General features: G+C 38.2%; 99 protein-coding genes, 1 other RNA gene and 8 pseudogenes (2 of these 108 only partly in view). 23 read left to right on the forward strand and 85 right to left on the reverse strand.

What is annotated here, in order from left to right; all coding sequences use genetic code 11:
- The 3 genes from J7I90_RS02505 to J7I90_RS27660 form a co-directional block, all read left to right on the forward strand.
- On the forward strand, positions 1 to 228 hold the 3' portion of the coding sequence (locus tag J7I90_RS02505) for a hypothetical protein (RefSeq protein WP_214768247.1). Its footprint begins 33 nt before the window's first position; only the last 228 of its 261 coding nucleotides appear in the window; its start codon lies off the left edge, out of view; the stop codon is at positions 226 to 228.
- A gap of 135 nt (positions 229 to 363) precedes the next feature.
- A complete protein-coding gene (locus J7I90_RS02510; protein WP_214768248.1) occupies positions 364 to 519 on the forward strand; it encodes a hypothetical protein in 156 nt (51 codons plus the stop codon).
- Between the two features lie 33 nt (positions 520 to 552).
- Complete coding sequence (locus J7I90_RS27660; RefSeq protein ID WP_214768249.1) at positions 553 to 1302, forward strand: exosporium leader peptide; 750 nt, start codon at positions 553 to 555, stop codon at positions 1300 to 1302.
- Between the two features lie 472 nt (positions 1303 to 1774).
- Here the strand turns inward: J7I90_RS27660 and J7I90_RS02520 are convergent.
- Positions 1775 to 2312 (reverse strand): annotated as a pseudogene (locus tag J7I90_RS02520) (glycosyltransferase); the annotation flags it as partial.
- A 760-nt stretch (positions 2313 to 3072) separates the two neighbouring features.
- Between J7I90_RS02520 and J7I90_RS02525 the strand changes: the two are divergent.
- A complete protein-coding gene (locus J7I90_RS02525; RefSeq protein ID WP_214768250.1) occupies positions 3073 to 4104 on the forward strand; it encodes an acyltransferase in 1032 nt (343 codons plus the stop codon).
- A gap of 88 nt (positions 4105 to 4192) precedes the next feature.
- On the opposite strand, the gene J7I90_RS02530 is transcribed toward J7I90_RS02525, so the two are convergent.
- Positions 4193 to 5167, reverse strand: a complete 975-nt coding sequence (locus J7I90_RS02530; protein WP_214768251.1) for a bile acid:sodium symporter family protein — start codon at positions 5165 to 5167, stop codon at positions 4193 to 4195.
- A 4-nt stretch (positions 5168 to 5171) separates the two neighbouring features.
- Positions 5172 to 6560 (reverse strand): FAD-binding oxidoreductase, encoded by a 1389-nt coding sequence (locus J7I90_RS02535; protein WP_214768252.1) that lies wholly within the window; start codon positions 6558 to 6560, stop codon positions 5172 to 5174.
- 529 nt (positions 6561 to 7089) lie between these two features.
- On the opposite strand from J7I90_RS02535, the gene J7I90_RS02540 reads away from it, so the two are divergent.
- A complete protein-coding gene (locus tag J7I90_RS02540; protein WP_214768253.1) occupies positions 7090 to 7878 on the forward strand; it encodes a FadR/GntR family transcriptional regulator in 789 nt (262 codons plus the stop codon).
- Between the two features lie 198 nt (positions 7879 to 8076).
- Here J7I90_RS02540 and J7I90_RS02545 read toward each other — a convergent pair whose 3' ends face one another.
- Entirely contained in the window at positions 8077 to 8247 is a 171-nt protein-coding gene (locus J7I90_RS02545; RefSeq protein ID WP_214768254.1) for a hypothetical protein, read from the reverse strand.
- Positions 8248 to 8549: 302 nt separating this feature from the next.
- Between J7I90_RS02545 and J7I90_RS02550 the strand changes: the two genes are divergently transcribed.
- Positions 8550 to 8921, forward strand: a complete 372-nt coding sequence (locus J7I90_RS02550; protein ID WP_214768255.1) for a cyclic-phosphate processing receiver domain-containing protein — start codon at positions 8550 to 8552, stop codon at positions 8919 to 8921.
- 287 nt (positions 8922 to 9208) lie between these two features.
- On the opposite strand, the gene J7I90_RS02555 is transcribed toward J7I90_RS02550, so the two are convergent.
- Complete coding sequence (locus tag J7I90_RS02555; RefSeq protein ID WP_214768256.1) at positions 9209 to 9418, reverse strand: hypothetical protein; 210 nt, start codon at positions 9416 to 9418, stop codon at positions 9209 to 9211.
- 97 nt (positions 9419 to 9515) lie between these two features.
- On the opposite strand from J7I90_RS02555, the gene J7I90_RS02560 reads away from it, so the two are divergent.
- The 3 genes from J7I90_RS02560 to J7I90_RS02570 all read left to right on the forward strand — a co-directional run bounded on the left by J7I90_RS02560 (position 9516) and on the right by J7I90_RS02570 (position 11168).
- Entirely contained in the window at positions 9516 to 9929 is a 414-nt protein-coding gene (locus J7I90_RS02560; protein ID WP_214768257.1) for a MerR family transcriptional regulator, read from the forward strand.
- 83 nt (positions 9930 to 10012) lie between these two features.
- Positions 10013 to 10402 (forward strand): cupin domain-containing protein, encoded by a 390-nt coding sequence (locus J7I90_RS02565; protein WP_311315172.1) that lies wholly within the window; start codon positions 10013 to 10015, stop codon positions 10400 to 10402.
- A gap of 25 nt (positions 10403 to 10427) precedes the next feature.
- Positions 10428 to 11168: an SDR family oxidoreductase gene (locus J7I90_RS02570; protein WP_214768259.1), complete on the forward strand. Its 741-nt coding sequence runs from the start codon at positions 10428 to 10430 to the stop codon at positions 11166 to 11168.
- 495 nt (positions 11169 to 11663) lie between these two features.
- On the opposite strand, the gene J7I90_RS02575 is transcribed toward J7I90_RS02570, so the two are convergent.
- The 16 genes and pseudogenes from J7I90_RS02575 to J7I90_RS02645 all read right to left on the reverse strand — a co-directional run bounded on the left by J7I90_RS02575 (position 11664) and on the right by J7I90_RS02645 (position 27273).
- Positions 11664 to 12581, reverse strand: a complete 918-nt coding sequence (locus J7I90_RS02575; protein WP_214768260.1) for a DMT family transporter — start codon at positions 12579 to 12581, stop codon at positions 11664 to 11666.
- A complete protein-coding gene (locus tag J7I90_RS02580; protein WP_214768261.1) occupies positions 12574 to 13269 on the reverse strand; it encodes a GntR family transcriptional regulator in 696 nt (231 codons plus the stop codon). Before J7I90_RS02580 ends, J7I90_RS02575 begins: the two co-directional genes overlap by 8 nt.
- 360 nt (positions 13270 to 13629) lie before the next feature.
- Positions 13630 to 14778, reverse strand: coding sequence for a M42 family metallopeptidase (locus J7I90_RS02585; RefSeq protein ID WP_251025050.1), 1149 nt, complete (start codon positions 14776 to 14778; stop codon positions 13630 to 13632).
- 32 nt (positions 14779 to 14810) lie between these two features.
- Positions 14811 to 14960 (reverse strand): annotated as a pseudogene (locus J7I90_RS27165) (amidohydrolase); the annotation flags it as partial.
- A 163-nt stretch (positions 14961 to 15123) separates the two neighbouring features.
- Positions 15124 to 16602 (reverse strand): sodium:solute symporter family protein, encoded by a 1479-nt coding sequence (locus tag J7I90_RS02590; protein WP_214768262.1) that lies wholly within the window; start codon positions 16600 to 16602, stop codon positions 15124 to 15126.
- On the reverse strand, positions 16599 to 16802 hold the full coding sequence (locus tag J7I90_RS02595) for a DUF3311 domain-containing protein (protein WP_214768263.1): 204 nt from the start codon (positions 16800 to 16802) through the stop codon (positions 16599 to 16601). The genes J7I90_RS02590 and J7I90_RS02595 overlap by 4 nt, the downstream gene beginning before the upstream one ends.
- Before the next feature lie 391 nt (positions 16803 to 17193).
- Positions 17194 to 17805, reverse strand: coding sequence for a malonate decarboxylase holo-ACP synthase (locus J7I90_RS02600; RefSeq protein ID WP_214768264.1), 612 nt, complete (start codon positions 17803 to 17805; stop codon positions 17194 to 17196).
- Entirely contained in the window at positions 17796 to 19478 is a 1683-nt protein-coding gene (locus J7I90_RS02605; RefSeq protein WP_214768265.1) for a biotin-independent malonate decarboxylase subunit beta, read from the reverse strand. The genes J7I90_RS02600 and J7I90_RS02605 overlap by 10 nt, the downstream gene beginning before the upstream one ends.
- The gene (locus J7I90_RS02610; RefSeq protein ID WP_214768266.1) at positions 19459 to 19767 is read right to left on the reverse strand and encodes a malonate decarboxylase subunit delta; all 309 of its coding nucleotides are present in this window, start codon (positions 19765 to 19767) and stop codon (positions 19459 to 19461) included. Before J7I90_RS02610 ends, J7I90_RS02605 begins: the two co-directional genes overlap by 20 nt.
- Before the next feature lie 13 nt (positions 19768 to 19780).
- Entirely contained in the window at positions 19781 to 20638 is an 858-nt protein-coding gene (locus tag J7I90_RS02615; RefSeq protein WP_214768267.1) for a triphosphoribosyl-dephospho-CoA synthase, read from the reverse strand.
- A gap of 15 nt (positions 20639 to 20653) precedes the next feature.
- On the reverse strand, positions 20654 to 22315 hold the full coding sequence (gene mdcA / locus J7I90_RS02620) for a malonate decarboxylase subunit alpha (protein WP_214768406.1): 1662 nt from the start codon (positions 22313 to 22315) through the stop codon (positions 20654 to 20656).
- A gap of 15 nt (positions 22316 to 22330) precedes the next feature.
- Positions 22331 to 23263 carry an ACP S-malonyltransferase gene (locus J7I90_RS02625; RefSeq protein WP_214768268.1) on the reverse strand — a complete coding sequence of 311 codons (933 nt, stop codon included), beginning with the start codon at positions 23261 to 23263 and terminating at the stop codon, positions 22331 to 22333.
- A 29-nt stretch (positions 23264 to 23292) separates the two neighbouring features.
- Positions 23293 to 23931 (reverse strand): GntR family transcriptional regulator, encoded by a 639-nt coding sequence (locus J7I90_RS02630; protein WP_214768269.1) that lies wholly within the window; start codon positions 23929 to 23931, stop codon positions 23293 to 23295.
- 803 nt (positions 23932 to 24734) lie between these two features.
- Positions 24735 to 25547, reverse strand: coding sequence for a methyltransferase domain-containing protein (locus J7I90_RS02635; protein WP_214768270.1), 813 nt, complete (start codon positions 25545 to 25547; stop codon positions 24735 to 24737).
- A gap of 168 nt (positions 25548 to 25715) precedes the next feature.
- Entirely contained in the window at positions 25716 to 26171 is a 456-nt protein-coding gene (locus J7I90_RS02640) for a HEAT repeat domain-containing protein (RefSeq protein WP_214768407.1), read from the reverse strand.
- Positions 26172 to 26445: 274 nt separating this feature from the next.
- Entirely contained in the window at positions 26446 to 27273 is an 828-nt protein-coding gene (locus tag J7I90_RS02645; protein WP_214768271.1) for a TrmB family transcriptional regulator, read from the reverse strand.
- 139 nt (positions 27274 to 27412) lie between these two features.
- Here J7I90_RS02645 and J7I90_RS02650 point away from each other — a divergent pair, with 139 nt between their 5' ends.
- The gene (locus J7I90_RS02650; protein ID WP_214768272.1) at positions 27413 to 28042 is read left to right on the forward strand and encodes a homoserine/threonine efflux transporter; all 630 of its coding nucleotides are present in this window, start codon (positions 27413 to 27415) and stop codon (positions 28040 to 28042) included.
- Positions 28043 to 28488: 446 nt separating this feature from the next.
- Here J7I90_RS02650 and J7I90_RS02655 read toward each other — a convergent pair whose 3' ends face one another.
- Together J7I90_RS02655 and J7I90_RS02660 are read right to left on the reverse strand one after the other, a co-directional pair.
- Entirely contained in the window at positions 28489 to 29820 is a 1332-nt protein-coding gene (locus tag J7I90_RS02655; RefSeq protein WP_214768273.1) for a (Fe-S)-binding protein, read from the reverse strand.
- Complete coding sequence (locus J7I90_RS02660; RefSeq protein ID WP_214768274.1) at positions 29817 to 31223, reverse strand: FAD-binding oxidoreductase; 1407 nt, start codon at positions 31221 to 31223, stop codon at positions 29817 to 29819. The genes J7I90_RS02655 and J7I90_RS02660 overlap by 4 nt, the downstream gene beginning before the upstream one ends.
- A 199-nt stretch (positions 31224 to 31422) precedes the next feature.
- Between J7I90_RS02660 and J7I90_RS02665 the strand changes: the two genes are divergently transcribed.
- Positions 31423 to 31968, forward strand: a complete 546-nt coding sequence (locus tag J7I90_RS02665) for a hypothetical protein (RefSeq protein WP_251025051.1) — start codon at positions 31423 to 31425, stop codon at positions 31966 to 31968.
- Positions 31969 to 32033: 65 nt separating this feature from the next.
- Here J7I90_RS02665 and J7I90_RS02670 read toward each other — a convergent pair whose 3' ends face one another.
- The 17 genes from J7I90_RS02670 to nirB (J7I90_RS02750) all read right to left on the reverse strand — a co-directional run bounded on the left by J7I90_RS02670 (position 32034) and on the right by nirB (J7I90_RS02750) (position 50816).
- Positions 32034 to 32840: an ABC transporter permease gene (locus tag J7I90_RS02670; protein WP_095678476.1), complete on the reverse strand. Its 807-nt coding sequence runs from the start codon at positions 32838 to 32840 to the stop codon at positions 32034 to 32036.
- Complete coding sequence (locus tag J7I90_RS02675; RefSeq protein WP_214768275.1) at positions 32840 to 33784, reverse strand: ABC transporter permease; 945 nt, start codon at positions 33782 to 33784, stop codon at positions 32840 to 32842. Before J7I90_RS02675 ends, J7I90_RS02670 begins: the two co-directional genes overlap by 1 nt.
- On the reverse strand, positions 33748 to 34908 hold the full coding sequence (locus J7I90_RS02680) for an ABC transporter ATP-binding protein (RefSeq protein WP_214768276.1): 1161 nt from the start codon (positions 34906 to 34908) through the stop codon (positions 33748 to 33750). Before J7I90_RS02680 ends, J7I90_RS02675 begins: the two co-directional genes overlap by 37 nt.
- A 19-nt stretch (positions 34909 to 34927) precedes the next feature.
- On the reverse strand, positions 34928 to 36028 hold the full coding sequence (locus tag J7I90_RS02685; RefSeq protein ID WP_214768277.1) for an ABC transporter substrate-binding protein: 1101 nt from the start codon (positions 36026 to 36028) through the stop codon (positions 34928 to 34930).
- Between the two features lie 19 nt (positions 36029 to 36047).
- Complete coding sequence (locus J7I90_RS02690; protein ID WP_214768278.1) at positions 36048 to 37055, reverse strand: TAXI family TRAP transporter solute-binding subunit; 1008 nt, start codon at positions 37053 to 37055, stop codon at positions 36048 to 36050.
- 162 nt (positions 37056 to 37217) lie between these two features.
- On the reverse strand, positions 37218 to 38594 hold the full coding sequence (locus J7I90_RS02695; RefSeq protein ID WP_251025052.1) for a sigma-54-dependent transcriptional regulator: 1377 nt from the start codon (positions 38592 to 38594) through the stop codon (positions 37218 to 37220).
- 24 nt (positions 38595 to 38618) lie between these two features.
- The gene (locus J7I90_RS02700) at positions 38619 to 40640 is read right to left on the reverse strand and encodes a transporter substrate-binding domain-containing protein (protein WP_311380984.1); all 2022 of its coding nucleotides are present in this window, start codon (positions 40638 to 40640) and stop codon (positions 38619 to 38621) included.
- 1145 nt (positions 40641 to 41785) lie between these two features.
- On the reverse strand, positions 41786 to 42379 hold the full coding sequence (locus J7I90_RS02705) for a YdeI/OmpD-associated family protein (protein WP_214768280.1): 594 nt from the start codon (positions 42377 to 42379) through the stop codon (positions 41786 to 41788).
- An 82-nt stretch (positions 42380 to 42461) separates the two neighbouring features.
- A complete protein-coding gene (locus J7I90_RS02710) occupies positions 42462 to 42854 on the reverse strand; it encodes an SRPBCC family protein (RefSeq protein WP_063593577.1) in 393 nt (130 codons plus the stop codon).
- 2 nt (positions 42855 to 42856) lie between these two features.
- The gene (locus tag J7I90_RS02715; protein WP_214768281.1) at positions 42857 to 43180 is read right to left on the reverse strand and encodes an ArsR/SmtB family transcription factor; all 324 of its coding nucleotides are present in this window, start codon (positions 43178 to 43180) and stop codon (positions 42857 to 42859) included.
- Positions 43181 to 43907: 727 nt separating this feature from the next.
- Positions 43908 to 44369 (reverse strand): hypothetical protein, encoded by a 462-nt coding sequence (locus J7I90_RS02720; RefSeq protein ID WP_214768282.1) that lies wholly within the window; start codon positions 44367 to 44369, stop codon positions 43908 to 43910.
- 269 nt (positions 44370 to 44638) lie between these two features.
- On the reverse strand, positions 44639 to 44959 hold the full coding sequence (locus tag J7I90_RS02725; RefSeq protein ID WP_214768283.1) for a hypothetical protein: 321 nt from the start codon (positions 44957 to 44959) through the stop codon (positions 44639 to 44641).
- A 344-nt stretch (positions 44960 to 45303) separates the two neighbouring features.
- Positions 45304 to 45729: an OsmC family protein gene (locus J7I90_RS02730; RefSeq protein ID WP_095678434.1), complete on the reverse strand. Its 426-nt coding sequence runs from the start codon at positions 45727 to 45729 to the stop codon at positions 45304 to 45306.
- Between the two features lie 266 nt (positions 45730 to 45995).
- Positions 45996 to 46172 carry a hypothetical protein gene (locus J7I90_RS02735; protein ID WP_214768284.1) on the reverse strand — a complete coding sequence of 59 codons (177 nt, stop codon included), beginning with the start codon at positions 46170 to 46172 and terminating at the stop codon, positions 45996 to 45998.
- Between the two features lie 66 nt (positions 46173 to 46238).
- On the reverse strand, positions 46239 to 47855 hold the full coding sequence (locus J7I90_RS02740; protein WP_214768285.1) for a family 14 glycosylhydrolase: 1617 nt from the start codon (positions 47853 to 47855) through the stop codon (positions 46239 to 46241).
- A gap of 211 nt (positions 47856 to 48066) precedes the next feature.
- Positions 48067 to 48384: a nitrite reductase small subunit NirD gene (nirD, locus tag J7I90_RS02745; RefSeq protein ID WP_214768286.1), complete on the reverse strand. Its 318-nt coding sequence runs from the start codon at positions 48382 to 48384 to the stop codon at positions 48067 to 48069.
- A gap of 17 nt (positions 48385 to 48401) precedes the next feature.
- A complete protein-coding gene (gene nirB / locus J7I90_RS02750; protein WP_214768287.1) occupies positions 48402 to 50816 on the reverse strand; it encodes a nitrite reductase large subunit NirB in 2415 nt (804 codons plus the stop codon).
- A 204-nt stretch (positions 50817 to 51020) separates the two neighbouring features.
- On the opposite strand from nirB (J7I90_RS02750), the gene J7I90_RS02755 reads away from it, so the two are divergent.
- A complete protein-coding gene (locus J7I90_RS02755; RefSeq protein ID WP_214768409.1) occupies positions 51021 to 51347 on the forward strand; it encodes a MerR family transcriptional regulator in 327 nt (108 codons plus the stop codon).
- 235 nt (positions 51348 to 51582) lie between these two features.
- On the opposite strand, the pseudogene J7I90_RS02760 reads toward J7I90_RS02755, so the two are convergent.
- The 5 genes and pseudogenes from J7I90_RS02760 to J7I90_RS02780 form a co-directional block, all read right to left on the reverse strand.
- Positions 51583 to 51784: pseudogene (locus J7I90_RS02760) on the reverse strand (transposase); the annotation flags it as partial.
- A gap of 348 nt (positions 51785 to 52132) precedes the next feature.
- Positions 52133 to 52900: a uroporphyrinogen-III C-methyltransferase gene (gene cobA, locus J7I90_RS02765; RefSeq protein WP_214768288.1), complete on the reverse strand. Its 768-nt coding sequence runs from the start codon at positions 52898 to 52900 to the stop codon at positions 52133 to 52135.
- A 102-nt stretch (positions 52901 to 53002) separates the two neighbouring features.
- On the reverse strand, positions 53003 to 55153 hold the full coding sequence (nasC, locus tag J7I90_RS02770) for an assimilatory nitrate reductase catalytic subunit NasC (RefSeq protein WP_214768289.1): 2151 nt from the start codon (positions 55151 to 55153) through the stop codon (positions 53003 to 53005).
- A gap of 88 nt (positions 55154 to 55241) precedes the next feature.
- Positions 55242 to 57563 carry a nitrite reductase large subunit NirB gene (nirB, locus tag J7I90_RS02775; protein WP_214768290.1) on the reverse strand — a complete coding sequence of 774 codons (2322 nt, stop codon included), beginning with the start codon at positions 57561 to 57563 and terminating at the stop codon, positions 55242 to 55244.
- A gap of 54 nt (positions 57564 to 57617) precedes the next feature.
- On the reverse strand, positions 57618 to 58823 hold the full coding sequence (locus J7I90_RS02780) for a nitrate/nitrite transporter (protein WP_214768291.1): 1206 nt from the start codon (positions 58821 to 58823) through the stop codon (positions 57618 to 57620).
- A 762-nt stretch (positions 58824 to 59585) separates the two neighbouring features.
- Between J7I90_RS02780 and J7I90_RS02785 the strand changes: the two genes are divergently transcribed.
- Positions 59586 to 60128 (forward strand): ribonuclease H-like YkuK family protein, encoded by a 543-nt coding sequence (locus tag J7I90_RS02785; protein ID WP_214768292.1) that lies wholly within the window; start codon positions 59586 to 59588, stop codon positions 60126 to 60128.
- A 170-nt stretch (positions 60129 to 60298) separates the two neighbouring features.
- Here the strand turns inward: J7I90_RS02785 and ssrS are convergent.
- From ssrS to J7I90_RS02810, 5 genes are all read right to left on the reverse strand, one after another.
- Positions 60299 to 60486: non-coding RNA, 6S RNA (gene ssrS / locus J7I90_RS02790), on the reverse strand.
- Positions 60487 to 60598: 112 nt separating this feature from the next.
- Positions 60599 to 62080 (reverse strand): UDP-N-acetylmuramoyl-L-alanyl-D-glutamate--2,6-diaminopimelate ligase, encoded by a 1482-nt coding sequence (locus J7I90_RS02795; RefSeq protein ID WP_214768293.1) that lies wholly within the window; start codon positions 62078 to 62080, stop codon positions 60599 to 60601.
- 211 nt (positions 62081 to 62291) lie between these two features.
- Positions 62292 to 63545: an MFS transporter gene (locus J7I90_RS02800; RefSeq protein ID WP_214768294.1), complete on the reverse strand. Its 1254-nt coding sequence runs from the start codon at positions 63543 to 63545 to the stop codon at positions 62292 to 62294.
- A 459-nt stretch (positions 63546 to 64004) separates the two neighbouring features.
- Positions 64005 to 64886: a mechanosensitive ion channel family protein gene (locus J7I90_RS02805; RefSeq protein WP_214768295.1), complete on the reverse strand. Its 882-nt coding sequence runs from the start codon at positions 64884 to 64886 to the stop codon at positions 64005 to 64007.
- A 22-nt stretch (positions 64887 to 64908) separates the two neighbouring features.
- The gene (locus J7I90_RS02810) at positions 64909 to 65454 is read right to left on the reverse strand and encodes a sporulation protein (RefSeq protein ID WP_251025053.1); all 546 of its coding nucleotides are present in this window, start codon (positions 65452 to 65454) and stop codon (positions 64909 to 64911) included.
- A gap of 499 nt (positions 65455 to 65953) precedes the next feature.
- On the opposite strand from J7I90_RS02810, the gene J7I90_RS02815 reads away from it, so the two are divergent.
- On the forward strand, positions 65954 to 66481 hold the full coding sequence (locus tag J7I90_RS02815; RefSeq protein WP_214768296.1) for an IseA DL-endopeptidase inhibitor family protein: 528 nt from the start codon (positions 65954 to 65956) through the stop codon (positions 66479 to 66481).
- A gap of 176 nt (positions 66482 to 66657) precedes the next feature.
- Here J7I90_RS02815 and J7I90_RS02820 read toward each other — a convergent pair whose 3' ends face one another.
- The 4 genes from J7I90_RS02820 to J7I90_RS02835 all read right to left on the reverse strand — a co-directional run bounded on the left by J7I90_RS02820 (position 66658) and on the right by J7I90_RS02835 (position 70638).
- Positions 66658 to 67647: an HAAS signaling domain-containing protein gene (locus tag J7I90_RS02820; protein WP_214768297.1), complete on the reverse strand. Its 990-nt coding sequence runs from the start codon at positions 67645 to 67647 to the stop codon at positions 66658 to 66660.
- Positions 67634 to 67981, reverse strand: a complete 348-nt coding sequence (locus J7I90_RS02825) for a PadR family transcriptional regulator (protein WP_214768298.1) — start codon at positions 67979 to 67981, stop codon at positions 67634 to 67636. The genes J7I90_RS02820 and J7I90_RS02825 overlap by 14 nt, the downstream gene beginning before the upstream one ends.
- A 160-nt stretch (positions 67982 to 68141) precedes the next feature.
- Positions 68142 to 69488 carry a GntP family permease gene (locus tag J7I90_RS02830; RefSeq protein WP_214768299.1) on the reverse strand — a complete coding sequence of 449 codons (1347 nt, stop codon included), beginning with the start codon at positions 69486 to 69488 and terminating at the stop codon, positions 68142 to 68144.
- Positions 69489 to 69492: 4 nt separating this feature from the next.
- Positions 69493 to 70638 (reverse strand): glycerate kinase, encoded by a 1146-nt coding sequence (locus tag J7I90_RS02835; RefSeq protein WP_214768300.1) that lies wholly within the window; start codon positions 70636 to 70638, stop codon positions 69493 to 69495.
- Positions 70639 to 70937: 299 nt separating this feature from the next.
- Between J7I90_RS02835 and J7I90_RS02840 the strand changes: the two genes are divergently transcribed.
- Positions 70938 to 72032, forward strand: coding sequence for a CdaR family transcriptional regulator (locus tag J7I90_RS02840; RefSeq protein WP_214768301.1), 1095 nt, complete (start codon positions 70938 to 70940; stop codon positions 72030 to 72032).
- A gap of 142 nt (positions 72033 to 72174) precedes the next feature.
- On the forward strand, positions 72175 to 73782 hold the full coding sequence (locus tag J7I90_RS02845; protein ID WP_214768302.1) for an FMN-binding glutamate synthase family protein: 1608 nt from the start codon (positions 72175 to 72177) through the stop codon (positions 73780 to 73782).
- A 203-nt stretch (positions 73783 to 73985) separates the two neighbouring features.
- Here the strand turns inward: J7I90_RS02845 and J7I90_RS02850 are convergent, their stop codons facing one another.
- Together J7I90_RS02850 and J7I90_RS02855 are read right to left on the reverse strand one after the other, a co-directional pair.
- Positions 73986 to 74924, reverse strand: coding sequence for an MBL fold metallo-hydrolase (locus J7I90_RS02850; RefSeq protein WP_214768303.1), 939 nt, complete (start codon positions 74922 to 74924; stop codon positions 73986 to 73988).
- A 237-nt stretch (positions 74925 to 75161) separates the two neighbouring features.
- Positions 75162 to 75755: a branched-chain amino acid aminotransferase gene (locus J7I90_RS02855; protein WP_214768304.1), complete on the reverse strand. Its 594-nt coding sequence runs from the start codon at positions 75753 to 75755 to the stop codon at positions 75162 to 75164.
- A 173-nt stretch (positions 75756 to 75928) separates the two neighbouring features.
- On the opposite strand from J7I90_RS02855, the gene J7I90_RS02860 reads away from it, so the two are divergent.
- Both J7I90_RS02860 and J7I90_RS02865 read left to right on the forward strand, forming a co-directional pair.
- Positions 75929 to 77041, forward strand: coding sequence for an NAD(P)/FAD-dependent oxidoreductase (locus J7I90_RS02860; RefSeq protein WP_214768305.1), 1113 nt, complete (start codon positions 75929 to 75931; stop codon positions 77039 to 77041).
- 388 nt (positions 77042 to 77429) lie between these two features.
- Positions 77430 to 77749: pseudogene (locus J7I90_RS02865) on the forward strand (transposase); the annotation flags it as partial.
- Between the two features lie 328 nt (positions 77750 to 78077).
- On the opposite strand, the gene J7I90_RS02870 reads toward J7I90_RS02865, so the two are convergent.
- The 5 genes from J7I90_RS02870 to J7I90_RS02890 all read right to left on the reverse strand — a co-directional run bounded on the left by J7I90_RS02870 (position 78078) and on the right by J7I90_RS02890 (position 82577).
- A complete protein-coding gene (locus tag J7I90_RS02870; RefSeq protein ID WP_214768306.1) occupies positions 78078 to 78827 on the reverse strand; it encodes a uracil-DNA glycosylase family protein in 750 nt (249 codons plus the stop codon).
- Between the two features lie 207 nt (positions 78828 to 79034).
- On the reverse strand, positions 79035 to 79973 hold the full coding sequence (gene glaH, locus J7I90_RS02875) for a glutarate dioxygenase GlaH (RefSeq protein ID WP_214768307.1): 939 nt from the start codon (positions 79971 to 79973) through the stop codon (positions 79035 to 79037).
- Positions 79974 to 80301: 328 nt separating this feature from the next.
- Entirely contained in the window at positions 80302 to 80643 is a 342-nt protein-coding gene (locus J7I90_RS02880; protein ID WP_214768308.1) for a DUF3870 domain-containing protein, read from the reverse strand.
- A 27-nt stretch (positions 80644 to 80670) separates the two neighbouring features.
- On the reverse strand, positions 80671 to 81888 hold the full coding sequence (gene lhgO / locus J7I90_RS02885; protein ID WP_214768309.1) for an L-2-hydroxyglutarate oxidase: 1218 nt from the start codon (positions 81886 to 81888) through the stop codon (positions 80671 to 80673).
- Between the two features lie 14 nt (positions 81889 to 81902).
- Entirely contained in the window at positions 81903 to 82577 is a 675-nt protein-coding gene (locus tag J7I90_RS02890; RefSeq protein ID WP_214768310.1) for a GntR family transcriptional regulator, read from the reverse strand.
- A gap of 645 nt (positions 82578 to 83222) precedes the next feature.
- Here J7I90_RS02890 and J7I90_RS02895 point away from each other — a divergent pair.
- Positions 83223 to 83933 carry a Dph6-related ATP pyrophosphatase gene (locus J7I90_RS02895; RefSeq protein WP_214768311.1) on the forward strand — a complete coding sequence of 237 codons (711 nt, stop codon included), beginning with the start codon at positions 83223 to 83225 and terminating at the stop codon, positions 83931 to 83933.
- Between the two features lie 584 nt (positions 83934 to 84517).
- Here J7I90_RS02895 and J7I90_RS02900 read toward each other — a convergent pair.
- The 3 genes from J7I90_RS02900 to J7I90_RS02910 all read right to left on the reverse strand — a co-directional run bounded on the left by J7I90_RS02900 (position 84518) and on the right by J7I90_RS02910 (position 87247).
- Positions 84518 to 85090 (reverse strand): site-specific integrase, encoded by a 573-nt coding sequence (locus tag J7I90_RS02900; RefSeq protein ID WP_194719377.1) that lies wholly within the window; start codon positions 85088 to 85090, stop codon positions 84518 to 84520.
- 506 nt (positions 85091 to 85596) lie between these two features.
- Positions 85597 to 86568, reverse strand: coding sequence for a UV DNA damage repair endonuclease UvsE (gene uvsE / locus J7I90_RS02905; RefSeq protein ID WP_214768312.1), 972 nt, complete (start codon positions 86566 to 86568; stop codon positions 85597 to 85599).
- 175 nt (positions 86569 to 86743) lie between these two features.
- On the reverse strand, positions 86744 to 87247 hold the full coding sequence (locus J7I90_RS02910) for a PCYCGC domain-containing protein (protein ID WP_214768313.1): 504 nt from the start codon (positions 87245 to 87247) through the stop codon (positions 86744 to 86746).
- A gap of 193 nt (positions 87248 to 87440) precedes the next feature.
- Between J7I90_RS02910 and J7I90_RS28240 the strand changes: the two genes are divergently transcribed.
- Complete coding sequence (locus J7I90_RS28240; protein WP_483861557.1) at positions 87441 to 87659, forward strand: YczF family membrane protein; 219 nt, start codon at positions 87441 to 87443, stop codon at positions 87657 to 87659.
- Here J7I90_RS28240 and J7I90_RS02915 read toward each other — a convergent pair.
- The 13 genes and pseudogenes from J7I90_RS02915 to J7I90_RS02970 all read right to left on the reverse strand — a co-directional run bounded on the left by J7I90_RS02915 (position 87654) and on the right by J7I90_RS02970 (position 101910).
- Entirely contained in the window at positions 87654 to 88757 is a 1104-nt protein-coding gene (locus J7I90_RS02915) for a GerAB/ArcD/ProY family transporter (RefSeq protein WP_214768314.1), read from the reverse strand. The genes J7I90_RS28240 and J7I90_RS02915 overlap by 6 nt on opposite strands.
- Positions 88758 to 88781: 24 nt before the next feature.
- Positions 88782 to 89978, reverse strand: a pseudogene (locus J7I90_RS02920) (Ger(x)C family spore germination protein).
- Positions 89979 to 90004: 26 nt separating this feature from the next.
- Entirely contained in the window at positions 90005 to 91492 is a 1488-nt protein-coding gene (locus J7I90_RS02925; protein WP_311315187.1) for a spore germination protein, read from the reverse strand.
- A gap of 336 nt (positions 91493 to 91828) precedes the next feature.
- Entirely contained in the window at positions 91829 to 91960 is a 132-nt protein-coding gene (locus J7I90_RS27665) for a hypothetical protein (RefSeq protein ID WP_285289400.1), read from the reverse strand.
- Positions 91953 to 92676: pseudogene (locus tag J7I90_RS02930) on the reverse strand (molybdopterin oxidoreductase family protein); the annotation flags it as partial. The gene J7I90_RS27665 and the pseudogene J7I90_RS02930, both read right to left, overlap by 8 nt.
- A 102-nt stretch (positions 92677 to 92778) precedes the next feature.
- A pseudogene (gene pulA / locus J7I90_RS02935) lies at positions 92779 to 94665 on the reverse strand (type I pullulanase); the annotation flags it as partial.
- Between the two features lie 386 nt (positions 94666 to 95051).
- Positions 95052 to 97181: an ATP-dependent Clp protease ATP-binding subunit gene (locus tag J7I90_RS02940; protein WP_214768316.1), complete on the reverse strand. Its 2130-nt coding sequence runs from the start codon at positions 97179 to 97181 to the stop codon at positions 95052 to 95054.
- Between the two features lie 740 nt (positions 97182 to 97921).
- Positions 97922 to 98365, reverse strand: a complete 444-nt coding sequence (locus tag J7I90_RS02945) for a C40 family peptidase (protein ID WP_251025054.1) — start codon at positions 98363 to 98365, stop codon at positions 97922 to 97924.
- 220 nt (positions 98366 to 98585) lie between these two features.
- A complete protein-coding gene (locus J7I90_RS02950; protein WP_214768317.1) occupies positions 98586 to 99212 on the reverse strand; it encodes a metal-dependent hydrolase in 627 nt (208 codons plus the stop codon).
- Between the two features lie 242 nt (positions 99213 to 99454).
- Positions 99455 to 100513 carry a nucleotidyltransferase family protein gene (locus J7I90_RS02955; protein ID WP_251025055.1) on the reverse strand — a complete coding sequence of 353 codons (1059 nt, stop codon included), beginning with the start codon at positions 100511 to 100513 and terminating at the stop codon, positions 99455 to 99457.
- Positions 100417 to 100884, reverse strand: a complete 468-nt coding sequence (locus tag J7I90_RS28020; RefSeq protein ID WP_214768319.1) for a signal peptidase I — start codon at positions 100882 to 100884, stop codon at positions 100417 to 100419. The genes J7I90_RS02955 and J7I90_RS28020 overlap by 97 nt, the downstream gene beginning before the upstream one ends.
- Complete coding sequence (locus J7I90_RS02965; protein ID WP_214768320.1) at positions 100874 to 101140, reverse strand: PqqD family protein; 267 nt, start codon at positions 101138 to 101140, stop codon at positions 100874 to 100876. Before J7I90_RS02965 ends, J7I90_RS28020 begins: the two co-directional genes overlap by 11 nt.
- Entirely contained in the window at positions 101140 to 101910 is a 771-nt protein-coding gene (locus J7I90_RS02970; protein ID WP_251025056.1) for a hypothetical protein, read from the reverse strand. The genes J7I90_RS02965 and J7I90_RS02970 overlap by 1 nt, the downstream gene beginning before the upstream one ends.
- A 455-nt stretch (positions 101911 to 102365) precedes the next feature.
- Between J7I90_RS02970 and J7I90_RS02975 the strand changes: the two genes are divergently transcribed.
- The 3 genes from J7I90_RS02975 (at position 102366) to J7I90_RS02985 (ending at position 107073) form a co-directional block, all read left to right on the forward strand.
- A complete protein-coding gene (locus tag J7I90_RS02975; protein ID WP_214768321.1) occupies positions 102366 to 104540 on the forward strand; it encodes an Ig-like domain-containing protein in 2175 nt (724 codons plus the stop codon).
- 15 nt (positions 104541 to 104555) lie between these two features.
- Positions 104556 to 104708: a hypothetical protein gene (locus J7I90_RS02980; protein ID WP_214768322.1), complete on the forward strand. Its 153-nt coding sequence runs from the start codon at positions 104556 to 104558 to the stop codon at positions 104706 to 104708.
- A gap of 319 nt (positions 104709 to 105027) precedes the next feature.
- Positions 105028 to 107073, forward strand: coding sequence for a right-handed parallel beta-helix repeat-containing protein (locus J7I90_RS02985; protein ID WP_214768323.1), 2046 nt, complete (start codon positions 105028 to 105030; stop codon positions 107071 to 107073).
- Between the two features lie 138 nt (positions 107074 to 107211).
- On the opposite strand, the gene J7I90_RS02990 is transcribed toward J7I90_RS02985, so the two are convergent.
- The 8 genes and pseudogenes from J7I90_RS02990 to J7I90_RS03030 form a co-directional block, all read right to left on the reverse strand.
- Positions 107212 to 107931, reverse strand: coding sequence for a metallophosphoesterase family protein (locus J7I90_RS02990; RefSeq protein ID WP_214768324.1), 720 nt, complete (start codon positions 107929 to 107931; stop codon positions 107212 to 107214).
- A 74-nt stretch (positions 107932 to 108005) separates the two neighbouring features.
- Positions 108006 to 109547: an oligosaccharide flippase family protein gene (locus J7I90_RS02995; protein WP_214768325.1), complete on the reverse strand. Its 1542-nt coding sequence runs from the start codon at positions 109545 to 109547 to the stop codon at positions 108006 to 108008.
- Positions 109548 to 109591: 44 nt separating this feature from the next.
- A complete protein-coding gene (locus J7I90_RS03000; RefSeq protein ID WP_214768326.1) occupies positions 109592 to 110776 on the reverse strand; it encodes a glycosyltransferase in 1185 nt (394 codons plus the stop codon).
- 26 nt (positions 110777 to 110802) lie between these two features.
- Positions 110803 to 111993: a glycosyltransferase gene (locus J7I90_RS03005; RefSeq protein ID WP_214768327.1), complete on the reverse strand. Its 1191-nt coding sequence runs from the start codon at positions 111991 to 111993 to the stop codon at positions 110803 to 110805.
- A gap of 275 nt (positions 111994 to 112268) precedes the next feature.
- Positions 112269 to 113002 (reverse strand): annotated as a pseudogene (locus J7I90_RS03010) (glycosyltransferase).
- Positions 113003 to 113023: 21 nt separating this feature from the next.
- On the reverse strand, positions 113024 to 113440 hold the full coding sequence (locus J7I90_RS03020; protein WP_214768330.1) for an FAD synthase family protein: 417 nt from the start codon (positions 113438 to 113440) through the stop codon (positions 113024 to 113026).
- Positions 113400 to 114614: a CDP-glycerol glycerophosphotransferase family protein gene (locus tag J7I90_RS03025; RefSeq protein WP_214768331.1), complete on the reverse strand. Its 1215-nt coding sequence runs from the start codon at positions 114612 to 114614 to the stop codon at positions 113400 to 113402. The genes J7I90_RS03020 and J7I90_RS03025 overlap by 41 nt, the downstream gene beginning before the upstream one ends.
- A protein-coding gene (locus J7I90_RS03030) for a glycosyltransferase family 2 protein (protein WP_214768332.1) crosses the window boundary here: on the reverse strand, positions 114614 to 115343 show its 3' portion. It continues 326 nt past the right edge of the window; 730 of the gene's 1056 nt are visible here — the last part of the coding sequence; its start codon lies beyond the right edge, outside the window; the stop codon is at positions 114614 to 114616. The genes J7I90_RS03025 and J7I90_RS03030 overlap by 1 nt, the downstream gene beginning before the upstream one ends.

The following is a 115343-nucleotide window of genomic DNA, read 5'->3' on the forward strand; positions in this document are numbered from 1 at the left end:
AAAAAAAGGACCTCAAGGACCAGGGGGTGCTTTGGCTTATGGATCATTGTACAATCCGTCCGGGAATTTTGTCATATAGATTTTGATTTCCCAGGATTCAGCTTAAATACAATCCCGAATCCGGAAACAAATGAGATCACTGTCTCTCTTAGTGGTGTCTATGAAATAAGTGCCGACCTTGTTGTTGTTACTAATGAACTTGAAACGGCATTATTCATGATTAACTGAAGTGTCATAGGGACCATTCCAGGTTCCTCTATCGAAATCGTAACAGGATTGACATGTCAAACTGGAGAACTTTCATGGTTTAACACTATAGGTAAGACCGTCCTAGTGGAGTTAAATACAGGAGAAAACTTGTTTGTGTTTATTCAAAATGTGAGTGGAGATGTTTCTTATAGAACCCCGTCACTTACTGTAAAACGTATAGGACCCCTCGTATCGTCTGCAAAAGAGGAAATAGAAACTAATAAATCAGAAAGCGAAGCGGAAAAAACAGAAAAAAGCATCATTGCTTGACTTTTCGGAAAAAGTGAACAATGAGGAAAAAGGGTGAGTAAAATAGATAAGCCAATTCAAGGTCGTAGATTTGTTGACACGACATATAAGTGTAAAAACGATGATTTCCTTAATAAAAACGATGATTTCCCTAATAAAAAGGAGCATTCCCCTAATAAAAACAATCATAAAAAATGTAAGGAGTGTGAACAAGGTCCTCGAGGACCTCAAGGACCTTCAGGACCTCAAGGATTTCAAGGACTTCCAGGACCTCCAGGACCTCAGGGAGAAACTGGACCTCCAGGACCAGGGGGTGCTTTGGCTTATGGATCATTGTACGATCCGTCTGGAAATTTTGTCACAGTGGCTGCAGTAAATCCCCCTACTCTGGGGCAGAAGGTTGTTTTCACAACTCCTGGTCCGTTATTAGGAACAGCTCCTTTTCCTCCTGGTACTGGTCCTTTTACTGATATTGAGGTTCTGACTGCTGGGGTATATGAGATAAGCATGGATTTAACAGCAAGACTAATTAATGCTTCTAACTTAACGTTTAATACCGAAGTGCAGTTCAGGTTATTCATCAATGACACAACCCCAGTTCTTGAAAGTACTTTTGAATCCTTTAATCGTATTTCTGGTGGTCCAGGCGGGCAACCATCGACAGTTGAAACTAGAAACACGATAGGAAGAACAATCCAACTTCGATTATCCGCAAACGATAGGCTAAGTATTAGAGTTATTACTGCATCTGCCAATGTAACATATAGGTATCCCTCATTAGTAGTCACAAAAATCGCCAACTAGCTGCCAAAGTCAGTAAATAGGAGCAAGAAGAGCCCCAACCTAAATGTTGTGTTGTGGGCTTTTTCCGATTTGCAAAATTATGAAGCTAAAGAACGTGGTGGTTTGGTTAAACAGGTATATTAAGCGAAGTCTCAATCCTGCTTCAACAAACATTCAAATCATTCCACTTTATTAATTTGTTTTAGCTTCTACTCCACTGAATATTAACTAAAAAGAAAAATCCCCCTCCCAATCAGCTAAGATCTTAATAGTTCGAAAAGTGGAATTTACCATTCTTCAGGTGTCATCAAAGCGTTCAAATAGCCATGTTTATAGTAAGTGCATCAATAAAAGTCGAATATTGTCATGATGTAGCTTTACTACCTTAGTTGCACTCCTGATACCTCATGAAACAGACATAGAAAATTTATTTTCAAAGCATCTCTCACATGAAAGAATCCTCCAACAGGTTGCTAGGGGATCCTTAAGATCATTATTTAAACTTATCCGAAAACTGCTTTATAACTCCCGCAGTGATAGTATCTGCCATTAAGATTATATGTGTGACCCCTTCGTCTATTGCAACGATTCTTGCGTTCCAATCTTTTGCTAAGCTTGCAGATAAATCATTTGTCACTAATTTCAGGTGCATTTACAGCAAATTTTTTAGATCTTCATTTTTCAAATAGGGGTTGGCACCGCTAAGGAAAGCTGCTAAATCATCAGCATTTCTATACCATTCTTTGTTTAGCTGTTTCACCAAGGCATCATTTCCACTTTTAGCCGCATCTACAATCTTTCCCGCAATAACAATATGTTCCTTAAGCAGATCCGCAAGTTTGTTACCAGCTTTCTCTCCGTAAACTGGCTTTACAGCATTTCCGATATCATCCTGATTCTTCATAAGTCTAGCCAGTACCTGTGTTTGATCCTCCACTCCAGCGGTTGTTGCACTTGTTATATAATTACTTGTCCACAATACGTGATCAATCCAAAGTCTCCTGAATTTCATTTTCGAAGTTTACCTCAGATTAACTAATACGTTTACCTGCGGTTAGCGTATGCACTGGTTGTTCCAGCTTTTTATTATTGATAGGCAATTTTTATATGCATAAAATTGCAAGTACTTGTACTTACCATGTATATATATTGGAATTAGATGGACTTACATCCTCCAATGTAAGCTGTTTTGTATAAAATCAGGTCAACAATCATGATATTTATACACAGACAAAACACGTCGCATTGGTGCTTGAAATATGATGAATTAATGTTTAAATTACTTGAAAATTCAGGAATGATACGCAAGAATTAGTGAATTTAATATGGGAGCAAGTTAATAGAGAAAGTAGAAAATAAGAACGCCCCTCCCCCTTCATCCCATTGTCTTACCAAGACTATTAAGCATTCTTCTAGAGGCAAAAATTAAATGTTTTTATTATCAGCACGACTTATGGTCCAGCATGTGTGCAGTGCTTCAAGCAATGATAAATTAAATATCAATTGCAAGTTTCAATCAGGAACCCCACCATTTCCCTTAGTCAAAAGGCTTGATTACAGGGGTTTCTTCTGTAGAGCTTTAATAAGAACATAGGCATTCATATGATTACTATCCGTATAGTGAAGTCGCTACTATAAACAGTCCACCCTCCTGAACGATTAGATCTTCATCAATTAAGTCTTACAGTATCTCGTAATTGGGTTCAGAAAGAGAAAAATAAATTTTTCTTTGGTGTACATAATATAGGGAACAACCAATGATAGTAAAAGTGTTATGAAAAGGGTGAACAAATGGAAAGAAATAACGCGATTGACTTTATTAAATTTTTTGCCATATTATCTGTTGTAGTCATTCATGTGTTCCCTAGGGATAGCCAAATTGGTCTATTTATTCTCGATAACTTCTCCAGGTTTGCGGTGCCATTCTTCTTTACTGCATCTGGTTATTTGTTCGGTCAAAAGATGATCCATAAAAGGGATTCCTTTGATTATTTTAAAAGGTATATTATAAAAATCTTGAAACTGTATTTGTGCTGGCTCTTCTTTTATATGATGTATGATGTTCTAATTCTTTATAAAGATGCTGCCGATGTACCAAAGGAATTTGCACAATACATTAATCATTTTTCTTTTCTTGACCTTATATATTACGGAACTGGGACTAGCGGATACCAATTGTGGTTTTTAACCGCATTAATTTGGAGTGTTATCATTCTATTCGGTTTTTTTAAGTTAAAAAAAGCAAGGCTTCTTTTAACCATTAGCTTAATATTCAACCTGTTTGGCCTTTTCGGTCAATCGTATTCGATGTTCTATGATCTTCCTCTGAGTACACGGGATTCTTTATTCATTGGTCTTTTTTATACAACTTTGGGATTCTTCTTTGCGGATGATAAATTCTTTAAAAAGTCAGGAACAATATCAGCGAAAACCAATTTATTTGTGATTTTTATCTTCTTTACTATCCAAGTGGTAGAAGGATACTTATTAGAAAAGATATTATCGGGAAGTCATGGGGAATATTTTATTTCTACCATCTTTTTAACTGCATTTCTTTTTTTATTTGCATTAAATAATAAAACATTGGGGAAGGATTTGTTCATTACTAAAGTAGGAGGAAGAGCCCTGGGTATATACATTGTTCATGTAGTCTTCATCGATATTTTTGATTTAATTATATCGGCACTAAGAATGGATCATATATCTGACAATCTATTCTTAAAACTATTTGAGACACTCCTTATAATTACGATGTCGTACATTTCTTATGACCTACTTCAATATTTCAAAAGGCGTTTAAGCGAATTGGTAAAAAGCAGTTAGTGGAAGGTTAAAACGTTACTTAGTGCTGGGGTTTATAGATAACAAAAAAACCCCTGCTGGGAGCATGGGATTTTTTTTTAACATATAATTAAAGCTTGGTCTCCACCGGATGAACTGGCGGTTCCTCTATACTGTCGCCTGCATGTTTTTTTGACCAGTAAGTCGCGAGAATTGGTCCCGATATGTTGTGCCATGCAGCAGCCAGGACGCTTGGAAGGGCTGCCAGCGGGCCGAAATGCGCAGTGGCAAGCGCAACACCTAACCCGGAGTTCTGCATGCCCACTTCAATCGAAATCGCTCTTCTGTTCACTTCATCAAGTCCAAGCACTTTTGCTGCTAAGTAACCAAAAAGCAGTCCAAATCCGTTATGAAGCATCACGGCAGTGAAAATAAGGAACCCGGAAGCAGCAATGCTAGCTGCGTTGCCTGAGACTACTGCGCTTACGATAGTAATGATGGCTGCTACCGAAATAAGTGGTAAAACGGTCAAGCTTTTTTCAACTGCTACTGGGAAAAACCGCTTAATGGCCAATCCTAAAACAATCGGAAGAAGGATGACTTGTACAATGGACTTAAACATATCAAAAAAATCAACCGGCATCCATTGTCCTGCCAGCAAAAGCAGAAGCAGCGGTGTCATGATTGGAGCCAGTAAAGTTGATACCGAAGTCATAGCTATCGATAAAGGTACATTTCCTTTTGCAAGATATACCATCACGTTAGAGGCTGTTCCGCCTGGTACACAGCCAAGCAATACCAGACCTGCAGCTAATTCGGCTGGCAAATTCATGAGTTTAGCAATAAGGAATGCTACAGATGGCATAATGATAAACTGGGCGCAAACTCCAATTATCACGGGCAGTGGTTTAGTAATGATGATTTTAAAATCAACTGCCTTCAAAGTGAGCCCCATTCCAAACATGACAACGCCAAGCAATATTGTAATGAATCCCCCCAAACCCAAAAATGGAGCAGGAAAAATAAAAGCAATGACGGATATTAAGATAACCCAAACAGCAAAATATTTTCCGGCTACAGCGCTTAATGCTTCCAATACTTTCATTCCATCACACTCTTTCTAGCATTAATATTTTATTTGGATTTAATAAATTATCTGGATCAAGGGCTAATTTGATTTTTTCCATCACAAACAGTGAGTTCCCATGTTCTTTTTCCTGATATTTTTGTTTACCGACCCCAACACCATGTTCGCCAGTGCATGTTCCCTTACGTTCTAGGGCATACAGGACAATTTGTTCATTTAGCTGTTCAGCTCTTTTAATCTCTTCTTGATTATTGTTATCAATCATTAAAAGTACGTGATAGTTCCCGTCGCCTACATGGCCGACGATCCCACCGGTAAGGCCCAGGAAATCAATAGCTTCCCTTGCATGGTGAATGGCACCGGACAGCTCTGAAATCGGAAGGCAGACATCAGTCACCATCAGTTTTTTTCCAGGATTGCCATGAATATAAGCATAGGCAAGATTATGGCGAGCTTCCCATAGGCGGTTCCTGGCAGCATTATCTGTTTCAAATTCAATATCGAGACAATTATGTTCAGCTACTATTTCCTTAGAGAACTCTATGTCTTGCTTCAACCCGGCTTCATTGCCATGAAACTCTACAAATAGTGTAGGCGCTTCGTTATAGCTTGTCTCACTATAAAGGTTAACCTGCTTCATTGAGGGTTCATCGACAAGTTCCACCCTTGCTATTGGAACACCTGACTGTAAAATGGATACAACAGCTTCCACTGCATGGGTCAATGTCGGAAATGATGCTCTTGCCGCCATAACGTGCTCAGGAATTCCATATACTCTTAACGTCAATTCCGTAAAGCAGCCAAGCGTTCCCTCTGATCCAACAAATAGGCCGTTTAGATGGTAGCCTGATGACGATTTAGCGGCCAAATTGCCAGTATGTATAATCGAACCATCTGCAAGTACCACTTCAAGATCACGGACTTGATCACGCATCACACCATATTTAACTGATGTCGTTCCACTGGCATTTGTTGCCGCCATTCCGCCAAGAGTAGCATCAGCTCCCGGGTCAACGGAAAAAAACAAACCGTATTTTTTCAATTCTTTGTTTAGTTGCGAACGCGTTACACCAGGCTGAACTTTTACCAGAAAATCGTTTTCACGCACTTCCAGGATTTTATTCATTAGTGAAAAATCAATAGTTATGCCATGGTTGTACGGTATGACATGTCCCTCGAGGCTTGTTCCCAACCCAAAAGGAACCATCGGAATTTTGTGCTTTTTTGCCAATTTCACAATTTCACTGACTTGCTGTGCTGTTTTCGGAAATACAACAATATCAGGAAGACTTACAGCATGATAGGATTCATCTCTACCATGCAATTCTCTTACTGTCTGGTTTTCCGTTACTTGACTTTCAGGAAGGATTTGCTTTAAATCGTTGATTAAATTTACACTAGCCATTTCCATTCTATTCTCCTTCTTTCTGCTATAACATCCGTCTTTGTCATATCTAAAACTTTGGTCGTACATATACCAAGATTTAGTTTCTTTTTCAATTCTTCAACTGTAGTATCAAGAGATGGTTTCCCCCTCCTTAATAGCTTAAGATGATATTGCTTCCATTTATCGGATAATTGGTCTAACCAATTTTCATTATACTAAATTTTTTGACTTTTTCAACAATTATCCATTTTATACTTTTCACCATAAAAAAATGCTTTATTATCAATATTTATAGTTGATTTTCCATCCTTATAACAAAAACCCAAATGACCTTCAATAACCATGTGAACGTAATTTGACTGAATCTAGACCATTATATTTTTACAATATTGGTCTAACCAATTAAAATAACAGATTTTTTCAACAGTTATTTATTTTAATTTTAATATTGCGGATTATCCCCTTGCTTCATAAATGAATGCTTGTTAGAATGATTTCACTAATAGTCGTACCAGCATGTTGTTAGGGTTGTCATGGAAGGATGAAGAGAATAATGGATTCAATACCAGTTAAATCTCCCAAAGTGTACGAAATCATCTTCAATCAAATTAAGGAATCTTTTATTAGCGGCGAATTGAAACCTGGAGATAAGTTACCCCCTGAACGCGAGTTATCCAACCGTTTTAAAGTGAGTCGAACATCAATCAGGGAAGCCCTTCGAGTATTGGAGATTAACGGAGTAATCGAGATTAGACCAGGAGATGGAACATTTATCAGACAATCTGATGTTCAATCACTGATCGAACAGCTATCCACCTCAATCATCAAGGCTGAGGACAACATGGTCTATGAAATGCTTGAAGTCCGTCGAGTAATTGAAACGGAGTGTGCTTTTCTTGCTGCACAAAGAGCAAACTCTCTTGATTTACAAAATATCCTTAAAGCTCTAGAAGAAATGGCACGTTCGGAACATGATGAAGAATTAGGCTTGCGAGCAGATCTGCTTTTTCACCATAGTATTGCACAAGCCACCAATAATTCCATATTTGCTGGATTGGTTCATACTCTAAGTGACCAAATGAAAAATACGATTCGTGCCACCAGACGGCATCGTTTCGCAAATCCAGGTCATTTCCAAGAAACGCTTCAAGAACATAAAGAAATCTACCATTCCATCGCATTAAAGGACGCGGACAAAGCCAAGCAACTAATGAATGCCCATATCATTCGCATTAGAGAGCAGATGGCGGCGGCTACACTTGAAAGCATTGGAGAAGATCCCAAAATTGCTGCTTATCCAAATGAAAAAGACCAGCCTCACAATGCTGTAGGTGAAAAATAAAGTTCCGCTTGCAATACAACTAACCAGATTATGGAATTGAACCTCTGGAATTATCAACTAAGTGATTTTTTAAGCTTGGCCTATTAATTGACACTACTTTGCCCAATAAAAAAAGCGCCTTTCTCAGAGGGCGCTAAGCTGCTTAATTATAGTTAAAAAATTGATCCCTTATATAAGTAAATGTTGGTTTTATCCTTTTTACATAGTGAAGGAATCAATGTTACATACTTTTAGAGCATTATCAATCAATGAAAGCTGTTCATCAATCATCGATAAGTAGGAAATATGATAGTCATTAATTTGCTCCTTTAACTCCAACAGCAGCGTTTTGTCCCTTAGTATAAGGTAAATCTCGTCTGGATGTAACATATCACTTCTCCTTTTAGTCAAGATATTACCTTTTACCCAAATTATTACAATCATTAACTTATAAGTGGATGTTTTGCACTATATTTCACAAGGGATTGCTCAGTAACAGTTCCTTCTTTATAGTAAAGGTCCGTTAGTTGAAGTAGCACGACGATCTAAAAAGGCTGTCGTATAGTAGTATTAAACGTCGAATATGTCCCCTTCTTACCTTGTTGTGTTAGACTTAATAGATAATACCATAATTTCTTGGGTTTAATTGACTTTTCTTAGTCACACTTGGCATAAGCAAAGGAGTGAAGGAAATGGAAAAAATCAGCGTTTTTTTGGATGACTATCGGAAAGCACCCGATGGCTATGTGTTAGTCGAGACTATTGACGAATGTTTAGAGCTATTGCAGAACTTTGATATTGAACATCTCTCTTTGGACCATGATTTATTAAATAAAACAAGGAATGGTTCTATGCTTGTTCAAAAGATGGTGAAAGAAAAACTATTTGCTAATCGGATTACTATTCACTCTGCCAATTCAGTTGGCGGTAAAGCGATGTACAACTGTTTAAAGCAAGCACAACGGAATTTAACTATGCCCCCTGCCATTATCGTATCCTTACGACCATTGCCCCTCAAATTCTTCCCGTCAAAGGTTCTGCAACATTATATAGATATACGGTAACCCTTCTCAATCTCAATTACATTCCACCCATTCTTTTTTAGATGAGACAGAGGTAAGATAAATAGTAAATAGAAAGGGCAACTTTAATCTGAGTTGCTCTTTTTGTATTTCTACTTTGTTTAAGAGATTGAATATTTTTCATTGCACACTTTGCCATCATCCCCATGTGAACAACTTACCCCTTTTCCATGGAAAGAGAGTGAACTATTTCCAGTATGATTGATCATCGAATTACTTTTTCCTTCTGGCTGTGCAACTTCCATAGCATTGTACCGACAAGCAGAAGTTCATACTTGGTTCACATAACGTTTCGCACATATAAATATGTATTTTAAAATTACTATCCTCTCCCCCTGCCCTATCTTAATTAATCTTGGTGGTTTCTTAAGCATTTCTAGCCACCCAGATCTTTCAATTTTCTGTGGTGATTTTTCCTTCTTTGAAGCTTTGTCATCCGTTGCAAAGGGTAAACAGTTATCTTTTGTGCTTTTTTGCATTAGCTGCCTCCTCTGATGTAAACAATAAATTTAATGCTTGACCTAGAGTTGACTCTAAGTTGTAAAGTGGTATGAGTAATGACGGAGGTGATCAATCATGTATCGAATTGGAGAACTCTCCAAACTATTGGGTGTTAGTGAACATACGCTTCGTTATTATGAAAAAGAAGGTTTAGTAGTACCGCTGCGTAAAGGAAAGAATCGTATTTATTCTGAAGAGGATAGAGAATGGCTCGAGTTCATCCTCCATATGAAAAATACAGGAATGGCCCTTGTTGATATTAAGAAGTATACCTTAATGCGTAAAGATGAAAATGGTGACAAACATGCACAAGAATTGATGGAAATCTTGGTAAAGCATCGAGACGAAGTTGCAGCACAACTGAAGATTTACGAAGAGAATCTTGAACTGATGAATCATAAAATTTCAAAATACCAGAAATTATTAAACGAACATCAGGATAAGGATTTATTTGATACTTTCGTTAATCAAAAGAAAAAAGGAAATTGAAGTAAATGAAAAGAATGAACATCGTATCAAAAATGGGCAATCATGTGGTACAAGACTAGGAGGATGATCTAACAATGACAAAAATAGCATCTATTGAAAAAAACGCAATTTTTCCAATTGGCGAACCGATTGAAAATGAATACTTCTTTGGAACAGCATACTTGGAAATGCTTTTAACTGATTCAGCTTTGAATGCACCAATCGGAAATGTAACATTCGAGCCTGGTGCCCGCAATAACTGGCACACACATGCAGCAGGGCAAATCCTGTTAGTGACTGCCGGTGAAGGGTGGTATCAGGAAGAAGGTAAACCAGGACAACTTCTAAAGGCTGGGGATGTTGTAAATATCCCTGCAGATGTCAAACATTGGCATGGTGCTGTGAAAGACAGTTGGTTTGTCCACCTAGCTTTAACTCCGGGCGAAACTATTTGGTTAGAACCCGTGACTGAAGAATATTATCAACAATTATAAAATTTTTTATTTGGAGGATGAGAAAATGGCAAATATTGAAGGCAAAGTTGTTGTAATTACTGGTGCATCTAGTGGTATTGGGGAAGCAACTGCAAAATTGTTAGCCGCAAATGGTGCAAAAGTTGTTTTAGGGGCACGTCGCGATGATAGATTAAAAGAACTTAAGGAAAGTATCGGCCAAAATTGTATTTACGCAGTGACGGATGTTACTTCATTAGAAGATGTTCAAGCCCTCGGAAAACTGGCTTTGAATACATTTGGACGTATTGATGCTTGGATGAATAATGCTGGCGTAATGCCGCAATCGACCCTGGATAAATTACACACCGATGAATGGAATCAAATGATTGATGTGAATATTAAAGGTGTCTTGAACGGAATCGCTACAGCCTTACCACAAATGCGTAAACAAAGTGCAGGGCACATCATTAACATTTCCTCTATTGCAGCGCATGGAATCAATGTTGGTGGAGCTGTTTATAGCGCAACGAAAGCAGCGGTAAATATGATTAGTGAAACGTTACGTCAAGAGGAAGCTGTGGCTGGAAGTAATATTCGGGTGTCGATTGTTTCTCCAGGAGCTATCGCAACAGAATTAACGCAAACTATTACTGATACAGACTTGAAAGGTCCATTCGAAGAATTATATGATGCTTTTGCGATTAGTCCTGCCCGTATAGCGGAAACGATTCTGTTTGCTTTGAATCAACCTGAAGATGTTACCGTTAATGAGTTTATTGTAAGACCATCTCGACAACAGCCTTAATCGATAAAAGTTTTCTCACTGGGAACATTCCAATAACAGATAGAATAAAGACGCAGGTTAATAAAATAGATCACAGCCTGATTGGAATCGAACAGGCTGTGATCTATTTTAGTCTTAAGATCAATTGCTATTTAATAAGCCCATTCTGTATTCATTGAATTAATTCATGATTTCACTTCATTGAAAAATTGCGGCCATACTCGTATTTATATTTCGATTTCCATGCCATTTCTCCTTTATTAGTTGAAATACATAGGCTATTAGTGTTGCTGTATATATGTTGAGCAGTCTAATTAACGACTTTTGAATGGCTCAATGTATGAGTAAAACCCGTAAGAACAAAAAAAGCAATTCACATGTAGTGTAATTGCTTTTTTAAAGAAGTGTATGAATATGACTCATGCTAATTAAGCTTCCCCTTACAGGGTAGACTATGGGTTTTTATCGCCAAGTAAAAATAACTACAGCAGGGTTTTGCCCGGTTTACCAATGACATTACTTGTTTTTTACGATGGATAGTATCGTAATGGTGCTTATAATGCAGAGTGTGCCGAGCCACTCTGCAAAACCGAACGTTACATTCAACCAGAAAACGGATATTAAGGTTGCGGATAACGGTTCAACGGAAGCCAATAAACTTACCTCTGAAGCAGAGATGAATTTCGTACTTTCCAAATAAAAATAAAAAGCAATGATCGTACCGAAAATGATGATGAATAAAACCGCTGAAAATGAAGATAACGTCCATTTGCCTTCAAATGCCCATGGGGGATGGATCACGCTAAAGCATATGCCCCCAATCAACATGCCCCAACCCACAACAATCATTGAACCCCATCTTGAAAGGAGTTTAAAAGGCTGCAATGTATAGAATGCCAAGGCAAAGGCTGATGTTACTCCCCAAAATACTGCCCACCCGGAAATGGAGAGTGTACGTATGCTTCCTCCCGTTACTAGCAAAAAAGTGCCTAAAATCGCTATGATCACAGCTACGCTTACCGTAATGCTTGGAAAACGTTTGGAACGAATGGCTAAATAACAAGTGATCAGTGCCGGGGCCAAGTATTGAAGGACAGTGGCAGTGGCTGCGTTGCCATGTTTAATTGCTGCAAAATATGTGTATTGAACAGCGAGCATTCCCAGAATGGCAAAAAGGATAATTTGAAGCGCATCATTTTTAGTTTTCCAAATCTCAAATACTTTCAGTCGTTCATTCTTATAAGCGACCCCCAATAAGATGATTCCAGAAAGCAACAAGCGTACAACAGTAAGCCACTCAGGACTGAAACCTTGCTGCTGAAATAGATATTGAGCTGCCGTTCCTGACACTCCCCATAACGCAGCGCCAGTCAGTACAAGTGCAATCCCTTTATTTCTTGAAGGTGATATAGCAACTAAAGTATCATTATTCATGCTTTTCTTCCCCACTTATTACACGTTCCGTATGGGCTTGAATTCTAAAGTAACTCTCTTTCCAATTCTTTTCTATCTGCTTAAGCACCATAGTGAGGTTCCCACCCCTAATTGTCTGTATGATCTGATCATGCTCATCAACGGAAAAGTGAACATCATTTACCTGATTGAAATAAAACAGTTCCATTCGTATAAGTTTTTGTTTGAGTCCCGATAGAATCCGCTTCAACTCATCATTTGTAGAAAGATTGATGTAAATGGAATGAAAGTCATCATCCTTCTGGACAGCAACTATTTGATTTCTCTCGTCGATTGCGTTTTTCACTTCATGATTGATGGCTTCCATCTCCATTAAGTGTCTTTCTTCAATGAAATCAAAAGCCTGTTCCATAGCCAGCTTTTCCAGTGTCCAAACAAGGGAATATATGTTTAATACCCCTTCGAATGAAATAGGGGAAACAATGGTTGAACGGCTCGGCTTGGTCTCGACAAATCCCTCATCCTCAAGCCTTAAAAGTGCTTCTCTAATAGGGGTTCTGCTTACTCCCAATTGTTCGGCTAATTCTTTGTCGCGTAATTTTTGGCCTGGCGTCAGGATCCCTTGGACAATCCAATCCTGCAATATCATGTATGCTTCTTCACGTACAGACGTACGTTTAATTTTTTGTGAAGAATTTGATTGCTTCAACGGCTATACCTCCTTTAAATACAGATATATAATATGCAATATATCACATATTGCATATCATTGAAATGAAAATCAGAAAATTTCAAAATGATACATAATTGCACCGCCACATGGCGTAAGACATCTAGACGGTGTATAAGCCATGAGTAATAGAATTTAAACACAATAATTAGTAACAAAAAAGACAACACTCACAACCAGAGTGCTGTCTTTTTATTTGAGTTTTCCCATCATTGATAAGTAATTGGCGGTATGGTATATTCTTTTGCCATTGGAAAGCGGAAAACACCTTCTAACCTTTAGTTATTTTCTAAAGTGAAAAGTTTAAGAAACTTAACTCTTTTTATACACAATAATCTGTTAAATAAAACCTAAATCTTTCCCTCCATTGTCCAATACGATTCCTTTTGCAATCTTCAATACCCCTTCGGCATCATTGAGATTGACTAATTCCACCGGGGAGTGGGAATATCTGCGCGGCGTTGAAAGAACTCCTACCGGTATCCCTTTATTCGCTGAAGTCAAGCTGGCTGCATCAGTTGTATAGGCGTCCCCGACCAATGTAATCATCTGTAAGGATACATTTGCTTTAGCTGCCTGTTCTTCAATGATTTCTCTCACTTTAGGGTGGATGTGGTTGAATACCATTGTACCTCTTACCCCATCCGCAATAGGGCAAGCTGGTCCTTTTCCTAGGTAGACGGGAAGTGATATTTCCGTATCGATATCAGGTGTATCACCAGCTGGGATTGTATCTAGGACGATTGCATAATCAGGTTCAATCGCATTTCCTACCATAATGGCCCCTAGTAGTCCCACCTCTTCTTGAACAGTTACAACACCATACAATGTTCCGGCAAATTCAACGCCTTGTAATTCTTTAAATAACTCTATTAAAATTGCACAATGAATTCGATTATCCACTGATTTTGTACATACAAGATCTTTATTTACCATTTCCATAAAATCACTTTGGAATACAATGGGATCCCCCACTTTAATTCCCAGGTCCTCAACCTCCATTCTCGAGGAAGCCCCTACATCTATGTAACATTCACGTGTTGTTTTAACGCGCTTACTTTCCTCGGGAGTTTGCATGTGTCCAGCTTTGATCCCGATTATTCCAGGCAATTTTTTTGTTGTAACCCAGACTTTCCTCCCTAACAATAATTGATCCGAAACTCCTCCCACCTTATCAAACATGATAAACCCATTGGGTAAAATATTTTTTACGCAAAACCCAACCTCATCCGAATGACTGGATATCATCAATTTTGGCCCGGGGGCATTTCCTTTTTTTATCGCAATCACATTGCCATTGCGATCTACATCCACCTCATCAGCATATGGTAATAAATTGTCCCTCATATATTTAACAACTTCTTGTTCTGAACCAGAAACTCCTACCAAGCCAGTTAAATCTCTTAATGAGTTTTTTATACTTTCTTTCACTTTTTGCTCTCTGAGTGAATGTCCTGCCTTTTGGTCTATCATATTGCTAGTTTTCATTTGAACTCCTCCTTTTGGTTTCACTGGACAACCTAATTTATAGTAGTGGTTTTCTCTAAAAACATGGAAATGAACATTTTTCCAATCATTAACATGGACTGTTCATCTACATCAAATTTTGGATGATGGTGAGGATATATAGCATTTTTATCCGGGTTCTTACCTCCAACCCAGAAAAATGTTCCGGTTACTCCTTTACAAATAATAGGCATTTGAAAGGGTAGTTCTGGGTACATATGAAGATCTCTGAGGATTTCTAGTCAGGGTGTAAATCTTGGAACCTATTAAGCAGGTTTTCATCATAAGAATAGTCCTTTCCATTTACTATTTTTCTTACAATGGGAATTAAATTAAGTGGGAATTTTTCACTTCTGAAGATACTGGAAGTTGTTTGGTGAAAGTGCTTACGATCAGCATGATGATTATGTTTACGCCCAACGCAATAATACCCGAATTCAAATCCTTCAATACTTGTGGTAGGGCCGGCAGCATAGTACCAATGGAGGCATTTGTGATCGTTATATACGCCACTGTGATGACTCCAGCTATCATTCCAGCTGCTGCACCTTGTTTCGTAACTACATTGTTTTTCGCCAAGCTAAACAGTATTGCTGGGAATAATTGCGTTATAAAGCTATATGCCATAAGGAGAAGGGTTACGATGGAATTGCCACCGTTAAATGTAAAGTAAACGCAAATCAGCGAAATGACAGGGACCAACATTTTAGAAAGCATTGATATTTGTTTTTCTGAAGCTGTTGGAATAATGACTTTATATACGTTCTTGGATAGTGTTACGGATGCTGTCATCAACAGCATTGAGCCTGGAACTAAAGCAGTCAATAAGCCGGCTGCACCAATCACCCCAACAAACCAAGGATCAAACGTTTGTATGGAAATACGCAGTAATGCGAGGTCAGTTTCCGCACCCTGTAATCCAGGGACTTGCTTAATCGCTGCAAAACCGACAAAAAAGATAAACAATAACATAAGTGTATACAGCGGAGTTATTACGGCATTTTTTCGAATAGCTTTTGGCCCAGTTGCCGAATAAGTTGCTACAAATAAGTGGGGCCACATTAATCCGCCAATGCTTGTCATCACGACAGTGGAAATAAACCATGAGATTCCGAGGCCAAAATCAGGCAGCTTGAGAAAGTCTGGATTGGTAGCTTGAATCTCTCTGAACATGGACTCTATTCCACCATAATAATGGTAGGGAATATATATTCCGATAAATACGACCACCCCAAATATTAGAATATCTTTGATTATAGCCGTCTTAGCGGATCCATGTATTCCAGAAATCATTACGTAAACCGTAACCGAAATTACTCCAATCCAAGTTGCGACAGTAGGGGATATGAAACCATAAGACGCTTCAGAGACAATGATGCCCAAACCTTTTAACTGAAGCACGATGTAAGGAATCATCGAAATGACACCAATAAGAGCAGTGATAACCCCTAAATATGGACTTTTATACTTACTAGCAAAGAAATCGGATTGAGACACCAGTCTGTGATCTTTTGCATATTTCCAAACGTTTGGATACAGCCAATAAAAAATACAATAAATGAGACTTAAATATGCGATTATATAAAAGGCAGGTCCACCCTTTCCATAAGCCCAAGAGCTTGCACCTAGAAAAGTAAATGTTGTATACGATTCTCCTGCCATTAGAAGGAAAACAAGAATCGTTCCAAACCCTCTTCCACCAACAGCCCATTGCTCCAGGTTCATATCTTTACCTTTTCTAGCAGTTATTCCGGTATAAATAATGAACAGCAGAAAACCGAAAAGCACAAAGAGTGAGGCATTCATTCCGTATCACCACCTTCTTGATTGGCGGGGTCAAGTTTAAAAACGATGGCCATAATTAATGTCGTTAAAACAACCCATAAAACGATCCAAAACATGAAAAACGGCAATCCGAGTACAAACGGTTCTACACGATTAACTAATGGAAGAGAAAAAAGCATTCCGAGAAAAGGAATCATGCTTAAAAAATGGCCCAGCTTCATTGTCCAACACTCCTTCTAATTTAATCGTTTTAAATGACAACCATATAATGTTGTTCGAATTGCTTGCACTTTGTCATGTTGAAATCTAATAAAACCAAAACCCCCTATTAAAACGTACGGCTTTTTGAATCACCTCCTTTCAAAAAAACTAATCGAGTAAAATCAATTCATCATGTAATGATCATATATTTCATAAGACCGTTGTTTTATATAAAACCCTTTTAATAAAGCGGTTATTCTGAAAAATAATGGTTGAAAAAGTTTTTTTACTTAAAAGAAAGTTTCTCAATCACTCCTTGCCAATACACGTTTTTACTTATTTTGAATAGATGAATAAACCCAAAATGAGATGAAGAAAAACATTACCACTTTCAGATCAAGGCGTCCTCTATTAACGAAGAGTGACTTCTTTTAAAAAGGGACCATCCATCGTCCGATATAATACCTCCTTTCCTTCTGACTTTACATATTCACTTAATGAAAAAGCACCTTCTTTCGTTTCCAGTTGGATATCAATCCGAAAAGGAAGTTTCTTCAGTCCATTTTCAATTTTCTGAGCGATAGTAATGGTGAATTCTTCGGAAATTCGAATGACAATATCAATATCACTTTTTTCTGTGACTGCTTCTTGTCCAGTGGCGAGTTCGAATCCAACACTTCCAGTCGGCCCCCACGTTAGCGAAGCCACATCCAAAAGGTCACTGATCCGATCTAAACAATGAAAAATCTTTTTTGAATGGTTCTGCCATCCTTTTTCCTGTGCAAGCTGTTCGGGAGAAACCCTGCTGAGAATCGAATCAATTGGTAAAAATGCTGCGAATCTTTTATTCCTTTCCGTCCCTCGCACACCTACCGCCACCTGTCCTTTTGCTGCACGGGAACGGCGGATTACCACAAATGGCGAAATTGCCAGAGATCCTTCCACCCAATTCGGGATAGGGGTATGGCTGATTAATTCTTCTGCGCCTTTAATCCTCAACAAGTCATGTGGGCTTAGTTCCATTGTTCATTCAGCTTCTCCCTCACTAAAATGGAAGCCGCACGTCCACCTGATACAGCAAAAGGAGAGGTTAATCGTACTTTTAAATCTACTGAACCAGTCATTTTTATGTCAGAAATCGCTTCCTTTATTTCTTCATGAATAACATCGCGGTCCTTGTGTTCCGGCCTGTCCGCATTTACTCCATCTACTAACGAATGCAATGCGCCAAGTTGTTGGAATGATACAATATCGTATGCCATCGCTGGAACTTTTTTCGCCGCGACTTTTAATTCTTCTATACTTCTTTGTGTAATTCGGGCAGCAGATTGTTTTGACATAACATGTACATTCACACCGGGATCACGAAGTGCAATTAACCGGTGGGCTTGCATACCATGTGATAAAAAGGCACCTGAAATGGCATTGCCCGGTATGAACGAAATAACGGGATGACCTTCCAAACGTGCGGTGACATATGCATAAACGGCAGCTGCACATGCCTGATGAACGCCTAACAGTTCTTCGTGATAACCGTAGGCCTGACTCGGAACATCGACGATGGCCACGATTGCGCGTTTTTCACCATTTCGATCTTCTTCAATCGCTTCCCTAACATGCTTGGCAATTGACCAACCCTCCTGTAAACCTACTTCCCCATTTCTTGCCCTTGGAAAGCGACCCTTTGGATCGGGTACTACAGCAATATAACGCACCTTCGTCTTGCCCAAGTAAGCATCAGCAACTCGAACGGAGGGAATATCGCCTATTTCAGGAATCCCATTACTCAATAAATCAAACCAGGTCTGTCCCCGTCCATTATATTTTTCACCTTTTGAAACATTTTGTTTTTGCATAACATCATATCGAGACTGATTCCAGAGCTTACGTACTTTTTGTGGCGTTATCCGCTGTAACGGTTTCGCTGCATTTAAAAACGACTCATACCTCTTAATTTGTTCTGATCTTGGTTCAAAGGATACGTGACCGTTTAATATTGAAAAGACGGCTGTTTTTACGGCCTCCGTATCGTCTTCAATTAATATATCCGCAAAACCGGCCGAACTTCGCTGTTCTCCGCCAAGTGTACCCCAAATCAGTGGCCGGTCTTTTGAATCAAACTCGCGAATACCGGCTTCCTGCTCAATCACTTCAGGTCCGTTTAATCCCAACCGGCCTTCTCTGGTCATAATGATGGCACTGCAAAGGCCGGCTGTTATCGACATACCGCCAAATGCACCGATCTTCCCTGGAATAACAGCAATGACAGGAACATGGCGGCGAAGCGCCACAATGGCTGAACCAATTTCGGCAATGGAAAGTAATCCATAATTGGCTTCCTGCAGCCTCACTCCCCCTGTATCAAACAGTATGATTGGTATCGTCTTTATTCCGGCTTCACAATCTATTAAGGCCATTTCGAGTGAACCGGCGATTTTTGCACCAGATACTTCGCCGATACCTCCGCCTTGAAAATTTCCCTCCATGGATATCACGACTGCCCGTTCCCCATTAATTGTACCTTTAGCCACAATGACGCCATCGTCACTTTGCGGAACGATTCCTTGAGGTTCCAAGTGAGGCGATTCCAGCCCATCAAAAGGACCAAGAAGCTCTTTGTATGTTCCATCATCCAGTAGATTCATCGCTCTTTCCCGTCCACTGCATTCTACAAAACTACTTTTTGTTTGAATCAAGAAAGCTCACCTCCAGCGCTTGTGCAAGGCGAATCGTCACAACACCAGGTGTTGCGCCAAAGTCATTAATTGTAACTTTTGCAGCGACATCATGCTGTGTGAAAAATCGTTGAATTATTGCTTCCCATGTGTCTTTATAACCGGTGATTCCCGTCCGGATGGTCACCACGGTCTGTGATTCTTCGCACGGCTCTATCATCACTTCCAAATCACCCGATCCAACAACGCCAACGTGCGCCTTATTGACAATTTTTCGTGTTGCAGGAAATGTGTATTTGAAACTTTCCAAATGAAGTACCCCCTTAATGTATAGACCCGACTTCTTTTTGAACTACATCACCGATTATATGTCTTTGGATTTTATCCAAAAAAAGCGTAGCAGCGAGCATGTCCGCACTGCCCCCTGGAGATATATTAAGTCTCGTAAACTCTTCATCAAGTGCTTTAAGCATTTCAAGACTTCCACTCGTTAACACCGAAACTGCTTGCCTTTTAGCGAATATAAGTGCTTCAGGACCGCCTCGATGTAAAATGCATGTATCATCCAAAGAAGCAATCAAGGCTAACAGTGAATATAGTTGGGCTTCATTTTCCGAAAATCCGGATGCTCTTGCTTGCTTTAACATTGGCATGGAAACATGCACAATATGAGGAAACCCCTGTTCCGCTTCTGCTCTTGCTCCATTTACACCGTATTTTGCAGAAACAAGCATGCCATTTGTAGCGGTAATAGGACAATGTCGATCTGGATAACGGGCCGTCTCACCGGCCAGTGAAACAATTTCTTTTATTGCATAACAGCCTTTTCCCATCGCTGCAGCTGCAACCAGCAGACCAATCGCCCAAATGGCGCCCTTATGTGTGTTAACGCCACCGGTAGTTTCGAACATTCTATTTTCTCCATTACGGCCTATTGCCGCAATTTCTTCTCTTAAAGAAAGTGAGGGACTGTTGCCGTAGCTAATCAATGCAATTTGTTCAAATGTTTCCTTTAATGATCGTGCGGATTTTCGCATGAGTTCGATAGACAAATCTAGGTGGGCGCCGTTATTGACCCTATCAACAAGGCCCGGTTTCGGTGTCAGTTCGACTTCTTCTATTAAAGAATGAACTGCTGAATCAGCTGCGTTGCGGCTGAATGTCTCTTTTGCATGACTCATTTTTGCGCCTCCCGGTTACCAGCTAATAAACTTTGCCGGCGGTTCGTATAACCCATCCGACCACTGAACGATTTCCTCTATACTTTTAGCCGCCAGCAAAGACCGTTTTGCATCTGACCGGCGGATGTTCAAATCTTCTGGAAGTGCGATCAATCCTTCACGCCGCAGGCTATCAGTTCTCTTCGGATCATGTGTTAGACCAACAGGAGTTACCCCTGCGACTGCTGCAATCGCTTCTCTGCGTTTTTCCATGCTGTCCGCTTTGTATAAATAAGCGATGCCTTCTTCGGTAACGACGTGTGTAACATCATCCCCATAAATCATGACGGGTGCTATAGCGAAACTTGTATCTTCTTTGACTTTTATAGCATCCAATGATTCTACGAATATAGGTTTATTACCGGCTTGGAAGGTCTCAACAACTTGAACAACCAATTTCTTTCCACGAGCTAGCGGATCATCGGCCGTCATCATATTTAACCACGCTGGAGTTGAGTGTCGCCGTCCCCCTGGGTCATGACCCATATTTGGCGCACCGCCGTAACCGGCCAGTCTTCCCCGGGTTACAGTAGAAGAATTTCCATCCTTGTCCATTTGCAGGGTCGACCCAATAAATAAATCGACCGCATATTGCCCTGCCATCTGCGATAATGTTCGGTTCGAACGCAAAGTGCCATCGCGTCCGGTAAAAAAAATATCACGGCGGGACGCCACATACTTCTCCATACCGACTTCACCGCCAAAACAATGAACGCTGTCAATCCAGCCACTTTCAATCGCGGGAATGAGTGTCGGATGGGGATTCAATGCCCAGTGTTTGCATATCTTCCCTCTTAATCCAAGTGATTCTCCATAAGTGGGAAGCAGCAGTTCAATCGCTGCCGTGTTATACCCGATACCATGATTCAACGATAGGACTTCGTGTTTCTCATAAATACCACGAATGACCATCATCGCCTGTAATATCTGAATATCTGTAATATGCCTGGGATCACGTGTAAATAAGGGTTCAAGTTCATATGGTTCATCTGCCACAACGATATAATCGATCCAAGAAGCGGGAATATCGACACGTGGCAGTTCATCAATCAGTTCATTTACCTGAACGATGACAATACCATCACGAAATGCGGCTGCTTCAATGATGGTAGGTGTCTCTTCTGTATTTGGGCCAGTGTAAAGATTCCCATGTCGGTCTGCCTTGTCCGCAGCAACCAGTGCGACTGAAGGAATCAGGTCTATGAAAAGGCGTCCATAAAGTTCGATGTATGTGTGTATTTCTCCCATGGTTAGCTTTCCATCTTCAAGCATTTGAGCCATGCGAAGACTTTGCGGACCAGCATAAGCAAAATCGATTTTTTTTGCAATGCCATATTCAAATAAATCCAAGTGCTCCGGTCTTGAAATACTGGACATTATCATATGCAAATCAAACAATTTTTTTGGATCACTCTGTGCCAGCGCTTTTGAAAGAAAAGAGGCCTGCTTTTGATTATTTCCCTCAAGAACTACACGATCATAAGGCCTAATAACCTTTTCCATCACGTCCACAATTCGATCATTAGGGATTAACATCCCGTTTACGAGATCCTTCACACTGTCCATACGCTTTATCTTTTCTTCAAGGCGTTTCGTCCATGATCTATTTAGATTTACTACCTGTCCCGCGGATTTCATCATGGCAGCCCTCCTTTATTCATTTGATTTTTCTCGCTTTGCTATATACAGACAATCATCATAGCCATTTTCGGATATTGACATGACTCTGGCATCCGGAAATCCTTTTGCTGCTAAACGCGACAATACATTTCCTGGCGGCATTTCAATGAATAATCTTGTTCCGTTTTCGTATAAAACGGTAGAAGCATCATGCCACTGGACAGGGGATGAGATGCTTTCAGCTAAGTCCAGTCGAATATCTCCCGGATTAAACAGGAGCCGTGCCCCCCGATTGCTTACATACGGAATCAAAGGACGATGAAATGGAATATCGTCAAGCGCTTCACCGAGCTCTTGTGAAACAGATGAGAGAAGTGGACAGTGGGATGGCGTGCTGACATTCAGCAAAGAAGCACAGCGGGCCCCGTTCTCTTTGGCTACATTCAATATCCTGTTTATACCGGACAAAGCTCCCGATAGAGTTATTTGATCTGGTGCATTTTTGTTCGACATAAACACTGGGAATTCTTCATCAAAATATTGGCTTACAAGTGATTGTAGTGTATCTGCTGCCATGCCTATGACAACCCCCATGCCATATCCTTGAGGATATGCCCGTTCCATTAGTTCAGCCCGAAGCTTGACGGTATTTATAGCATCCTTAAAATCAATGACGCCCGCAGCCACTGCAGCACTAAATCCGCCCACTGAATGTCCGGCGACAAAATTTGGCATGATTCCTTCCGCTTCAAGTGCTTTAAATCCTGCGATACCAGCAGTAAAAAGGGAAATCTGTACTGACTTGGTCGAGCATAGTGATTCTTTTGAGTGGTGGTTATATACGTTTTCATTCAGTGTTTCACTTGCTGCTTCCAGCACTTGTTTGACTGCGTTGTCGCCCGGCAGTTCATTTAATAGTCCTGGCTTCTGGGAACCCTGACCGGGAAACAAAAAAGCAACCTTCAACACTCCACCTCCGTTCATGTCATGAACGACTATTTAAGCATTTTTTGAATGCTGGAAATCACATCAAGATTGTGTTTTTGTAAAACTGCTGTTAATTCATTCATGTTTTGGTCGAACAACAATTCGAAAATAATTTCATGCTCAGAAATAGATTTTTCAATGTTGTTCCCGTTTGAAAAAGATAGGCTTTGAATTCTCAACAAAGGCCAGCCAAGTTGGGAGTACATGTTTTTGATGGTTTCACTTTTACTCATTTTGATAAGACATGTATGAAAGGAATGATTCAATTGGGTATAGGAGTGAATATCTTCTATTTTCTTCATTTCTGAAAGATGCTGTTTCATTTCTTTAAGAAGTATTTGGTCTATTCCATGCTTTTTAATACGTTCCATCGCCATATTTTCCAACATATTTCGAATTTCAAGCAAATCGTAAATTTCATTTTCCGTATATTCTTTTACGATGGCGCCCTTACGCGGAATTCTTTCTACTAATCCTTCTTTTGCAAGCAAATAAATTGCCTCGCGAACCGGTGCTCTGCTCGTTCCGTATTCTTCTGCATAAATAAGTTCCACCAATTTTTCTCCTGGTTTAAGTACACCGGTTATGATTTGTTCTGTGATATGTTCCGCTATTGATTTAGATAATGCGTTATTCATAAGACCCATGAAGCACCCCCCGTTTTCAGAATACTGTCGACTGTCGGCTCAATTATACAAACAAATTAAAGAGAATTCAATATTTTCTGAAAATTTAAAATAAAGTTTGTGTTTTTTTATATGCTAGGATAATATTTTTTGAAATCCGTTCGACTGTAATTATTCGTTTGGTTAACTATGGGTGGGAATGATGAAGTCTTAGCTGCAGTACTTACAATTTTATGTTGATTGTCGACTTTATGGTGGAACAAGGCGGGTGCGGATGAAGGGGCTTTTTTAAAGCAGTTCGTTTTCGGTAGATACATGGCGTAAAACGGGAATGACACTATTGTATTAGATGGGGGGCCACTTGTTTTGACAGGCTTTTAATTATTCAGCTGATTTCGTTCCGCTCTAAATAAGGGGGATGCAAAAAATTTCGATGAGAGTGATTCCCTTAGGGGGAGGCCATTTCCAAATACCAAGGAAAGATGACCATGTTCGAACTACTTACCTTGCTACCTTGCAACAAAATTCCGATTACGAAATTAAAATTGGTTCAAATTTTTCTAAAAAAATGTCTTGAAAATATCTTGGTGCTTACCGCACTCATTACATGAATATTCTATTTCCAATGCATCTTCAGTTACTGTATGAACTGTCTCTTTTTTACAAGTTTCACAAAATCTCTTTTCGGATATTTCTTTCATTTATCATTCTCACTCCGTTTTTTCATTGTATTTGTAGCCTTGTTACTATTATTTTGCGAATATCCAACCGAAAAAATACCTTTTTCCTGAAGGGCCAGTGAAAAAGGTACTAAAATTGTTAATTTAACTTGGATTCCAATACATCAAAGCTGCATGAAACGGATATTCATATTCGTAAACTCCTTCTTTTTCCACCACATATTTATTTAGGATCGTTTTTACTTCATCATGGGAAAAATGTTCATCAAGAATTTTTGTTGTATTATCTCGGATTACTTCTTCATAGGTTGAATAGATTTTTTTACTTTTTAATTTAACGATCTTACAGTCAGCCAGTATTCCAAGTTGATACAAAACATTCAAGATGTGTATGTAATCCCGTCTTCTTAAATTAATCGTATATCCTCGTTGCTTCAATTCCATATAATGAGGTTTTTCTGGTCCGGTTGTCATACCTACTATCGCTAAACGAGCTGCAGAATCATTCATTTTTAATAAGGTATGACCGATTTCACTCATTCGGTAATAACAATTAAAACCAAATACTACATCATATTTGACTTTTTTGTTATCACTTTCCCACTTATCATGAATTAACTCCATGTTTTCGAAACCTTTTTCGTTTGCGTGGGATTCCAAAAAACTGATAATGCTTTTGGAACTATCTATACAAGTTAGCTTCCTGACTTCTTTTGCAATATCAAATGTATAATTGCCCCATCCAGGGCCGATTTCCAATACATGATCATCCTGTTTTAATAATGCCAATAACTCTTGCTGCACAATTTTTGCATAAGGTTCCACTTTATGTTGTTTTTTCGCTGCAACCTTGGAAGCCCAAAAAGCTTCTTCTGCAGCATCATCTTTTAGCCTGTTAGGTATCTTCCCAGTATGATCTGTCATTGCCTGTTTCCAAAGTTCAATATAATCTGTCATCTTTTCTCCCCTGAATTCGCATGTAGGTATTGGTTTTCAAAATTAAAGCAACAGCCAAATACTTCCTCTTTTAAATATATTAGCATACTATAGCTAAAACTTTGTTTTACATATAAGAAAAAGGAGCAAAAATTTTGCTCCTGTATCCATATTACTTATTTTTCTATTTTATCTTTTCGATAAAGCTGACCACGTATTTTCAAGCCATTTATCAAAGTCTGCTCCTTTTTCTCCCTCATATGTATCATATATATCCATTCTCATTTTCTGGAGTTTGTCTTTGAATTCGTGATATGTGTGATTTTCAGGTAAACTCTTCTTGATCCGCACTAAGATTTTGGTCAAACCTTTGATCAACTCGCCCTTTTTCCTTGCTGGCATTTGCACATTTTCGCCTAAACTTTTCAATTGACGGTAGGCTGCCTCTTGAACTTTATATACAGAATCATTATTCATGATATGTGTGAGAATGTCGATTACTTGTTTATTTTTTGATTGACCTAATTCTTCGATTGCATCTAAACGTTCTCTCCAATTAGATTTGCGATTGGCAGATTTTTTTAATTCCTCATAGTTGGCAGGTAACTCGGTACCCTTTGTTTCCTTGTTATTCAAATGAATCATTTCTCCTTCTGTCTTAGTGATCCGGATATCAAACATGTAATCCGATATGATAATCCCATTACCAAAATGGCTTATTCCTTCTTCATTATACCCTTTTCCATATTTTAATATAGTTAAATTTATCTGCCGTATCGTCAATCACCCGGGTTCCGGGACGAGATGCTTTGTCTGTCTTCAATTTACCTGCGCCTATCAACTTCAACTTTATAAGGCATAAATCCTGCCTGGATTCATGCCACTTTGAAAATGCTTTTATTATTGAACATGTACAAATCTAGTCCACGTAATGTTTTTTATTATCTGGATGAATAGAAAATTTTTTACGTAAATTGACGAGGTTTACACCAAAACTTTCTTCTAAAAGTTCCCTATGTTTCCCCATGATTTCCATGAGATACAAATCATGAATCATGACTTCTGTAATGGGCATCACTAAACCTACATGCATGGTCCATGCTGCACGGCTATCTTTACCAAGAGAGACTATACCTGCGACTACTTCAGAATCATCGCCACTGATAACAAGCCATCGTCCACCATACTCTTCTGTAATTTCATAACCCATATAATGGAGGTAAACATTTGCAAAATCACAGACGATTTCCCCATAGGCAATAATTGTTACATTGACTCCACCATTTGCGGCCTGTCTTAGTTCAGGTTCTAATTCTTCGAATTCGTCTTCCCAAATCTCTAAGAGTATTCTTTTTTTAGCAGATAATATACAAGCTTTGACCTTATCGAGTATTTCATTACGCCCCATGATATTCCAGATATTTTCACGATCATTTGCAGACCGTTCGAACTCCGCTAATGATTTTTCTGCCAGTTCAAAATTCTCTTCCGCTTTCATCCGACGGTTTTTTATTAGCTCCTTTGCAGGAACAGGAGTATACTGTGGTGTGTTTCCAGGACTGACCAGAATATCTCCGCGTATGGCGAGACTATCCAGAATTTCATATATTCTTGAACGTGGTACACCGGAGTTTTTTGCTACTGCATAGCCTGTTAATGGCGATTCTTCCAATAAGGCAAGATATGCTTTCGCTTCATATTCGGTGAAATTCAGATTTTTTAATGTTTCTAAAATGGTTTCTTTCATAAACCCTCCAACACAACCGTAGTCGCTACCTTTGTAACTAATATTTTAGCAAAATCTGTTGACGTTTTCCATTTTCATCTAATATACTTACTAAGTAGTTACTTTAGTAACCACTATGAAAGTGGGAGGGGGAATTAGTTTGGACAGCTTACTTACATACATATCAATAGTGGCAATGATGGTTATTATACCGGGAGCAGATACAATGCTCTTAGTGAAAAACACGCTTAGCCATGGTCCGAAAGCGGGACGTTATACCGTTCTCGGAATGGCAACGGGACTTTCTTTTTGGACGCTTATAGCCATTCTTGGACTATCTGTTGTCATTGCAAAGTCTGTGATTCTTTTCAGTACAATCAAATATTTGGGAGCCGCCTATTTAATTTATTTAGGGATAAAAAGTTTTTTTTCTAAAAGCGTTTTTTCCTTAAAAGAAATTCAAGCACAAGCAAATACACCTGTTAAGTATTCAAACCGGCACAATAAGGATTCCTTCATGCAAGCATTACTTAATAATATTCTTAATCCAAAGACCGTTTTAGTTTATATAACAATCATGCCACAATTTATCAATTTGAACGGAAATGTAAACCAGCAATTGATTATATTAGCCTTCATCTTAACCTTGCTCGCTGTACTGTGGTTTCTATTTCTTGTTTATCTAATTGATTACGCAAAAAAATGGATGAACAATTCCAAATTCCAGAAAGCATTCCAAAAATCAACTGGCTTAATTTTAATCGGTTTTGGGATAAAAACAGGAATTTAAATTCATTTACTCACACATTCCGTTCAGATAATTGAACGGTTTTTTTCATTTGCGAATCGGCACCGATATCTTTTTAATTATACATACGGCACTGCATTATTACATTAAGTTCCCCAACATAGTCATTAATTAATTGAAAAATAAAGGCTGTTTTCGCATAATTTGTTGCCATTTACCAAGTAATGCGGTGTGGTTGATTTCCCCTCCAGATGCTCGCTTTCCGCGGGGCGGGCGGTGAGCCTCCTCGGCGTAAATGCCTGTGGGGTCTCACCTGTCTCGCTGCTCCCGAAGGAGTATCGCACTTCCGCTCCAATCAACCATAATTCGTTTCGTTTTAAAAACAACAATCTTTACGAAAAGAGCCAAAATAAAAAACCGTCAGCATCTTCACATAAGTGCGAAAACGCTGACGGGTAATGCTTTAAGGAGTTTCAATATCCTTTTTGTCAATCCAAGCCGCAAGCCTTGGCAAGTACTTCAACAAGGTGCAAACTTTTCATTTGGTTTGCCGCTCCCTCCCTTTGGATGCCAATGCTCATTTGCATTTGGCATCCTGGGTTAACCGTAACAATGGTAGTTGCTTTCGTTTCTTTAAGATTCTTCATTTTCTCATCAAGAATTTTCATGGATTCATCAAAGTGGAGAAGATTGTAAATGCCTCCGGATGCACAGCAACGGTCAAACCCTTCCATTTCGACATAGAAAACTCCTGGTATGGATTGCAATAATAAACGAGGTTCCTTTTGGACCTTTTGAACATTGCGTAAATGACATGAATCTTGATAGGAAACGATGCCTTGCCATTCTTCAGTGAAAGGTAGCGGCCCCAATTGATGAAGAATTTGACTGATATCTTTTGATTTTTCCGAGAAAGCCCTTGCCTTCGCAGCCCATTCTTGATCCTCTGCCAATAGATGTCCATATTCAAGAAGCGAAGCACCGCAGCCTCCTGCGTTATTTATGATTACATCAGCCTCCGTTTGCATGAAGGCTTGGATATTCCTCTTTGCCAATGCTTTCGCTTGTTTTGTTTCACCTTGATGGGAATGGAGAGCACCGCAGCAATTCTGGTTTTCAGGGAGAATGACCTCACACCCTGCTATGGTAAGCAGCTCAATGGAAAGACGGTTAATTCGTGACATCATGGAATCCATGATACACCCAGTAAAAAATGCAACTTTTAATTTCGTTTCCCCTTTTGCTGGCATAATCGTACCTTGCCGGATACGTTTGGAAGAAGTCTCGATGTCTGGAAGTGCCTGTTCTAAATGTGCAAGGGCAGGGGAAACCTTCTGCAATATATTTGATGAACGGATAAGCTTGGATAAGCCGGTTTTTTGATAGAGCTGCACTGCACTTCCAATCCTGTTCATCCGTTTTGGATATGGAAAAAGATGAACCAATGCCAGTTTTTTGATTCTTGTCATTTTGTTTTTTTTGTTGGCTGACGGGGAGTTTTCAATGGCTTCTTTAGCCGCTTCCAGTATATGTCCGTATGGCACACCAACAGGACATGCTGTTTCACAAGCACGGCAGCCTAAGCATAAGTCGATTGGTTCAGCTAAATCTTTTTGGAAATCTATTTTTCCTTCGGCTGCCATTTTCACTAGATTGATACGACCGCGTGGAGAGGCGGATTCCACACCCATTGATTCATATGTAGGGCATGCCGGTAAACAGTATCCGCATTTTACGCATTGGTTTGTCCAATCATAGGCATCTGAATATAAATTTTGGACAGCAGCATTTGACTCATTCGGTTTGGTGGGTAGATTCATGTAACCAACACAACCCTTGTCTGTCCCTTATCAGGAAAAATCTTCCCCGGATTCAGGATATTATTGGGATCCCATGCTTCTTTAATTTTTTTCATCATATTCACTCCGGTTATTCCTAATTCCATTTCCATATATGGTGACTTTAAAGTACCGATTCCATGTTCCCCGGAAAGTGTTCCTCCTAATTCGATAGCTGCTTCAAAAATTTCACTGACAGCAAGCTCCACTTTTTTCATTTCCGTAATATTTCTTTTATCGGTAATGATGTTCGGATGTAAATTCCCATCCCCTGCATGACCGAATACAACCAAGTTCAATCCGTACTTCTCCCGGATATTGTTTAATCTCTCCATCATTGCAGGTATTTGACTGCGTGGAACGGTCGCGTCTTCAGAAATTTTTGTAGGGCCCATTTGTGTAATGGCCGGGGAAACCAATTTACGCGCTCTCCAAATCGTTTGGCGCTCTTCCTCTGTCTCCGCTATCTTGACGTAGGAAGCACCCTCTGCCCTGCATATATCGGCGCATTTATTGATTTCTTCCTCAATCGCCAATGGGTGTCCATCTATTTCTATGATCAGAATGGCTTCAGCCTGAAGAGGCAAACCGGAAGGACGGTAGCTTTCAACAGCACGGATGCACGCATTATCCATCAATTCCAGGGCAGAGGGTAGAATTCCTGATGATAAAATGCTGGTAATGGCATGGCCAGAGTCTATCAAATGATTGAAGTGGGCGACAAATGTTTGTTTAGATTGAGGTTTTGGTATTAAGCGGATGATTGCCTCAGTTACGATGCCCAGGGTACCTTCCGAACCTACGATCAATCGGGTCAAATCATACCCAGTTACATTTTTTACGGTCTTTCCGCCAGTTCGAATGATTTCTCCTGTCGGGGTGACCACCTCCAGACCTATCACGTATTCTTTTGTCGTTCCGTATTTCAATCCCTTTGGACCGCTGGAGTTTTCTAATAGATTCCCGCCTATAGTGGCTACATTGGAACTGCTTGGATCCGGCGGATAGAATAAGCCGGCTTCTTCGGCCTTTTTATGAATATCTGCCGTAATCACACCTGGAGAGACTATGGCAAGCATATTTTCCCGATCAATGATCAATTTATCCCGCAAAAGGGTCATATCAAGAACCATCCCCCCTTTAACAGGTAAAGGGCCGCCGCTTAGCGAAGTTCCTGATCCCCTAGGATAAACAGGTATTTTGTGAGTATTAGACAATTTAACCACTGCACTGATTTCCTCCGCGTTTTTTGGCTGAATGACGATTTCGGGTAAATATTCCCCGAAAGAAGCGTCGTAGCTATAACAATACCTTTCTGCCAAATCTAGAAACATTCTCTCATCTGGAATTACCTGTCGAAGATCGACCAGGGCTTCTTTCTCCATGCTTCTCCCTTCCTTTCTTAATAGAAATTTGTAAGAGGTCTATCTGTATGTAATATAATGGAATAGTTCTACTAGGTATAATGATGAAATAAAAGAGGGTTTTTTTGAAAATCGCACTGATTCATGCAACCACACTGCGCTAAAACCAATTGAAATTGCCTTTCAGACGGTTGCACCGAACATTGAACTCCTTCATTTAATGGACACGTCCCTTCTCTCCTTGATGGAAAAGAGCGGCAAGTTAACTCCTGAAATCATCCGCCGCTTTTCTGCATTAGTGAATTTAGCTTATGATTCTGATGTTTCATGCATCCAACTTACTTGCTCTGCCTTTAATGACATCACTGCAATTTTACAGCCTTTATACTCTGTAAAGTTATTTCGTTCAGATGAGGCCATGCTTGATGAAGCTCTTAGCTATACTCGCATTGGCCTGGTTTCTACCGTAAAAGAAACGCCGATCGCCCTTCAAAATTACCTTTTAAATAAGAATCCGGACTGTATGATCGAGTCATTGGTCGATCCCGGAATCATCCATTTATTATCACAAGGAAAAAGAAAGGAACATGACGATCGGGTTAAAAAGATGGTGGAACAATTGGATGGAAAGACAGAAGTGATTTTGCTTTCACAATATAGTATGGAACATATCGCAAAGCAGGTTAATCCCTCTGTCCCTGTCCTAACGGCGCCGTTATTGGCTGCGAAAAGGTGTTTGGCCCATTTGAATGGAATGTACACATGAGTTTTCTTCGAAAAAATCATAACTTTGCCAGCATGATCGTATGTCACATCATATATACCCGTTTTTTAACCGTTTGTATGATGCGAACCGCCAAAAACTTTGCCTACACCTTGAATTTTTTCAAGTATGACAATCAGAAGGACTGATATGAAAATAACCACGCTCGACACGGATGCGACGATTGGATTGTAGGCATCCTGCATTTGCGAGAAAATCTCAATCGGCAGCGTTCTCATTTCAGGTGATACCATAAAAAGAGAGACCGTTACATTATCAAATGATGTCAAAAATGCGAATAATCCCCCTGAGATGGCCGCGGATCCAATTAGCGGCAGTGTCACTTTCATGAATACCGTTAGTGGATTTGCTCCAAGTATGGCCGCAGCCCTTTCGAGATTATAATCAAATCCACTTAAACCGGTTAATACGAGCCGCATGACATATGGTATGCAAATCACGATATGGGCAATTAAAAATCCTGTAGACGTACCGGCAAGCATCATTGGTGTAAAGTACATTAAGAGTGCGATCCCCAAGACTAATTGCGGCACACTTAATGGAGAAGTTAAAAGGGCCGTAATATACGATTTTCCCGGAATATCATACTTTGCGATACCAAGGGCACCCAAAGTACCGAATATGACGGAGAAAAGGGCAGCCAATGCTGCGAACTTCGCACTGTTCAAAAATGCTTCCAAAAATTCAGGGCGCTCCAAGATCTTGGCATACCATTGCAGTGAAAAGCCTTCAGCCGGAAAACTTGGATAATTGGCACTTGTAAAAGAAGCGGGAATAACGACAATGAGCGGGATCAAGATATAGATAATGGCCAAAACGGCTACTGCAACCCGAAGGCCGCCAAACGTTTTCATCATCGGAATACCTCCTTGAATTTCCCTTTTTCAAACGCTCTGGTAAAGACGGCTACCGATATGACAGTGGTTGCTAATAGAATATAAGAAAGAGCAGATCCGAATGTCCAATGCAGCAGGTTATTAATTTGATCATAGATGACAACAGGCATCACGGGCACGTTGGCTCCCCCCATTAGGGCAGGCGTAACATAAGCACTCATTGACAAACTGAATACGAGAATGCAGCCAGATACGATACCTGGGATGCTTAGCGGCAATGTAATGGAAAAGAACCTTCTGAACGGGCTTGCCCCAAGTATGGCTCCTGCCTTATCAAGAGAAGGATCGATATTATAAAGACTTGCAACGATGGATAGGATCATGAAAGGAAGATATGCATTGGAAAGCCCAATCACAACTCCTATCTCCGAAAACAATAGTTTCAATGGTGCATCTATTATGCCAAGGGCCATCAAGGTTTGATTAATCGTTCCATTAGGCAAGAGCAAAAGGTACCAGCCAAAATTACGGACAACTATACTTACCAAGAGCGGTGACACGATCAAGAGAGTGATATACCCTCTGATCCGCGCTGAGCTTTTGGCCATTGTCAAAGCTACTGGATATCCAAGTAATAAAGCAACCAAGACCGAATATAAACTGATCTTCACTGTCAGCCATAAGGAAGATAAGTAATAGCTATCGGAAAATAATTGTGTATAGTTTTTTATGCTATATACTGCCTCCGCTCCTCCAAGATTATCTGTGGATATGAAGCTTAAATATAAAATGTATAACATCGGTATGACAAAGAAACCAAATATGAAAAGTAGAATCGGCGTTAAAAGAAGTAATCCCGGCACCCAGACTTTCCTTTTCTTGCTTTTAGGCTTCTTTTGCGGTTCGATAGGACTCGTTTGCTGTTCTATTTCTTGACTAGCATAACTTCTGATGGGCTCCATCCAATCAACACCTCACTTCCATTTTGCCATGATGAATCGAAAGCGGAAGTCAATACTTGAATACTTTTCCCCTGTAACAGAACATTGATTTCCCATGAGGTACCAAGATAGTTCATTTGGCTGATCTTGGCACGATGGAAATCCAATGGAGCTGAAGATTTTTCATCAAGAGAAATAATTTGCAGTTTTTCCGGTCTAATATAAAGCTTTACCTCATCCCCGGTTTTCAGATCACTTTCATTTCCCATGACGTTATTCGTGTCGACATGAGTGATTTCAGAACCGATTTTGACTGCAACTTTCCGCTTATCGATAGCAGACACACTCCCTTCAAAACAATTCGATTTCCCGATGAATTGAAAGACGAACTCTGTCTTCGGATGATTGTAAATCTCGGTCGGAGTACTGATTTGTTCAATTTTCCCTGCATTCATGACCACGACTCGATCGGACATGGATAGAGCTTCTTCTTGATCATGGGTCACAAAAATGGTCGTTACGCCAATTTCCTTTTGTAAACGCTTAATCTCGGCCCTGAGTTCATGACGCAGCTTTGCATCAAGGTTTGAAAGCGGCTCGTCAAGCAAAAGGAGCTCCGGTTCAACAACAAGTGCCCTTGAAATCGCAACACGCTGACGCTGACCACCTGATAATTCCCTTGGATAACGATTCTCCAATCCTGACATTTTCACTAATTCAAGCGCTTTACTAATCTTCTTTTTTTGCTCTGCTTTACCGACTTTGCGCAGTTTCAAGCCAAAACTGAGATTTTCATAGACTGTCATATGGGGAAAAAGCGAATAGGTTTGAAAAACCATTCCTAAATCTCGCTTATAAGGCGGAACCTTCGTTACATTATTGCCTTTAATATGTACCTCGCCCCGATCCGGATCGAGGAACCCGGCAATGAGGTTTAAGGTTGTGGACTTTCCGCACCCGGAAGGTCCAAGAAGAGTGAGTAACTCTCCTTGTTTCACCTCCAAATCAATGCCATTCAGGACAACATTCGCTCCAAATTGTTTAAACGCGCCTTTTATCTCTACATCATTTTTATTTGAGCCAACCCCCTGAACTGCCTCCAGGTGTTGCCTATTAATTTCCACATCTTTTTTTAATACTTCCATGTGATCAACACGCTCCTTTTTATTTGAGTTTTTTCCCTAATTCAGGAGTAACCTCTTTCGCCCATCTGTCTGACACCTCTGCACGGATCTCGGCAAACTTGGCGAAATCAGGTTTAAATGTTTTATCACTTGCTTTAAGCCCGATTGACTCTTCATATTTTTCTGGAATTTCCATGCCTTCCACTGTCGGATAAAATCCTTTTTCGGAAATTAATGCTTGTGATTCTTCACTGATTACATAGTTGATGAATTCTAGGGCTTCTTTGCTATTAGGCGTATTTTTCACTAGACCAGCGCTGAAAGCTTGAAGCGGCACGCCTTCTTTAGGCACGGCCATCTTAATCGGAATACCTGAAACGGCCAATTCACCTATGGAATAACTTCCCATGACCGTTACGTCAGCAGCTCCTTGTTGGATAGCTGGCATCATTTGCGTTGAGTTTTTATAAAATGTATTGGAATACGCTGCAAGATCTTTTGCCTTTTCGAGACCTGGTTCCATGTCTTCCGTACTGCCGCCGTTTGAAATGGCCAGACCATTAAGGGTATTGAAACCCCAATCATTCGTAATATCTGAAAATGCCGTTTTACCCTCGTAATCAGGAGAGACAAGATCATTCCATGATTCAATTGATTTTAAGCCTTCCTTTTTAAAGGTTTCCGTATTATAAGCTGGTGCAATGACTAAACCAAATGCTGGAGCGGCCGCATTTTCAACCGGAATGAACCGTGAATCCACCGATTTCATATTGGGAACATTGGACTCATCAATTGGTACGATCAGTTCCTTCTCCTTAGCGCGTATAACATCAACCGGTACAAAAAGGGCAACATCTATTTGCGGCGCATTCTTCTGTAATTCCACTTTGGATAGGATTTCACCTGATAAACCGGAAATATAATTAACCGTGATTCCCGTTTCTTCTTTGAATTTCGGGGCAATCACATCTCGGATGGCACTTTCGATGACACCGCCATTACCGGCTATCGTTATTTTCTTCTCTCCTTTTTCACCAGCACCCGTTTGTACGGATTCCCCCGGTTTTTGCGGAGTGGGATTACCACATCCCGCAAGAGCGATCAATACTATTATTGATAAAAGACTCATCAGCTTTTTCATAATCATTACCTCCCGTTTTTCATTGATTACCAATAATTCCTTGTTCGGTGAAATAATTCACGGCACCTGGATGAAAATCCAAGGGAACTTGTTTAGTTGCTTCCGTTATTGAAATATCAGAAGCAGCTGGATGTGTATGCTGCAGTTCAGGCAGATGTTCATATAATGTTTTCACAAGATTGTAAGCATGAGGATCGGACATTTCCTTGTAGGTTACCAGGACATTTTTAATTGAAATCGTTTGGACATTTTTTTTCATCCCCCTGTATGTATCTTTGGGAATTTCATTATGAGTATAAACTCCATATTGTTTTTGAAGGCGTTCAATGATGTCTCCCGGTATTGGAATGAAAGTTAGTTCCGTCTGCTTGGATATGAAAGCGATTTCATTATTAGGGATTCCCGAAGAAAAGAAAGCTGCATCAATGGTACCATTTCGTAATGCTTCTGCAGATTGAGAAAAAGAAAGATAGGATAAATTCAATTGATCAGTCGGTAAATCGGATTCTAACAGTATCCGCTCTGCAATAAGCCTTGTACCGCTTCCAGCCGTCCCTACACTAATGCGTTTACCCACTAAATCGTCCAAGGAATCAATATCATTTTGTTTAGTAGAAACAATTTGAACATAATTGGAATATAGGGCCGTTAAAGCTCTTAACTTGGATTTATCCGTTTCAGGCAAATCCAGTACATCCACTGAGGTAAAACCAATTTCTGCCCGATGACGGCTAACCAATTCAGTATTTTCGATGGAAGCATCGGTGACCTGGGTACCTGACACAGCACCGTTGTATTTTTCATACATATTTGATAAGCTTTGTCCCAATGAAAAGTAAACACCTGTCATATCTCCGGTTCCAATGATTAACATCCTGTTATTTAAATCCTGTCCTTCAGAAGTTAGTTGCCTCTGTATCAAGGTAGTAGCAGGTTTAGATATTTCCTGCTGCTCATTCATAAAAGAACATCCTGTCATGAAACAAAATAACAAAGCGACTTTTATAAAGAGTGCTCCATTTTTCATCGTGATTCTCCTTTCTTAATGAATTTAGATGCAAATGCCATGCCAAGTCGATTTTCTGCTTTAAAACGCAAATCCTGCCGATTTCTTGAATATAATAAAAGGATAAACCGGCAATTTTTTCCGGTTTTCCAGAAAAAATTGCCGGTTAACACGATGAATCCTTTATTCTTCTTTTGAAATGAGCTTGATTTTATCACGAAGGCTCCTTTCAGAAATTTTTAGGATTTGGGCTGTTTTTTGGCGATGATTATTACAATATTGAAGAGTGGCCGTTATGACTTTTTCTTCTATCTCTTTCATGGAAATGCCAATGGGAATCCTGAAACTGTTAAAATCTTCGGCAGTGCCATCCGGCTGGAGAATGAACTTCTGTTCTTGAACATACTGCGGCAAGTCGGTATCTTCCATTTTTTTTGAGTTTGATAGGGCAACAGCATATTCTATAATGTTACCAAGCTCACGAACATTCCCAGGGTAATGATAATCCAATAAAATTCGACGTGCTGTTGCCGAGAACATCTTTTCTTCACGATTCATATCCTTCGCGTGTTTTTTTATAAAATAATCCATAAGGATCGGTAAATCTTCTTTTCTATCTCTTAAAGGCGGCATCGAGATGGGAATGACATTGAGCCTGAAAAACAAGTCCTCCCTAAATTCCCCTTCCATCACCATTTGTTCCAGGTTTTTATTGGCTGCACTTATAATACGGACGTCCAATGAGATTTTTGTATTGGATCCCAGAGGCGTCACCTCCCGTTCCTGCAATACCCTTAATAATTTGGCTTGAAGTGGAAGGGGCATTTCACTGATCTCATCAAGAAAAAGAATGCCTCCATTAGCAGCAACGAATTTCCCTTCCTTCCTCTGAGTTGCACCGGAAAATGCTCCCTTCTCATAACCGAACAATTCAGATTCCAGCAGCATCTCAGGAATTGCCGCACAGTTGACGATCTGCATTGGATTGTTTTTCCTTCTCCCCATCGTATGGATATTTCGGGCTACAAGCTCCTTTCCAGTACCGCTTTCACCCGTGATGAGAACACTGGAATCAATATCTTTCACTCTTTCGATCATTGAGAAAATACGCTGCATCGCCTTGCTGTTTCCAAAGAAGTTACCGAATCCCTTTTGAATCTCTAATTCTTCATGTAATGACTCCAATTGATTGGACATCTGTTTGAATTCGGCTGCCCTCATCAACAGCAAAGAAAGTTCTTCAATATTAATTGGCTTTTCAATATAGTAGTAGGCGCCTTTTTTTATGGCCTCAATGGAAGTTTCAATGGATGAATAGGCAGTCATCATGATGACTGTCACGTTAGGTGATATTTGTTTGATTTTCTGTAGGACATCAAGTCCACTTTTATTTCCTATTCTTAAATCAAGTAACACAATATCAAGGTGCTGATCGTCGATTTTCCGTAGACCCTCATCCGGGTCTGTAGTTGTCATGACATCATAAGAATCTTCCAATGCAAAGCTAAGAGCGGTGCAAATAGCAGGTTCATCATCAATCACCAATACTTGCATTTTCATATGACTCCTCCTCTTTCCAGGCTTCTATTCAATATATATAGGTAGTAAAATGGTGAATGTCGTTCCTGAATTAGGGTAACTTTTCACATGGATATCTCCGTTATTTTCTTTAATAAGACTATACGATAACGTAAGTCCCAAACCGACGCCCTTTTCTTTATTCGTGAAAAAAGGCTCAAAAATATGGTTCAGTTCTTCCTGCTTCATCCCTTTTCCCGTATCCGATATGGCAATCCGCCCTGTCTTTTCGTTCACTTTATCAATGGTGATTTTAATATTCTTTTCCTTTGTTTCTTCAACGGCATGAATCGAATTCAAAACCATGTTAAGAAGTACTTGTTGAATTTGTTGTAAATCTATATAAAAAATCAAGTCCTCCTCAATCATCTGCTCGAAATTTATTTGTTTTTTTTCCATTGTCACCTTATGAAAAGCAAGTAAGGATATAAGCTCATGAGCGTGGCAATTTGTTATATTTGGCGGGCGCGGACGTGCATATTCAATTAAATCGGTAACAATCGCATTCAAGCGGTTAACTTCAGTAGGCAAGTGTTCCATTAGAACTTGTCGGAATTGAGGATTATCATATTTACTCGGAAGTAAATCAATGAACGTTTTAATCGATGTTAAAGGATTCCTTATTTCATGTGCCACACCTGCAACGAGTTGACCAAGGGCGTGCAGCTTTTCTTGTGTGACCAATTTTTTCTCCAATGTTTTCTTTTCCGTTTCGTCATTCATGGAAAGTAAGTATCCGGTTTGTTTATCTTCAGAATTGAACATCTTATGCATCGAATATGAAATCACCTTTTGTTCATTTTCCTCATTTAAGACCAAGATTCGAAAAGAACCCGTACGATTATTCTCATTTTGTTCTTGGTGTAAAGCTTCGAAATTCTTCATTAAATGCGAATGATTCGTAATATTCAGAATCATTTCCTTGGAAATGTTAAGAATGTCCGATGCCTTTGCATTGCAGCTAGTAATCATGAAATCGAGATCGAATGTTATGATGCCATTATGGATATTGTTTAAGATTTGATCTTTGAACGCTTCAGCATTGGCGATGTTTTGCCGTTGTTTCTCTAAATCCTTATTTAATAAATGTAATTTCAAAGTCTGGTTATGTACGGATTTTTTTAGCTTTTGATTCCATATGTAAATGATTAGAAGGATAAGGGCCACGGCAGTTAAGATTATGATCAACCAAAATATGAATTGTTCGAGTCTGGCAATTTTTTGATTGGATTGCGGCATTACCCATTTATCGATTATCCCATTGATATTTCGGTTTGCCTTAAGTTCTGTGAGTGCATTGTCCATCATGAAAAGAAGCGATTGATTTCCCTTTTTCACTGCAATCGTATAATCCGCAGGTTCAATGACTTCATCAAGAATGATGTAATTCTTTTCTTGGCGGAACTTTTTTAAATAGAAATCAGCAGTCCATTTGTTTCCGATGAACACATCGGCTCGGTTGTTCAATAATGTTAAAATTCCGGAGTATTGATTCGAAACGGTCGTTAAGTTTGTATTCCTCATATTGAGAAAAGTATTGATAACTGGTGTGCTATGGTCAAGGACAACATGTGAATCACGTAGATCCGTTAACGTATGAATATCCTGTTTCCTTTTACTAGGAATGATTATGGATTGGGACATTGTAAAATAGGATTGCGTGAAATCAAATTGGTTTTCTTTTTCGGTATTATAGGTACTTCCAACAATTGCATCAATTGTTCCTTTACTTAAGGCTTTTTCGGCATCTTCCATCCTCATCGGAATATATTTGAAATCTACGTCATTATATTTCGCTATTTCCTCCATTAGATCAATATTGATGCCTGTCAGTTCACCAGCTTCATTTTCAAATGAAAATGGTGGAAGGGCACTTTCTCCAGCAATTATAAATGTTTTTTCTTCAGCAAAAACAGCGGGAGACCATAATGTTTGAACAAAGATTATAAAGCAAAATATACTTAGTTTAAACAGCTGCTTTTTAATTAAGAGCCCTCCTTCTACGTCAAAATCCTTGCGGTCAGTAATCCTTTGCTAAAAGCATCATGATTATATACTTCTACAATTAAGACTTGAACCCTTTAATATGTAAAGAATTCTTAGTATAATCTGACACAATATAACAATAACCTACAAAAGAGTGTGTTTCTGAATGCATAAGCTGTCATATCCAATAAGGATTACAGTAAAAAACATGAAGGTTACTCTATTCTTGTTTTTTAGATAAGTACGAAGAAATCGCGTTCCCCTGCGGTTTTTTCTTAAAAAATTTCCCTTGATTTCAAAAATCCGCTCCTTTTTCGCCGACTGTCTGCCGAGCCTCCTCACCGCAAGCGGCAGTGGGGTCTCGTCAAGCCAATTATTTGGCAGGATTCTCGCAAAATTCATCCATCCAATAGGTATTACAGTAAAAGAACATGAGGGGTACTCTTGTCTTTAGATAAGTACGAAGAAATCGCGTTTCCCTGCGGTTTTTTTCTCAAAAAAATTTCCCTTGATTTCAGAAATCCGCTCCCTTTCCGCCGGCTGTCTGCCAAGCCTCCTCGACGCAAGCGTCTGTGGGGTCTCGGCTAGCCAGTTTTTCGGCAGGAGTTTCGCAAATTTCTTCCATCAAAAAGGATTATAGTACTAAAGGAGTTCTATCTTATAAAACAAATTTGATTGGAACGGAAGGCGTGAGATTCCTGCAGGAAAAGCGAGTCCAAGAATACAAGATTGCCCAGTTTTCCAATCATGTTAACCATCAAATTGTTAGCTTATTTTTCCATTTCAAGGGTTTTTTCATTTGTCGTAACGTTCCAAATTGATACGTGAGGTGGGCCATGGTCGTTAGCATTTTCCTGAATCGAAATATTCGAAAAAAGCCCAATTTCTCAGTAATAAAATTGAGAAATTGGGCTTTTTTGCTACTCCATAAAAGTGCCCTATTTTATTAGTGGTATGTTGGAATCATTACTTAAACTTGTTCAAGATAACACTCGTTAGTTCAAGCTTTGATTTTATTAGCTGCAACAAGCAGGCCTGTTACACGGCAGATAGCTTACACTCTATGGATAACTTTTTTGTTTTTATCCATTTTATTCTTCGGTTGAGTGGTTGCTTGCGTTCCAAAAAGGAGTTCGAATGAACGCAAAGTGGGGTGAAATCTAAAACATATTTTCTCATCAAATATATTAATCTTTTAAACCCTTCCCATCGAGAATTTTCTGCATGCATTTTTCGATTCGTGACTCTCGGGTTTTGGATTGTTTGGCTTGTGAAAAATAAAGGATGTATGCTCTTTGCCTTCCTGGGGTCAATGCTTCAAAAGCAGTTTTCAAGGCAGGGAAGTCATCGAACTTATTGTGAAGTTCTTCAGGAATTATGAATTCTTCGTTCTTTTTAAATTCCACTTCCAACCCGGCTTTTTCAACTTCAATGGCTTCATGAATATAGGCTTTCAGAATGGATTCCGTTGCAACTATTTCTTGAACATTAGTGAACCGAATCTGGCGCGCTCCCTGTACATTCTCGGTTTGTTGAATTAGAAGCCCGTGGGCATCCTGTAACAAGGCACCTTTGTGAAACAGAAGCGCACAATATTCTTTAAATCCATGTATTAAAACGATGTTTTTATTCTCAAACGTATAACAGGGATGCATCCATTTAAATTCTTCGGCCAGTTCACAGTCAAGAACGATATTTCTTAACGTCTCATATTCTTCTTTCCACTTTTTAGCTTTACCTAAAAATTCATCAACCTTAGGATTCGTTCTACTTTTTGTCATCACGGAACACTCCTTTTTCCGAGCAGTTAGCTTTTTTCTTTTACGTTAGCTGAATACTAAAAAACAAGGCAGAGGTTTGGTCTTACAATACCTCTAACACGTTATTAAGTTCTTCGCCCATTTTCGCCCAACCATATTTCGCACCATTGAACGCTTGATCTTCTTTTTCGAATCCTGTTTGTTCGAGATGTAAGTGGGTTGTTCCATCCTCGTGCTTTAAGGTCCATGTAACTGTAGTGTTTATACCGCCGCCTACCCAGGTGTAAGATAACTTATAAGGCTCCTCGACTTCAAGAACTTCGGAATCAATAATCAAATTCCACTGTTCATTCCGAAACTGGAATTTATGTCCGACGACAGGTTTAATATCATTAGCCATTACCCATTTCCCAAGAGTATTTGCATCCGTTAAGGCAAGCCATACCTTCTCGATCGGGCTCTTAAAATTAAAATCTTGTGTTACTGTTAAACTCATTTTTATTCCTCCTCTAATATTTGATTTAAAAGTGATATTCTTTCACTCCAGAATCTTCTGTAAAACGATACCCAATCCTCAATTTCTCTCAACGGACCTGCATTCAGTCGATAACGGGTTTCCCTGCCAACTTTTCTGCTGATTACTAGACCTACCTCTTTAAGGATTGCCAAATGCTTTGAAACCGCAGTACGGCCCATTTCAAAATGTACGGTCAACTCATTTAGTGGCAATTCCTCCACGTCCGCCAACAAACGTAGCAATTTACGTCTTGTTGGGTCAGCGATGGCTACATAAATATCACGTTCTTGATTTTTCTCGTTCAAAATCACCCACCCTTTAATTGGACACCAATTGGTGTCTTTTATTATATGACACTGATTGGTGTCCTGTCAATTTTATTATTGACACACTTTATTTGTTTTATTCTAATATCATCAAGTATATTATTAAATCCTTTTACAACTAAACTGGCCCCGTTAGTTAAAGTGATTCTTATATGCTCGTGTTTCAGCAAAGGAGTATTTTGGAATTATATCTTCATTGATAAGCAAAGTGGAAAAGGGTTTTATTGGTTTCCATATCAGTGATGCACTTAATCATTCTTGAAGGCGTTTATTATTCCTTGATTCACTAGACGGATTGGGCAGGGATTATGATGATTCATTCGGAGAATGGAAGTATATTACTTGAGATCTGAACTCAGATATTATGTATGGTATTAAAAAAAGAGACACTTTTGATTGTTGAAGAGGTATGGGTGTTACTGGGGATTTTTTTATGACTTCATTCAAGTATATGAAAAAGGAAATAAACTATCAGATATTATAAATCCTCAACTTAGGGATGAGATCATTTTAACACCTCTTATCGACTAAGACTAAAAGGTATCTATCTGGGTTTTCAAACAAAGTTGATTGGAACGCGTGTACCAGACTCCCTCGGAAAAAACGTCGAAAGGAGAATCCAGGCGCAAGAGTGCCAAGGGCGGACTTCCTTCGGAAAGCGAATGCCATACGTTCCAATCAGTTTAAAAACTCTCAATATATTATATTATTTTTCTATTTCAAGGCTTTTTATCATTTGCCGTAACGCTCCAAGATGATAAGCTGAGTGGGCAATGGTCGCATTTACATTTGTCAGCCATTTTCCTAAATCGATTGTTTCGATTTCTGCGAAAAGAGATACATATTCTTTATGTAATTCCTCTCTGATTTCAGCCCATTTCACCTCATCAACAGTAGTAATGGTCCAGCTTTCTTCCCAATCTTTTTCAAAGTTCGTGCCATTGATCATCGATTGGACCACCCATAAATAATACCGGGTGTGGTCTGCGTGTGCCGCAATTGTCGATCCGTTTATGGAACGTGAAGCATCTATTGCAGTTAAACCATCAAGTGTACCAAAAACCCCGGTATTCGGTTTTGATTCAGTATAATAGCTTCCTTCATTTCCCGGTCCTTCAAACGTTTCCTTCAAAAGCGTTTTTATTGAACTTGCCAACGTCTCGCTCATCTCAATTCCCCCCAAATGTTTAGTCGACTTCGTTACTCTATAATATACTAAGACAAACCAATAAACATTTATATTTTGTTAAATTAATCCAAAAATATCGCGAGTTTAAAGAGTTATTCGCTTAACTTTCATAAGATAAGGGTTTCAATTACTCTCGATTACAGTTAACATGTAATATTGACGACTCTCTTAACGTGATGAAAAAAAATACCTTAAAAAGGCCATTCCACAGGAACGGCCTTAATTATTTTTGAAAATTTGATTCAGTTTTAGTAGCTTTTCAAACGCTCTTCCAGGGACACAATTCTAAACTTTAACTCTTGATTCGGATCCAAGCCCACTATTACGATTTGATTATCTTCCGTAATGGTGACATATCTGAAGGTTTCTTCTCCATGAATCTTGATTTTAGTCTCCGATGCCGTTTCCATTTTTGCAAAAACTTGATCTGTGTATGTAAGCGGGAGAAGATCATCTAAACCTTCTTCGGGGCTGCCGAGCCACTTAAACATGAAATCTTTCAATGAATATTGTTCAATCATCGATAAATGATTTTTAAAAATTAATTTGTCAATTGTTATCTCTTTCAACTTAACCACTCCTCAATAGTATCTAAAGTTTATATGGATAAACTCCTAACATCAAGGGCATTCCAATGACAAACCATTACATTTTGATTACTTGCTTACTGAATTATCCCTTTCCTTCCGTAAAATGGAGCTCATTAACCTTGAAAACCAATTTTAGATTGATATTTTCGAAAGAATCCCCTTGGATTAACATGAGGGGGATTATTTTCTGTGGTTTGCACGTTTTGGAATAGATGATTATTCATGAAATGAGTATGTTCATTTCAGTAAAAACAGCCCCATTTTCAAAAATGGGGCTGTTTTTATTATACGGCTAATAAAACAATAGTCCTTTAAATTACATATTATATGTCTTGTTTTCCTTTAACACCATTTATTGAATAGCTGATTTTAATGTTGGCATTCAATGAGTGATACACTGAACAGTACGTATTTTTGGATAATTGAATCGCACGGACGACTTTATCTTCAGGTAGATCTCCCTCTAATAAATAATGGATATGAAAATCGGTAAAACGTTTAGGATGATTTTCTGACCGTACCCCCTCTATTTCTATTTGAAAGGCCTTTGTTTCAAATCGCATTTTCTTTAAAATCATGACAATATCAATTCCTGTACAGCCGGCAAGAGAGTGTAAAAGTAATTCTGTGGGTCTTGCTCCACTATTTTTACCTCCTGCTTCTTCGGCGGCATCCATCTTTATTTCATGTCCCGACGGAGTTGTGCCAGAAAAGGCCAGTTCCCCTGTCCAAGTAATCATTGTCTTCATATATTTCAATTCCTCCCTTTCGTGTTGTTTTATTCTATAAATATCCCTTGTTACTTTTTAATGTAAATTAATATCATTTAAGTATTAAAAAATATTGCCTCAATGGGGTCAGTACAAATATACAGTGCAGTTGGATTGGATTTTTTATACTCTAACTTGTGATGATTTTCCATACCTTATATTCTTCCCACAAATCCTGCTTAGTTAGTCATATTGTAAAATTTGAACGTTGATTACCTCTTCATGCTTTAAAACCGAAAAATATTCTAGATGATTTCAGAAATCCGCTCCCTTTCCGCCAACTGTTTGCCAAGCCGTATCAAAGCGAAGCGGCTTGGCAGACAGTTACTCGGCAGGATCGTCGAAAATTTCTTTAATCTATTCAGGAATTCATGTATACAAAGCAGTAAAAAAAACAGAAGGATATTAAGTTTACCAATCATGGTTGTGAGATCATTCCGAACCACCTTTTGTCGTCTGAATTTTAAATCATAGCCCTATAAACCCATCTACCATGAAGTTTTATAGTTTCCTTTTCCATTCAAAGGAGTTTTATAACTATTATTTTCCCCATCTTGCCAAGTAATAGCGCCATTTTCATCCTTCAGGACGAACTTGAATTCATAGAATCGATCTGCAGCTAAACGAAATGTTCCACTCCAGGTGCCATCTGTGTTTTGAGTGAGTTTATATTCGTAATCTTCAGGATTCCATCGACCGATTTCCCCTCTGTCCCCAATTAAGTAAACTCCCTGTGTGGCAGGTACATTTTCAACTGTGAATGTAACGGGAATCGACTTGCCTTCCAATTTATCAGCCATCATCCTGAACTCATTTGTTGGATTTCCTTCATCGTCGAATAAATAAGACATCCTAAGCAATGTAAATCCCTCAAAACCATGGTTAAAAACCATTTCTGCTACATTGTCAAAGCCCCATTCATTATTGATCAGAGGGAGTGCATTTTCTCCGTTTAAAGAAATTCCTTTTTCATTAGCTAAAGAGGCAATATGAGTCACCAAAGTCTTAGGAGCGCTATAGGACGGTGCAGTATGTGCGTCTTGATCTCCCATTTCCAGACAGGTGAATGTGAGGGCCATATTCGATTTCTTAAATTGATTCAACAATTGGGAGTAGTTATGGTACCCAGCACTATACTCTGCTGAATGCGGCATTACTGGATCATTCATTTTCCAATGGACTCCTGAAATTTTAGCTCCAATTGGCACGCCAAAGACTTTATCAAAATGTTTATGGGCAAACTTCGAGATTTTTGCAAGATGCTTTTCGAGTGCTCCTTGATACCACTGCATAAAATCGTATCCAAATCTAGTGTCGATTGCTCCGCCCTTGGTGAAAAATTCATCCCCATTTCCTGGCGGCTGAATCTCATTCCAGTTTTTATACGTTTTGCCCCAAGCGGCATTTAATTTTTTTATCGTGGAATATTTTTCTCGCATGGCAAGCCTGAAATCCCGTTTTGCTCCTTCTGTATAAACTTGAAGCTGTCCCCTCTCAGGATAATCCCAGCCATCGGCATTCTGGTAGGAGGGATATCTTAATTCCCCTGCCGGTCCTGCACTTAGATATATCTTTGCTATTAAACCCTTTTTATCAGCAAAGTTCTCTGCAAAGGATTTGTACAATTCATTGTACTGATCGGCTGTGCCTTCCCACCAAGGAGCAAGTACTTCCTTATTCCAGAAACCACTTTCACTCTTGAAAGCCATGTTTTCGGCTGTGTCTTTATTCCAGAGCCAACTTGGTATGGGATAGTTGCAATCATCCCCCACATTACCGCCGCATTGGTGCGTAGACAAAATGGGCACCCATTTTAAACCGGAGGCTTTCACGGTTTCCGCATATTTTTTATAATAGGACCAATCAAACTGATTATCTTTTTTACTCTCGACCAATCCCCACCAGATATCTGTCGTAATTGCATATACTCCATTTTCCTTCAACTGGGTCAGCTCTGCATTAAATGCCTCCCAATCTGTTATTTCACCCAATGGGGCCATCACATAAAGCTTGTAATCTGGTTGTACTTCTGCTATTACAGGTGTATTTGATAAAGGAACAAAATATAGCATAAAGGTAAAAACGCCAACAGATAATTTGTTCATGAAACGCCAACCTTTCCCCTATAACTTTATTTGTTTAAATTTCGGTTCATCATGGAAACCGTTTACAATCTTTTTATTTTTTAGTCATTCCTTTACTAACTAGAATTATATTTGTTGTGGAAATATTTATCAATTATTTCATCGGAGGAATTTAGTTCAAAAATCGACAAAGAAAAAATGGATAGTCTAAGAGACTATCCAGGGCAGCTGGTTATAAAACTATATAAACATTACCATCTTCTATTTCGACATGGTATGTCTTTACACAACCATTATCAGGTTTTTGGACTTCTCCATTCTTGACACTGATTTTCCAGTCATGCATCGGGCAAAATACGTGATCACCACTCACAATGCCTTCCACCAGAACACCACCTTTGTGTGGGCAACGATTTTCAATAGCCCGGAATTCCCCATTTGCTAAATGAAAAAGAGCAATTTCATGAGATCCTATCGTTACTGTTTTCCCCAGGTTTTTTGGCATTGCATTTACGGTTGAGACCTTTATCTTTTGAAGTGTTTTCCCCATTTAGGCTGCCCCCATATTCATTTATTTGATATAGCCGGAATTTTCACTTTTTGAAATAAACCGGTTTGGATCGCATTGCTCTCAATGATTTCTTTCCACGGTTCTTGCAATACGGATAAGGCCTCATCCAAGCGTTGGTTAAGCTCCATCCTTTTTTGCTTATCACCAATAATCTCCTTAATGGTATCGAAACCAACACGATCAACCCAGACCGACGTTCTTTCTAAATAATTGGCAGTCTCTCGATAATGTTGGATGTACGCACCCGTAATTTCAATTACCTCATCACTTGTTTTCACTTTGCATAATAATTCAGCAGCTCGTAAATGAGTACCGCCATTGCCGCCAATATAAATTTCCCATGCACCGTCAACACCGACAACACCAAGATCTTTGATACCGGATTCAGCACAATTACGAGGACATGCCGACACAGCCATCTTAACCTTATGCGGTGTGCCTACACGTTCGAATTTCTTCTCCATGGCAATGCCCAGACCGATTGAATCTTGGGTGCCAAAACGGCAAAAGTTTTCACCGACACATGTTTTCACAGTTCGAAGCGTTTTTCCATACGCATATCCAGAAGGCATATCCAAGTCGGCCCATACGCTTGGAAGGTCTTCTTTTTCAACGCCGAACAAATCTATTCTTTGACCGCCTGTTACCTTAAGTAACTTAACATTATACTTATCGGCAACATTTGCTATTTTCCGTAATTGATCGGGATTTGTGACGCCGCCATACATTCTTGGCACAACGGAAAATGTACCATCCTTTTGAATATTTGCATGTAGCCTTTCATTGACATAGCGGGATTCTTTTTCATCTTCATAGTCAACAGGATGGATCATGCCTAAGTAATAGTTCAGTGCCGGTTTACATTTAGAGCATCCATCACTTGTATTCCAGCCGAGAACATTCATGACTTCACGAGTATGTGTCAGGTTTTTTTCGCGTATTTCGGCAACAACCTCATCTCTTGATAAAGTGGTGCACGTACATATGGATTCCTTCTGGTTTGACTTACTGAAATCAGCGCCTAATGTCAGCTCGAGAATATCACCGACTAACGGCTTACAACCACCGCATGATCTCGAAGCACTTGTGCAGCCTTTTACTTCCTCAATGCTTGTTAAACCGTTAGATTCGATAGCCGTCACAATATCACCCTTCGTTACACCATTACAACCACAGATGATTTCTTCATTTGACATCGAAGTGACAAGGCTGACACTTGGTTCACTTGTTCCTACATTTAAATACTCCGAAACGTCGGCATTTTTATTGATCATGCTCAATAGGGCATTGCTTTCCTTTGTATCCCCGAATAATACCGCACCAGAAATTTTCCCATTTCGAATCATTACTTTTTTGTAAGTACCATTCCATTCATTAAATTCCTTGATTGATTTGGCTTGTTCATCCTCGAAAATTTCTCCAGCCGAAAATACATCAACACCAGATATTTTTAACTTAGTAGAAAGCACGGACCCCTCATAAGCTTTGCTTTCCAGTCCGCAAATCCTTTTGGCTAATACTTTACCCTGTTCATAAAGGGGAGCGACCAAACCATACACCATCTCACGGTGTTCCGCACATTCACCAACCGCAAAAATATTCGGGATCCTCGTCTCCATATAATCATTCACGATAATTCCCCGATTGACAGGGATGCCGGAATTTTGGGCCATTAAAACATTTGGCTTAATCCCAACTGCCATGACCACTAAGTCGGCGCAGATTTCCTCGCCATCACTAAAGCGTAATCCTTTGACATCAATTTCACCTAAAACCTCCTGAGTCTGTTTCCCGAGATAAAAATTCATTCCCTGGCTTTCCAGTTCCCTTTGCAGCATTTTTCCTGCTGCTGGATCTAACTGCCTATCCATCAAATATTCCGAAAGGTGAATAACATCTACCTGCATACCTAGATTCAAAAGCCCCCTTGCTGCTTCAAGACCCAGCAATCCTCCACCAATGACAGCAGCCTTTTTATTATTTTTCGAATATTCAATCATTTTTTCGCAGTCTTCCATATTTCTAAAGGCCGTCACTCCTTTTTTATCAGCCCCCTTTATCGGCAGAATGAATGGGATTGATCCGGTAGCTAAAATTAATCGATCATAAGCGACTTCGCGATTAGCATCTGAATATATGATTTGCTTAGTGGTGTCGATGTTCGTGACTGTTTCACCTGAAAAAAGTGTAATATTGTTCTCTTTGTACCAGTTCCAATCATTTATTGTAATATCATCTATCGTCGTAGCCCCTTGCAATACATTCGATAGTTGGATTCGATCATAATTTGGATGCGGCTCACTTCCGAAGACAGTCACATCAAACCTCTCCGGTTGAATTTTCAAAATTTCTTCTATACATCTTACTCCAGCCATACCATTCCCAATGAGTGCCAATTTCTGCTTAGACATGTTTTGTCCTCCAATAAGATTTTTTTGAAAGGATGATATGATTGATTATAGGTGACGTCACTTTTTATCGCCACTAATGTGTTATAAAATCTTACATAGTTTTTAAAAATTAATAATTAATGTTAGTTTTTATTACAAATATTCAGAAAATTAGGATATAATATCCTTATTGATTCAGCATAAATCCAAAATGAGGTGATTTTCATCGTCCAGCATAAAGAATCTTATATAGATAGAAAGGTAATTTCCATAGGTGTGGTCAGAGAATTAACCGGACTATCCGATAGACAAATCCGGTATTATGAAGAAAGAAAACTCGTTTTCCCCGAAAGGTCTAAGGGTGGTAACCGTAAATACTCTTTTTCCGACGTCAAAGCATTAGTGGAAATCGCCGATAAAATAGAGGATGGAGTGCAAACCCATGAAATTAGACAGGAAAAATTAAAAGAGAAAAGAAAAATTGAACAGGAAAAAATGCGAAAAAAAATGCTGCAGGGCCAATTAAATGCACACTTTGGCCTGCGTAATTGATTTTTCTAAGCAACCGTTATAATTAACCGATTCAATAAGTACTTTAACTGTCCATAGCCCCTTGTCTTTTTAAAATAACAGTTAACATTATTAAACTGGACATGATGACTTTCATGTCCAGTCAGTTTGCATACAAAAGGGGTTCGGAATTAAAAAATTCCGAACCCCTTTTAAAATTCCCTTGGAATTTTGACCAAAGGGTTAAGAGATTTGGTCTCATCGAGCCACTATGTTAAGCCATTTTTGTTTCAACTTCATAATTGTTTTACGCATTAATCGAATTCCGAAGGTATATTAAATGAAGTCAGTTTAACTACTATAACCGAGTCAATATTTGAGCATCCTACCTCTGAATACATATCTTTCACCAAATCATAAATGAAAGAAAAGTCAATGGCAGCCTCCATTTTACGAACCAAATGGTTCGCTGGCACCAGTTGATCTCATTAAATAGAATCATGTTAAGAAAGGATCCTGATCACTTCAAGTTTTATTAATGCTATTTTAAAACAATGAAGACTTTAGGCAAAAGGATACTATCTAAAAGTTAAAACAAGTTGATTGGAACGGAAGGTACGAGACTCCTGCCGGAAAAGCGAGTCCAGGGGAGACCCCGCAGGCGCAAAGGCGCCGAGGAGGCTCCCGGATCGCCCGCGGAAAGCGAGTGCCTGAAGTGGAAATCAACGTCCAAATTTGTACAAGCAAATAAAATGAAGACATAATGACTTTCATGTCCAGTTTTCATGTTCATTACAGTAAATGTTTTCTAGGTAATCATTCCTTTTCTATGCGAACTCCTTAACTTTTGTTTTCTCGGAAAACCATGATAATTTCTCGGATAAATTCACCACTTCTCCTATTACGATCATGGCGGGATTGGCAACCTGCTCTCTTGTAACGGCCACTATTGAATCGATTGTTCCTGTAATAGTTCGTTGTAAACCTGTCGTTCCTTGTTCGATGACTGCAATGGCAGTTTCGGGCTTCATTCCACAGGAGCGTAATTGTTTACAGATATATGGAAGGTTTTTCATACCCATATAAATAACAATGGTATCAACACCATGTGTCAAATGATGCCAGTTGATGTTATCAGGTTTGCCGGTCACGCAGTGTCCTGTGACGATTGCGAAGGAACTCCCCCATTCCCTGTGAGTCAGGGGAATTCCAGCATAAGCTGGCGCAGCGATTCCAGATGCGATTCCAGGGACTATTTCAAATTGAATTCCGTGCTTTGCTAGCACTTCTGCTTCCTCACCGCCACGACCAAAAATGAATGGATCTCCCCCTTTTAGACGAACAATCGTTTTTCTCTCCATTGTTTTACTTATTAATAATTGATGAATGCCCTCCTGAGGGACACAATGTATACCAGGCGCTTTACCGCAATAAATGTATTCAGCTTCTGGTTTACCGTATGAAAGCAATTCACGATTTACCAATCGATCATACAAGATGACATCCGCTTCCGCGATGCATTTGATTGCCTTGACAGTAATTAAGTCCGGATCACCAGGTCCGGCACCAACTATATAGACCTTACCTTTTTCCATCCTTTATCCCCTTTTGTTGTTTAGTCATGAAATGTGATTAGGCTCAACTTTTCGATTATGAATGAACCAAAAAAATATGGTGAAGGGGAAGAGAACCTCCCCTTAATGAGACGTTAACTCTAAGATAGGATGTACTTTTACAGCACTGACTTTAAAGCCGGGCATTTTGCATGTCGGGTCTAAATCCTGTGAAACAAGACGATTGACATTTTGGGAGTCTGCCCAATGAAAAGGGACGAATATAGTATCATGGCGAATGGTTGCGGACCATTTGCTCCTTACAACAATACTTCCGCGCCTTGATTCAATTTTCACCAAAGTATTGTCTGAAATATGATATTTCTTGGCTGTTTCCGGATGGATTTCCATATATGATTCAAAATTTCTTGCGGCTAATGATGAACTTTTTCTCGTTTGTACTCCTGTTAAATAATGTGACATGATTCTTCCTGTTGTTAAATAAAGCGGAAATTCCGGACATGGCTGTTCTTTTGGAACAAGAGGCACGTTATTAACCACTACCATGGCCGCCTTTCCGTCCGGGTGGGCAAAAGACGATTCGAATAACCTTTTTGTCCCTTTATGGTCAATGGATGGGCATGGCCACAATATGCCTCCTTCTTTTCTTAAGCGATCATACGTTATACCATAATAATCAGCGGTCCCCCCGCGGCTTGCGACTCTCAATTCATCGAAAATCTCTCTCGCAGATTGAAAGGGAAAATGCTCCCCTTTCCCAAGAGCTTTAGCTATATCACAAATGATTTGCCAATCATGCTTCACTTCCCCAGTTGATGAAAAACTTGCTTCCCGCAACGTTACCCGCCCTTCTAAATTCGTCATTGTTCCCTCATCCTCTAAATAAGACGATGTAGGTAAAATCAAATCAGCCAATCTAGCAGTTTCAGAAACGAACATGTCTACTGCGACAAGAAACTTTAATTTTTTCAAAGCCTTTTTGACAAAGTTAGCATTTGGATTGGAAACAATGGGATTGGAACACATTAAAAACATGCCGGTAATTTCCCCTTCATTTATCTTCTCTATCATCTCGTATGCCGAGACACCTTTACGTGGCAATTCAGTCTCATCAATTCCCCATATTCTTGCAATATGTAATCTATGTTCCTCATTTTCAATCATGCGATACCCTGGCAGCTGGTCTGCCTTTTGGCCATGTTCTCTTGCTCCCTGCCCATTTCCCTGTCCAGTGATAGCTCCATAACCAGAATTCACTTTTCCAATTTTTCCTGTAATAATAAGAATATTAAGAAAATTTCGAACGGCGGCCGAACCATCTGTTTGCTGCTCAACTCCCCTTGCTGTAAAAATCATTCCTGATTCTTCTTTCCCGAACATGGCAGCCGCTTTTTGGATTTGGTCACTTGGAACCCCTGTCATTTCTGCAATTTCCTCCAACTTTAAAGATGTAACATACTCTTCAACTTCTTTATAGCCATTTGCACGTTCCCGGATAAACGCTTCATCAATAAGATCCTCTTCAATGATCACTTTTAATAATCCGTTTGCCAAGGCGGCATCCATACCTGGTTTTACTTTTAGATGTAAGTCGGCCATTTTCGTTGTTGCTGTTTCCCGGGGATCTACAGCAATGATATATGCCCCATTTTGTTTTGCTTGCTCAAAGTACGGCATGATTGTCGGCTGGCATTCTGCAATATTAGTACCAGCCAAGATTATGCACTTTGTGAACGGAACCTCTGATAAGCTGTTGGTCAGGCCCCTGTCCATACCAAATGTTTGGCTTGCTGCCGAAGCAGCTGCAGACATGCACAAACGGCCATTATAATCTATATACTTTGTTTTTAAAGCCACTCTTGCAAATTTCCCAAGTAAATAGGCTTCTTCATTTAAAATGGATGCACTCCCATAAACAGATAATGCATTTACACCATCTTCTGCTTGTATTTTAGTGAAATTTTCCTTTATGTGGCTTAATGCTTCCTCCCATGATATTCGAATAAATTCCCCATTTTTTTTCAATAATGGATATTTAATTCGATCTTTATGCAAAGCATGTTGGTGTGCATTCATTCCTTTAATGCATAAGCGCCCCTCTGAGGTTGGATTATCTTTTCCAATCGTCATATACTTTTTTCTTGTCACTATTGTTTGTTCCAGCATCTGCATCTTACATTGCATGCTGCAAAATGGACATTGTGTATCATATCGTTTTTCTGATTGGACCTCTTGTTGCTTCGTGCGGAAATACTTTAATAATAATTCGGTCAAGGCTCCTCACCCTTTACTCATTAATTTCTTCTGGTACAAACATTTATCCGTATATCTAAAGGTATTTTCACTTAGTTCATTCTCTGATCTACGCCATTTCCAATCGTTGAGATAGTTGCTGACTAAGTTCATTATCAAACAAAACTTCTCTAACATGAATTAAACCCACTCGTTCAATCCATTGCCAAGTCCGTTCTAAGTAATTGGCTGTTTCACGATAATATTGAATAAAGCCGATGATGATTTCAATTGCTTCATCATTTGTCCCTGCCACACATAACAGTTCACCGGCACGAACATTACGCCCACTGCTTCCGCCCACATATATCTCCCAGCCTCTGTCAACGCCCATTACACCTATATCTTTCGTTGTTGATCCTGCACCGTTATGCATACAAGCGGATATGCCCATCTTTATCCGGTATGGTGTTGATACATGCTCCAATCTTTTTTCCAAATCGACAGCAAGTGAAAGGGATTGCTGTTTTTCACAAGAGCAAACATTCTCGCCGATACATGTTTTGACGTTTTGAACGGTGTTACCATATTTCGAACTTAACGGCATGTCTAAATCAGCCCACACACCTGGGAGATCTTCTTTTTTCACCCCCATTAAATGAATCCTTTGTTCACTTGTAACCGCAACCTGAGATATATCATATTTATCTGCAACATTAGCAATTTTTCGCAAGTCTATTGCATTCGTAATCCCTCCGTACATTTGCGGGATAACAGAGTATCGGTTATCACTTTGAACTGTTGCATTCTTTTTTTCGTTTATGAAAAGAGTTTGCTGTCTGATCTCGTACTCTGGATGAATCATCCCTAAATAATAGCTCAATGCAGGCCTGCAAGTTGAACAACCCTTTGTATCTTCCCATCCAAGAACATCCATCGCTTCTTGGACAGTCGATACGTCTTGGAGCTGCATTTTATACACGACTTCATCCTCCGTTAATGTGGTACATGAGCAAAATGCAGTTTGTTTCTTATCCTGAGTGGAAAGATTACTTTGAATATAGGTCAAAAGCTCGGTCACTGCCGGCTTACATCCGCCGCAAGAACCGGAAGCCTTTGTGCATTGTTTAACTTGTTCCACTGTCGTCAATCCCTTATTTTGAACCGCTTCAATGATTCCTCCCTTTGAAACAGCATTACAATGGCAAATGATTTCATGATTTGCCATCGAAGCGATTAATCCCGCAGCCGTACTTGGTGATTGGAATAGTGCACTCTTTTCCTCTGACGATACTTCTTGCCGCTTTAAAATCATATCGAGTAATCGTGAGCTGTTGGTTGTATCTCCATACAGAACAGCACCTATGATTTTTCTTCCTTGAAAAACCACCTTTTTATAAACACTCTCCAGTTCATCAAAAGTTGTGATGGATTTCATTGTTTCATCACCAAGGAAATCTCCAACAGAAAATAACTCAACTCCTGATATTTTCAACTGGGTCGAAAGGACCGAGCCTTGGTATCCGCTGCATTTCATCTTGCAAATATGCTTTGCCAGCACTTCACCTTGTTCATATAAAGGCTTAACCAGTCCATAAACAATCCCTTGATGTTCGGCACATTCACCAACCGCATAAATATCTGGGATGCTCGTTTCTAAATAATCGTTTACAATAATCGCACGATTTGTATCAATTCCGCTTTCTTTGGCCAACTGAATATTCGGTCTCACTCCCGCAGCCATAACGACCAAATCTGCATCCAGCTCCGTTCCATCTTTAAAACGGACGCGCTCTACACGCTCGTTACCGATTAACTCCTGTGTTTCCTTTTTTAAAAGAAAGTTCATTCCCTGGTTTTCCAATTCCTTTTGCAGTAAAAGTGATGCCGTTGAATCGAGCTGCCTTTCCATTAAATAGTCAGCGATATGAACGACATGCACTTCCATACCAAGGTTTAACAACCCTCTCGCCGCTTCCAAACCTAACAAACCGCCTCCGATGACGACTGCTTTTTTATGTTTGCGTGAAGTTTCAATCATCTTTTGGCAATCTTCAATCGTCCGAAATGCAATGACGCCTTCTTTATCTGCACCTGTGACAGGAAGAATGAACGGGACAGAACCTGTGGCGATTATCAGTTTATCGTAGTAAACTTCCCGTTCTTTGTCTGTTTTTATCTTCCTGGTCTCTTTATCGATTTTTACTACCGTTTCACCTGTGAACAATTGGATATTATTCTCCGTATACCAGTTTCGATCATTTATCGTAATATCTTTAAATGAGGTGTTGCCTTGAAGTACAGACGACAATAAAATTCGGTTATAGTTAACGTGAGGTTCACTTCCGAAAATAGTAATCTCAAATGCAGTCGGATCCTTACTTATGATGGATTCAACACAATGTAATCCCGCCATTCCGTTCCCTACTAAGACCAGTTTTTGTTTATACATTTTATCCCCCCAAAAAACAAGTACTGTAAAAAGCCAAACTAAGTAAACAAAGTTCTAGATCTTAACTGAATTTTTTCCGACTACCCACGTTTTTCTCCATGAAAGCTGAGCTAGGCCCAGGATAAGCAAAGCCACGATTCCAACTGCGGAAAATACTAAAAATCCTGTAGCATATGTGCCAGTAATCTGTTTCAACGTACCTAGTATGTTTGGAACCAAGAATCCGCCAACACCTCCGGCAGCTCCTACAATCCCTGTGATAAAACCTATTTCTTTAGAAAATCGCTGTGGAACTAACTGAAAGACAGCTCCGTTGCCCATACCGAGAAATAGCATTCCGATGAACAGGAGGATCGTAACGGCAGTAAGAGAGTAAAGAAAACTAATCCCAAACATACATATAGTGAGTCCAATAAATAAAAACATAAGCAGTTTAACTCCACCTATTTTATCGGCAATAAATCCTCCGACGGGACGAAAGAAACTCCCGGCTATGACACATAATGTAACAAATTCCCCCGCCCTTATTCGTGTTAACCCATACTCATCAACAAAAAAGATGCTTAAAAAGCTAGTAAACCCGACAAAGCCCCCAAAAGTCACACTGTAAAGAATACAGAAATACCAAGTGTCCGTTATTTTAAATACGTTGAAATATTCCTTTAGTGGTTTTGCTGGCGGTTGAGATGGCGCGTCTTTTGCTATTAAAATATAAATGATAAACACGATGGTTAAAGGAATCAAAGCTAATCCCATAACATTATGCCAGCCAAGAGAATCTGCAATACGAGGTCCGAACAATGTCGCAAAAAGAGTTCCGCTGTTACCGGCACCTGCAATCCCCATCGCAAGACCCTGCAAATGCGGGGGATACCAACGACTAGCCATAGGAAGTGCTGCTGCAAAACTTGCTCCTGCCACTCCCAGCAAAATTCCTATTAAATAAAGCTCTGCTAAACTTTCACCGAATAACCATCCCCAAAAAAGTGGAATCATCGTAACAAGCATCCCGCCGATTGCGGTTTTCCGCGGGCCGATGCGGTCAGTCAAAAAACCAAGGACGATTCGAAAAAATGATCCTCCCAAAATCGGAATGGCCACAATCAAGCCTTTTTCAGCTGGGGAAAGTCCGAAATCCTTTGTAATATAGACACCGAGCGCCCCTAATAATACCCAAATCATAAAACTGATATCAAAATAAAGGAATGAAGCTAATAATGACGGAGCATGACCGCTTTTTTTCAATTCAGATATTTTCATTTTTCATCTCTCCAATACTTTATTAATTGAATATTCGTTTATTTTACTCTTATAAAAGTAAGATTTCTTTGTTTATGTAAGAAAACATCACACGCTTTTTTTGTAAGTTTTTAAATGTGAATACTTTAAAGTAGGTATTGGTCAAAATTTAATAAATTCATTTCCTTTTTCCTATATAAATCGCATGTTATTGTAGTTTACTTAGGTATGTAAAATTACAAGCTTGTTTTAACTTTTCAGTTATGGCCGGAATTGAAATATTCTCCATACAAAAATAGAGAAGCCTAATGCTTAAGCTTCTCTTCCAGTTTGTAGATAAACCGCTAATGAAGTTTGTTTACATTTTTATATTTGTCCGTTAATTCCATTCCAGGCACCCGCTCCCAAACAACGTTGTTTAACATTAAGATAGAATTCCTTTTGCCTACAGTCTTTTTTGTTTAGACTGTTTTCGCATACTTTGTTGCTATTTACTAAGTAGTGAGGTGTGGTTGATNNCTCGCACTTCCGCTCCAATCACCCTTAAATAGTTTCATTTTAAAAACAACAATCTTTACGAAAAGAGCCTTTGTTTAAAATAGAAGAAATAAAACTTGAGGTGATATCCATTCAGCGAGATCAACTCAAAATGATGCTGCCTCTTCTTTAGAGGCGGGTTCTTCCCACGGCACGAAACAAGGACCTCTTTCATATGATGTGTTATGAACGGCATGAGATATTTAATAATCTGATTTTATCCGGGGAAAGGTTGGGTGCAATAATATGAAGCAATATCCATTTCAGAACATTCCGTTTCAAAATCTTCAGAAAAAAGATATGTCATTTGAAGAGGTATTCGTTCATATTGTTGAGTTTATGGAATTAAACCCTTCCGGTAACTATCAATTAATGGTCGGGACAGATTCGCAAGTACATAAAAAACATACGGTTTTCATTACAGGCATCGTAATACGGCAGGTCGGAATTGGTGTATGGGGTTGTATAAGAAAAGTGATGATCCCAAGAAGGATGCTGCATTTACATGAACGTATTTCTCAAGAGTTGTCGTTAACAGAGGAAATCGTATCACTGTTTACGGAGGAAAGAAAAAATCAGTTAATCGATATTGTCCTGCCTGCTGTATATCAAGGGGCGACGTTCACAATGGAAGGTCACATTGATATCGGGATTGGGAAGCGAAACAAAACCAGTGAGTTTGTAAAAGAAATGGTAGCAAGGATGGAATCCATGGGGGTGGAACCAAAAATCAAACCGGATGCTTTCGTCGCTTCAAGTTATGCCAACCGTTATACAAAACAAGAGTGAATGTTTACAAATTAGCCAATGGTATCCACACTGGATTTTTTAAAGCTGATTGTACAATATGTTTTGAAAATTTTTCAGACGGCAAAGCGGTACATACATTTTTTTCGGTACGCTATTTTAAATAAAGCAAAAAACCGGCCTCAGACCGAGACCGGCTTCAACATTTTAAGATATAAGCCGCCATTGCCGTATTCAGTAAGAAAGTTTTTAAACCACCACTCCTCAAAGTGGGTGTTTGCAGAAAGAATCCTGTTGTCCAAGTCAGTGACGAGGCATAACATTCCTTTTTCAATATAAAACTCCCTATTACAGCTTAAAGGTTAAAACTTTATTATCATTACGAACAGTGCAGCTTGTATTGTTATATTACATGAATTACTCACATGTTACAATGTTAATAATCACCATTTTAAAATCGCCAATGGCTGTGGAATGGAAGGAAGCTGGATTAGTTCTTCGTTATAAATCAACTATTGATCAAAATAACCGATAAAATTCCCTTGGTCCTTATTTTGCAGATATAAAACCGTTTCTTTGTCAGAAATTGTTGGCAGTCCGAATTTCTGATCATACCTCTCAATTCCTTTACCTGTAATGATAATCCAATCCCCTTCCTTTCCTGCTTGTAACGCCTCCTGGATAGCAAAGGTACGATCAGGAATAACCTTCCCATTTCCAGCTGAGTAATCGCTAAGAAGTTTATTTAGTGTGGATTCCATCCCTTCCATTCGGTCCGAATTCAGATCATCCATTGTCAAAATCAAAACATCACTATGTTCCGATGATACTTTAACCATTTCAGCCCTTTTGGTTGTATCTCGTCCACCCCGGAAACCAAAGATATGATAAATCTTTTTGGCCCCACACTCTATGGCCGTTTGAAGCATGTAATGAATGGCATCTGCAGTATGTGCATAATCGATGACTATAGTCGGCCCAGAAGCTTTCTTATATATTTCAAACCTTCCAGGTACACCGGAAAATCGTTTCAGTGAAGTGAGAATTTCCTGTTTTGAAAATGGAAACATCTTCGCTACTGAATAGGCAGCTGTTGCGTTATATAAATTATGAAGTCCAGGTAAAGGTAACTCAATTTTCACAAAGTCATGATTCTCATTCAATAAAATAAAGGGGTTTGTTGCGGTATTATAATTGGTGATGACTAAATCGCAGCGATTGGATTTTCCAAAAACAAAGGCACTGACATTCTTCTCCCATAAGTATTCTTGCAGTTTCCCCCCCCAGAAATCATCTCCATTAATAACCGCAAGACCACTAGGTTTCAATTTTTCAAAAAGCAGTAATTTTGCCAGGAAATAATCCTCCATCGTACCATGGAAGTCAAGATGGTCATGATACAAATTCGTGAAGACACAGAAATCAAATTCAATTCCTTCTAAACGGTACTGAGCTAATCCATGTGAAGATACTTCCATTATGACAACCATGTCCCTACTTTCCGCCAGCAAGGAATTCAATTCCATGGTACCTGGAGTCGTATTATGGGAATCGACTTTGTTTCCATTGATAATATGCTGTATCGTACCAATGACTGAACAGGTTACTCCATTCTCTTCTAATATTTGCTGAAGCATATAGCTAGTTGTAGTTTTTCCATTTGTGCCCGTAATTCCTATCATTATTTTTTGATTGCTGGGATCTCCATAAAACCTTTTGGCGATTTGCCCTAATGCTTTACGGCTGTTCTCCACTCTTAAATAAGGAACTTCCAAACCCTTAATATCGCGATTGCCAATCACAGCGGATGCCCCTAAGCTAATTGCATCATTGATGTAATTATGGCCATCGGACTTATATCCGGTTACGGCAACAAAAAGGAATCCTTTTTTTATTTCTTTAGAGTTATCAGTTACACCTGTTATGGATATATGTTCAACGTCCTTCGGCAAATTCCCGTTTATCACTTCTTTCATTATGTCTTTAAGGATCATTAACTTATCTCCTTTGTAAGCTTTTCACTGATTTTTGCATAAGTACCAATAAGCCCATTTTTAGTATTAACCAGTACTCCCAAAATAATTGTCAATCCATAATTTGTCAGTTAAAATGACAGTAAGAAGAAAAAAGAAAGAAAAGCAGCCAAAATTGGCTGCTTTTCTTATGGTTGTAGCTATATTTAGGTGTTGGAACACCACAAGATGCTTACGATTGAACTTCAAGGGGTTTCGTTTCGGCCTTCTGATTGTACAATGGCAAAATGAAAAACATTCCTAGAATAAAAAAGAAAGCTGCGGTTTCAAATATGGCGACGAGTGAAAATTGCTCTTTCAGCACGCCTGCCGCACTCATGGTCAACACCATCGATCCAGTGAATAATGGGCTCAAGATTCCATTGACCCTTCCGATGAATTCTCCCTCGGTCCTCTGCAATATCAATGTATTGATCCCGATTTGGATACAAGGAAGCATTAGCCCGTTAAAGAACTCGGCTGTAAGTGTAATCCAAAGATTTGTTGAAAGCCCCATTACCGCCAATCCTATGGCATTCACAAGCATTCCGAAAGCTAATAATCTTTGAGGTGCCACCTTTTTGGCAAAAATCATTACACCGGCTCCGCCTAAAATCATACCAAACCCATTCACCATAAATAACCATTGTAGATTTTCCTTAGGCAGTTCCAGTTGTTCTGTAACAAGGAATATCGAGAGCGGCTGAATGAAACCCAGTCCGAGCCCAGCAGCCAGAAAACATAAACCAAGCAAACTCAGTTCTTTTTTTCGCAATACGTAGCTCACACCGCTTTTCATTTCCTGCCATAATGTTGTTTTTGTTGTCCCCTCATTCAGTTTGCAATCTTTTGGAAGAAAGGCGAGTGCGCCAGCTGAAAGTAGAAACGCCAGGCCAGTAATCGCAATCGAGGTGTTTATCCCGAAAGATTGGAAGGCAAATGTACCGAGAATCGGACCTAAAACCATGAATACTGCGAAAACGGTCTGATAAACTGACATCCCTGTCTGAATTTGACTTTCTGGCAAATGCATCTTAAATAGCTTCATGCCCGATGGCTGAGAAAATTGAGAAAGTATCGCCGAAATTAAAGTTGCGAAGAAAACCATTTTCCAACTTCCGAAGATTAGCGAGATCAGCACAGCAAATACGGATATTGAACTTAAAATATCACACCAAACCATCGTTTTTTTCGGACTCCAGCGGTCAGCAAACGTTCCTCCAATAAACGAAAAAATAAAAATGGGTGCGAATTCTGCTACTGATATCATGGAAATGGCAAAGGCATCTCCATTTGTCTTCTCCATGACGAATAACAAAACGGCAAAATTCCGTACCCAGATCCCTATTTGTAAAAACAACCCTGAGAAGATAATAGCCTGGAATACTCGATTTTTAAAAATGTTAGGTTCCTTATTATTTAATGTTCCAGATGTGTCATTCGCCAATATAAAAACCCCCTGTGAAATATCTGGACAGGAGGCAGTACAATACAAATTAACAAGGCAAAATATCCTTAATCGAAGGACACAATGATCTTTGTTTGTATTTTAATGTACAGACTAATCCTATCCAGAAAAAAATTCGTTTTAAGCACGCATTTTTTCTTAAAAAATAGGATTAAATGATCATTGTTTAAAGGTCACCCTTCCATTTTATGTTATTTTCATAATAATTTATTTAATCTGATAAATCAAGCGGAAAATTAATAAAATAAACCTATTTTTGGGGATGGGTTTGTTCTATTTTTTAATATAAAAAAGGACTTCCTTTAAAAGAAAGCCCTTACTATCCTTAAGCTCCTAAGGGCTGCCGCCGTCGAATATGGCTTCTGCCCTTTGGTACCTTATCCATCATTTTTTCATGACCTTTTCCCGGATTATCCCAAGCAAATGTTTTTCTTCTTTTCAGTTCTCCAATAAACGTTCTTGATTAGGATTGCCCTGTACAAGCAAATGGGAAGATGGCATTAGAATTTGATGCTCATATAAAGCAGTCATCATTTCAAACCTCACGCTTCTCGATGTTTCAAAGTAATCATCAGGTTTCACAAGTCCCACTATGCATAGTTCATATCCAACATATTTTAGATTCGGATTTAAATCCGTAATGCCTATGTATCTAAAATCCTCTTCAGGTGTACCATCTTCTAGCCTTAGGAGGCTTTCACCATACTTATCATTACAGATATTACATATATCCTCCAACAGCCGTTTTACCTTTTCAGGATTTTCCTGGTAACTTACTGTAATGCGTTCAATGATTCGCATTCTCCCTTTATTAAAATTTTGAATCGTCCTGATTTCACTATGTGGGATGGTCAGCAATTTCCCTGACCATTCCCTGATCTGCATGAACCGGATGCCGATTTCCTCAATCGTCCCGGAACTTGTCCCGTTGAATGTCACGAAATTCCCGACTCGGAATTCATTATCCGAAAGCCTTACAAATCCCAATAAGATATCCTTAAGCATTTGCTGAGCGGCAAATCCGATCACGACCCCTAAAATACCAGCTCCGGCTAAAATTCCTTTTAGGTCTATAAACTGTCCAATCAAATATATAAGGAAAAGCCCGGATATACCATACCTAAGAGAAGAACGAGTAACCCCCTGTATTGTTTTTTCGACTTCTTCGTCGAAAAAATTGGATCTTTTAAAGAACCATTCAACCAGTTTATTCAAAATATAATAAACCGCCAACAACAGTATAGCCAATATGAAAAGCCTCAATAATAAAAATTCTTCCCAGTAATCCACAGCAAGCTCAGAAAATTTCAAGATATTCATGTTTTCACCACCATTTTCACGTTTATTCAGAATCGATTAAAATCCAGTCATCATCCTTTCCGATTATCCCTTTATCAAGGATAAGTCTCGTTTTAAGGCGATAGGATACCCCTCGCTTATAAGGCTCCTTCAATATAGGCAGACAAAAGTTGAAAGGAATTTCGTTGCTTTCCCCTGAATTTATCTCCCTTGTAGACAATATGGTGCTCGTTTTAAGGATCTCTTCCATTCCCGTAGAATGAGTATCCATGATCAAATCACATTCAATCCTTCTTATTCTTTGCGCAAGGGTACCACCCTTAATCAAAAAATATCCATTTATGCATTCACCGGATTTATACGTATTTTTAGGAAGGATTAAATCTATTTGTGCAGAACCTATTCCTAAAAGTAGCAAAGATTTTCTTAGTATCAAAGAATACACTCCATTTATATTTATTTGTTTTTCTATTAAAACCCACATGTTTATACATTTCCTTAATGGGACTACAAAAAAACCTTTACCATTTTGGTAAAGGTTTACTAAAAGAAAATAGACCTTTACCAATAGGTAAGGTCTGGCTAACAACAATATGCTGCCAACAACACCGAGAGCAAAGAGCTCCGTAATGACGACATTGTTGTAAAAGCTACTCCCCTTTGGAGAATGTATTCAAGTATATAATTTATAATACGGTAGAATTAGAAAGTTTGTCAAACCTTTATATTTTATTTTTTTTCGGGCTCTGCCCGGGTATTTCGATTTCTTTGAACATATCTTGTCATTCATGAAATATAATGAATGAACTTGTCCACTGAAAGAATCAACTGCCATGTTTTAAATAGGCCAGTTCGTGGAATAGGAAGTATGTAACAGCTCCTTCTATTTACAAATCGGTAAACACGCCTTTCAAAAAGAATAAAGTGAACAAACTATGAATATTTGATAAAACCTAAAATAATATTTAAAAATTAACAAGATTTCTCTTTTACTTATGCCAAACTTGTTGTAATATAAATGTAACAATTGTAATATTTATTAAACTTTCGTTACATAAGTATCCTATTAGGGATTGGGGAGATATGATATGAAAAAACTTTTAGGTATGTTATTATCCATTATCATTTTATTTTTCACATTAAGTGGTCCGGTTACCGCAAAAACGACATCATTGTCTGACGCAAATGCATTAAAGATAGCCGATAATGCCAGCAAACATTTTTGGAATGCTTTATATGGATACAAAACCCGTTCATGTTCACAAAAAACTTTCAATTATAAAGGGACAGAGTATTCTTACCTTTGCCAAGAGTTTAATACAAAAGATAAATTGGCTGCCTACTTAGCAGAGACATTTACTAATAATGCAGTTGAAAAAGGGCTTACTAAATATAATTACATTACTCATAAAGGGAAATTAGCACGTCCAGTCGGAGACGGCTTTAGCATGTTAGAGTGGAAAAAAGCAAAAATTAAATTGGCCTATCAAAAACAAAACGTTAGGTCATACAATTTAACAGTACCTACAGTCGACGGTGAGTCAGTAAAAAGAACGGTGACCTTTTATAAGTCCGGATCTACTTGGAAAGTCAATCAGTTCGATGCAGTTCAATAATACATTGGTTTAAATGTAACGCCTCATATGCTGTATAGTTAGTTAAAAACTATATGACATATGAGGTGTTTTTTGTTGTCCCTTGTATCTTGAGAAATAATCTTTCAGACTTGTATGAGCTCACCTTCCACTTCACAAAACATTCAAAAAAAAAAACACAGCTAAGATGCTGTGCCTTAACGGATTTTTGCCTTTCGGAAGCCTTGATAGGTATCGTAGGCGGCAAAAATGATGGCGATGAGGATGAGACCCCAGTATATCGAGCTTTTCCATTCATCGATTGAGAATAGTGTTCTTTGGTATGCAAGGAACTCCGGGTTCAATAAATCAGGATTACTGATGATGATGATGAAAGCCAGAGTGTACAACAGCTGGTATATGGCATGAAAAAAAGCTAATTTCAGGGTCCATCGACTTAAAAATAATTTATATATCGCTAAGAGCACCCCAATAATAATGACGCAAGATACCAGCAGCCAATAGGAATTCAATACATCTTGATTAAAAGAAGGTGTCACGAAAATGAGACTGCCATTTCTTTTTTCATAGACGCCTAAGAGGTTTGCTGCATTGAAATAAAGGGCTGCGAATATGGAAAGGCCTAACAAATTTGCAAAAACCTCGATCATAGGGACCGCTTTTTTCTTTGAAATGTTCGGAATATCTTTTAAGTTTTCCGGTGTCCATGGTTTCAAGTTTTTTGTTAAAGGCGACTGGTCTTTTGAAGTATCCAAGCGTTCTAAAATGGCAAATGAAAGCGTTAACCAGAAAAACACTTGGATACCTGTACTTATGATACCTGAAATTCCTTTCCCGATTATTTTTAAAATTACTTCCATAACCGTATTCCCCGTATCCCGAAACGGATTTTCCCCTACTAATGCAATCAGTGAAATGACTGCAGCGATTGGTAAAATCATTTTCAGCAGACTGATATAAACATCATAATAACGAGGCCCGATCAGATGCATTGGCCGATCGCGATAACCACTTGCCAGTGTAACCGGATCTCCTAATTTTAAAAGTACCGCTTTCACGTCTTGCTCCGTATGATCCTCCGGAAGCATATCTTCGATTGTGGATTGAAGCTCAAGCGCAATATCCGCCCGGTTTTTTTCTGGCAGCCTACGGGTCACTTCCTGAATATAAAGTTCAATCAGCTTCATCTTCTCCCTCTCCTTTTAATAATATATAAAGCTCTTGAGAAGTTTTTTCCCATTCTTCCTTTAACTGCGTGAAGATTTCTCCCCCATAATCACTTAAAGAATAGTACTTGCGCGGTCTACTTTCAGAAGTATCCCAGCTGCTGGTCACCAATTCTTGTTTTTCCAGGCGGCGAAGCAAAGGATATAAAGTACTTTGATCAATGGTAATTCCAGACTTCTCTAAACGCTGGACAAGCGAGTACCCATACTGCGGAGTTTTGAGCTGACTTAAGACAGCTAACGTCAAAGTTCCTCTGCGTAGCTCAGTGGTTAATGAATTCAGTAAAGTGCTCATCCAATCACCCCTTCTCTATACTATGTGACGTACACCATACCTTATACTATGCATCATACACTATTTTAGTTCTTACACCAATATGAAAATGAAAATATATATTATTTAAAGCATAAAAAAGAGAAGCGGTTCACGCCTCTCCGTTTTTCCAATATTAAAATCACACAAGAATGACCCACAATATCATTGTCGTGATAATCGTGACCACTCCTTGTATTAAGGTTGCCATCGTTTGAGCTTTATAAGCATCCGTCACTTTCATCCCGCTAAATTGGGTGACCACCCAGAAGAAGCTATCATTTACATGACTTACTGTCATCGCACCTGCTCCAACAGCCATGACTACCAATGCAAGAGGAACAGCCCCTTCAATACCCAACGTAGGAAGCATGGGGGCAATCAAAGAGGAAGTGATGACCAGTGATGCTGTCGAAGAACCCTGGGCGGTTTTCAACCCAGCAGCAATTAGGAACGGGACCAACAGGAACAAGGAACCGCCAAAGATGCTACCCATATCCCAACTTTGGATGATGTCTGCAATCCCCGTATTTTTAATGACGGTACCAAATGCTCCGCCCGCCCCGGTGATCAATAATATTGGCGCAGCATCCAATAAGGCGGCAGCTATCCAGTTTGTTAATGTTTCTTCATCATACTTAGGCAGCAATGTCAGAGCGGAAATTACTCCGACGAGCAATGCGATGACCGGCTGGCCCAAGAATACGAAAAATGCGGCGATCCCCCCCTCTGTCCCCAAGAGCGTTAATACAGAACTGGCTCCAATCAGGACAATCGGTAATACGATTGGTAAAAATGATTGTAAGGCAGAAGGCATCTTGCCGAATGAACGGACAATTTCATCATAATCGTAATCCAGGTCACTACTGTCATCTTCAACTTCTATCTTGGTCGCTACTTTCATTGACCATATATAACCAGCAAGTGCAGCTGGAATGGCCGTAATAAGACCTATCAAAATGACGGTCCCCAAGTATCCGTCCGCTCCGATATTTCCGGCTGCCGCAATTGGCCCCGGAGTTGGGGGTACAAGTGTATGTGTCGCATACAAACCTGTTGCAAGTGCAACTGACATGGAAGCAACCGCTACTTTTGCGCGTCTTGCCAATGCTTTTCTTAAGCTTGATAAAATAACGAAACCTGAATCGCAAAAAACGGGTATGGAAACGATAAAGCCAATCATACTCATGGCAAGCTGCGGTCTTTTAGGACCGACAATCCTCAATACGACTTCGGCCATTCGCAATGCGGCCCCGGCCTTTTCCAAAATGGTTCCGATTATTGTACCGAAAACGATTACAAGTCCAATGCTCGTCATCAATCCGCCAAAACCACCGTTGATATTCTCAACGATCTGATCCAGTGGCATTCCGGAAGCAAAACCCACAAATAATGTGCCCAATAGAAGCGATAAGAACGGATGAAGCTTGAATTTAGTTGTCGCAAAAACAATTAAGAACACGCCGATGGCCAAAACAATAAATAACATAAGATTACCCCCTATTTTTGATCGCTGCCAAAAAAGCCCGCATTACTTGTTCGGCTGAAACTTCCAACAATTCAGCTCCTCTTTCCATAGCTTCCTTTAAAGGCATGGGAGCGTTCACCAAACTATGAACACTCGTTATTCCGTGGTCATATAAAACTTCAAAACCTGTTCCGATCGATCCAGCCAATGCAAATACTGGAATACCATGCTTTTTGGCTTCTTGTGCAACTCCCATGGGTGTTTTGCCTGAAGCAGTCTGGTAATCGATTTGGCCCTCTCCGGTAAAGACACAATCGGCCCCGGACAATTTTTCACCCAGTTTCGTATACTCCATGACAATATCGATGCCCCTTTTTGTTTCTGCACGGAAAAAGGCTTGAAATGCACCTCCAATTCCACCTGCAGCACCAGCACCTGCTTTATCATGCAAGTGTATGCCTGTTTTGATTTCCACCAAATCAGCCCATGATGATAAAGCTTTATCAAGCATTTCAACCATGTCGGAAGTCGCCCCTTTTTGAGGTCCGAATACCCTTGATGCCCCATCAGGACCGACTAACGGATTTTGGACATCCGAGGCAATTAAAAATTCGGAATCCGCTATTCTAGAATCAAAATCCTCCGTATTAATGGTTGATATCCGTGATAATTCGGCACCTCCGTATCCCAGAGTTTTACCTTCTTCATCAAACACCTTCATTCCTAAAGCCTGGAGCATACCGACACCGCCATCGTTGGTAGCGCTTCCACCAATCGCTAAAATGAACTTTCGACAGCCATCATTCAATGCTTTTTGAATAAGCTCCCCTGTCCCGTATGAAGTAGTGATCAATGGGTTCAACTCAGCTGGATCGACAAGGCAAAGACCAGATGCACTAGCCATTTCAATCACACAAGTTTTTTGATCGCCCAAGATTGCATATGCTGCCTGAACATCTTCAAGTAAAGGTCCTTTAACGATCACTTCAACTTTTCGACCATTTGTAGCTGCTACAAGACTATCCATCGTGCCTTCCCCGCCATCCGCCGCAGGAACCAATACTGTCTCCGCATCCGGCAGTGCCTTCCTGACTCCTCGCTCAATAGCTTTTGAAGCTTCTGTTGCTGATAAACTTCCTTTATAGGAATCTGGTGCAATAACAATTTTCATGCTCAGTTCCCCTTTGAATATATTTTTATATCAATTTAATTATAATCTTCGGAAATATTTTAATCATCATTCATTCTAAACGAAAATTAGTATGACATATTGTATTTTTTTGGTTATACTATACAGAAAAATGATCAGTCTGAAAAGTTTTCTGTTATTTTCCCATTTTCCTAAAGTATAAGATAGCTAAATGCTTAAACTATCGACGATCTCCCTTTACATGAAAATCATAGCTTGTTTGCATGAAATATGATCACCATTCTGTTAGCAAATAAAAAAACTCTAGAAGGATGACTTGAATGTTGACACAAGAAATTGCAATGGAAATTGTCAAACAAACCACCAATAGACTTAACAGAAACATTAATATTATGGATGATAAAGGAATCATCATCGCTTCCGGAGATCACGAACGCATCGACCAATTGCATTTAGGAGCAATGGAAGTACTGAAAACGGGAAAGCCGTTAATCATTCCCGAAAATGATCGTCATCAATGGGTAGGTGTCCTTCCTGGAATTAATTTGCCGATTAATTTTCAAAATGTAATTATAGGCGTCATCGGTATCACCGGAGATCCGACAGAACTTTTGGAATTCGGCGAATTGGTGAAAATGATAACGGAAATGATGCTTCATCAAGCTTTTATGGCGGAACAACTCGAATGGAAACAACACTTGAAAGAATTGGTATTTGAAGACTTATTAAAGGAAGATATCAATCAGCATTCGATTGATCAGAGACTAGAACTGATTGGAATGAAATTAGAACCTCCCTATCAAGTGGGGGTAATGGAAATGAAAATAAATCCGTTAAATAAAAATGAGCTGATTCAAATGACTGAAACTGTTTTTGGTTCCCAGTATGCCCTTGTTGGGTTCCTCAATGTGAATCGGGTTTTCATTCTCACTACGGGTCTTAGCGGAAATAACATTGACAAAAGACTGGATTCTACCATCAAACAATTAAAAGCAAAAGACTTCGTTATACGAATCGGTTTGGGCTCTATCGTGGATAGGGAATCATCCATCGTCCACTCTTTCCGCGAAGCTGAAACAGCACTTTTACTAGGTGAAGCCAATCAAGCTTTATCTAGATATACTGATATGGAAACAAAAGCTTTGTTGGAAAGGATAAATGAGCGGACGAAACAGCAATTTCAGGAAAGGATTTTAGGCAGCTTATCCGAAAAGTTGATTGAGACCCTGCAACAATTTTTCCAAAGTAACTTAAATATCGGGGAATGTGCAAAAAGAATGTATATCCATCGTAATTCCCTTATATACCGATTAAGAAAAATCAAGGACATTACCGGATATAACCCACAGATGCTGCAAGATGCCATAACTTTACAGTTAGCCATTTGGATAAGTCAATCGAAAAGGAGAAGTTGAAAGAAATTGTGAGAACAATATTGTCTATTTAAATTATTTTCGTTCCATCCCTATTAAAGCCTTGCATTGAAATTCTGTATAATTGATCGAATTACCGAGTAGATTAAAAATACATGATTTTTTGCATATCAGGAGGGATTGAATGAGTGGCATAGCAAATCTTTTAATAATCCTTGGATTTACCGTTGTTTTCATCATTATCATCGTTTTGGTTTTACTATTACTTTATATGATTTTCTTTGATCGCATGCAGAAGCATCATGCAATTTTAAGAAATTACCCCGTACTTGGGAGAATACGATACTTTCTAGAAAAAATTGGACCTGAGATGAGGCAATATTGGTTTAACAGTGATAACGAAGGAAAACCATTTTCCCGTGACGACTATGAGCATATGGTGAAAAGTTCAAAATATTTACGGGATGTCATAGGTTTTGGCTCAAAACGGGATTTTGATGAGGAAGGCTTCTTTGTTAAAAATAGCATGTTCCCAAAATTGGCCGAAGAAGAAAAATATGATCGTGAAACTAAAGTGAAGACGAAAAGGTACATTCTGTTGAAAGATCCGCTTTTCTCACAACGTGAAGAAAAATGGGAAGATGAAGTATCCTCTGCATTCTTATTGAATGATGAAGATGCCGTAATCATAGGCCCAAACACTAAGAATCCTTTTCGACTAAAAGGCCTTATCGGCATGTCAGCCATGAGTTATGGCTCATTGGGAAAGAACGCAATCACAGCGCTTTCTGAGGGATTGGCTGCAGCAAAAGGTACCTGGATGAATACAGGTGAAGGAGGATTATCTCCTTATCATTTAGCTGGCGGTGTCGACATTATCATGCAAATCGGTCCAGCCATGTTTGGAGTTCGTGATAGTTTCGGTGAAATGGATTGGGATGAGTTAAAAAGAAAAAGTGAAATACCCGAAATCAAAGCATTTGAAATCAAATTGGCTCAGGGTGCCAAAACTCGCGGAGGACATATCGATGCTGAAAAAGTGAATCCGGAAATCGCTGAAATCCGTAAGGTCACTCCTTACAAAGCGATTGATAGTCCGAATCGGTTTTATCAATACAATGACGTAAAATCCATGTGCGATTTTATCGAAAAAATCAGGGAACATACTGGAATCCCGGTCGGCATCAAAATGGTCATCGGCGGCACTGACAGTGTTGAAGAGCTCGCTAGCTACATGAAAGAAACCGGGAAAGGTCCGGATTTCATTTCATTGGATGGAGGTGAAGGCGGCACGGGTGCTTCTTATCAGGAGTTGATCGATAGTGTAGGATTGCCGATAAAATCCGCTTTACCGATTTTAGTATCGACACTGGAAAAATATGGGGTCCGCAATCGGGTTAAAATCATCGCCTCCGGTAAATTGTTCACACCTGATAGAATTGCGATAGCCCTTGCCATGGGAGCAGACCTTGTTAACATAGCTCGAGGTTTCATGATTGCGATAGGATGTATCCAGACGATGAAATGCCATTCCAATGCTTGTCCTGTCGGGGTGGCCACCACTGATCCAGATTTGCAAAAAGCACTTGTAATCGATGAAAAGAAATACCGCGTGGTTAACTTTCTTGTAACCCTTAGAAAAGGATTATTTCGGATCTCAGCGGCTGCCGGTTTAGATTCGCCAATCCATTTTCAACCTAAGCATATTAGCTATAAGGACGATAAAGGAATTGTCACATCCCTTGAAGATATTATGAAAGAAGTTAATGGACAAATAGGTTCCAGGCAATGAAAAAACCACCGCCCAAATATGATGGGGCGGTGGTTTTTTCCTATTACATGAAGCCATTTTAGGATGTCAAAGTGTGTAACGCATGCAATCGAATTCCCCTGATTCCACTTTTCTCTTACCCGCCAGCTTTCCATAGCGATAATAATAAACAAAATGCGGAGTAATACAAGCGGCTTTAGCTTAAATTCGGGATTATTAAAATATCAAATGGATTGATAATACCATTTGCCCTCACGTTTAAACTTTCTGCATTGGTCATTCAAAAGAAGGTATTCTAGGTGTGCCAATGTTTCACCTTTAGCAAATCTTGTTTCGTGAATGGACAGATTTCCAAATAAGATCTGGCAAGCACTTTTTACAGAAATCGGCTCTTTCATGTTTTCATGAATTACATGCAGTCGGTCCTGGTGGTGATCCAACAATTCAGCAATTCTTTTATTGGCATTTTGAAACGGTTTCCCATGAGAAGGGATGACATACTCAACGTCCAGCTTTTGTATTTTTTTCAAAGATTTAAAAAACTCTTCCAATGGGTTGCTTAAACCTTTAAACCAATAAGATATATTTGGAGATATCTTGGGCAATATATGATCTGTGGAGAAAAGGACGCTATTTTCCTTATTATATAAGGAAATCAGGCCATCGGAATGGCCCGGAGTGAAAAGCACTTCATACTCATATTTGCCAAATTGCAGCTTCATTCCTTCTTCAAGATGATGATTTACGGTAGGATAGGGTTTTACTTGGGGCATGAATCCGCTTTCGTCACTGGATAAGGCCACGGCGATGTCTTCTTCCATCCCACACGCATTGTAATTTTCTTTAAGCAGGTTCAGTGAATCGGCTTCCCAATACGTAGTTCCCGCATGCTCATCCACTTCTGTCATCCATACATCGGCACCGGTCAATTGTTGTAATGTCCCTGCATACCCGAAATGATCTGGGTGATAATGTGTGATGATAATATCGGTAATATCGTGTTTTTCGATAATTGGGTTCCATAAATCCCTTGTCGTTTTGTTATTTAATCCCGCATCAATGATAGTCCATCCATTTTCACCTTCCGCCAGGAAACAATGGACATGGTCCAATCTAAAAGGCAATGGAATGGTAATTTGAGTAACTTTCAATTCATTCAGCAAGTATAACTTCCCCTTCCGATGTAACTGCATTTACATGAAAAAAATCGAAATTGCTAAAAACAAAACATTTAAATTTATTAAATAACGTATATCATTAATCAATTCGACGTATTTTTTCAGTTTCCTTTAATCATATCCAGAGCCAATCGATTAAAATCCAGAAGCAATAGCCTAGGGGCAATGGTTAATTCATGAAAATAAAAAAAACCGCCATTAAAATTAATGGCGGCACCTCATTTACATATCTTCCTCGATCGTTTGAACAAGGTTGAAAAGAAAATGATAAATTAAATGAAAAGCTTCTTCCAATGACATGTCTTCTTGAAACCCTTTAATGTTATCCATGGCAAAATTCACATCCCATAGCCCTTCGCCCTGGTTAAACATTAAACTGAACGACCCAATTCCTTCTTGGAGTTCCTTGGTTAAATAAGTTTTTAAAACATTTCCCATTTTTTTCTGGAATTTCAATCCGAACATCGCGTTATATGTACCGAAAACATCATCGACTTCTAACGAAAGTGCTTCCACACCGATTAATTCGAACCATTGTGATTCAAAGTAAAGGAATTCATCTTTGTTTTTTTTCAAATACTCAATCGGTTGTGATAAAAATGCAGAGTTCTCTTCAGAGATTAATTCTTCGCTCTCTTTATTACTGCGCTCCATATAAGCATCCGTAAAACGCGATGCATTTTCTTTTTCTACAATAATGATATCCTCGGCGAGTAATTTATGCTTTTCTACATAATCCTTTTCTTCTTTGTATAACTCACTCTTGTTTTCGCTTACGGATTTTGATATGTATGATTCCATTTGTTTTTTTAGCATGATATGTCCTCCTAGTGTCTTTTCAAGCTTTCACAATTTCAATCATAGCATATTCAGTATAGATAAAATAACTTTGTGAAAGAAATTACAATATCAGATGTGGCAATCATTTCGGGTCTTCGATATAGTAGTGATAAGCGTTTATACACATGAAAGAAATGAGATGTTGAATCATGCAAAAAATCATAGTAGTTGGTGCAGGAATTTTGGGAGCTTCCACTGCCTATCATTTGGCTAAAAATGGGGTTGAAGTGATCATTATTGACCGCCAAGATGTCGGTCAGGCAACATCTGCAGCTGCAGGAATCGTTTGCCCGTGGATATCGCAAAGGCGCAACCAAGCTTGGTATCTTCTTGCCAAAAATGGTGCGGCTTTTTACCCGGGCTTAATTGAAGAACTTGAACGGGACGGTGAAACCGAGACTGGGTATGCCCAGGTCGGTGCCATAAGTCTACATACAGATGAAGCTAAACTGAATGCCATGAAGAACCGGGCGGCAAAACGGCAAGAAGATGCACCGGAGATGGGGGCGATCACCTTACTTTCCGCAGAGGCAACACGTGCCTTATTCCCGCCTCTTTCAAGCGAATATGCAGCCGTTCATGTGAGTGGTGCAGCGCGGGTCGATGGAGGCGCACTACGTGATTCCTTATTGAGGGCTTCACAGAAATACGGTGCAAAACTTATGTATGGCGAGGCAAAACTTACATATAACGGTACCCAAGTGTCAGGTGTAACACTTAGAGATGAATTCATTCCTGCTGATAAAGTGATTGTTTGTGCTGGCGCTTGGGCACCGGAATTACTGAAACCACTGGGCGTGAATTTCCAAGTCACTTTCCAAAAGGCGCAAATCATTCATCTGGAAATGGCAAATGAAAATACAAATAACTGGCCAGTAGTCATGCCTCCGAGTGATCAATATCTTTTGGCTTTTAATAATAATAAAATCGTTGCGGGGGCGACTCATGAAAATACGGAAGTTTTCGATAACCGAATGACCGCAGGAGGGCTGCAGGAAGTTTTCAACAAAGCCTTGCAAACCGCCCCCGGTTTGACAGATAGTACGTTTGTTGAGGCAAGGGTCGGATTCCGTCCATTCACGCCGGGATTCCTTCCAGTCATGGGACCTTTACCTGGCTGGGGAGGCATAATCGTAGCCAATGGTCTTGGAGCTTCAGGTTTAACAATGGGCCCATATATAGGCTCAATATTGGCAAACCTCGCACTTGACAGAGAAATTGAAATCGATATCGAAAATTATGATATAAGAGGTGCGCTATAAATATAGCTCCCTTTAATTAACTTGCTGTATGAACTCGACTGATCAGAAAATGATCAATTCCGTTTTTTTTTAAATGGTCCTTTTCATAAAAAAAATCAAGGACCTTTAATGCGTCCTTGATTCAGACTGTAGATAGACAGACTCTAGGAAAATCGAGTTTGTCCATTTTTTTATGGCTTGTACAATTTGAACGTTGATTGGAACGTAGGGCACTCGCTTTCCTCGGCTTTCGCCTGCGGGGTCTCCCCTAGACGCGCTTTTCTAAGCAGGAGTCTTGTACCTTCCGTTCCAATCAACTTTGCTTTAACTCTTAGATCGAACACTTCTGCCTAGGGTCATTTTAAAATAGAAGTATTAAAAGATGAGGTGCTGAAGATGCTTTCTAAACATGATTCCTATTCAGCGCGATCAACTTGAAATGATTACTTTAGATCAATTGGGTGCCACCGAACCATTTGATTCGTAAAATGGAGGATGCCATTGACTTCACTTTCATTTATGACTTGGTGAAAGGTATGTATTCAGAGGTAGGACGCCCAAGTATTGATCCCGTTATTTTAGTTAAACTGACATTCATTCAATATACCCTCGGTATTCGTTCCATGCGTAAAACGATTGAAGAAGCGGAAACAATATGGCTTACAGTTCGTTCTTAGGCTATGGTTTTCATGATAAAGTACTTCCTACTCAACGTTCGGGAAAAATCATGCTGTTCTTTTAAATGAATAAATAAGAATCTTCCATTTCAATTTATTTCATCTATTTATTAATATCAGGTTCACTTACTTCTTCATAAATAACTTTTAACTCTTCAATAGTGAGTGATTTTAAAAATTCCTCTAATTCATCCATGTTAATGCCTCCTATAATCAAGAACATTCGTTCCTATTATAATCACCATATTATCACTAGTAAATAGTTAATTTAACTTTTAACACTAATTGATGAATTATAGAATTCAATAATCAACTGTTTCCCATCCTTTTATACCTATAAAATATTCAATGAGCATACAGCACTCCTTTTTAACCCACGGTCATTTCCCTTGAAAATAGTACTGTAACATCATTTTCATTTGCTCTTTATTTGCTGCAAATTGCTTATGACGATGACCATTTCCTCCAGATGGATGAGGAAATCCTAGAAGTATGTTATTGGCATCCAAATAATCTTGACCCGCTAAATAGTCTAAGACCTTGGTAACATTAACGCCTAAAGGAATAATAAGCGGACGTTCAATGGTACCTATTTCGGTAGCAAACCCCTCCATTATATATTTTTTTAGCAACTCGGTCTTTAAAATGTTCGGAGTTGTTCCACTATAGTTTTTTCCGTTATAAAATACTGGATAGGTTAAAACAGAGGTAGTATGAACGAGATGACTTGCGTCTTTAAAAAGATCCAGTGAGGACGATATGTTCAAGTATGTGTGTAATCCAAGCTCATCCAACATTTTAACTAAATTTTTCCTCATCGTTCCTTCAAAACTGGAATTCTTTTTTACTTCGTGCAGGATCTCTTCATCGCTATGCAGGTGCCCTCTTGCGTTAATTACGGTAGAATAAGATTTTTTCATTTGATGTAAACCAGGAGTGATTCCGACTATCACGACTTTTGCCCGTTCATTTACATACTCGAAAGGAGCGTAATATATTTCGAGTTTTTTCTTTTCTTCTCTTTCAAGCAAAAATTGCTCATTCTTTATCATTTCATCTGTATAGACAGCAGGTAAAGAGTTAATTAAGTCCTTAAATTGCGTAAACTTAGAAAAATTAGCGATCCCCATAAATTACAACCCCTTTTTCCCTTTATTTATTTTGGCCAATTCAGTATATCAGAAATTCAGATTTGCCACCGACATAGGGGCATTATGAATCTTGTTGGAAACCTCTCAAAAAAAAGATAAATTGCTTTCCAACCCTAGGATTGAAAAGAATTTATCTTAAAAATGGTATTTGGGGATGAAAAAAATGTTTGGGTTTACAAATTGAAACTATTGATTGAATCTTCCGCGTTGGCGAAGTAATTCACGATTCAGGTTCGGATCCTTTTCAAATGCAGCGCGGCCGTGAAGCCAGAATATGTTGTTGACAACAACTAAATCTCCAACAGGCAATTCTAGTTCAAGTACACTTTCATCGCTTTCTAATGAATTGGATAAATCGCGCAAGTATTTGGCTTGTTCGATTGATTCAGGATAAACAAATTGATCGATAAAACATACACCAGGTTTGTTATTATGATTGAAGAAGGTCAATCTTTCAATTTCCTGGTCAACGTTCTTGCTCTTTGGAGCTTTATACGTAAATTTGTGGCTGGATAATGGATGATCCACATACATATCAAGCTCTTTCCAATCGTCTAAATGCAATAAACGTGATTCGCCACCGCGTGCATTTTGTTCGACCATCTTCATCATCAGTAACCAGTCCGTTGGTTCATCTACAAAGGTGCCATCCGTATGAAGTGTAAATAAACGATAAGCCTGACGTAAATATGAATCACTGCTATCCGTGTCTTGAACACTGAAGCGGGCATAATATTTCCCTGACATGGAATCATAGTTTGGAGTTCCCAGCAAGTATGAAATGGCCGTTGCAAAAATGACATATTCATCTGTATTCTCCGTGACACCCTCCAAGCCAAGGGTGAAGCCGCCGGATTCCCGATCATGAACGATGTTACGAAGCAATTCACCAAAGTCTTCCCCTACTTGATCCAAAAGGTATGAAGCAATGATGAGTCGTGCATATGGCGTATATTCCAGATGTTGAACAGACTGATTATCATTGGATACCGTTTCTAAAAAAGCAGCAATCGCCTCTTTTGAAATTTCAATATGATATAAACGGCTGGATTGAGGGTGAACTTTCACCTCGTATTTTTCTGTTTTCCTTTCAAACTTCGCTTTCTTTTTTTCTGCAATGTTCATGAATGATTCCTCCTGTTATTTGTAATATAGGTGACAAAGTTAACAGGAAATATAAAAAGCCAGTCGCACATGATCCCCATATAAAATGAGAATCCAACTGTACAACTGGCTTATATTCACTTCACTGCTCTATGCAAATAGAGTCACAGCGAATATGCAGTTTATGTATGATTTATTTTTCCTGTTTCCAATCATTAAGATCTTTACACGATTCTGAAAAGGTATTTTCCAAAAGGTGTTAATGTCATAATATTGGCTTAATTACATTAAAGCGTTTTTTCGTAAAATTGTCAACATCTTTTACAAATTATTCTGATAAACTATTTTACTAACTTGGTAGTTTCGTTTTTTCTGCCGCTTTAATTTGCTGAAAATGGAGATCCAGGTCCTTCAATGCAGCAATCAATGCATTAGCCGCTTTCCCCCGATAATAAGATGTAATCGATTCTATCGCTTCATCAATACCATCATTTAAACTGATCCCTTTTAATAAACGCCCAATGAATTCCCGGCCATGCTCCGTTGCCAGTGTACAAGAAGCCTCCAAGACAACCCCATATTTAGCATCGACTTCTGCGGTGATGGTCAATGTTTCAAAGACACTTTTCGCTGCCATCCCTTGAGGTAAACGTGCGTGACCTGCAATAAAAATTGTTTTACCATTGAACATGAGGCCTCTTCCTCTCTTTATCGAATATTATTTTGTCAATACAGCTTCCAATAAGTGTGATTGTTCCGGAATGCGGGTAACAACCTCTTTGCCAATTTCAATGGAGGCTGTTGCTGCAGGTGAGGGTGCATTACAAACATGAATGGTCCGTTTCCCCATTATAATATGAAAATCATCCACCATATTCCCGTCATCCTGTAACGCCTGTGCCCGAACTCCGGCAGGTGCAGGGATTAAATCATCTTCTTGAATTTCCGGAATCAATTCCTGAAGGCTTTTCGTAAATTGCTTTTTACTAAAAGAACGGACATATTCATCCATCCCTTCCTTCATGAACTTACTGGCCAGTTTCCAAAAACCTTTATAGCTTAAAACTTCAGTTAAATCCTTCGCATTGAAATCGGTTTTTTTATAACCTTCACGTTTGAAACTTAGTACAGCATTTGGACCGGCATCTACTTCCCCGCTTATCATCCGCGTGAAATGAACACCTAAAAATGGAAATTTCGGGTTAGGTACCGGATAGATTAAATGGTTGACAAGGAAGCGCTTTTCAGGCTTCAATTTAAAATACTCGCCGCGAAACGGGACAATTTTCATATCAGTTTTATAGCCGGCAGCTGCTGCGATACGGTCACTGTGCAATCCAGCGCAATTAATGACTATCCTTGCTTTTATTGTCCCGTTGTTCGTAGCGATGATGACTTCATTAGAATCCTCGTCAATCTTCTCGACCTTTGTATTAAGCTTGATTTCACCGCCGTTGCTTCGGATGATATCCGCCATCTTTTCACTTACCTGACGATAATTGACGATGCCAGCTTGCGGGACGCGAATTGCTCCAAGTCCATTAACATGCGGTTCAATTTCCTTTAATTCTTCCACATTGATTCTTTGTATAGCTAGCTCATTTTGCAAACCGCGTAAATATAAATCATCTAGAAGTGGCAAATCTTCTGGCTTTGTTGCAACAATGACCTTGCCGCAAATATCATGATCAATTCCATGCATCCTGCAGAATTCCGTCATTGATTTGCTCCCTTGACGGGCAAACCGTGCTTTGAAACTGCCTGGTTTATAATAAATTCCTGAATGGATGACGCCGCTGTTATGCCCCGTTTGATGATTAGCAACAGCAGCCTCTTTTTCAATGACAACCACTTTAGCATTAGGAAAACGCCGATAAAGGGCCATTCCCGTCGATAATCCTACAATTCCCCCACCAACAATTGCGAAATCATACACAATTAACACTCCTTTTATTGATGATGTTTATTATTCAGCAACTCCATATACGTAATTAAATTGTTTTTAGTCCGTAAAATGTGAAATTCTACTGCTGCCCTTAGTTCTGCAGGATCTCCTCTAAGTGCCGCTTCATATATCATCCGGTGTTCCCGTTGCGTTTCTGGGTAATAATCAATCAGCAAATTAGGCGCAATGGGTGAGATACCCAATGTTTCCACCATTTTTTGAACTCTTGGCCATGGGCACCCTTTTCGGAGGGTTTCATGAAAAGCCGCATTTAAAAGGATATAATGCTCATTGGTTTCATCAGATAACTGAATCCCTTCCATTTCAATCAAAATGCCCTTTAATTTTTCTTTATCCTCCTTTGTTAAATAAGGAAGCGACTTTTCTACAGCAAGGCCTTCAAGCAGAGACCTGGTATGATAAATTTCTTCAATATCATCCCGGGTAATCGGTGTGACGATTGCACCTTTATGAGGAACCATTTCCACCAACCCCTCCATTTGAAGTTGTGTAAGGGCTTCACGAATGGGCATTCTGCTTACTTCCAGGCGATCTGCCCACTCCTCTTGGATGAGTCGCTCCCCCTTTTTCAACGTCCCATTCAAAATCGCTTTCCTAAGACTTTTCGTTACATTTTTTACGATTGTAGATTTATCTCTTTTAGAATTAACATTATCCAATTCAGAGTCCACCTTTCGATATTGGATACAATTTAAACTATATCAACTTAATAAAGCGATTACAATACAGAAAATTAAATAAATTGTATCCAATTAAAAAAACACTGGATACAATAACTAAGGTAAACCATCTACTCCTCAAATCTAAATAATTTTTGGCATTCGTTTATATTTAACTATTAATCTGCTTTATTTGTTCCACGGCCATTAGAATCCACTATCGTGGAGATTATACTTTAGCTATAGCCGCCGAAAACCCTGTCTCGAATTTAAAAAGTATTATCCTGATGGAAAAGGGGAAATACATATTGCCATTTTATAAAAAGAACCTACTATGTGAAAGAAACCCATAAAGTAAAAATTTATTTAGCTAACCTTAGGGGCATAATCCGCTCCCCACCGAGACTCATGCCTGTTTATTTCCCTTTGTACACTAGTCATCTAAAATAATCATCATATATTGTTCAGTTCATTATAGAGAAGTTTTTTTGGGGTGAACTTCCATTTAAATCAAGTCTTTTTGTATCAAGATACATTAATATCTTATCTGCAAGCTCCAACCGTGATAAAATCAATTCAAATATAGTTATGAAATGCATAATGTGAAATTGGTAAAAAGTCATTAGAATAAAGGGGAAAATTTGAATGTCAGAATTAATCGATTGGAAAAATAGTGCTCACGGGCATAAGTTCATAGCTTCTTTTAGCGGAGGAAAGGATAGTGTCTTAGCCCTTTATAAAGCGCTTAAGATTGGAGAAGCTGTAGGACTTATCGTCATGCTGGAGGAAGAAGGAAAACGTTCCAGATCACATGGAATGCCTCCGGAACTAATAAAAGCCCAAGCTGAATCAATTGGTTTGCCTGTATATACTGCAGCTGCCAGTTGGACTGATTATGAAAAGGTATTTATGCGCCTTTTAGAAGATGCTAAGAATCAGGGAGCAGAAGTGTTGGTAACTGGAGACCTGGATATGCCTGCCCATGGCTGTTGGCATGATAAGGTTACGAAGTTTGCCGGGTTGAAGCTGGGAATGCCTTTATGGGAAATGAACCATCGTGAAGCTGTCGAAGAGTTCATTAATCTAGGATTCGTTACGATGGTTGTAACCGTTAATTTATCATTGGGGATGCGAGAGGATGATTTAGGACGAACGTTAACCCATGATTATGTGAAGGAACTTGAAGCTCGAGGCATTGACCCCTGCGGAGAAGGTGGAGAGTTTCATACAACAGTAATAGATGGGCCTATTTTTAAACAGCCAATTCCAGTTCGTAAATGTGAGATTATTAAGGACGGGGAGTATGCTTTTTTACCTTTGGAGCTAGATAAGATGACGAATAAGAGTACCTTATAACCGAACTTATTACAAATAGTCCTGGCAACCACTCTATACTGCACCCCAATTATGTGATTTTCTTTAAAGATTGAGGTGCAGTTCATCTGAGGAGTCCTTCAGCAGTATGATAATATTATTGCAGTTAACATAATAAAATTACAGTAACTAAATTTCGCAGCGATGTTTCATTACTGATAACTTTCTGATTCATTATTTGTTAAATAGGAGAACAACAGAATTTAGAAGAAAAAGTATTTCTAATATACTATATTAATAAGAAATTAATTGATAAAAATCAGTACTGGTGATATCAAAAAAGACTATATATTTTAGTCTTTTTTGAAAAGTCATTCGGTTGATTTAAAACTGTTGCCCTAACAAAACTCTTATATTTTTCAAAAATCCTCAGTGAAGGTGATTTTCTTAGTATAAGGAGCTTATCCGCCTCAAAACCCTTTTCACCTCTCCGCACCAATGATGCCGGTTTTATCTCCCCATTCAGATATAACGAAATAATGTTCTCTATAATAATGCTCTATTGATGGACTGTGTTATCCATATAAAAAGAATGAAAAATACAGGAGTTGTGTTCGGCCGTTCAATTAATAATAGAAATCCATTAATGTTTCGTCCATTAAATCCTGTGTGAGTCCTATGTAAATCATCGTATCTTTGGGATTGGAATGATTAAGGATTTGCTGCAGTAAAGCGATATCCTTGAATTTTTGGTAATGCAAATAGCCGAAGGTTTTTCGGAGGGTGTGTGTACCGACATCCGGAATGTCTGCCATTTCAGCCGCCTTGTTCAGAACTCGATAGGCCTGCACCCTGGTGATTGGACCATTACCTTTTCGACTTGGAAATAAATACTGTTCATTTTTCAGGTTCGATTTGCGGACATACTTCCTAACTTCCTTACGAAGCTGAGGATTGACAAGGAACCGTTTAATTTTATCTGTTTTTTGCTCCACAATGACTATATGCGTACCCTCAAGGATGTCTTTCACTCGCAATTGTAAAAGATCCCCTATACGTAATCCGATGTTTATCCCGATTGAAAACATCATGTAATCCCTGTAGCTGCAATATTTTAATAGTGATTTTTTCATCTTTTCTATGTGATCCAACCTGCGTATCGGCTGGACATTTTTAATTCTTTGAGAGGTTGCTTGCATGAACGGCTCATTCCCCTTTCTCCTTCTTTCATTGTACGTGAACAGCTTAAAAAAAGGCAAGTTTTATAAATTTTGATAAGCTTATAAACCTTGATTTAACGGGATTTCGAATGTATCAATAGAGGTCCTTTGTTACATTCGGAATATTCTTATAAAAATGACGCAAAAGGTGCTTGTAATCTACTACCCTCCTTTCACCGTCTTATAGCTTCATAGAGCGCTTTTAATCGGTTCTTGACTTATGACTCCAATGAATTAAAACAATAGCTTTAAAAGCCAAGTATGGAGCTCGCTTTTTTGACTTTTTTAATATTTTTGTAAAATAATGTATAAATTATCTATTACCCAATCAATGCTAGTAACAAATCCAATTTCCATTTATTTAGAAATTCATTTAATATACTATAATCTAATTATGTAAACTTCTGTTTTAAACATTTTTCTCATTTAAAATTTAACAAAGAGAATTGAATTTACTTCCCTTTGTCAAATATTCCCCCAATCCATTAATGAATATAAAAACTGGCATCATCAATGATTTCTATGTCTTTGTGACTTTTCAGCTCATCCATCAACTGGAAAAGTGCTCCATCCTTTTGTTTTGCTTCAATCATGCAATCGAGTTGTGGTAAGCTTCCCTTTATTTGTTGCAAAAATTCCATGTACATACCAGTATCCACAAAGTCAGCATGTGCTCGAAATTCTTTATCGGACCTTGGACTTGAAATATGCATTTTAGGGGGGAGTTTGGAATTACTCCAAGTATTCAATATTCGGTCCCAATGATCTTTCCAATCTTCATTTGGTAAATGATGTGCGAGGTGGTGGTGATAATCAAAAACCATTGGTATTCCCAATTTCTCACATAAATAAAGGGTTTCCGACAAGGTAAAGGTAGTATCATCATTCTCAAGAATGACCATTCTTTGAAGCGATTCCGGAATCAACCCCCAATTATGGATAAACTGCTCTAATGCCTGTACATGCTCGCCATAACCCCCGCCAACATGCAAAACACAGCGATGTTCGGGATCCACTCCCATTTTCTTTAATAAAGTATAATGCATCCTTAATGTTTTTAAGGATGTCTTCAGAATATCGATATTGGAACTATTCAAGATGACAAAATGATCTGGGTGAAAATCTATCCTTATTTTTTGGTGATTCTTTATGAATGTTTTTAATTTAGCCAGTTCTTCTGAAATAGCATCTATGTAATCCCATTCTGGAATTTCAGGATGGTTGGCTAAAGGGATAAGTTTTGAAGAAAGCCTAAAAAACTGAATATTATTGGCTTCGTTATGAATCAGTAAACGCCAGCAATTATGAAGATTGGATATTGAAAGGCGTTCGAGCTTCCTTATCGCTGCATCTCTGTCCTTAATTTTCGAAAACTGAGCAAAAGTCATCGTTTGGGATGGTGAACAGTTTGGCACATGATTACTCATGGCTACATAACCAAGGCGGATTAATGTCAAAATGATAACTCCTTTGCAGTTTAATGTTTAATGGAAGTATTCCCCTTTTTGACCAATAATATATATGTGAAAAAATCAATCAAAACAAAAAAATGGCTTTTACCGAAAGAATATCGGGCAAAAGCCATTTTCCAGGTTATCATTTTCAGTTTAGAATTTCATAATTTTATTGCACTTACACTTCAGGGGTAGGAGTTGGTTTGGCATATCCGCTTTTATATTTTTCATCAACTTTATTCCGGATGTCTTTGACACTCATACCGTCATTCAAGTCCAATATGGATTGCGCAGCAATTTCCAAGCAAACTCCGCATCTTGTGCCATGGTCATCCCAAACCACTTTACCATTTTTTTTATTCTCATGGATAAAGCAATCATAATTATTTTTATGGTTAGCTGACTCTCCGCAACCGCAATAACAAGGTATTTTTTCTAGTAAATCTTTATTTTGTGCAACAGCTAAATAAATTGTCTTCATATCCTCTGGTTTTTCAGCTAAGAAATCCGGTGCTATTTCCTTACTGCTGGTTTCCTCCTGAAGATCTCCGGATACCGTATGCTCTGAATGTCCTTCATGCCCGCTTTCTTTTTGTACAACACTTTCCTCTTCACCTGAGCAACCTGAAAGCATTAAGGAAAAACAGATTCCCATAGTGACCGTCATTAATTTCAGCTTCATTTTTACACTCCTTGACCATCTTGATACTCCCATTTTATGGCACGCAAGCTGTTTCTACAAGTATAAGTTTCCTTAATTATTAGGATTTAAAATGACAAGCATACTATTATGACTTTCCGGTACGACTTCGTGCATATTTATAGAGTATAAATCACACTTTAAGAAGAAAGAACGAGGTGATCTTGTCGTGAGAATGCTGCCGTCATTCTTAATTTTGTTAGGCACATATTTACTTATTATACTCCTTGATAAATTACAGGGCTTGAGTATATTGCACTCTTTCTATAGTATCAAACAATATTTGATAGTAGCTCGTGGAGAAGATTACTTTCTGCTCCTATTATTTACTATGATTTTTATATATTTGATTATATTCTCGTCTTTCAAAAACCGGCAGCCTCCATCTTCATGATACTGCCGGTTTTAATTTTTGTTTTATATATGCGGTAAGCAATAAAAGAATGGGGATTCCAATGAGCAAAGGTAGATGCAAAAGGTAAGGGACGACTTTTAAACCTTCATTTATATGTGCCTGATAACTAGGAGCAATCATAATCGAAGAGATGAAAATAACACCGCCAACAAGATAAATGAACATAGGGGATGGTTTCATTTGAAATAAGTCCGCTGCGCCAATAATGGCACAAAAGAAGAAGATCGAAATCTTGATGAAGCCTAAAATGATCATTAAAACAAGAATCAACGAATCCAGTCTTTCGATGAAATCAGCGATATTAATATAACTGACAGCTGTAAGAGCAGGGAAATTAGACCTTAATACCGCCTCAGGACCTAATACAGACAAGAGAATGATCGAATTAAGAGTTAATGAAACCCCACCTATAATTATTGCAAAGAGGCCAACTTTAACGGCAGAACTCTTTTTATTTAAATGCGGAAGGATCATCGTAAAAGTAATCAATTCTCCAAAAGGTACGGTGATACCTGTAGGAATCAACTCTTTCCATACCATTCCCCATCCATTGCCTAATACAGGCTGAAGGTTTACCGATTTTGTATAACCTCCTAATACAAACATAATGTTCAAAATTAAAAGGGTCACGATAATAATGGCAAAGCATATGCATGCAACACGTGCAAATGCTTCCAAGCCTAGATGAACTCCATAAATTAAAACAAGTATCATGCATATTCCCAGCGTTATTATGGAAGTGCGCCTATAAGCAGAGCTAATTAATAATTCTTCAAAATCTCGTAACACTCTTGAAGCCAGATAAATAAAATAGATGATATAACAAAAACTGAATGCACCACCGATATAATTACCCCAAATTTTTCGGAGATAGCCGGTCATCGGTAAGTCAGGGTATTTTTCAAATAATGAAGTATACACGAAATACAGTAAACACCCAAAAAGGGTTGATAAGAGATTCACAATCCAGACGTCCTGCTTGGCGCCTTTTCCTATATCAAGCAGTAAATTACTACCAAACATAAAAATGACCATCATACAAAATAACTGAAATCCATCAATTTTTATTTTAGGCAATGCCTCCTTCACCTCCTCATTCTTTTATTTCGATTCATAAGGTTCCATTCGCAATCCGGAATTGATAATGTCTACATGAACTTTCAATGATATCTGCGCATCTGAATATAGGTTATCCCAATTTTTTTTGTTCTGGCGCCAATAAACGGGATTTGTTCGAGACAAAGCATCACCAAAACCAAAGATATCTGACTTTTCTTTTTGTGTGATGCTAATCGTCTTTTTAATTTCCTTTTTTAATTCTTATTCCATTTTTTTTTCGTATTCTTTTAACACTTTGGGATCGCTCAAATTAAGCTCACATGTTGTTTCCAACAGTTCTCCCATAACGTTGATATCAGTATGAATGACAGGTTTTTCATTATGGATTTCGGTTAACATTTTACTTTTCACACCGATTGTATTGATTGTGACATTGCCTCTTTTACAAGGTAACACAACGGGGGTATTTTTCACTTTCGACGTAACGAATTGAACGGCTCGGGCCGTTTCTCCATCCAACCATCTCACCAATTTTCCTTTTCTGAAAATGGCTAATCCTTTAACCTTAATTGTAGTCGGGTTGGTCGTCTCTAAATTTCCTGTTTGCTTCCCCTTCTGGGAATCATTGCTTATACTGATTCCCGGAAGTGATGCATCTTTACCTTCACTCAAAAGTGAAGAAATGATTTCATAAGCTAACACCTCACTAGTTGATCCATACAACTTTTGGTTATTTTGTGTTGTACTGATAATATTTTTACCTGGGTTAATCTCAAGAGGTTCAATTACCCCAAGTACATCCTTAGCAGTCTTTCCTCGCGCAATAAAAATAGGGATACTTGCTCGTGAATATTTACCTCTATCGAGACCATCAAAGATTAAATCCAGGTTATTTCGAGCTAACTTCTCACCAATAATAATCAGTGAGAGATGTGTTGTGTTATTTTCCCTCGGAATAACCGAAGCTGATTTTCCAACGGTTTCCAAAATTGTTTTTCCCGTTATCGTATAGTTGATGACAGCGAGGCTTTGACCTCCTGATGTGCCGGTTTGGGATAGACCGCTAGGATTTATGACTTGATATGTTACTCGGTAAGGTTGTTTTGGATCGTCATTTTGGTCAACTCCCATCGCTATTATGACACCTAGCTCGTTTAATTCCCTGTAATTAGAACAACCTGAAATCAGTAAGCAAATAGCTGCCATCCCTACTAATGAAATATTCATTTTCATTTTCATTTCTCGTCCCCCGTAATTAGCCAGTTTTATTTTCTTGATGATTTTTTCAATAGTGATGGTAGCGGGAAACGAAAAAAAACATCTCTTTGCTCCTTAAAACGAAATGGAGCAAATGGGGCAAAATAGGGAACACCAAAAGACCTCAGGCTACTCATATGAAGCCAGATACATAGAGTGAAAAGCAATATGCCATATAAGCCGATGAATGCTGAAATGAAAATCAGAATAAATCGAATTCCGCGACTCACATTGACTAGACTGGTATTTGGCAGTGTAAAACTGCTGATTGCAGAAATGGCTACAATAATAACCACTGCCGCTCCTACAAATCCCGCTTCAACAGCTGCTTGTCCTAAAATGAGTGCCCCTACTATAGATACAGCCGGCCCGATCGCTCTTGGCATCCGAATTCCTGCCTCACGCAAAATCTCAAAGGCCATTTCCATTACCAGTATTTCGACAATAGCTGGAAAAGGAACATTTTCCCTTTGGCCCATTAGACTGACGAGTAAAGTTGTAGGGATAAGCCCTTGATGATGAGTAATTAGTGCCAAATAAATAGCGGATGCATACATCGACAGAAAAAAGGCTCCGAATCTTAAAATCCTTAAAAAGGAGCCGATATATTGATTTTGATAATAGTCCTCCGGAGATTGAAAAAATTGCGAAAACAACGCCGGGACGATTAAAACAAAAGGAGTTCCTTGAATGATGATGGCGATTCGCCCTTCCAATAAATTCCCAACAACTGCATCAGGTCGTTCCGTATTCAAAAGAAGGGGAAAAACCGTCGCTGAATCATCCTGGATTAATTCTTCAATGTAATTGGATTCGAGTACCCCATCAATATCAATGCCCTGTACGCGTTTTTTGACTTCCTTAACAATACTTTCATCCGCGATTCCCTGAATGTACATGACAGCAATATCCGTTTGTGTAACACTTCCGACTTTCAAGCTTACTAAGCGTACATCAGGATTTTGAATCCTAGCACGTATTAGTGATGTATTGGTTCTTAAATTCTCAGTAAAACTATCTTTTGGTCCTCTAATGACCGTTTGGCTTGTCGGCTCGGTTATGGCACGGGATGGCTGATTTTTCGTACTTGCGATGAAAGCTTTCGTACTGCCATTCAACAAGACAACAGTATCTCCTGTCAAAACGGCTGTTATGAATTCCTGCCAACTTTCTTTAACGGTTACTTTAGATACCGTTAAAATATGGCTTGCCCTTTCCTCCATCTCTGTCAATGTTTGATTATTTTCTTTAAACCACTTTATTAATGGATCCACGATGTTTTCATTAATGATGTTACCATCAGCCAATCCGTCAAGGTGGATTACAGCTGCCTTTACAGATTTCTGACGTGGAGATTCAATCATTCGAACGGACAAATCTGAACTATGCCCAAGCTCTTTCATCAATCTCTTTACATTTTCATTCACCTCACATAATAAAGTGCCATCAGTTGTAGGTTTCTCTTTAGCTCTTTTAAAAGAACGTCCTATTCTCACTTTTCCGCCCCTTACAAATAAAGTGTTTGTTCGTTTCACTAATGATTGCTTTTATTATTTGTATCTAATATAAATATATGTAATAAAAGGATGCCGAGAAAAATTTTGATAGCACGATCAATGAAAAAAGCCGATGCATTCCTTTATGGGGATCATCGGCTTAAATATTTTGGTGGGTATTGTTCACCACCACTCAAGTCAAAGTCAATTTTGCAGACGGTTTTCCGTCCGTTTCAATAACATTAACTAGATACCTTATTTCTCACTTTTAGATAAGGCTAGCGGAATGGTTACATGAGAAACTCCTGCTGCAATCCACACGATCCTGCATGCCCTTCATGGCTTTAAACGTTTCTTAATCACTTCTTTATTTTCCAATAGGGTACGCTCGATATCCTCAAGTTCAATCCTTCTTCTTTCTTCATCGCTAAAGGAGATTCGATTGATCACTTTTGTCGCTTTAGCCACGGTTCCTCTCCTCCTTTTTGATCTTCAAGAGGTCACTAGGGAATATATAATCATCGCGGGCCCATTTTTTTTGTACTTGTACACCCATTTGCGGTTGAGGATTCCCATTACGATGGTTGATGCTCGGCAATGTCACCTGAATCGTCCATCGGAAGATAAACCTCTTTATCTTTTACACGATCCGTAATCAGACATTCCACTTTTGCATGTCCATACGGTGAAGTGAGCCGAACACTGGCCCATCCTCAAGTCCTCTATCTTTTGCCAATTCCCGGGATACCTCAAGGAAGACTTTTGGCGTTTTGGAACTTATGCCTTTTGATTTATATGTCATGTTTCCTTCATGGAAATGTTCCAATAAGCGGCCATTATTTACATGGATATCAAACCCATCCCCAAAGTCAATCGGTTTGGTCCATTCGACTGGAAATAACCTCGCTTTTCCATCGGGAAACGGAAAAGCTTCCGTGAATAACAATGGAGTATCTTCCATCTGAATCAACTGGCCATTGAAGACTTTTATAACCTTCCAAGCGTTCGTAACTTACTCCAGCATATAAAGGCTGCTTCATCCATGATGTCACTTGGATGCCAATTATCCCATCCCGCTCCTAACGAATTCCCACATTCATAATAATTTGCCAATCAGGCTTTGAGTCGCCAAGCGGTTCGAAGACTTGATACAGGCGTTGTATACGGCATTCGGTTTTCGTAAAATTGTGAAAGTGATTAATGGAAGTCTTCATTTGACCAATTTCATATTAGAAAATGAACGAAAGCCGAAGTGAGAATATTATTCACTCACTTCGACTTTCGTATCATTGATTAGAGTTTGCTTTCAATACAAACGAACTTAAAGGGGAAACGGTAACCTGACTCCCTTTAATCCTATCAATTTCTTCCATGCCCGCGCGCTGACCATCCACTAAAACGGACCAATTACCTTCGTGCGGAAGAGTAATGGTTATCGCGTCCCAATTTGCATTATGAATCACTGCCATTTTATAATCTTGATGTTTTAAGGTGAATGCAACCGCATTTGGCGGAGCATCAATGAATTGTAATTGCTCCTCAATTTCTTCGGGTGTGCTTAACCTAAAAACAGAATGATTTTTCCTGAGAGAAATCAGCCCTTTCATGTACTCCACTTCCCGATCTAACTCCGCTCGCCTTTTCCAATCCAACCTGTTAATCCAATCAGAAGATTGATAGCTGTTTTCATCTCCATCCTTCGTGCGCATAAACTCTTGTCCAGCATGTATCATGGGAATTCCCTGTGACAGTAAGACAATTGCCGAAGCTAATTTATGCATCTGTTTCCGTTTTTCTTCCGTAGCATCTGGATTAGTGATGAGCAGCTTATCCCATAACGTATAATTATCATGTGCTTCAACATAATTGATCACCTGATCTGGTCTTTGATATGTGGCGATATCTTCATCATATTTCAAACCACCAGCGATTCCTTTTTTTATAATATCTTCCATTCCTGGTTTGCCATTGACGAATCCCTTATCATGTTCATTCATGACAAACCCTTTTAAACCATCACGGATCGCATCATTAAAGTGAGCGATTCCAGGCATTTTAAAAGCATTTTTTTGATTTGCTTTCAGCTCTTGGGCCAAGGGGGTATCCATATCCCAGCCTTCGCCCAAAACAATGAGGGTCGGATCAATTTCTGTCAGTGCCTTTTTCACTACATTCATCGTTTCCACATCGTGAATGCCCATTAAATCGAAACGGAAACCATCAAGGTTAAATTCCTTCGCCCAATAGGTTACGGATTCAACGATGAATTTTCGCATCATTTTACGTTCGGACGCAGTATCATTTCCTACACCAGTTCCATTAGATAAGGTGCCATCGGCGTTATAGCGAAAAAAGTATTTTGGAACGAGTTTATGGAAGTTTGAGTCCTCCACAGAATAAACGTGATTATATACAACATCCATGATTACTCGTAACCCGTGGTCATGTAAACCTTGGATCATTTCCTTTAACTCCCGGATCCTGACTTTTGGCTGATACGGATCAGTCGAATAAGAGCCCTCGGGAGCATTATAATTCTGTGGATCATATCCCCAGTTATATTGTGGTTCATTCAATTTCTTTTCATTGACTGTAGCAAAATCAAATATCGGGATAAACTGTACATGGGTAACACCTAGATCTTTAATATGATCAAGACCCGTTTTCGCTCCTTCTGGACCTTTGGTTCCGGCTTCAACTACTCCTAAGAATTTACCTTTATGATGGATTCCGCTTTCAGGGTGAATCGATAAATCCCGTGTATGCAATTCATAAATGACTATGTCCTCAGCTTTTTCAAGAGGTGGTTTATCCCGTGTCCACCTTTTTGGGTTCGTATCTGTTAAATCTATCACGACCCCTTTATCACCATTAACTGTAACTGCGCGAACATAGGGATCGACGGCTTCACTCCAGGTTTCTCCCACTTTCACTTTATATGTATAAATCAATCCATCCTGATTTCCGTTCAGCAAAATGGTCCAGGTCCCTTTTTCCGAACGAACCATTTGAATCTCCATTCCATCTGTATCATCCCAATGTTTATAAGTAACTAGCTTGGCTTCAGATGCAAGTGGTGCCCATAACCGGAATGCCGTTTTATCTTTAAGATAGGAATTTCCTAAATCTTTGCCTTCATAGAAATATAAATCATCCAATTCTGACGGGTTTAACGGATTAATATTAGCAATCGGCAGGGATTCCAACTGATTTTCCGTTTCATTATCCATAGGTGTTTGATTATTTTTATTTTCCTCTTCAAAATAAGAAAGTGAATCTTTAATAGGTCATTCCTCCATTGAAATTCCCATTCTAAAACAGGAATTATTCATTTTTATAATCATGAGCAAATCTTCCGTTATGTTATGATTCCACAGGCATTACCCATCAAAACATCCATTCTGAAAATATGTCAAAAATTCAGAAATCTATATTTAATAATCGAAAGCAGCGTTCATTTTGCTGGACCTTACTTATCGTTTAATGAATTGTGAATCCAAAAAAAGAAAAAAATGCCTCCATAACAGTTTTACGGTCTTGGAGGCATTTCTAGTACTCTTTATGGTGTTTTAATAATTTTCACTGAGTTATCTTCAACAATTGCCTTGAAGTTCTTAACTTCAGGCTGCTCAAAAATAAAGTCTGTGATGCCATCTTCGAGCTGTTCTTGTAGAACACGGCGGAGCGGTCTCGCCCCGAAAGTTGGGTGATATCCGAGTTCAATTAGCCTTTGTTTCGCATCATCGGTCACATCTAAAGATAAACCATTTGCAGCAAGTGTTTCGTCTAGCTCGTGAATCATGATATCAACAATTTGCAGAAGATCTTCTTTCTTCAATGCTGAGAATTCAATGATGCTATCGAACCGGTTCAAGAATTCCGGTTTGAAGAAGCTGCCTAAAGATTGCAGGATTGAAGCCTCTTCCACAGCTGAACTTGTACCGAATCCCATTACTTTTTGTTTCTCACCGACTCCTGCATTACTCGTCATGATGATCACGGTATCTTTAAAAGTAACGGTCCGGCCTTGACTGTCGGTTAAGCGGCCATCTTCCATGATTTGCAGGAACATATGCATGACATCCGGATGTGCCTTTTCGATTTCATCCAATAAGATGATACTGTAAGGCTTGCGGCGAACTTTTTCCGTCAATTGTCCAGCTTCCTCATGTCCAACATATCCAGGAGGAGAACCGATTAATTTGGAAACACTGTGTTTCTCCATGAATTCACTCATGTCAAGACGAATCATAGCGTCCTTGTCCCCGAATAATTCCTCAGCAAGAGTTTTCGCCAATTCGGTTTTTCCGACTCCTGTCGGACCAACGAAAAGGAAAGAACCGGTAGGACGATTTTTGGATTTTAACCCGGCACGACTTCTTCGAACGGCCTTGGATACCTTTTTGACAGCCTCTTCCTGCCCAATTACTTTTTTCATCAGCTCCGCTTGGAGATGAACCATTCTTTCTTGCTCATCTTCTTGGAGCTTACCTACAGGAATGCCAGTCTTTTGTTCGATGATATTTTGAATGTCTTCAACGGTTACAGTTGGCTTAATTGCATCTTCCCCTGCTTGCAATGACTTTTCCAGTTTTTCTTCCTCATCACGAAGAACGGCAGCTTTTTCATATGCTTCTTCTTTTAAGGCCATTTCTTTTTCTTTATAAATTTGCGCCAGTCGTACTTTTATGTTTTCTACCTGGCCGTCTTCGATGGTCAGGTTCAACTTGGAACCAGCTTCATCCATTAAGTCAATTGCCTTGTCAGGGAGGAATCGGTCTTGAATGTAGCGGTTCGATAGTTCAACAGCCGCTTTTAGGGCTTCCTCACCATATGTTACACCATGATAAGATTCATAACTTTCCTTTAAACCGCGTAAGATGACCAATGCCTCAGCCGTTGTAGGTTCGTTAACCTGTACAGGCTGGAAACGCCTTTCTAGGGCACCGTCTTTTTCAATTTTCCTATATTCGGATAAAGTGGTTGCTCCGACAAGCTGAAGTTCGCCGCGTGCAAGTGCAGGCTTCAAGATATTTCCTGCATCCATTGATCCTTCGGCCGAACCAGCACCCACAAGTTGATGAATTTCATCAATGAATAAAATGACATTTTTTCTTTCCTGTAATTCGCTGATCAATTGCTTCATTCTTTCTTCGAATTGCCCTCTAATTCCAGTATTGGAAACAAGGGATGCTACATCAAGCATATATACTAGCTTATTACGCAATTTAACTGGTACTGAACCTTCAACAATCGCTAAAGCAAGACCTTCAGCAATGGCTGTTTTACCGACACCAGGTTCACCGATTAAAACTGGATTATTTTTATTGCGTCTGTTTAGAACTTCAATGACACGTTTGATTTCTTCATTTCGTCCGATAACCGGATCAATAAGTCCTGCTTTAGCAGCATCGGTCAAATTGCGGCCATACTCCTCAAGCAATCCTCCGTCCTCGGCTTGTTCAGCTGAATCCGGTTTTGGTACACCTTTATAATTAAATGGATTGAATGAATTTGGAGATCCGTTAAATTGGAATTTCCCCATATCCATTCCGCCCATAGCTGCTCCAAGTTTGTTTCGTTCTTCTTTATAACAAGTGGAGCACAGTTTTACATCATGCTCCTGACCATTCATATTTAGGTGAACTTGAATATTAGCTTGGTTTACATGGCATTTTTCACAAAGCATGTAGTACTCCTCCTTTAAAAAATTAAATTGAAAATAAATCTTTGACCTTCTTTGACTTTCTGACTTTATTATACATTGACCTTCTTTGACTTTCAATAATTTTGTCTGGGAATTTTTTTGCATAAAAAAGGAATTGCTTCGTTTTGGTTTGCTTAGCATATTAAACTATCCATTTCCAGTCAACTAAAAAGCTTTTATGAATGCTTCATAGTATTGATTATCCAGTTCAGGACTCGATAACCTTCAACTATTAACAAAACGCAAATTCTCTTGTCCACGTGCCTCAATCACTCTTATTTTAAAAAACAAAATAAGACTTTATTAAGACTCTTTAAGGTTAGTACAATTTTTAACGTTGGATTTCCACTCCAGGCACTTGCTTTCCGCGGGCGGTAGGGGAGCCTCCTCGGCTTTTGCCTGCGGGGTCTCCCTTAGACGCGCATTTCCCGCAGGAGTCTCGTACACCCGCTCCAATCAACTTTGTTTTAATTTTAAGATAGAACACTTTTGCCTACAGTTTTTGTTTTTAAGTAGTATTAATACTTGAGGTGATATCGATACTTTCTTAAAATTCCCCTAGTTGTTCAACCCATGCCATCCTTTCCGCAATAGCTGCTTCAATTCCAATAAAAAATCAAAAAGGTTTCGGAATGAAACCTTCCGAAACCTTTTTGTCTACATATTAAAAGAAACTTCAATAAATCTCTTAGCTTTTTTATATTAAAATTGATTTTCTTCTATTATATACGTTTCGCACCGATATACTTTGGCTTCCAATAACTATTATTGGTTTTAGCGTATGACACTCCTTTAGATGATGAAGAGTGTATGAATTCATTATTTCCTATGTATATAGCCACATGTGTAGGTTTTTTCGCTTTATTTGGTGCAAAGAACATTAAGTCCCCTTTTTGCAGGCTTTTAACTTTCTTACCTTTTTTATATATGTCAGCAGCTGTTCTTGGTAAATTCTTACCAGCCTTTTGATATGAATACTTCACTAAACCGGAGCAATCAAAACCTGAAGAGGAAATGCCACCCATTTTATATTTTGTACCTAGTTCACTTTTAGCCACTTTAATCGCTTTTGTATGATATGAAGCAGCTTCCACTTGGTCCCCAGCAAAGGATGTGGTTACAAGCGTGATAGCCAATGACAATCCGACGACAATTTTCTTAAACAAATTATTTACCCCCTGATGTGATTTGCTAAACCTAATATACTAGAAAAGCTATATCACTCGCATCACAGGATTTTTACAAATATGTTACATTTAGTAGATTTAGGAAGAATGACCATATAAAACATAGAATTAAGTCGAATCAAATGTCCATTCAATATATTGAAAAGCACCTTAAAAAACTATCTTTTCTTCATAAAAAAAACAGCGGTAAAAACCACTGTCAAAATTCTTTTGAGAAAAATGGAAGAAATAATTTCACTCCACGTTTATTAAAAGGTAAACATTTCAAATCTGCAATTAAATGACTTATGTATCCTACTATACAAGTGGTGAAAATTCCGTCAATCCCCATAAAGGCTTCGAATTGAAAGGCAATGACGCCATAGAAGGCGATGCCGGCAATCGAATGGGTATAACTTCTATGTGCTGTAAAGGATGCCAGGATAATATAGACTCCTAACAGCCATAACCAGCTTTCCTGCAGAGATAAACCGCCTCCTAATACCGCTAATCCAGACAAGGTCAGCATATGCCTTTGCCTAATGAAAGATGAAATAATGATGATTCCGATTCCTGCCCCAGCACCGATCCACTTTTCCGTTTCAGAGCCTTCCAAAAGACTATAAATGATCATTAAAATTCCAATCGTTTGTGCTATCGTTCGGATAAACTTATGTGAAAAGGTAATCCTATTACTTAACTTCCCATCAATATCCATATCGGGCATTAGCCCTGAAACTCCCCCAATGCCCACCAAGAATAAAGTGGTGGTCGGATCTGTTTGAAGTGTGTTTGCCGTCAAGAATCCAACTGTTGCCCCTATAGCCATGTGTGCTGTACCGTTCACTGTCTCTCTCCTGTCCCTCTAAGATGTAATCTGCTTCCAAGAAACGAATGTTTGTTCGAATCCCTGCATACCTAACTATACAACATTTTGGGGAAAATTTCTCTAGTTCTTATAAATAAAGCCATAGAAATCAGTGATTAGACCATATAAAGAACGTTATCATTTTAGTTTCTTAGCTCGTTAATATAAAGTATACTTTCAACCTTTTTGGGTATTGGGAAATTTAAATCAGCCAGTAACATTTATTTTTGGAGATATAACCAATTACGAAGCTCAATTATGGAATGTTTAGGTGAATCAAAACTTAGAAATGAATAGTCAATGAAGTCCACATACTTATTGATTGCAGAATTCCTTTTGTTGAATAAAGTCGGAATATAGTAAGGAAACTCTTTAACTGAATGAAGAATAGGTAACTGCTCATATACAATCGATAACGTTCTGATGATTCTTTTTTTTGTTTTGTGACGCTTAGCATCCGCTAGTAATCTTTCAAAATCGATATCCAGGTTTATAAGAAGTTGAATGATATCTATAAAATACTTTAATGAATCCATGTTATGCCGCCACCCATGGAGACAAATCGTATAAAAAAGATGGTAATCGGAAAGTTGTTTAACATGAAGTGAGTCATTGATGAGATATCCTTCTTTCCAAAACTCGGTGATTTCCAAATTAGCCGTATCTTTCTTTAAAATATCCCAATGAAGTTCGACGGTTAGTGGGATTTTGGATTCAGGAAGGTATTTACTGAACGAAGTATGAAAATGATTAGGTATTTGTTTCTCCTTTTGTTTATACCCTAATTGTTTGACCGATTCAATTGCCTGATCCATGTCACTAGCTTTAATTAGTAAATCGATATCAGACGTGGGCCGAGCTCCAAGATGGCCGAACTGTTCCTCAGAAAAAAGCGTCCCTTTTAAAGGAATAACATCTAAGCCGTTATGTTCAAATTCACGCAAAACCAAATCTGTTTGACTTTTAATCAGGATATTTTGATAAAAGACACCTTGAAATTTTTCAATTATTACTTGCTGAAAGAACGCTGGAGTATCCATAAACCTCCCATTCCCTTTCATTAGGAACAATATTTGCGGATGAATTTTCGATTTTTCTATTTCATTTAGAAGTTGCCAATAATATTCTGAGTCAATTGGCAACTTTACTTGCGGTTCAAATAGTACCTGCAGTATCGTTGGATTCAATGGGAAAGCCTCCCCTTTACTCTTTGTTGTAAATTTAGGTGCTTTCGTAACATCCTCGATATAAACGGAAATGTAAGTATTAATCCACCCCATGCTTTTGCTAGAAAACCAGAAGCATGCAATTTGGAATTCCGTTTTTGGACATAAACAAGTTTACCAATCAATTGTTCCAATTGTACTGTATGATCAAAGCTTACATTAGTATCTCCTTTGAAAAGGTATCCGGGTTGCTGATCACTTTTCATTTCCTTATAATACCGGTGGGCAATCAATCGATTAGATGAAGTGTAAAACAAAATAATATCCCCTTTTTTTAAATGAAAAGGATTGCATTCATTAAAGTTACATATATCCCCTTCCTCTATAAAAGGATACATACTACATCCTTGCGCAGGTAAATTAAGTGAGCCCTCTTTTTTCAGTGTCATCTTAAATAATTCGACAATCTCCTTGTCAAATAACATGCTGAATTAATCCAAACTGTAATAAATCCAATAAATACGACTCTATGTCATCTTTTGCTATTTCCTCTGCCGTTAAATATTGATCAGTTAATGTCTGAATCAAGGAGTCCACTGTTTGTGCTTGGTTTAAAAGCCCCCAGCAAAACCCACCGATTTCATTTAGCTTTGTCACTGTGAATTTTTCAGTATGTAAAATAATCCATTCATCACCAAGTTGCGTGGCTTCCACATGATTACTTTGAATATATTGGACCATTACGAAATCAACTCCCAAAAAGTATCGTTTTTCTGAAAAAAGAGGTTATATATAGGTACTTGGTTTACCAGTTCCGTTAACATCCCTAGTATCACTTTTTTATTTGCTGGATGATCTGACCAATAAAACACTTTATTTATCATTGTTATAAGCGAATCCGATTTAGTAAGTATTTCTCTTTGGTTTTGAAGAGACTGATGTAAGACTTGAATACTCCCTAATGGGAAAATTTCTTCTTCCCCAGCAACTAGGATTTCACTTCGGAATGGCGAATTATATACTTCTATTTTTTCGGATGAAATTTTTAAAATGGTTGTTTCATCCGAGAGAAGGTTTCGCGGATAAGATAATTTTGCTGCCGTTGATTTTCCAGCACCAGAATGACCAGCAAAAATATGAGCTTTACCATTTTCTATTACGCAAGAAGAGTGAAGCAGCAGCCCCCATTCATGGTATACAATGAACGAACTGTATAAATTAATTAATGCATGCTTTAAAGCCAATTCATTATAAGCGGAAACCTCTGCATATTGATATTCTGCATCTACTTCTACTAGGTAATCAGACCTTCGAAAATAAATTCTATCAGCCTGCCTATCTTCTTTCACATCATAGTTCACAAAAGATGATCCAAAGTCCATCTGGATTGTTACGGTTAGGTCAGGCCGATAATTTGCGCCCTCCAATTCTCGGAACATCCCATTTATATATTCGGGGGCATTTTCAAATTGAATGAAATGATCCCCTATTTTAGTGTGAAATATTTTCATAATTAGATTCCTTTCTCCCCTTTTTTTATCGACCGAAAATGTTTAAATAGAATATCCAACATTAGGATAATACTCCTATACACGCTATTATAATTCATTATATATTCTTTTTAAAGAACATTTTCAGCTACCTGAATTAAAAGTATAAGTATATAAAGCACAAGTTATCTTATACTTTACCTTATTATTTAATTGTTTTTACTGAATTAAATAATTTTCATAAACGCATATTGTTCTTTACAGAGAACGGTGGTATTCTAAAAAAAAGTCAGGTATTTAGTTCTAGTAAATATTATAAAAATGAGATGTAACGAATGAGCGAGGAAAACATACCACTACAAACATCCTGTTTTTTCTAGACTTATTCTTTATAAATAAAGGCTTCATGTGTGAAAAGGAGGGGTTTTACAAGAAAAATTCAGTTTATATAAACATTTAACACAGGGGGAAATTTCATGTCATTTGCAAGGAATATTAAAACGCTCACAATTTTAACGATTGCAATCCTTTTTTTATGTCTTTTGGGCAACTCGCAGGCATATGCGACAAATGGAGGTGGAAAAGGAAGTAAACCTGTTCATGTGACAGGGATTTCTCTAGCTCCAGAGACTATAAAAATGAAAATTAATGATAAAGATGTGGAACTTGTTGAAACGATCAAACCTTTTAATGCTTCAAATAAGCAAGTGACTTGGTCTTCATCAAACACTCGAGTCGCAACGGTTTCTAACGACGGTATAGTCCATCCGAAAGGTCCGGGTACAACAACTGTTACAGTCACGACAAAAGATGGGAATTTTAAGGCGAGAACGAAAGTAATAGTATGTGAACCGGAAATTGCCGTAAAAAGTGTTACGTTACAACCGAAACTAGTAAATCTTACTGTTAATGATGAATCGCAATTAACAGCCAAAGTCATACCGGAGAATGCAACAAATCAAAAGCTTAGTTGGTTTTCTTTAAATCCACGAGTAGCTACCGTTTCAAACGGTAGGGTTCACGCCGTAACGCCAGGAATCGCCATAATAAAGGTTTTCACTAACAATGGGCGGTTTGATTGGTCAATAGTTTCTGTTTGTGCTAGTAAACTAGTACCTGTTGAGAGTCTATCACTTAATCCGAAGAATATAGACATGACTGTTGGTGGAAAAGATGAGATCTTAACTGCGACCATCACTCCATCCAATGCAACAAACAAAAATTTAATATGGACTACATCCGACTCGAATGTGGCAACTGTTAAAAATGGAATAGTTCATCCAGTAGGTCCAGGGTTGGCTACCATCACTGTTTCTACAGAAGATGGAAAAATACAAGAAACCGCTAAAGTGACCGTAACAGTCCCAGTGACTGGAGTAAACATTAGCCCGAATTCCTTGAATCTAACGGTTGACGGTGAGGATAAAGCTTTAAACGCCGAGGTTTCACCATCCAATGCAACCAACAAGAATGTCACTTGGTCAAGCTCAGATTCAAGTGTTGCCACCGTTGATAATGGTATCGTCCACCCTGTCGGACCAGGCCAAGCCACAATCACTGTTACCACGGAAGATGGCAGCTTCACAGCTTCAGCATCTGTTACTGTCAAAATACCTGTTACGGGTATTTCACTGAATCCTGCATCACTGAACTTGATTGTTGGTGGAAAAAACGGAACCTTAACAGAAACAGTTTCACCATCCAATGCAACTAATAAGAGCGTCACTTGGTCCAGTTCAGATTCGAGAGTAGCAACAGTTGATAACGGTGTCGTTAATCCTGTAGGACCAGGCCAAGTAACAATCACTGTTACCACGGAGGATGGCAGCTTCACAGCTTCAGCAAATATTACTGTTACCGTACCGGTTACTGGAGTAACGGTTGACCCTGACACACTTGAACTTTTTGTTGGCGGAAAAGATAAAAGTGTAACAGAAACGGTTTCACCATCTAATGCAACCAACAAGAATGTCACTTGGTCCAGTTCAGATTCAAGTGTTGCCACCGTTGATAACGGTGTTGTCCATCCTGTTGGACCAGGTAAAGCCATCATCACAGTTTCAACAGAAAATGGCGGGTTTACGGATATTGCTACTGTCATTGTCACAGCCCCAGTAGTAAGTGTATCTCTAGATCCTAAAAGCCTGAATTTCAAACTTGGAGACGCAGATCAAAGTTTAACAGCAAAGCTTAATCCCTCCATTGCAACAAACCAAAATGTAAGCTGGACAACATCAGATTCTAGTGTAGCTACCGTTGTAAACGGGGTTGTCCATGCGGTCGGTATAGGTCAAGCAACAATTACAGTCACAACCGAGGAAGGTGGCTTTTCAGACTCAGCTATCATAACAGTTGTCGATCCGGATACCATACCACCGATTACGAAAAATAAAATGACTCCTATTTTTAACGACAAAAATACCTATGTAATAGCCTTGACGGTTACCTACAATGCCTCAGATGATAAATCTGGAGTAAAAGAAACATTATATCGAATAAACGGAGGAACTTGGCAGGTCTATACAAAACCTTTTGATGTAACTGCCGATAAAACCCACACATTGGAATACTACAGCATTGACAATGCTGGCAATAAAGAAACAATCAATTTATATGATTTTGACAAAGGAACATGCTCATGTTCTAAATAATTGGGAGGAATAATTATGGAAAAGCAAATCAAAGCAAAAAAGAAATACGAAGCGCCTAAAGTATTGCATCATCAAATTGTTACCTTTGAAACAGCCATCTCTTCCGCAACGGGACATTGGGAATTTCAATATATAGATGGATGCTGGGTAAGGGTTTTTGTTCCTTGATGGTTATAATAAAGTAAAAAAGCGCGTTAAGGTCTTTTCTAAAGATCTTAACGCGTTTTTTTGTGCAACTTTTTATATTATCTTGTTTACGTTCTGTAACTACATCTATCCCCCAATCCACTCATCACTTTATACCCTTAAAATATAAATGTGAAAAAAGTTTGAAATGACCGAGCACTTTTTGCCCTTACAACTTGTCCTCTCTTGCATATCATAATCATATAGTTTCTTTAATCGATGCTATTTTGTGAGGATTTCTCGAATTATTATGAAAAATAAAGTGTGAGAAGTCTAATTCTTTTAATGAAGGAGAATTTTTATGGAAAGTTCATATGTACTAGAATTGGACCGATGGAACGTGAAAAATAATAATACTGACCCTGTTAATACTTCTAAAGGTATAAATAGCGCATTAGACTGGGCAGCCCAAGAAGGATATATAGAATTTGTATTACCAAAAGGCACCTATTTAATAGATGAAAACAATCCCATTCAACCAAAAAGTTTTATGACATTTAATCTAGGCGGATCAGTTTTGAGGATTAGAGATAATAGCTTGATTGGATATGCAATAATCTCTCTTAAAAATAAGCAGCAATATGCCAGAATAACAAACGGAAAAATTGAAGGCGATCGATACACGCATAATTACTCTAGCGGTGGGACCCATGAATTTGGTGTGGGTATTGAATTAAAACAAGGGGTTCGTTATATTAGTCTAGATAACTTGGAAATTTATAATACTACAGGTGATGCCATCATAGCCGTTGCATCTTATGGAGGTATTGGCGGTGGGTATCCTTCAATTCAAGGAAACTTGGAGAGCGGTGGAATAAATACTGCTAATGGTACAATAGTGAATGACTCAAAGAGAGTACGGACAAGTATCAAGCTGCCAATCGTCCCCCAGATATTGAACACAGGTTATTTCGGACTATATGGAGACAGCTATGGTGGCATTGGTAATGAAATAACAACTGACACATATGATGTAATTTTTTATTCTGGTAATGACACTTTTTTATCATCTGTAACGAATGTACATTTTTTTGATGAAGTAGAAATCCCCTCTGGCGCAAGTTACGCAAAAGCAGTATTACATCAAAGTACTGTCCCCTCAAAAAGTGGTAACACACTTGTTGTTAGAACTCCGGAATTCCCTAAACATGTGTATATAGATAAATGCAATTTACATCATTGTAGAAGATTAGGAATCGCTATTTGTGGTGTTAAGCATTGTTATATCCGAGGCTGTGAGATTCACCATATTAGTGGGACAGCCCCAAGTGGAGCTATTGATATAGAAGATGGTTATGACTTGAATCAATATATTTATATAGATGGGAATAACTTATACGAGAATTCCAGTTATAACATTATCGCTGTTTCAGGGCGTCATGTGAGCATTACCAATAATAAAATTAAGCTAGGAATTTTCACAATAAATTCTGGTGTTAACAAAGCAATTGTGAATAATAACTTTTTTCACGATGCGGGACCCCGTTTAACTGGCGATACACTCTTTTCTGATAATCACTTATTTAATTGCAAATTGCTGTTATTAGGAGAAAAAGAGGCACTTTTGGACAATTGCTTCTTTCATAATAGTCCTTTATCCATTGATAAAAAGAAAGCCTACGTAGCACAAGTTAATAATTGTAAATTTTTCTATGATGAAGATTTTTATACATCAACAATTAATCCTGGTGCACCACTAATATTTAGTGTCGAACCTCAAAATATATCTAATTGTGTATTTGAAGGAAATGGACTGGAAGCATTCACTGTGGTTCCAAGTCGCACCTATGGATGGAATTTCACCAATACTACTTTTAAAAATATTAAACATCGAGAAAATAGGGTGACTGGATTACCGGCTGGTACTTACAATGGTTGTAAATTTATCAATGCTGGTCGTCTAAGTGTTGGAACTTTAGCTGCCAAGTCAGTTTATGACTTTCATAATTGTTACTTTGAATGGGAGGGCTATTATCAATTCTACATGGGCCCATCATCAAAAGTAGACCATTTTAAAATCAGTAATAGCTATTTGGCTGGTAAGTCTAATGCTTTTTATCTGAGCGGGGTTTGGGGGAACTTTGAGTTTCATAATAATACGTTTAATTTTCCTGCGACGTCTACTGGCCGAATGATTGAACTAGTAAATACCCTAGTTGCTGACACTGTTTTGATTACAAATAATAAATTTATATCCACCAATTCCCTTATCGCAGTCTATGCAGAAAAATCTCCGTCTGTCCCCTTAGTCTTCAAAGATAATTTTCTAAATAATGTACAAATAAAGCTTAATGCTAATCATGTCAAACTAAATAATTTTGTCAATGGAGTTTTCAATCCTAATTAATTAATTAATTAATTAATAATCTAAAGTACCAAGGTGAATATTAGATAATGTTTTGAACGTCCCGAGATAAAATAATAATCCATCTCTAATGTGAAGATGGATTATTTTCTTATCAGGGATGATTTACAACTTTAATGATTAAATTTTCCCATTCAACACAATACTGCTCATTAATTCCTTATTAGGATAATCCAAAATTTCATATTGTTGAATAACTTCCTCAACATCATAATCAACTCTAATAATAGAGGCTTGAAAACTATCTTTTTCAATATTAAGTAATACGTATGACGGTTTTCTAAGTCCATCAAATGGTAGACCTACGCTGCCAATATTAATAATGCACTTACCTTCTATATATCTGATGTATGGTTTATGAATATGAGCGTAAATGAATATATCGGCTGAACTATTTTTCATTAATTTTTCATTTATAGTTTCATCACTTTCTGACGGCAAAACAACTTCGAATAAGTCATTTGGAGTTGCATGAAAGGCATGAATTTTGAGATTTTCAAGTTCGATATTTAGATTTGTCGGTAATTTTTCCAAGTATTCACGATCCTTAGCGTTCAGTTTAGAACTTGTCCAATTAACTTCTGAACTCATTATTTCATATAGTTGAACAGGTACCTCTTTTTCTTTTATTCCCCGAACAACCCATTCATCAGCATTCCCTTTTATTACATCTGTCTCCAGAGAGCGGACTAAATCGAGTGATCGTTTTGGTTCAGGCCCTCGGAAGCAGATATCACCTAGAACATAGATTTTATCTACATCGTGTTTTTTAATATTTGCCAATACTGCCTCTAATGCTAATGCGTTCCCATGAATATCAGATATAAATGCAAGTTTCATATTTTCTCCTTTGTATATAATCTTTTTATATTTGTCTGACTTTTTAATCCAATATAATTCCGCACTGTATTAATTTAAGTGGCTTGATTCTTAACCCTTAGCCTAAACTTGTGAAAATAATTTCTGGCTGGCACGATGATTAGACTCTTTTCATATTTATTCATTCCAGTAAACCACATACATAAAATGTACAGAATAGAAAATACAATAATTTTCACTATTAGAACTATCCACAAGTTAGCTATTATTAAGTTATTAATAGTGGCACCATATATAATACTAATGAAAAGTGGGAAACTCATAAAAAGAATATTAACCCAAAACTTCGGTATGTCCAATTTGATTTTTTTCCAATAAAAAATATTTATTATTATAATATTCCCTAAAGTAAAAGCAATGCAAGTTGCTATGGCACAACCAATAACTCCCCAAAATTGAACAAAAATAATACTTATAATAACATTTGCAAATGCAATGAAAATATTAACTATTGATTTAAAACCTTGCATATTCTTGGCTTGTAGTATAACTCCACCCATTCCCTGAATAAGAGGAACAATCATGGGTACTAATATAACTAATGCAACGGTATATGAAACAATATACTCTTCACCGACCCATAAGTTTATGAATTCTTTTCCAAATACAATAAAACCGCTTAAGACAAAAGAAATGATTATATATTGAATCCTCCCTATCCTTATAAATAGATTTGATATTTCTTTATTAGATACTCCTTTAATAACCATTCCAGAAACACGTGTTAAGAATACATTCGATATTGCTGAAGAGAATCCAGAAAAGTAACCAGTAAATGATGCTCCAACAGCATAAACAGAAACCGCTACAGTACCACTATACATACCAAGAATAACTTGATCGGTAGATGTATATAGTTGTCCGATTATTAAATTCAAAAATATATAAGATGAAAAAATAATAATCTCCTTAAATAATTTGGAATCGAATTTTCCAAAGGATATTTTTATTTCCAGTTTTTTGAAACAATAATACATGTTAAGTACTATAAATAATAAATTTAAGACCGTAGTCACAATTGCCATTGCTATGGAACCATATCCCATAAATAAAAGGGGTAACATAATTAGTGGGGTTATGAGTGATGATGCGATTACAATCAATTTTTGGAAAACAAACTTTTCATGCGCTAGTACTATTACACTGAAGACACCTAGCCCAATACCTGTAGATATGTTAAAAACCATGATTCCCATAAGTAATTTAAGTTTATTAATCTCTTCTCCATTTAAAGTATCTGAAAAAATCAAATCTGAATTTAAAGTTAATAGAATACCTAAAATTAACGCTATTAATCCAAGAGTCATATAAATCTTGAAAAATAAACCGTAAAGGTTGGAGCAGCCTTCTTCATCATTTAATGCTCTGTATTTTGCTGTATATCTTATTACGGCATTGCCTAAGCCAAAGTTTAATACTCCTATATAACCCGCTGCTGAACTAGCTAAACTGTATAAGCCATATTCTGATTGACCAAGTTGATTTAACATTAATGGAGTGTAAATTATAGAAATGAAGATGTTAAGGAAAAGTGCAATATAAGATAAACCTGCACCTGCTTTTAGTTGATTTTTCATTGTATGTACCTTCCATCCAATTCAAAATAAATCCTGAAATTTATTTATTGTATATTGACTATTTTTTTCACTTCATTATTTGAATTAATATTTTCACCTGCTAAATTACTGGTTAATTCATTCCTTAAAACAGGATCATTTATCAAATTGACAATCGCCTTATAAATTTCATTTGCATCACAATTAACGATAAGACCAGTAACACCATTTTTTATTTGTTCCTTAGCACCGGTAAAATCCGTAGTTATGATTGGTTTGTTTAAACATCTAGCTTCAGAGAGAGTGATACAGTAACCCTCATGTCTAGAAGGTTGAACATAAATATCACAATCTTTAATATATGGATAAGGATTTGGATCTGAACCTAAAAGTTTAAAGTGGTCGGAAACATTACAATTTGTTATTAGCTTTTCATAGTTCACTCTTGAATTTCCGTCACCAATGCAATACCACTTTACCTTATATCCATTATGAATTAACTTAGTTAATGCCTGAATGGCTAAATCTTGGCCTTTTTCGTATGAAAGTCTTCCAACTGTTAAAATTCTTATTCCATCAAATGTGTCCCTAAATCCTTTACCTTCTTCAGCTTGATATTCGATTAACTCTTGTGAAACCACATTTGAAAAAACGTCCGTTTTATTAATTAATGAAGGAAGTTTATTCAAAAAACGTTCTTTTCCTTCCTCGGAAACCACAAAAATTTTATCGATTTTTTTATACATCTTAGCTGCAAAGAATTTATTAAAGCCTATTTTGTTAACGTCAAAATGAATCCATTGTATTCTTTTTTTTGCCTTTATTTTATTAGTAACATAATAGCTTATGAAATCCATAGGGCCTGCATATGCTACCGCTATGTCATATTCTTGTTGTATTACTGGAAATCCTCTTAAAATATATCTATAATATAAACTTCTTTCTTTCATTAGTTTTGAAGATAAGTAACAAAGTAATATAATACTGGCTTTAATGAGATTTCCTTTTTTAAAATGCCCTAATGCAACTGAATGAAGAGGTTCAATAATTGAATGTTTTATATTTTTATATCCCTTGACGTATTCTACTCGAATCCCTTCAGGTATATAGTTCAGAAAATCACCATGCTTCTCCAACATTAAAATGGTAATCTTAAATTTATCCTTAGGGAATGCTGAAACCATATTAAGTAAAGCTTTTTCAGTCCCCCCAACATTCATATTGATTACCATAAATAATATCTTTTTCATTGGATGGCTCCCTTTTTTGATGAGTTTTATCCGATTAATTGGTTGAACTTTTCAATTTCCTCTTGATTCCCTTTTTTTTCAGTTTTGAGATAATCGATGATTTTTTCTTTTGTATCCTTTTCATTAATCAATCTCATGATTCCTTCACTAACTCCATCAGCATTCATATCCACTACTAAACCGTTTTTCTCGTCCACCATTTGATTATAAACTGCATCAAAACGAGTTGTGACCACTGGAACATTTAGCATTCTTGCTTCAGCTATTGCAAGGCCAAATCCTTCAAATCTTGATGTTTGGACATATATATCTGCATCTTTAATGAACGGGTATGGATTAGCTTCAACCCCTAGTAATTTGAAATGATCCATTAAACCATCCCTTTCAATCTGTCTTTCAATATCTTCTCTTAAAGGTCCTTTCCCCAAAACATACCATCTAAAGTGTATCCCTTCCTCTTTTAGTTTTTTACAAGCTTCGATAGCGATATCATAGCCTTTTTGTTCAGCCAACCTTCCTATGGTAAGTATTCTTATTCCAGTAAAACCATCTTCATAACTTCTACCGATATTCGCCATTTTCATAATGAAATCAGCATTATTAATGTCATAAATCACCTGTGTATTGTTTGTATATTGATGAAATGTTTCATTGAAAATTTCTTTTGTAGATTCAGAAACAGCAACTATTTTATCAAATTGATCATAGTATTTCTTCTGAAATGTTTTTTCATTTTCATCTAATCGATAACTTACATTTACCCATGCAAGTTTTACTTTAGCTTTTACTTTTTCTGAAACATAAAAGGTAGGAATTCCTTGTGCATAACTTATAGCAACATCATAAACTTTAGAATTGTTCTCTATGACAGGACTAATAGCTTGCCAAAAAACCCTTGCTTTTTGAGGATTATTATAACTTTTTCTTCTGATATCAAACGAGTATTGTAATCGGGCTGCAATCATCTTGAAATTTAATTTTTTGACAGAATAGATGAATGCAGATAAAAGACTTAAATTTGAAAACTCCGTATAAGTAAGCGGCTTTATAATGTTCACTTCTCGCGGAACCAAGTCTTTTAAAATACCTTCGTGGGCAAACAGCATTAAATCAACCGAGTACTTTGAATAATCAAGAAGTGAAAGCAAGGTAACCAAACTTTTTTCCGCACCAGCACAATCCAAAGAATCAATTACAAAAAGGAGATTTTTTTTCATTTTTTTCACTTCACTTTATTAAATATAGTTTCTTATAATTTTTATTTAAAAATCTTTTTTTGACTACATGTGAGATACTTAATAAATTTTCATTAAAATAGAATAATGCTAGAATATATTTATATTTAAAGAATCATTCATAATTATCTCTTTTGAATTTTTTACTATACTTTCTCTAATAATTCTTAAATAAGATTTTTTATAATTTTTGTTTTCAACTTGATTCAGAATATAAAAAATATTATCAATACACCAATATACATAACAAGAGATTACTAGGTATAAAATTGTTTATAATTTTTCTTCATAAATGGTAATATTTCTTCCCAGGCTATATAAGCGTCTAGTCTTTTTTTACTGAACTTCGATGTAAGGATGCTGTTTTCAGTTTTTACATAGATATACCCAATATAGTTTGTATAAACTGTTCGCTTACTCTTTGCAAAAAGCTGATAGGTGATAGACAAATCTTCATGAATCCTTCCTTCTGGGAATAAGATATTATCAAAACAACTTTTACTAAATAGCTTGTTTACTAAGGAAAATCTAAATAGGACTCCTTTAAAGAGTTCTTCCATTGCTTCAGAATATTCCATCTCTTTGATAAATTTAGTTGTATAGTTATTAATTAGATTCAACTCTATCTCTCTTCCTAATTGACAAACAGAAATATCGCTATTTGTTTCTACGCATAACTGATAAAGTATTTTATACTTATTTTTATCAATCCGATCATCACTATCAACAAATCCTATATAATTACCGTTAGACATGTTTAATCCAGCATTTCTAGCTATGCTGACCCACAATTTTTTTGATGAATAACTTTTACTCTTGAATCAATAACAGCAAATTCAATGCATATATCTCCACTTTGATCCGTTGAGCCATCATTTTCTAGAATAAGTTCTAGTTTTGTAAAAGACTGTGAAAGTATACTTTCTATACATTCCCTTAGATAATTACCAGTGTTAAAAATAGGTACAATTACACTAATTAATGGTTTCATTTACGAATTCATCTCTCAGTCCTATAATTTAATTTTTTCTTTGACAATTGATGTGGAGACTCCCTTCGTATAAGGGAAATAGATGATATCTACCCCCACCTGTTTAAATTTTATTTCCACTTCATTGAATAGAGGGTCACCTTTCCAATCATCCCCTACAAACATTCGATTAAATTGAAGGTTTTCCCATGCAGTAAATTTATCCCGATTCGTTTGAGAAACTACTTTATCTACATACTTTATACCTGCTACAATTTCCATTCTTTCATTATGGGGGATTACAGGCTGTTTATTTTTATATTCCATTACAAGTTCATCTGTACTTACTCCAACAATAAGGTATTCACAATTTTCTTTTGCTTTTTTCAAGATATTAAGGTGCCCTACATGAAATAAATCAAACACTCCTGTTGTATATCCTATTTTGTATTGATTCATCAATTTTACCTCCTAGTTTGTTAAAACAAATTTTTTCTATATGATTTAATAAACTTTCACTTGCTTTACCATCTTCATATGTTTCAATTCGTTCAAGAAAGCTGCTCAATTCGTTTTCATATATTTCAGTATTAAATTGTAAAATTTTCTTATTTAAACCAGCATTATTGACTGCGCTTATAAACGGTAAATTCGAAATGTCATAGTACAGTTCTCGATCCGTTTTTGTATATTCCAATAAATCTGGCACATATAAAAAACAGGGACGTTTCGTGATTGAAAAGTCAAAAATCATGGATGAATAGTCTGAAATAAGAATATCCGATATATACAAGAGTTCTTGGATATCGTCATATTCTGTTACATCCATAACATTTTCACCCTTAATTAATTTATGCGCTTCAGAGAGTAAATGAGGATGTAGTCTAACTAAAAAAAACCAATTACCATTGAACTTTTCTTTCAAAGTTTTTAGGGTACTTGAGTAGTCAAGGTTATATATTTCAGTGCTGTTGCCTTTTCTGAAAGTAGGAGCATATAAAATTACTTTAGTTCCTTCTGGAATGCCTAGCTTGGTAAATATTCCTTGTTTTTGTTTAGGATCGAAATGAAAAAGGAAATCATTTCTTGGTATACCCTTTTTGAAAATTTCTCCATTATACCAAAATGCTCTTTTGAGAATTTCCGTACTATCGTGACACCCGGATAATAGTAAATCACATTTTAAAGAATCCTTTTTAGCCATTTGAATATACTGTTCTGGTAAATTTTCTTCAGCGTCTTTTTCAATTTGTTTTAACCTTAAGGAACTGTGCCAAGTTTGTATGTAGTATTGATTTTTCCTTTTTATGAAGAATTCATTAGTTCTATAATTAGTTATGATCACCTTAGAAGTACATAATTCATAAAAATACTTTAAAGTCATGGTTTTGACTTTTCTGATGTTTGTTATTTCTGTTTTAGATTCTAAGTCATTAAAAGCCCAGACTAGATCGAAATAATCTTGAGGGTAATGTTTTAGTATATATTCAGTAATATATTTAGGGTTGCACCCATATTGGCTGCCATAATAACTATAAAGAAATATCTTATTTTTTTTAACAGGAAGCAGATTTAATAAATGAATAAGAAGAAAAGTGATCCTTTTTTTTAGAGCTAGCCATAGTGTACCCATTATTCAGGAATCCCCTTTATGTTATTTGATATATTTATACGTTCTAGTTTAGGAGACTTTGTATGAAACCCTGTCAATCTAAAAAGTTTGTATACAGCCAAATATAAAGTATGAAGATAAGGGTGTATGTTAAAGAGATGTAACTGAGTTTGTAATTGGCGATTATACGAAACAGCTTCATTAATTTCACGATAATGAGTCTTTAAATAGTTTTGAAGATCTTTCCTTAACAATCCGCCTTTGTCTTTTGATCTGTTAGCTAAAAGGAGATTATAATGAATAAGAATATTCTTAAGAAGAGACTGGTACGAATCATTGGCCAAGTTTTCATAATATTCTTCAATAAAATTATGTCTTTCTTTTAACCCTTGGATAATATCCAAGTTCCTTGTGGTATATGAAGCTACGATGCTGTCATCTCTTTGAAAATAGTAACACAAGGGTTTATGAACAATTACATAAGAATTGACTCGCTGCATAACATGATGAGCCCAAAATACATCCTCGAATAAAACGCCCTTTTTGAAAGGTATATCCTTTATAAGGCTGGTCCTATAGAGCTTTCCCCATGCAAAATTCTTCACTCTTTCATTAATGACTAACTCAGCCATTAATACTTGATTGTCTAATATTAATGGGGGGGCATCTTTGGAAAAATATCTATTATCAAAAATTAAATGATCTTCATAGGCATAATAAAAGGCAGATTGAACTATATCTGCTTTAAAT

This window comes from Bacillus sp. ISL-57 (assembly GCF_018613135.1).
In the GTDB taxonomy this organism is placed as follows: domain Bacteria; phylum Bacillota; class Bacilli; order Bacillales; family DSM-1321; genus Peribacillus; species Peribacillus frigoritolerans.

Excerpts from the sequence above, each read along its gene's own strand:
- J7I90_RS02675 (WP_214768275.1), bottom strand. The coding sequence starts at position 33,784 with ATGGAGCCCATCAGAAGTTATGCTAGTCAAGAAATAGAACAGCAAACG.
- J7I90_RS02585 (WP_251025050.1), bottom strand. The coding sequence starts at position 14,778 with ATGAAAACTAGCAATATGATAGACCAAAAGGCAGGACATTCACTCAGA.
- J7I90_RS02710 (WP_063593577.1), bottom strand. The coding sequence starts at position 42,854 with ATGAGTTTAACAGTAACACAAGATTTTAATTTTAAGAGCCCGATCGAG.
- J7I90_RS02845 (WP_214768302.1), top strand. The coding sequence starts at position 72,175 with ATGAGTGGCATAGCAAATCTTTTAATAATCCTTGGATTTACCGTTGTT.
- J7I90_RS02815 (WP_214768296.1), top strand. The coding sequence starts at position 65,954 with ATGAAAAAACTTTTAGGTATGTTATTATCCATTATCATTTTATTTTTC.
- J7I90_RS02990 (WP_214768324.1), bottom strand. The coding sequence starts at position 107,931 with ATGAAACTTGCATTTATATCTGATATTCATGGGAACGCATTAGCATTA.
- J7I90_RS02900 (WP_194719377.1), bottom strand. The coding sequence starts at position 85,090 with ATGCAAGCAACCTCTCAAAGAATTAAAAATGTCCAGCCGATACGCAGG.
- J7I90_RS02560 (WP_214768257.1), top strand. The coding sequence starts at position 9,516 with ATGTATCGAATTGGAGAACTCTCCAAACTATTGGGTGTTAGTGAACAT.
- J7I90_RS02870 (WP_214768306.1), bottom strand. The coding sequence starts at position 78,827 with ATGGGGATCGCTAATTTTTCTAAGTTTACGCAATTTAAGGACTTAATT.
- J7I90_RS02540 (WP_214768253.1), top strand. The coding sequence starts at position 7,090 with ATGGATTCAATACCAGTTAAATCTCCCAAAGTGTACGAAATCATCTTC.
- J7I90_RS02535 (WP_214768252.1), bottom strand. The coding sequence starts at position 6,560 with ATGGAAATGGCTAGTGTAAATTTAATCAACGATTTAAAGCAAATCCTT.
- J7I90_RS02805 (WP_214768295.1), bottom strand. The coding sequence starts at position 64,886 with ATGAATATCTTGAAATTTTCTGAGCTTGCTGTGGATTACTGGGAAGAA.
- J7I90_RS02860 (WP_214768305.1), top strand. The coding sequence starts at position 75,929 with ATGCAAAAAATCATAGTAGTTGGTGCAGGAATTTTGGGAGCTTCCACT.
- J7I90_RS02680 (WP_214768276.1), bottom strand. The coding sequence starts at position 34,908 with ATGGAAGTATTAAAAAAAGATGTGGAAATTAATAGGCAACACCTGGAG.
- J7I90_RS02820 (WP_214768297.1), bottom strand. The coding sequence starts at position 67,647 with ATGAAGCTGATTGAACTTTATATTCAGGAAGTGACCCGTAGGCTGCCA.
- J7I90_RS02630 (WP_214768269.1), bottom strand. The coding sequence starts at position 23,931 with ATGGGTCTTATGAATAACGCATTATCTAAATCAATAGCGGAACATATC.
- J7I90_RS02575 (WP_214768260.1), bottom strand. The coding sequence starts at position 12,581 with ATGAATAATGATACTTTAGTTGCTATATCACCTTCAAGAAATAAAGGG.
- J7I90_RS02570 (WP_214768259.1), top strand. The coding sequence starts at position 10,428 with ATGGCAAATATTGAAGGCAAAGTTGTTGTAATTACTGGTGCATCTAGT.
- J7I90_RS02595 (WP_214768263.1), bottom strand. The coding sequence starts at position 16,802 with ATGAAGCTGGGCCATTTTTTAAGCATGATTCCTTTTCTCGGAATGCTT.
- J7I90_RS02530 (WP_214768251.1), bottom strand. The coding sequence starts at position 5,167 with ATGAAAGTATTGGAAGCATTAAGCGCTGTAGCCGGAAAATATTTTGCT.
- J7I90_RS02690 (WP_214768278.1), bottom strand. The coding sequence starts at position 37,055 with ATGAAAAATGGAGCACTCTTTATAAAAGTCGCTTTGTTATTTTGTTTC.
- J7I90_RS03000 (WP_214768326.1), bottom strand. The coding sequence starts at position 110,776 with ATGAAAAAGATATTATTTATGGTAATCAATATGAATGTTGGGGGGACT.
- J7I90_RS02695 (WP_251025052.1), bottom strand. The coding sequence starts at position 38,594 with ATGAAAATGCAAGTATTGGTGATTGATGATGAACCTGCTATTTGCACC.
- J7I90_RS02785 (WP_214768292.1), top strand. The coding sequence starts at position 59,586 with ATGAAGCAATATCCATTTCAGAACATTCCGTTTCAAAATCTTCAGAAA.
- J7I90_RS02525 (WP_214768250.1), top strand. The coding sequence starts at position 3,073 with ATGGAAAGAAATAACGCGATTGACTTTATTAAATTTTTTGCCATATTA.
- J7I90_RS28240 (WP_483861557.1), top strand. The coding sequence starts at position 87,441 with ATGCTGCCGTCATTCTTAATTTTGTTAGGCACATATTTACTTATTATA.
- J7I90_RS02720 (WP_214768282.1), bottom strand. The coding sequence starts at position 44,369 with ATGAGCGAGACGTTGGCAAGTTCAATAAAAACGCTTTTGAAGGAAACG.
- J7I90_RS02645 (WP_214768271.1), bottom strand. The coding sequence starts at position 27,273 with ATGAAAGAAACCATTTTAGAAACATTAAAAAATCTGAATTTCACCGAA.
- J7I90_RS02600 (WP_214768264.1), bottom strand. The coding sequence starts at position 17,805 with ATGGAACTAAGCCCACATGACTTGTTGAGGATTAAAGGCGCAGAAGAA.
- J7I90_RS02660 (WP_214768274.1), bottom strand. The coding sequence starts at position 31,223 with ATGGAGAAAGAAGCCCTGGTCGATCTTCGACAGGTAATTCCAGATGAG.
- J7I90_RS02835 (WP_214768300.1), bottom strand. The coding sequence starts at position 70,638 with ATGAAAATTGTTATTGCACCAGATTCCTATAAAGGAAGTTTATCAGCA.
- J7I90_RS02975 (WP_214768321.1), top strand. The coding sequence starts at position 102,366 with ATGTCATTTGCAAGGAATATTAAAACGCTCACAATTTTAACGATTGCA.
- J7I90_RS02980 (WP_214768322.1), top strand. The coding sequence starts at position 104,556 with ATGGAAAAGCAAATCAAAGCAAAAAAGAAATACGAAGCGCCTAAAGTA.
- nirB (WP_214768287.1), bottom strand. The coding sequence starts at position 50,816 with ATGTCTAAGCAGAAATTGGCACTCATTGGGAATGGTATGGCTGGAGTA.
- J7I90_RS02840 (WP_214768301.1), top strand. The coding sequence starts at position 70,938 with ATGTTGACACAAGAAATTGCAATGGAAATTGTCAAACAAACCACCAAT.
- J7I90_RS03020 (WP_214768330.1), bottom strand. The coding sequence starts at position 113,440 with ATGAATCAATACAAAATAGGATATACAACAGGAGTGTTTGATTTATTT.
- J7I90_RS02730 (WP_095678434.1), bottom strand. The coding sequence starts at position 45,729 with ATGAAGACAATGATTACTTGGACAGGGGAACTGGCCTTTTCTGGCACA.
- J7I90_RS02880 (WP_214768308.1), bottom strand. The coding sequence starts at position 80,643 with ATGTTCAATGGTAAAACAATTTTTATTGCAGGTCACGCACGTTTACCT.
- cobA (WP_214768288.1), bottom strand. The coding sequence starts at position 52,900 with ATGGAAAAAGGTAAGGTCTATATAGTTGGTGCCGGACCTGGTGATCCG.
- J7I90_RS02855 (WP_214768304.1), bottom strand. The coding sequence starts at position 75,755 with ATGCTAAAAAAACAAATGGAATCATACATATCAAAATCCGTAAGCGAA.
- J7I90_RS02995 (WP_214768325.1), bottom strand. The coding sequence starts at position 109,547 with ATGAAAAATCAACTAAAAGCAGGTGCAGGTTTATCTTATATTGCACTT.
- J7I90_RS02740 (WP_214768285.1), bottom strand. The coding sequence starts at position 47,855 with ATGAACAAATTATCTGTTGGCGTTTTTACCTTTATGCTATATTTTGTT.
- J7I90_RS02830 (WP_214768299.1), bottom strand. The coding sequence starts at position 69,488 with ATGTTATTTATTGTTTTGGCCATCGGCGTGTTCTTAATTGTTTTTGCG.
- J7I90_RS02685 (WP_214768277.1), bottom strand. The coding sequence starts at position 36,028 with ATGAAAAAGCTGATGAGTCTTTTATCAATAATAGTATTGATCGCTCTT.
- J7I90_RS02705 (WP_214768280.1), bottom strand. The coding sequence starts at position 42,379 with ATGACAAAAAGTAGAACGAATCCTAAGGTTGATGAATTTTTAGGTAAA.
- nirD (WP_214768286.1), bottom strand. The coding sequence starts at position 48,384 with ATGGGGAAAACACTTCAAAAGATAAAGGTCTCAACCGTAAATGCAATG.
- J7I90_RS02545 (WP_214768254.1), bottom strand. The coding sequence starts at position 8,247 with ATGTTACATCCAGACGAGATTTACCTTATACTAAGGGACAAAACGCTG.
- J7I90_RS28020 (WP_214768319.1), bottom strand. The coding sequence starts at position 100,884 with ATGTTATTTGACAAGGAGATTGTCGAATTATTTAAGATGACACTGAAA.
- J7I90_RS02635 (WP_214768270.1), bottom strand. The coding sequence starts at position 25,547 with ATGACAGATTATATTGAACTTTGGAAACAGGCAATGACAGATCATACT.
- J7I90_RS02895 (WP_214768311.1), top strand. The coding sequence starts at position 83,223 with ATGTCAGAATTAATCGATTGGAAAAATAGTGCTCACGGGCATAAGTTC.
- J7I90_RS02780 (WP_214768291.1), bottom strand. The coding sequence starts at position 58,823 with ATGAAAATATCTGAATTGAAAAAAAGCGGTCATGCTCCGTCATTATTA.
- J7I90_RS02940 (WP_214768316.1), bottom strand. The coding sequence starts at position 97,181 with ATGCTTTGTGAAAAATGCCATGTAAACCAAGCTAATATTCAAGTTCAC.
- nirB (WP_214768290.1), bottom strand. The coding sequence starts at position 57,563 with ATGTATAAACAAAAACTGGTCTTAGTAGGGAACGGAATGGCGGGATTA.
- J7I90_RS02955 (WP_251025055.1), bottom strand. The coding sequence starts at position 100,513 with ATGGGGTGGATTAATACTTACATTTCCGTTTATATCGAGGATGTTACG.
- J7I90_RS02655 (WP_214768273.1), bottom strand. The coding sequence starts at position 29,820 with ATGAATCTACCCACCAAACCGAATGAGTCAAATGCTGCTGTCCAAAAT.
- J7I90_RS02640 (WP_214768407.1), bottom strand. The coding sequence starts at position 26,171 with ATGATTCATTTGAATAACAAGGAAACAAAGGGTACCGAGTTACCTGCC.
- J7I90_RS02555 (WP_214768256.1), bottom strand. The coding sequence starts at position 9,418 with ATGCAAAAAAGCACAAAAGATAACTGTTTACCCTTTGCAACGGATGAC.
- J7I90_RS02985 (WP_214768323.1), top strand. The coding sequence starts at position 105,028 with ATGGAAAGTTCATATGTACTAGAATTGGACCGATGGAACGTGAAAAAT.
- J7I90_RS02735 (WP_214768284.1), bottom strand. The coding sequence starts at position 46,172 with ATGATTGGTAAACTTAATATCCTTCTGTTTTTTTTACTGCTTTGTATA.
- J7I90_RS02590 (WP_214768262.1), bottom strand. The coding sequence starts at position 16,602 with ATGAATGCCTCACTCTTTGTGCTTTTCGGTTTTCTGCTGTTCATTATT.
- J7I90_RS02825 (WP_214768298.1), bottom strand. The coding sequence starts at position 67,981 with ATGAGCACTTTACTGAATTCATTAACCACTGAGCTACGCAGAGGAACT.
- J7I90_RS02965 (WP_214768320.1), bottom strand. The coding sequence starts at position 101,140 with ATGGTCCAATATATTCAAAGTAATCATGTGGAAGCCACGCAACTTGGT.
- J7I90_RS02795 (WP_214768293.1), bottom strand. The coding sequence starts at position 62,080 with ATGATCCTTAAAGACATAATGAAAGAAGTGATAAACGGGAATTTGCCG.
- J7I90_RS03005 (WP_214768327.1), bottom strand. The coding sequence starts at position 111,993 with ATGAAAAAAAATCTCCTTTTTGTAATTGATTCTTTGGATTGTGCTGGT.
- J7I90_RS03025 (WP_214768331.1), bottom strand. The coding sequence starts at position 114,614 with ATGGGTACACTATGGCTAGCTCTAAAAAAAAGGATCACTTTTCTTCTT.
- J7I90_RS02670 (WP_095678476.1), bottom strand. The coding sequence starts at position 32,840 with ATGAAAACGTTTGGCGGCCTTCGGGTTGCAGTAGCCGTTTTGGCCATT.
- mdcA (WP_214768406.1), bottom strand. The coding sequence starts at position 22,315 with ATGAAATCCGCGGGACAGGTAGTAAATCTAAATAGATCATGGACGAAA.
- J7I90_RS02665 (WP_251025051.1), top strand. The coding sequence starts at position 31,423 with ATGGACACGTCCCTTCTCTCCTTGATGGAAAAGAGCGGCAAGTTAACT.
- J7I90_RS02910 (WP_214768313.1), bottom strand. The coding sequence starts at position 87,247 with ATGAAGCTGAAATTAATGACGGTCACTATGGGAATCTGTTTTTCCTTA.
- glaH (WP_214768307.1), bottom strand. The coding sequence starts at position 79,973 with ATGAACATTGCAGAAAAAAAGAAAGCGAAGTTTGAAAGGAAAACAGAA.
- J7I90_RS02970 (WP_251025056.1), bottom strand. The coding sequence starts at position 101,910 with ATGAAAATATTTCACACTAAAATAGGGGATCATTTCATTCAATTTGAA.
- J7I90_RS02550 (WP_214768255.1), top strand. The coding sequence starts at position 8,550 with ATGGAAAAAATCAGCGTTTTTTTGGATGACTATCGGAAAGCACCCGAT.
- J7I90_RS02615 (WP_214768267.1), bottom strand. The coding sequence starts at position 20,638 with ATGAGTCATGCAAAAGAGACATTCAGCCGCAACGCAGCTGATTCAGCA.